113 protein-coding genes and 2 tRNA genes (1 of these 115 running past the window's edge) are annotated in these 114,640 nt (G+C 50.8%); 48 read left to right on the top strand and 67 right to left on the bottom strand.

Going from position 1 to position 114,640, the window contains the following annotated elements; all coding sequences use genetic code 11:
- A protein-coding gene (locus ACFMKP_RS09760; RefSeq protein ID WP_382291365.1) for an alpha/beta hydrolase crosses the window boundary here: on the bottom strand, window positions 1-530 show its 5' portion. Its footprint begins 268 nt before the window's first position; the window shows 530 of its 798 coding nt (coding positions 1-530); its start codon is at window positions 528-530; its stop codon lies beyond the left edge, outside the window.
- A gap of 413 nt (window positions 531-943) precedes the next feature.
- On the bottom strand, window positions 944-1,885 hold the full coding sequence (locus ACFMKP_RS09765) for a PAS domain-containing protein (protein ID WP_382291367.1): 942 nt from the start codon (window positions 1,883-1,885) through the stop codon (window positions 944-946).
- Between the two features lie 82 nt (window positions 1,886-1,967).
- Here ACFMKP_RS09765 and ACFMKP_RS09770 point away from each other — a divergent pair, with 82 nt between their 5' ends.
- The 6 genes from ACFMKP_RS09770 (at window position 1,968) to ACFMKP_RS09795 (ending at window position 7,545) form a co-directional block, all read left to right on the top strand.
- Window positions 1,968-2,900, top strand: coding sequence for a LacI family DNA-binding transcriptional regulator (locus tag ACFMKP_RS09770; RefSeq protein WP_164689297.1), 933 nt, complete (start codon window positions 1,968-1,970; stop codon window positions 2,898-2,900).
- Window positions 2,881-3,984, top strand: coding sequence for an ABC transporter ATP-binding protein (locus ACFMKP_RS09775; RefSeq protein WP_382291369.1), 1,104 nt, complete (start codon window positions 2,881-2,883; stop codon window positions 3,982-3,984). The genes ACFMKP_RS09770 and ACFMKP_RS09775 overlap by 20 nt, the downstream gene beginning before the upstream one ends.
- Before the next feature lie 149 nt (window positions 3,985-4,133).
- A complete protein-coding gene (locus ACFMKP_RS09780) occupies window positions 4,134-5,303 on the top strand; it encodes a WXG100 family type VII secretion target (protein WP_382291371.1) in 1,170 nt (389 codons plus the stop codon).
- Between the two features lie 24 nt (window positions 5,304-5,327).
- Window positions 5,328-5,744 carry a hypothetical protein gene (locus ACFMKP_RS09785; protein WP_382291373.1) on the top strand — a complete coding sequence of 139 codons (417 nt, stop codon included), beginning with the start codon at window positions 5,328-5,330 and terminating at the stop codon, window positions 5,742-5,744.
- A gap of 78 nt (window positions 5,745-5,822) precedes the next feature.
- Window positions 5,823-6,476, top strand: a complete 654-nt coding sequence (locus ACFMKP_RS09790; RefSeq protein ID WP_382291375.1) for an NUDIX hydrolase — start codon at window positions 5,823-5,825, stop codon at window positions 6,474-6,476.
- A 31-nt stretch (window positions 6,477-6,507) separates the two neighbouring features.
- Entirely contained in the window at window positions 6,508-7,545 is a 1,038-nt protein-coding gene (locus tag ACFMKP_RS09795) for a glycosyltransferase family 4 protein (protein WP_382291377.1), read from the top strand.
- Here ACFMKP_RS09795 and ACFMKP_RS09800 read toward each other — a convergent pair whose 3' ends face one another.
- Window positions 7,546-8,703, bottom strand: coding sequence for a glycosyltransferase (locus ACFMKP_RS09800; RefSeq protein WP_382291379.1), 1,158 nt, complete (start codon window positions 8,701-8,703; stop codon window positions 7,546-7,548).
- Between the two features lie 6 nt (window positions 8,704-8,709).
- Here ACFMKP_RS09800 and ACFMKP_RS09805 point away from each other — a divergent pair, with 6 nt between their 5' ends.
- Window positions 8,710-10,077, top strand: coding sequence for a protein O-mannosyl-transferase family (locus ACFMKP_RS09805; RefSeq protein WP_382291381.1), 1,368 nt, complete (start codon window positions 8,710-8,712; stop codon window positions 10,075-10,077).
- Here the strand turns inward: ACFMKP_RS09805 and ACFMKP_RS09810 are convergent.
- The 3 genes from ACFMKP_RS09810 to ACFMKP_RS09820 all read right to left on the bottom strand — a co-directional run bounded on the left by ACFMKP_RS09810 (window position 10,013) and on the right by ACFMKP_RS09820 (window position 12,457).
- A complete protein-coding gene (locus tag ACFMKP_RS09810) occupies window positions 10,013-10,921 on the bottom strand; it encodes a PP2C family protein-serine/threonine phosphatase (protein WP_382291383.1) in 909 nt (302 codons plus the stop codon). The two genes, ACFMKP_RS09805 and ACFMKP_RS09810, sit on opposite strands and share 65 nt — an antisense overlap.
- A 532-nt stretch (window positions 10,922-11,453) precedes the next feature.
- Window positions 11,454-11,672 carry a Nif11 family protein gene (locus ACFMKP_RS09815; protein WP_382291385.1) on the bottom strand — a complete coding sequence of 73 codons (219 nt, stop codon included), beginning with the start codon at window positions 11,670-11,672 and terminating at the stop codon, window positions 11,454-11,456.
- A gap of 164 nt (window positions 11,673-11,836) precedes the next feature.
- The gene (locus ACFMKP_RS09820) at window positions 11,837-12,457 is read right to left on the bottom strand and encodes a hypothetical protein (protein ID WP_382291387.1); all 621 of its coding nucleotides are present in this window, start codon (window positions 12,455-12,457) and stop codon (window positions 11,837-11,839) included.
- A 48-nt stretch (window positions 12,458-12,505) separates the two neighbouring features.
- On the opposite strand from ACFMKP_RS09820, the gene ACFMKP_RS09825 reads away from it, so the two are divergent.
- A complete protein-coding gene (locus ACFMKP_RS09825; RefSeq protein ID WP_204755293.1) occupies window positions 12,506-13,798 on the top strand; it encodes a 1-acyl-sn-glycerol-3-phosphate acyltransferase in 1,293 nt (430 codons plus the stop codon).
- Between the two features lie 41 nt (window positions 13,799-13,839).
- On the opposite strand, the gene ACFMKP_RS09830 is transcribed toward ACFMKP_RS09825, so the two are convergent.
- Window positions 13,840-14,763: an MBL fold metallo-hydrolase gene (locus tag ACFMKP_RS09830; protein ID WP_382291389.1), complete on the bottom strand. Its 924-nt coding sequence runs from the start codon at window positions 14,761-14,763 to the stop codon at window positions 13,840-13,842.
- A 246-nt stretch (window positions 14,764-15,009) separates the two neighbouring features.
- Between ACFMKP_RS09830 and rpmH the strand changes: the two genes are divergently transcribed.
- The 8 genes from rpmH to ACFMKP_RS09870 all read left to right on the top strand — a co-directional run bounded on the left by rpmH (window position 15,010) and on the right by ACFMKP_RS09870 (window position 21,158).
- A complete protein-coding gene (gene rpmH / locus ACFMKP_RS09835) occupies window positions 15,010-15,186 on the top strand; it encodes a 50S ribosomal protein L34 (RefSeq protein WP_012188323.1) in 177 nt (58 codons plus the stop codon).
- A 3-nt stretch (window positions 15,187-15,189) separates the two neighbouring features.
- Window positions 15,190-15,561: a ribonuclease P protein component gene (gene rnpA, locus ACFMKP_RS09840; protein WP_054537005.1), complete on the top strand. Its 372-nt coding sequence runs from the start codon at window positions 15,190-15,192 to the stop codon at window positions 15,559-15,561.
- A complete protein-coding gene (yidD, locus tag ACFMKP_RS09845) occupies window positions 15,554-15,760 on the top strand; it encodes a membrane protein insertion efficiency factor YidD (RefSeq protein ID WP_012188321.1) in 207 nt (68 codons plus the stop codon). The genes rnpA and yidD overlap by 8 nt, the downstream gene beginning before the upstream one ends.
- Window positions 15,761-15,805: 45 nt before the next feature.
- A complete protein-coding gene (locus ACFMKP_RS09850) occupies window positions 15,806-16,747 on the top strand; it encodes a YidC/Oxa1 family membrane protein insertase (RefSeq protein WP_382291393.1) in 942 nt (313 codons plus the stop codon).
- A gap of 33 nt (window positions 16,748-16,780) precedes the next feature.
- Window positions 16,781-17,503 carry an RNA-binding cell elongation regulator Jag/EloR gene (gene jag / locus ACFMKP_RS09855; protein ID WP_110514676.1) on the top strand — a complete coding sequence of 241 codons (723 nt, stop codon included), beginning with the start codon at window positions 16,781-16,783 and terminating at the stop codon, window positions 17,501-17,503.
- 74 nt (window positions 17,504-17,577) lie between these two features.
- Window positions 17,578-18,561 carry a hydroxymethylglutaryl-CoA lyase gene (locus tag ACFMKP_RS09860; protein ID WP_382291913.1) on the top strand — a complete coding sequence of 328 codons (984 nt, stop codon included), beginning with the start codon at window positions 17,578-17,580 and terminating at the stop codon, window positions 18,559-18,561.
- 247 nt (window positions 18,562-18,808) lie between these two features.
- Window positions 18,809-19,630, top strand: coding sequence for a dolichyl-phosphate beta-glucosyltransferase (locus ACFMKP_RS09865; protein WP_382291395.1), 822 nt, complete (start codon window positions 18,809-18,811; stop codon window positions 19,628-19,630).
- 286 nt (window positions 19,631-19,916) lie between these two features.
- Window positions 19,917-21,158, top strand: coding sequence for a hypothetical protein (locus ACFMKP_RS09870; RefSeq protein WP_382291397.1), 1,242 nt, complete (start codon window positions 19,917-19,919; stop codon window positions 21,156-21,158).
- Between the two features lie 40 nt (window positions 21,159-21,198).
- Here the strand turns inward: ACFMKP_RS09870 and ACFMKP_RS09875 are convergent, their stop codons facing one another.
- Window positions 21,199-22,062 carry a plastocyanin/azurin family copper-binding protein gene (locus tag ACFMKP_RS09875; RefSeq protein ID WP_382291399.1) on the bottom strand — a complete coding sequence of 288 codons (864 nt, stop codon included), beginning with the start codon at window positions 22,060-22,062 and terminating at the stop codon, window positions 21,199-21,201.
- A 357-nt stretch (window positions 22,063-22,419) separates the two neighbouring features.
- Here ACFMKP_RS09875 and ACFMKP_RS09880 point away from each other — a divergent pair, with 357 nt between their 5' ends.
- The 4 genes from ACFMKP_RS09880 to ACFMKP_RS09895 all read left to right on the top strand — a co-directional run bounded on the left by ACFMKP_RS09880 (window position 22,420) and on the right by ACFMKP_RS09895 (window position 25,762).
- Entirely contained in the window at window positions 22,420-22,707 is a 288-nt protein-coding gene (locus tag ACFMKP_RS09880) for a hypothetical protein (RefSeq protein ID WP_382291401.1), read from the top strand.
- A 141-nt stretch (window positions 22,708-22,848) separates the two neighbouring features.
- Entirely contained in the window at window positions 22,849-24,336 is a 1,488-nt protein-coding gene (gene gltX / locus ACFMKP_RS09885; protein WP_382291403.1) for a glutamate--tRNA ligase, read from the top strand.
- A gap of 24 nt (window positions 24,337-24,360) precedes the next feature.
- Window positions 24,361-24,615, top strand: a complete 255-nt coding sequence (locus ACFMKP_RS09890) for a hypothetical protein (protein WP_204755300.1) — start codon at window positions 24,361-24,363, stop codon at window positions 24,613-24,615.
- A gap of 70 nt (window positions 24,616-24,685) precedes the next feature.
- Entirely contained in the window at window positions 24,686-25,762 is a 1,077-nt protein-coding gene (locus ACFMKP_RS09895) for a hypothetical protein (RefSeq protein ID WP_382291405.1), read from the top strand.
- A gap of 203 nt (window positions 25,763-25,965) precedes the next feature.
- On the opposite strand, the gene tatC is transcribed toward ACFMKP_RS09895, so the two are convergent.
- The 19 genes from tatC to ACFMKP_RS09990 form a co-directional block, all read right to left on the bottom strand.
- Window positions 25,966-26,718 carry a twin-arginine translocase subunit TatC gene (gene tatC / locus ACFMKP_RS09900; protein WP_204755302.1) on the bottom strand — a complete coding sequence of 251 codons (753 nt, stop codon included), beginning with the start codon at window positions 26,716-26,718 and terminating at the stop codon, window positions 25,966-25,968.
- Window positions 26,711-27,181 carry a Sec-independent protein translocase protein TatB gene (gene tatB / locus ACFMKP_RS09905; RefSeq protein ID WP_382291408.1) on the bottom strand — a complete coding sequence of 157 codons (471 nt, stop codon included), beginning with the start codon at window positions 27,179-27,181 and terminating at the stop codon, window positions 26,711-26,713. The genes tatC and tatB overlap by 8 nt, the downstream gene beginning before the upstream one ends.
- A 134-nt stretch (window positions 27,182-27,315) precedes the next feature.
- Complete coding sequence (locus tag ACFMKP_RS09910) at window positions 27,316-27,555, bottom strand: acyl carrier protein (RefSeq protein ID WP_054537017.1); 240 nt, start codon at window positions 27,553-27,555, stop codon at window positions 27,316-27,318.
- A gap of 55 nt (window positions 27,556-27,610) precedes the next feature.
- Window positions 27,611-28,051 (bottom strand): transcription antitermination factor NusB, encoded by a 441-nt coding sequence (nusB, locus tag ACFMKP_RS09915; protein WP_382291410.1) that lies wholly within the window; start codon window positions 28,049-28,051, stop codon window positions 27,611-27,613.
- On the bottom strand, window positions 28,029-28,379 hold the full coding sequence (locus tag ACFMKP_RS09920) for an Asp23/Gls24 family envelope stress response protein (RefSeq protein ID WP_164689294.1): 351 nt from the start codon (window positions 28,377-28,379) through the stop codon (window positions 28,029-28,031). Before ACFMKP_RS09920 ends, nusB begins: the two co-directional genes overlap by 23 nt.
- Before the next feature lie 19 nt (window positions 28,380-28,398).
- Complete coding sequence (gene accC, locus ACFMKP_RS09925) at window positions 28,399-29,766, bottom strand: acetyl-CoA carboxylase biotin carboxylase subunit (protein WP_382291412.1); 1,368 nt, start codon at window positions 29,764-29,766, stop codon at window positions 28,399-28,401.
- Between the two features lie 48 nt (window positions 29,767-29,814).
- Window positions 29,815-30,570: a 3-oxoacyl-[acyl-carrier-protein] reductase gene (gene fabG, locus ACFMKP_RS09930; RefSeq protein ID WP_382291414.1), complete on the bottom strand. Its 756-nt coding sequence runs from the start codon at window positions 30,568-30,570 to the stop codon at window positions 29,815-29,817.
- Window positions 30,571-30,586: 16 nt separating this feature from the next.
- Entirely contained in the window at window positions 30,587-31,330 is a 744-nt protein-coding gene (locus ACFMKP_RS09935) for an SDR family oxidoreductase (RefSeq protein WP_054537022.1), read from the bottom strand.
- A 9-nt stretch (window positions 31,331-31,339) separates the two neighbouring features.
- The gene (fabG, locus tag ACFMKP_RS09940) at window positions 31,340-32,089 is read right to left on the bottom strand and encodes a 3-oxoacyl-[acyl-carrier-protein] reductase (protein WP_382291417.1); all 750 of its coding nucleotides are present in this window, start codon (window positions 32,087-32,089) and stop codon (window positions 31,340-31,342) included.
- Window positions 32,090-32,112: 23 nt separating this feature from the next.
- Entirely contained in the window at window positions 32,113-33,045 is a 933-nt protein-coding gene (gene fabD, locus ACFMKP_RS09945) for an ACP S-malonyltransferase (RefSeq protein WP_382291419.1), read from the bottom strand.
- Between the two features lie 359 nt (window positions 33,046-33,404).
- Complete coding sequence (locus ACFMKP_RS09950; RefSeq protein WP_382291421.1) at window positions 33,405-34,391, bottom strand: beta-ketoacyl-ACP synthase III; 987 nt, start codon at window positions 34,389-34,391, stop codon at window positions 33,405-33,407.
- Between the two features lie 119 nt (window positions 34,392-34,510).
- A complete protein-coding gene (gene rpmF, locus ACFMKP_RS09955) occupies window positions 34,511-34,702 on the bottom strand; it encodes a 50S ribosomal protein L32 (protein WP_012188299.1) in 192 nt (63 codons plus the stop codon).
- 6 nt (window positions 34,703-34,708) lie between these two features.
- Window positions 34,709-35,245 (bottom strand): DUF177 domain-containing protein, encoded by a 537-nt coding sequence (locus ACFMKP_RS09960; RefSeq protein WP_110514657.1) that lies wholly within the window; start codon window positions 35,243-35,245, stop codon window positions 34,709-34,711.
- 67 nt (window positions 35,246-35,312) lie between these two features.
- A complete protein-coding gene (locus tag ACFMKP_RS09965; RefSeq protein ID WP_382291423.1) occupies window positions 35,313-35,825 on the bottom strand; it encodes a hypothetical protein in 513 nt (170 codons plus the stop codon).
- Window positions 35,822-36,319: a pantetheine-phosphate adenylyltransferase gene (gene coaD / locus ACFMKP_RS09970; RefSeq protein ID WP_204755312.1), complete on the bottom strand. Its 498-nt coding sequence runs from the start codon at window positions 36,317-36,319 to the stop codon at window positions 35,822-35,824. Before coaD ends, ACFMKP_RS09965 begins: the two co-directional genes overlap by 4 nt.
- Before the next feature lie 6 nt (window positions 36,320-36,325).
- Window positions 36,326-36,901 (bottom strand): 16S rRNA (guanine(966)-N(2))-methyltransferase RsmD, encoded by a 576-nt coding sequence (gene rsmD, locus ACFMKP_RS09975; RefSeq protein WP_054537028.1) that lies wholly within the window; start codon window positions 36,899-36,901, stop codon window positions 36,326-36,328.
- A 152-nt stretch (window positions 36,902-37,053) separates the two neighbouring features.
- Window positions 37,054-37,401: a hypothetical protein gene (locus ACFMKP_RS09980; protein ID WP_054537029.1), complete on the bottom strand. Its 348-nt coding sequence runs from the start codon at window positions 37,399-37,401 to the stop codon at window positions 37,054-37,056.
- A 23-nt stretch (window positions 37,402-37,424) separates the two neighbouring features.
- The gene (locus tag ACFMKP_RS09985) at window positions 37,425-38,465 is read right to left on the bottom strand and encodes a Gfo/Idh/MocA family protein (protein WP_382291426.1); all 1,041 of its coding nucleotides are present in this window, start codon (window positions 38,463-38,465) and stop codon (window positions 37,425-37,427) included.
- Entirely contained in the window at window positions 38,465-38,821 is a 357-nt protein-coding gene (locus ACFMKP_RS09990; protein ID WP_110514654.1) for a hypothetical protein, read from the bottom strand. Before ACFMKP_RS09990 ends, ACFMKP_RS09985 begins: the two co-directional genes overlap by 1 nt.
- A 183-nt stretch (window positions 38,822-39,004) precedes the next feature.
- Here ACFMKP_RS09990 and ACFMKP_RS09995 point away from each other — a divergent pair, with 183 nt between their 5' ends.
- The 3 genes from ACFMKP_RS09995 (at window position 39,005) to ACFMKP_RS10005 (ending at window position 40,947) form a co-directional block, all read left to right on the top strand.
- Entirely contained in the window at window positions 39,005-39,340 is a 336-nt protein-coding gene (locus tag ACFMKP_RS09995) for a PadR family transcriptional regulator (RefSeq protein ID WP_110514653.1), read from the top strand.
- Window positions 39,324-39,860, top strand: coding sequence for an HAAS signaling domain-containing protein (locus ACFMKP_RS10000; protein WP_204755315.1), 537 nt, complete (start codon window positions 39,324-39,326; stop codon window positions 39,858-39,860). The genes ACFMKP_RS09995 and ACFMKP_RS10000 overlap by 17 nt, the downstream gene beginning before the upstream one ends.
- A gap of 67 nt (window positions 39,861-39,927) precedes the next feature.
- Window positions 39,928-40,947, top strand: coding sequence for a hypothetical protein (locus tag ACFMKP_RS10005; protein ID WP_382291429.1), 1,020 nt, complete (start codon window positions 39,928-39,930; stop codon window positions 40,945-40,947).
- 96 nt (window positions 40,948-41,043) lie between these two features.
- On the opposite strand, the gene ACFMKP_RS10010 is transcribed toward ACFMKP_RS10005, so the two are convergent.
- From ACFMKP_RS10010 to ACFMKP_RS10085, 16 genes are all read right to left on the bottom strand, one after another.
- Complete coding sequence (locus ACFMKP_RS10010) at window positions 41,044-41,409, bottom strand: STAS domain-containing protein (protein WP_382291431.1); 366 nt, start codon at window positions 41,407-41,409, stop codon at window positions 41,044-41,046.
- Between the two features lie 506 nt (window positions 41,410-41,915).
- A complete protein-coding gene (locus ACFMKP_RS10015) occupies window positions 41,916-42,335 on the bottom strand; it encodes an ATP-binding protein (protein ID WP_054537036.1) in 420 nt (139 codons plus the stop codon).
- Window positions 42,332-43,888 carry a lipopolysaccharide assembly protein LapB gene (locus ACFMKP_RS10020; protein WP_110520274.1) on the bottom strand — a complete coding sequence of 519 codons (1,557 nt, stop codon included), beginning with the start codon at window positions 43,886-43,888 and terminating at the stop codon, window positions 42,332-42,334. Before ACFMKP_RS10020 ends, ACFMKP_RS10015 begins: the two co-directional genes overlap by 4 nt.
- A 10-nt stretch (window positions 43,889-43,898) precedes the next feature.
- A complete protein-coding gene (locus ACFMKP_RS10025) occupies window positions 43,899-44,996 on the bottom strand; it encodes a PP2C family protein-serine/threonine phosphatase (protein ID WP_382291433.1) in 1,098 nt (365 codons plus the stop codon).
- Between the two features lie 4 nt (window positions 44,997-45,000).
- Window positions 45,001-46,458 (bottom strand): CheR family methyltransferase, encoded by a 1,458-nt coding sequence (locus tag ACFMKP_RS10030; protein WP_382291435.1) that lies wholly within the window; start codon window positions 46,456-46,458, stop codon window positions 45,001-45,003.
- On the bottom strand, window positions 46,455-47,537 hold the full coding sequence (gene cheB / locus ACFMKP_RS10035; protein ID WP_382291437.1) for a chemotaxis-specific protein-glutamate methyltransferase CheB: 1,083 nt from the start codon (window positions 47,535-47,537) through the stop codon (window positions 46,455-46,457). The genes ACFMKP_RS10030 and cheB overlap by 4 nt, the downstream gene beginning before the upstream one ends.
- The gene (locus tag ACFMKP_RS10040; protein ID WP_012188282.1) at window positions 47,537-47,896 is read right to left on the bottom strand and encodes a response regulator transcription factor; all 360 of its coding nucleotides are present in this window, start codon (window positions 47,894-47,896) and stop codon (window positions 47,537-47,539) included. Before ACFMKP_RS10040 ends, cheB begins: the two co-directional genes overlap by 1 nt.
- Window positions 47,897-47,946: 50 nt before the next feature.
- Window positions 47,947-50,253 carry a response regulator gene (locus tag ACFMKP_RS10045; RefSeq protein WP_382291438.1) on the bottom strand — a complete coding sequence of 769 codons (2,307 nt, stop codon included), beginning with the start codon at window positions 50,251-50,253 and terminating at the stop codon, window positions 47,947-47,949.
- Window positions 50,254-50,268: 15 nt separating this feature from the next.
- The gene (locus tag ACFMKP_RS10050) at window positions 50,269-51,771 is read right to left on the bottom strand and encodes a methyl-accepting chemotaxis protein (protein WP_382291440.1); all 1,503 of its coding nucleotides are present in this window, start codon (window positions 51,769-51,771) and stop codon (window positions 50,269-50,271) included.
- 22 nt (window positions 51,772-51,793) lie between these two features.
- On the bottom strand, window positions 51,794-52,213 hold the full coding sequence (locus ACFMKP_RS10055) for a hypothetical protein (RefSeq protein WP_382291442.1): 420 nt from the start codon (window positions 52,211-52,213) through the stop codon (window positions 51,794-51,796).
- Window positions 52,206-52,640: a chemotaxis protein CheW gene (locus ACFMKP_RS10060; RefSeq protein ID WP_382291444.1), complete on the bottom strand. Its 435-nt coding sequence runs from the start codon at window positions 52,638-52,640 to the stop codon at window positions 52,206-52,208. The genes ACFMKP_RS10055 and ACFMKP_RS10060 overlap by 8 nt, the downstream gene beginning before the upstream one ends.
- A 639-nt stretch (window positions 52,641-53,279) precedes the next feature.
- Window positions 53,280-53,597, bottom strand: coding sequence for a hypothetical protein (locus ACFMKP_RS10065; RefSeq protein WP_382291446.1), 318 nt, complete (start codon window positions 53,595-53,597; stop codon window positions 53,280-53,282).
- Window positions 53,598-53,673: 76 nt separating this feature from the next.
- Window positions 53,674-54,384: a response regulator transcription factor gene (locus ACFMKP_RS10070; RefSeq protein ID WP_054537046.1), complete on the bottom strand. Its 711-nt coding sequence runs from the start codon at window positions 54,382-54,384 to the stop codon at window positions 53,674-53,676.
- Window positions 54,385-54,390: 6 nt separating this feature from the next.
- The gene (locus tag ACFMKP_RS10075) at window positions 54,391-55,986 is read right to left on the bottom strand and encodes a response regulator (RefSeq protein ID WP_382291448.1); all 1,596 of its coding nucleotides are present in this window, start codon (window positions 55,984-55,986) and stop codon (window positions 54,391-54,393) included.
- Window positions 55,987-56,010: 24 nt separating this feature from the next.
- Window positions 56,011-57,891 carry an ABC-F family ATP-binding cassette domain-containing protein gene (locus ACFMKP_RS10080; protein WP_382291450.1) on the bottom strand — a complete coding sequence of 627 codons (1,881 nt, stop codon included), beginning with the start codon at window positions 57,889-57,891 and terminating at the stop codon, window positions 56,011-56,013.
- 20 nt (window positions 57,892-57,911) lie between these two features.
- On the bottom strand, window positions 57,912-60,497 hold the full coding sequence (locus ACFMKP_RS10085) for an SUMF1/EgtB/PvdO family nonheme iron enzyme (protein WP_382291452.1): 2,586 nt from the start codon (window positions 60,495-60,497) through the stop codon (window positions 57,912-57,914).
- Window positions 60,498-60,736: 239 nt separating this feature from the next.
- Here ACFMKP_RS10085 and ACFMKP_RS10090 point away from each other — a divergent pair, with 239 nt between their 5' ends.
- From ACFMKP_RS10090 to ACFMKP_RS10110, 5 genes are all read left to right on the top strand, one after another.
- Window positions 60,737-61,750 (top strand): sensor histidine kinase, encoded by a 1,014-nt coding sequence (locus tag ACFMKP_RS10090; RefSeq protein ID WP_382291454.1) that lies wholly within the window; start codon window positions 60,737-60,739, stop codon window positions 61,748-61,750.
- Between the two features lie 22 nt (window positions 61,751-61,772).
- The gene (locus ACFMKP_RS10095; protein ID WP_382291456.1) at window positions 61,773-62,486 is read left to right on the top strand and encodes a response regulator; all 714 of its coding nucleotides are present in this window, start codon (window positions 61,773-61,775) and stop codon (window positions 62,484-62,486) included.
- 88 nt (window positions 62,487-62,574) lie between these two features.
- Complete coding sequence (locus tag ACFMKP_RS10100) at window positions 62,575-63,681, top strand: DegT/DnrJ/EryC1/StrS family aminotransferase (protein ID WP_382291458.1); 1,107 nt, start codon at window positions 62,575-62,577, stop codon at window positions 63,679-63,681.
- 169 nt (window positions 63,682-63,850) lie between these two features.
- Window positions 63,851-64,759 carry an undecaprenyl-diphosphate phosphatase gene (locus tag ACFMKP_RS10105; RefSeq protein WP_382291459.1) on the top strand — a complete coding sequence of 303 codons (909 nt, stop codon included), beginning with the start codon at window positions 63,851-63,853 and terminating at the stop codon, window positions 64,757-64,759.
- 37 nt (window positions 64,760-64,796) lie between these two features.
- The gene (locus tag ACFMKP_RS10110) at window positions 64,797-65,489 is read left to right on the top strand and encodes a hypothetical protein (RefSeq protein WP_382291461.1); all 693 of its coding nucleotides are present in this window, start codon (window positions 64,797-64,799) and stop codon (window positions 65,487-65,489) included.
- A gap of 36 nt (window positions 65,490-65,525) precedes the next feature.
- Here ACFMKP_RS10110 and ACFMKP_RS10115 read toward each other — a convergent pair whose 3' ends face one another.
- The 3 genes from ACFMKP_RS10115 to ACFMKP_RS10125 form a co-directional block, all read right to left on the bottom strand.
- On the bottom strand, window positions 65,526-66,125 hold the full coding sequence (locus ACFMKP_RS10115) for a DUF333 domain-containing protein (RefSeq protein ID WP_382291463.1): 600 nt from the start codon (window positions 66,123-66,125) through the stop codon (window positions 65,526-65,528).
- Window positions 66,126-66,235: 110 nt separating this feature from the next.
- Entirely contained in the window at window positions 66,236-66,643 is a 408-nt protein-coding gene (locus tag ACFMKP_RS10120; protein ID WP_382291465.1) for an EVE domain-containing protein, read from the bottom strand.
- 71 nt (window positions 66,644-66,714) lie between these two features.
- Window positions 66,715-67,317, bottom strand: coding sequence for a superoxide dismutase (locus ACFMKP_RS10125; RefSeq protein WP_382291467.1), 603 nt, complete (start codon window positions 67,315-67,317; stop codon window positions 66,715-66,717).
- 917 nt (window positions 67,318-68,234) lie between these two features.
- Here ACFMKP_RS10125 and ACFMKP_RS10130 point away from each other — a divergent pair.
- Window positions 68,235-70,760: a DUF3656 domain-containing protein gene (locus ACFMKP_RS10130; RefSeq protein ID WP_382291469.1), complete on the top strand. Its 2,526-nt coding sequence runs from the start codon at window positions 68,235-68,237 to the stop codon at window positions 70,758-70,760.
- Between the two features lie 114 nt (window positions 70,761-70,874).
- Here the strand turns inward: ACFMKP_RS10130 and ACFMKP_RS10135 are convergent, their stop codons facing one another.
- From ACFMKP_RS10135 to ACFMKP_RS10145, 3 genes are all read right to left on the bottom strand, one after another.
- Window positions 70,875-71,660: a PhzF family phenazine biosynthesis protein gene (locus ACFMKP_RS10135; protein WP_382291471.1), complete on the bottom strand. Its 786-nt coding sequence runs from the start codon at window positions 71,658-71,660 to the stop codon at window positions 70,875-70,877.
- A 337-nt stretch (window positions 71,661-71,997) separates the two neighbouring features.
- On the bottom strand, window positions 71,998-72,882 hold the full coding sequence (locus ACFMKP_RS10140; RefSeq protein WP_382291473.1) for an alpha/beta hydrolase: 885 nt from the start codon (window positions 72,880-72,882) through the stop codon (window positions 71,998-72,000).
- Between the two features lie 2 nt (window positions 72,883-72,884).
- On the bottom strand, window positions 72,885-74,408 hold the full coding sequence (locus ACFMKP_RS10145; RefSeq protein ID WP_382291475.1) for a protein kinase: 1,524 nt from the start codon (window positions 74,406-74,408) through the stop codon (window positions 72,885-72,887).
- Window positions 74,409-74,670: 262 nt separating this feature from the next.
- Here ACFMKP_RS10145 and cas10 point away from each other — a divergent pair, with 262 nt between their 5' ends.
- From cas10 to csx15, 8 genes are read left to right on the top strand one after another with little or no spacing between them, the layout of a single operon-like run.
- Window positions 74,671-76,494: a type III-B CRISPR-associated protein Cas10/Cmr2 gene (cas10, locus tag ACFMKP_RS10150; RefSeq protein WP_382291476.1), complete on the top strand. Its 1,824-nt coding sequence runs from the start codon at window positions 74,671-74,673 to the stop codon at window positions 76,492-76,494.
- Between the two features lie 33 nt (window positions 76,495-76,527).
- On the top strand, window positions 76,528-77,883 hold the full coding sequence (locus ACFMKP_RS10155) for a type III-B CRISPR module-associated protein Cmr3 (RefSeq protein ID WP_382291478.1): 1,356 nt from the start codon (window positions 76,528-76,530) through the stop codon (window positions 77,881-77,883).
- On the top strand, window positions 77,873-79,318 hold the full coding sequence (gene cmr1 / locus ACFMKP_RS10160; RefSeq protein WP_382291480.1) for a type III-B CRISPR module RAMP protein Cmr1: 1,446 nt from the start codon (window positions 77,873-77,875) through the stop codon (window positions 79,316-79,318). The genes ACFMKP_RS10155 and cmr1 overlap by 11 nt, the downstream gene beginning before the upstream one ends.
- A gap of 42 nt (window positions 79,319-79,360) precedes the next feature.
- Entirely contained in the window at window positions 79,361-80,257 is an 897-nt protein-coding gene (cmr4, locus tag ACFMKP_RS10165; RefSeq protein WP_382291482.1) for a type III-B CRISPR module RAMP protein Cmr4, read from the top strand.
- A 10-nt stretch (window positions 80,258-80,267) separates the two neighbouring features.
- Window positions 80,268-80,693 (top strand): type III-B CRISPR module-associated protein Cmr5, encoded by a 426-nt coding sequence (cmr5, locus tag ACFMKP_RS10170; protein ID WP_382291484.1) that lies wholly within the window; start codon window positions 80,268-80,270, stop codon window positions 80,691-80,693.
- A complete protein-coding gene (gene cmr6, locus ACFMKP_RS10175) occupies window positions 80,690-81,550 on the top strand; it encodes a type III-B CRISPR module RAMP protein Cmr6 (protein ID WP_382291486.1) in 861 nt (286 codons plus the stop codon). Before cmr5 ends, cmr6 begins: the two co-directional genes overlap by 4 nt.
- A 16-nt stretch (window positions 81,551-81,566) precedes the next feature.
- On the top strand, window positions 81,567-82,874 hold the full coding sequence (gene csx2, locus ACFMKP_RS10180) for a TIGR02221 family CRISPR-associated protein (RefSeq protein WP_382291488.1): 1,308 nt from the start codon (window positions 81,567-81,569) through the stop codon (window positions 82,872-82,874).
- Window positions 82,875-82,884: 10 nt separating this feature from the next.
- Window positions 82,885-83,274, top strand: coding sequence for a CRISPR-associated protein Csx15 (csx15, locus tag ACFMKP_RS10185; protein ID WP_382291490.1), 390 nt, complete (start codon window positions 82,885-82,887; stop codon window positions 83,272-83,274).
- Between the two features lie 48 nt (window positions 83,275-83,322).
- Here csx15 and ACFMKP_RS10190 read toward each other — a convergent pair whose 3' ends face one another.
- The 4 genes from ACFMKP_RS10190 to ACFMKP_RS10205 all read right to left on the bottom strand — a co-directional run bounded on the left by ACFMKP_RS10190 (window position 83,323) and on the right by ACFMKP_RS10205 (window position 88,092).
- Entirely contained in the window at window positions 83,323-84,081 is a 759-nt protein-coding gene (locus tag ACFMKP_RS10190) for a class I SAM-dependent methyltransferase (protein ID WP_382291492.1), read from the bottom strand.
- Between the two features lie 23 nt (window positions 84,082-84,104).
- Window positions 84,105-85,844: a VWA domain-containing protein gene (locus tag ACFMKP_RS10195; RefSeq protein ID WP_382291494.1), complete on the bottom strand. Its 1,740-nt coding sequence runs from the start codon at window positions 85,842-85,844 to the stop codon at window positions 84,105-84,107.
- Between the two features lie 155 nt (window positions 85,845-85,999).
- Window positions 86,000-86,725, bottom strand: a complete 726-nt coding sequence (locus ACFMKP_RS10200) for a hypothetical protein (RefSeq protein WP_382291496.1) — start codon at window positions 86,723-86,725, stop codon at window positions 86,000-86,002.
- Between the two features lie 17 nt (window positions 86,726-86,742).
- Window positions 86,743-88,092, bottom strand: a complete 1,350-nt coding sequence (locus ACFMKP_RS10205; RefSeq protein WP_382291498.1) for a CoA-disulfide reductase — start codon at window positions 88,090-88,092, stop codon at window positions 86,743-86,745.
- A gap of 61 nt (window positions 88,093-88,153) precedes the next feature.
- Here ACFMKP_RS10205 and ACFMKP_RS10210 point away from each other — a divergent pair, with 61 nt between their 5' ends.
- Window positions 88,154-88,930: a lysophospholipid acyltransferase family protein gene (locus tag ACFMKP_RS10210; protein ID WP_382291500.1), complete on the top strand. Its 777-nt coding sequence runs from the start codon at window positions 88,154-88,156 to the stop codon at window positions 88,928-88,930.
- Between the two features lie 465 nt (window positions 88,931-89,395).
- Here ACFMKP_RS10210 and ACFMKP_RS10215 read toward each other — a convergent pair whose 3' ends face one another.
- Window positions 89,396-90,127: an NAD-dependent deacetylase gene (locus tag ACFMKP_RS10215; RefSeq protein WP_382291502.1), complete on the bottom strand. Its 732-nt coding sequence runs from the start codon at window positions 90,125-90,127 to the stop codon at window positions 89,396-89,398.
- A gap of 365 nt (window positions 90,128-90,492) precedes the next feature.
- Between ACFMKP_RS10215 and ACFMKP_RS10220 the strand changes: the two genes are divergently transcribed.
- The 4 genes from ACFMKP_RS10220 (at window position 90,493) to lon (ending at window position 96,948) form a co-directional block, all read left to right on the top strand.
- Window positions 90,493-90,801, top strand: coding sequence for a hypothetical protein (locus ACFMKP_RS10220; RefSeq protein WP_110513162.1), 309 nt, complete (start codon window positions 90,493-90,495; stop codon window positions 90,799-90,801).
- A gap of 96 nt (window positions 90,802-90,897) precedes the next feature.
- Window positions 90,898-92,412, top strand: a complete 1,515-nt coding sequence (locus ACFMKP_RS10225; protein WP_382291504.1) for a YifB family Mg chelatase-like AAA ATPase — start codon at window positions 90,898-90,900, stop codon at window positions 92,410-92,412.
- A gap of 167 nt (window positions 92,413-92,579) precedes the next feature.
- The gene (locus ACFMKP_RS10230; protein ID WP_382291506.1) at window positions 92,580-94,376 is read left to right on the top strand and encodes an ABC transporter ATP-binding protein; all 1,797 of its coding nucleotides are present in this window, start codon (window positions 92,580-92,582) and stop codon (window positions 94,374-94,376) included.
- A gap of 139 nt (window positions 94,377-94,515) precedes the next feature.
- Window positions 94,516-96,948: an endopeptidase La gene (gene lon / locus ACFMKP_RS10235; RefSeq protein WP_382291508.1), complete on the top strand. Its 2,433-nt coding sequence runs from the start codon at window positions 94,516-94,518 to the stop codon at window positions 96,946-96,948.
- 440 nt (window positions 96,949-97,388) lie between these two features.
- On the opposite strand, the gene ACFMKP_RS10240 is transcribed toward lon, so the two are convergent.
- From ACFMKP_RS10240 to zigA, 7 genes are all read right to left on the bottom strand, one after another.
- Entirely contained in the window at window positions 97,389-98,864 is a 1,476-nt protein-coding gene (locus ACFMKP_RS10240; protein ID WP_382291510.1) for an NADH-quinone oxidoreductase subunit N, read from the bottom strand.
- An 18-nt stretch (window positions 98,865-98,882) separates the two neighbouring features.
- Window positions 98,883-100,436: a NuoM family protein gene (locus ACFMKP_RS10245; RefSeq protein ID WP_382291512.1), complete on the bottom strand. Its 1,554-nt coding sequence runs from the start codon at window positions 100,434-100,436 to the stop codon at window positions 98,883-98,885.
- 46 nt (window positions 100,437-100,482) lie between these two features.
- Window positions 100,483-102,540 (bottom strand): NADH-quinone oxidoreductase subunit L, encoded by a 2,058-nt coding sequence (gene nuoL / locus ACFMKP_RS10250; RefSeq protein ID WP_382291514.1) that lies wholly within the window; start codon window positions 102,538-102,540, stop codon window positions 100,483-100,485.
- Between the two features lie 42 nt (window positions 102,541-102,582).
- Complete coding sequence (gene nuoK / locus ACFMKP_RS10255) at window positions 102,583-102,885, bottom strand: NADH-quinone oxidoreductase subunit NuoK (protein ID WP_054537138.1); 303 nt, start codon at window positions 102,883-102,885, stop codon at window positions 102,583-102,585.
- Window positions 102,882-103,406: an NADH-quinone oxidoreductase subunit J gene (locus tag ACFMKP_RS10260; RefSeq protein WP_054537139.1), complete on the bottom strand. Its 525-nt coding sequence runs from the start codon at window positions 103,404-103,406 to the stop codon at window positions 102,882-102,884. Before ACFMKP_RS10260 ends, nuoK begins: the two co-directional genes overlap by 4 nt.
- Before the next feature lie 92 nt (window positions 103,407-103,498).
- A complete protein-coding gene (gene nuoI / locus ACFMKP_RS10265; protein WP_382291517.1) occupies window positions 103,499-104,005 on the bottom strand; it encodes an NADH-quinone oxidoreductase subunit NuoI in 507 nt (168 codons plus the stop codon).
- Between the two features lie 592 nt (window positions 104,006-104,597).
- Window positions 104,598-105,806: a zinc metallochaperone GTPase ZigA gene (gene zigA, locus ACFMKP_RS10270; protein WP_382291519.1), complete on the bottom strand. Its 1,209-nt coding sequence runs from the start codon at window positions 105,804-105,806 to the stop codon at window positions 104,598-104,600.
- Between the two features lie 140 nt (window positions 105,807-105,946).
- Here zigA and ACFMKP_RS10275 point away from each other — a divergent pair.
- The 3 genes from ACFMKP_RS10275 (at window position 105,947) to ACFMKP_RS10285 (ending at window position 107,255) form a co-directional block, all read left to right on the top strand.
- Window positions 105,947-106,022, top strand: a tRNA-Asn gene (locus tag ACFMKP_RS10275).
- A gap of 20 nt (window positions 106,023-106,042) precedes the next feature.
- Window positions 106,043-106,118, top strand: a tRNA-Asn gene (locus ACFMKP_RS10280).
- A gap of 219 nt (window positions 106,119-106,337) precedes the next feature.
- Window positions 106,338-107,255, top strand: a complete 918-nt coding sequence (locus ACFMKP_RS10285) for a DMT family transporter (RefSeq protein ID WP_382291521.1) — start codon at window positions 106,338-106,340, stop codon at window positions 107,253-107,255.
- 146 nt (window positions 107,256-107,401) lie between these two features.
- On the opposite strand, the gene ACFMKP_RS10290 is transcribed toward ACFMKP_RS10285, so the two are convergent.
- Together ACFMKP_RS10290 and ACFMKP_RS10295 are read right to left on the bottom strand one after the other, a co-directional pair.
- Window positions 107,402-108,697, bottom strand: a complete 1,296-nt coding sequence (locus tag ACFMKP_RS10290; protein ID WP_382291523.1) for a hypothetical protein — start codon at window positions 108,695-108,697, stop codon at window positions 107,402-107,404.
- 157 nt (window positions 108,698-108,854) lie between these two features.
- A complete protein-coding gene (locus ACFMKP_RS10295) occupies window positions 108,855-109,904 on the bottom strand; it encodes a WD40 repeat domain-containing protein (RefSeq protein WP_382291525.1) in 1,050 nt (349 codons plus the stop codon).
- A gap of 87 nt (window positions 109,905-109,991) precedes the next feature.
- On the opposite strand from ACFMKP_RS10295, the gene ACFMKP_RS10300 reads away from it, so the two are divergent.
- Window positions 109,992-110,483: an NUDIX hydrolase gene (locus tag ACFMKP_RS10300; RefSeq protein ID WP_382291527.1), complete on the top strand. Its 492-nt coding sequence runs from the start codon at window positions 109,992-109,994 to the stop codon at window positions 110,481-110,483.
- 33 nt (window positions 110,484-110,516) lie between these two features.
- Here the strand turns inward: ACFMKP_RS10300 and ACFMKP_RS10305 are convergent, their stop codons facing one another.
- Window positions 110,517-111,194: a hypothetical protein gene (locus tag ACFMKP_RS10305; protein ID WP_382291529.1), complete on the bottom strand. Its 678-nt coding sequence runs from the start codon at window positions 111,192-111,194 to the stop codon at window positions 110,517-110,519.
- Window positions 111,195-111,513: 319 nt separating this feature from the next.
- Window positions 111,514-111,660 carry a hypothetical protein gene (locus ACFMKP_RS10310; RefSeq protein WP_382291531.1) on the bottom strand — a complete coding sequence of 49 codons (147 nt, stop codon included), beginning with the start codon at window positions 111,658-111,660 and terminating at the stop codon, window positions 111,514-111,516.
- Window positions 111,661-111,746: 86 nt separating this feature from the next.
- On the opposite strand from ACFMKP_RS10310, the gene ACFMKP_RS10315 reads away from it, so the two are divergent.
- Window positions 111,747-112,157 carry a heavy metal-responsive transcriptional regulator gene (locus tag ACFMKP_RS10315; RefSeq protein ID WP_382291533.1) on the top strand — a complete coding sequence of 137 codons (411 nt, stop codon included), beginning with the start codon at window positions 111,747-111,749 and terminating at the stop codon, window positions 112,155-112,157.
- Window positions 112,150-112,545 carry a hypothetical protein gene (locus tag ACFMKP_RS10320; RefSeq protein ID WP_382291535.1) on the top strand — a complete coding sequence of 132 codons (396 nt, stop codon included), beginning with the start codon at window positions 112,150-112,152 and terminating at the stop codon, window positions 112,543-112,545. Before ACFMKP_RS10315 ends, ACFMKP_RS10320 begins: the two co-directional genes overlap by 8 nt.
- Window positions 112,546-112,551: 6 nt before the next feature.
- Here ACFMKP_RS10320 and ACFMKP_RS10325 read toward each other — a convergent pair whose 3' ends face one another.
- Together ACFMKP_RS10325 and ACFMKP_RS10330 are read right to left on the bottom strand one after the other, a co-directional pair.
- The gene (locus ACFMKP_RS10325; protein WP_382291537.1) at window positions 112,552-113,814 is read right to left on the bottom strand and encodes a glutamate-5-semialdehyde dehydrogenase; all 1,263 of its coding nucleotides are present in this window, start codon (window positions 113,812-113,814) and stop codon (window positions 112,552-112,554) included.
- Window positions 113,815-113,838: 24 nt separating this feature from the next.
- Complete coding sequence (locus ACFMKP_RS10330) at window positions 113,839-114,534, bottom strand: histidine phosphatase family protein (RefSeq protein WP_382291539.1); 696 nt, start codon at window positions 114,532-114,534, stop codon at window positions 113,839-113,841.
- Between the last annotated feature and the right edge of the window lie 106 nt (window positions 114,535-114,640).

The following is a 114,640-nucleotide window of genomic DNA, read 5'->3' on the forward strand; positions in this document are numbered from 1 at the left end:
CGCAAGTTTTTGAGCGATTCAGGCACAACTTGGCTTTGATAAATTGCCTGTTGCTCGGCCAGTGGCATGCCATTAACAAACGTATATTGAAAATGCTCGAATGGCATCGAGTAGGGCTTGTTGGCTGAACGTAATGGATTCATCATCGGCAAGGCCGATTTGATAAACGACCATTTGGTGCTGATCACGCCCTGCGGCGGCGCAGAATCGATCGCCACGCCAGCCCTAATTAATTGCCGATTCGCCAGAATTTGGGTAATCAGGCCGCCCATTGAGTGGCCAATGACAATTGGTTCTTCGGGCAGGCTCTGCACAAATTGAGCATGAAAATCGATACTTTCGCGTAAATCGTGCTGCGCCAAAGCTGGATCATTGGCCTGTTGCTGCAATGCAGCCACACTATGATCGCGGCCTGGCCAAGCAGGCGTTAAAACTGTATAACCCTTGGCTTGATAGTGTTCAACCCATGGTTGCCATGAGTGCTTGGTAACAAATAAACCGTGAATCAACACAATCGTTGGCTTTGCCATATGAATCCATCCATTTCTACAAAGCGATATTAGTCGCAACGCGATAGCTGAATGGATTCTAGCCCAGCCTCAAGGGACAAAATGTCCTTTGGCCATGTGTTAAAGAGCATAGAACATAGAACATAGAACATAGAACATAGGGATTGCAGTATTGATCCACGAAGGGCACGAAGGCACACAAAGGATCGGAACCGCGAAGAACGCGAAGATCGCGAAGTGTACGCAGGCTATAGGCGATAGGCTTTTGGCGATAGGCTTTTGGCTTTTGCTATTCCAACCCATGTCCGAAAGCCAATAGCCCAAAGCCTATCGCCATCGGTTCTCTGCGCCTCTGCGTTAAAACCCGACCCCACGTTTTTCATCCTTCATCCTTCATCCTTCATCCTTCATCCTTCATCCCTCATCCCTTACTATTAGTTGCTATGATTAATCCCCAAGGGTAGGCCAATTTCGGCATAAATGGCTTGGCTCTCAGCATTGGCAGGCAAAAAAGCCACAATTTGTGGAAAATCAAATTGAAAATAGCCCGCCGACATTAATAAAGGTCGCAACCAAGCTCGCTTGGGCGTTGGCTGGGTATGCGGAATTAGCGCCTCAAGCACAATCGTTGGTGATTCAAAGCCGCCGCTTGGGGGCAGAATTGGTTTATCAAGGCTGACGGTTGGCCAGTGGCTGGCAAATTCGGGCAATTGTAACAAGCGTGCAACCAATTGTTGATACCACGGCTCATATTGACACAGCAGATTGGCCTGTTTAAAGCCATAGATCGTTTTGCGCAGCATATGCTGCCACGAAGCCCGATTCTGAATCAACTGCTGGTAGAGCGGCAAGGTGGGATCGCATAAGAGACCCAAAACATTCAACTGGGTTGGATCAATCGCCGCCAGCATTTCGGGAGTTATGCCAAATAAATTGAGTAAATGCTGATTGAAATAGTGCATCTGCCAATCGCGATTAATCACAAACGCTGGCATGCTCAGTTGCTGCACAATTTCAATCGTAATTTCAAGAATTGGGCTGAGTGCCGCGCCGGTCAGATACGGCATAATTGGCGAGCTATCAGCGGCAATTAATAAGCGATTGCGCTCCTCGATTGTACAATTCAGATAATCGCCAATATCCATTACCACTTCGCGGCGCGGCGGGCGCGTAATGCGGCCTTTGCGCATCTGTTTGTAGCTGCTATAGACCATATCTTCGAGTTCGGTGCGGTTCCAAGTGCGTGGCCCCCAAGGGTCGTCGTGTTGCCAACGATTGTGCGGCACGTTGCCCTGTTGACGACGCGCTAACAATTCTTCAACGACCCCGACAAACGCCAGACAATCGGGATGCACCAGTTGTTGCCCAAGCGCCATAGACCCTCCCTAATACCCAACTTGTCAAGTTCAAACAAGTACAGTATACTTTATTTAAACGTTTAAATAGATGAGGCCAACGATGGCAACGATTAAGGATGTTGCGCAATTAGCAGGGGTTTCATTTGCCACGGTATCGTATGTCTTGAACGACAGCATGCCGGTGAGCGAAGCCACGCGCAACAAAGTGCTAGCCGCAGTCACAAAGCTCGGCTATCAACCCCATCGTCAAGGCCGCAATCTACAACGTCAACGCACCTTAACCATCGGTGTGCTGCTCCCTCAAGCCAATCTCTTATGTGAAGTTGATTTAGCAACTTGGCTGCTCGAAGCAACCAATGCTGCAACCAGCGCAGGCTATAGTCTGTTATTGCAACCAGCAGATAGTCAAGCTCGCGGCGATTTGGCTGATGGTTGGATTAGCTTTGGTACGCCCCTCGACCCCCAATTGCCCCAAGTTTGGGCACTCGCGCCGCCGTTTGATCAACCAGCCGTCTTGTGTGACGCAGCGTTTGCAGCACAGCGCGCGGTCGAAACCTTGACCCATTCGGGTATGCGGCGGATTGGCCTGATTACGCTGCCGCGTAGCATTCCAGGCTCGGCGCGTTGGTATCTTGGCTATCGGCGCGCGTTACGGCGGGCGGGCCTTGGCTTCGACCCAGGCTTAGTGGTTGAGCCAGCAGCCAATCGTTTTCACGATGGCGTAGCGGCCTACGAAACGCTTGCCGCCAGCGAAAACGACTACGATGGCTTGATTGTCTGTGGCCACCAATTAGCAACCGGAGTTGTGATGGTCGATCACGCCAAAGTGCCAGTGATTGTAAGCCATAGCAGCAGCCAACGCGGCATCTCCGGCTTTCGCTGGCCAACCGAACTCTGGGCGCACACCTTGGTTCGCAAACTCCTACAACAGCTTGATGGAGCTGCCATTGCCCACCGCACATGGCTTAACCCAAGCTTGGTCATTGGTTCATTAGGTTTCAAGGAGGATCTCGATGGCTTCAATTACGTTTGATCACGTTGATAAAGTCTTTGGCGATGTCCATGTGCTCAAAGATCTCAACATTGATATTCCCGACCAAGAATTTTTGGTGCTGGTTGGCCCTTCAGGCTGTGGTAAATCAACCGCGTTGCGCTGTTTGGCTGGCCTCGAAGAAATCACCGGCGGCCAAATTATGATCGGGGATCGCGTGGTCAACAATGTTGCGCCCAAAGATCGCGATATTGCCATGGTGTTCCAAAGCTATGCCTTGTATCCGCACATGACCGTGTTTGATAACATGGCTTTTGGCTTGAAACTGCGCAAAGTGCCCAAGCCCGAAATTAAACGCCGCGTCGAAGAAGCTGCCGAAATGATGGCGATCGGCCACTTGCTTGATCGCAAGCCACGCCAACTTTCGGGTGGTCAACGCCAGCGGGTTGCCTTGGGCCGCGCAATCGTCCGCGACCCAGCCGTCTTCTTGATGGACGAACCACTCTCAAACTTGGATGCCAAGTTGCGGGTGCAAACGCGGGCTGAAATTAGCAAGCTGCACCAACGGCTCAAAACCACCTTCATCTATGTGACCCACGACCAAACCGAAGCTATGACCATGGGTTCGCGGATTGCGGTTATGCGTGATGGATTGTTGCAACAACTCGATAGCCCGCAAACCTTGTACGATCATCCAGTGAACAAATTTGTGGCAGGCTTCATTGGTTCGCCTTCGATGAACTTCATCAAAGGTACCTTGACCAAAGGCGATGGCCGCTTGTTCTTCGATGGCGGCAGCTTCGCGGTGCCAATTCCCAACAGCCGACGCGCTCATATCGAATCGCATGTTGGCAAAGAAGTTGAGCTTGGTGTGCGCCCAGAAGACGTGCACGATGCAGCGCTCTTGCCACCAGGCATTAATGGCGATGCAGTCGTCGAAACCACCGTCGATGTGACCGAACCAATGGGTAGCGAAATCTACGCTTACCTGCAAAGCGGCCAACACTCGATCATCGGGCGCTTCGACCCCCGAACGTCAGCCCGCCCAGGCCAGCCAATTCGGGCAGTCTACGATATGGAAAAAATGCATATCTTCGATATCGCCACCGAAAAAGCTTTAGTCTAAACATAGGCTTCGGCGAAGCCTAAACATCAGCGCAGCATGGTTCATGCTGCGCTGATTTGCGTTTAAATTCACCCTTGACAATCACTATAATTCCTTTAAACTCATGCTTTAAACCTAACATATAAAAACATCCCACAAGGAGGTTGTTTATGAACAAGCCTATCATACAAATACAGTATGATCAAATGCAGCAGATCGCCAAACGCTTCGATCAACAAATGCAAAAGGTTAATAATATCAATCAAATGCTTCAACAGACGGTAGCTAACCTAAGGAATGGTGCTTGGCAAGGTCAAGCAGCCCAAGCATTCTTCAAAGAGTTTGAGACCGAAATTACCCCAACACTTCAACGCTTGGTTCAGGTTTTTGAGACCCACCAATCAGTAACCATCGAAATTGGTAAACTCTTCAAAACTCACGAAGAGGAAGCCGCACGCTTATTTCAGCATGAACCCAATGGGGTAATGGCAAGTAAACAACGTGGCAAAGGGGTCTTTGCTAGCCCACCAAACGAAGATCCAGAAGTCGCTGATGTTCATGATCCAAGTCGCGATTTCAAAATATTTGGTCACACAATTTTCAAATATGAATATGCTCCTCAATACAAAACATTTAAAGGTCAAATTAGTCCTGACGGGATTAGTTCCAGCGATGTAAAACAGGGAAGTCTTGGCGATTGTTACTTTATGGCTGCTCTAGCCTCGGTTGCCCAGCAAAATCCTAATTTGATTAAAAATGCGATTGCTGATAATGGTGATGGTACCTATACTGTCACCCTGTATGAAAAGGGGAAACCAGTACAAATAACCGTTGATTCAGATTTCCCAGTGCGCCAAGATTCAAAGGGCAACCCAACCATGATTCCAGCATATGCCAATACTGGCAGTACCAATGATGAATTATGGCCAATGATTCTAGAAAAGGCCTATGCGCAACATACCAAAAATAGCTATGAAAAAATTGAGGGTGGATGGCCAGGCGATGCGGTTGAATTATTAACTGGTAAGGCTCCAACTGAAATCAGCACCGCAGCATCAACTCCTGAACAAACCAAAACCGTCTTACAAGACTTAAATACTCGGATTAGCAACGGTGATAGTGTTACAGTTGCAACCCGCTCTGAAGGTTTGTTTGAAAGTTCATCAGGTTGGCCATCAAAGGTCGTCCCTAATCATGCATACTCAATTGAAAAAGTCGATGTTGCCAACGGCATGATTTATCTGCATAATCCATGGGGAACAATGCATAATCCTCAACCAATGAGCCTTGATGATTTTAATAAATACTATACCTATACTGCGGTAAATCAGCTTAAGTAATATTTTAATTGAAGGATAAAAGTTATGCGTTTTAGGCTATTATTAAGCATTTTTATCATCATAATGAGCGGATGTGGTACTACCCAACAGGAGCAAGCAACCATGACAAGCGAAGCAACGCGTTTTATTCAACAAATGACGGTTAGCCAAGGCACACTCTATCGCACCGAAAATCAATTTGGCATTGGTCTAGAGTTTGTTGAAAATGGCGAATATACCGATGAGCAAGGCCAAAGCCAAAAGGGCGTATTTGCTCGCATTTCGGTCGGTGATGAAACCCAAACCGACCCTACATATCGTGCCGCGAGCATTATTGTGCATGAAGGCAGTATTTTCGAGGCTGGCGGACGCTACGAGGTGATTGAACTGCATAAAGGTTCATCAAATGGCATGCCTGGCTCGAATAGTAGTTATATGGTTTTTGGCAAATTAGCCGATTAATTTCAGCCCTATCAACGGTATAATAAAAACTGGTGGATGTCACAATCCATCAGTTTTCATTTTAGTGGAATCAAATCTATGCCAAACCAAGCCTTCGTTGCGGCGCTCCAAGCGCAACTCGCCAATTTAAACCACGATGATGAAGCGCGCGCACGGCTGTTGCCAACCTTCGATAATGGCAACCCGAGCCGTAATTTATTGCCTCCAGCCAACATCCAGCCACGGCATGGCGCTGTACTGGCCTTGCTCTACCCTGAGGCCGAGCAATTATTTGTGCCATTAACCGTGCGCAGTGGCAACTTGCGCAGCCATACTGGCGAAATCTCGCTGCCTGGCGGCTCGATTGACCCAAGCGATGCCAGCCCCGAGGCCGCCGCCCTGCGCGAAGCCCACGAAGAAATTGGCCTACACATCGATCAGCCGACAATTATTGGGCGGCTCAGCGAGTTGTATGTGCCAGTTAGTAATTTTCTGATTACGCCAATTGTGGCATGGCTTGATCATGCTCCCAATTTAGCGCCAAATCCCAGCGAGGTTGCTGCCGTGCTGCATTTGCCATTACACCAGCTTTGGGCCGCCGATGCGGTGCAAACCGAAGAGCGAATGATCCGCGGCGTAGCCTTGCAAGTGCCCCACTACCCCTATGGCGAGCACAAAATTTGGGGCGCAACCTCAATTATTCTGACCCAATTAGCCTTACGCGCCCAAGCTGCGCTGCAACAAATAGTATAATGGCGACCTAATCACTTAGCGTTGAGAGCCAATGAAACGGATTCTTGTTTGTACAGCCCAAGTGCCTTTTGCCCGTGGTGGAGCCGAATTGCTGGCCGAAGGGCTGGTAACCGCCTTGCGTCACGCTGGCCACGAAGCCGATTTGGTGGCACTGCCCTTCACGCGCACGCCGCATCGCGAGTTGCTCAATAGCGCATTGGCCTGGCGCATGCTCGATCTCAGCCACGTCGAAGATCAGCCTGTCGATCAAGTTATCTGTACCAAATTCCCCTCATATGCGGTTGCGCACCCCAAAAAAGTGGTTTGGTTGGTGCATCAACATCGCCAACTCTACGATTGGCGCGGCACAAACTGGAGCGATTGGGGCAGCCAACCTGATGATGATCACCTAGCTCGTACATTAACCAAGCTCGATCACCAAGCCTTAGCTGAAGCCAAACGCCGTTTTAGTATCTCCAAAATTGTCAGCCAGCGCTTGCAACGCTTCAACGATCTCGCCAGCACGCCACTATATCCACCTTCGATTTATAGCGGGCGCTTGCGCCAAGGCCGCTACGAACCCTATATTTTGAGCATTTCGCGGCTGGATCAGGCCAAACGGCTCAATCTTTTGCTGCATGCCTTGACCTACACCGAGCAACCAGTTAAGGCGATTATCGGTGGCCGCGGCCCAGCGATGGCCGAGCTTCAAGCCCTAGCCAAACAGCTTGACCTTGAACAACGGGTTGAGTTTCGCGGCTGGATGGATGATCAAACATTAATTGATTTGTATGCTGATGCCCGCGCCGTGTTTTATGCTCCCATCGACGAGGATTTTGGCTTTGCCACCATCGAAGCACTTGAGGCTGCCAAGCCAGTGCTGACCGCCCAAGATTCGGGCACGGTTTTAGAATTTATTCACGATGGCAAAACCGGCTTTGTAGCTCCCGCCGAGCCTCGCGCCATGGCCGCGCGGCTTGATGCACTTTGGCAGTCGCCAGCCTTGGCAGCCCAACTTGGCAGCAATGGCCCAGCAATGGTTGCCAATATTCGCTGGGAGCATGTCGTCAAGCAGCTAGTTTTAGCGTGATTATTCTTTGTAGGTGCGGCCTTTCCAGGTTACGCCGCGCCCCGACCAAATGCGCCACGCTGCTTCTGCCGCTAGCAGCATATAACAGACAATTCCCAAGGGAAAAAGCAGCGCATGGCGACGCGACAAGCCATATAATTGCTGCATAAAGCGACCCCAACTCCAAAATGCAAAGCCATTTAACAGCGTAGCCATGCCACTCAACAAAAGTTTTGGCCAGAATGTCCAGCGGCGCAGCCAAGCCCACATGCTCAGCAAAGCCAAGCCAAATGGCACAACTCCAACCAAAATCTGGCGGAAACCAGCCCACGAAGAACGTGCACCGCCATTGCGCAAGCCAGCAATTGCATTTTTAACTAAGCCCTCGCGTACCTCGCTGCCATTGGTGTACATGCGCACTCGCAGCAACTCGCCAGCATACACCGCCTTCATCACGCCGCCAGCCCGCACAATTGCTTGGGCCAACTCAACATCCTCAAGCACCCGATCGCGCACTGCTGCATGGCCGCCAGCACGCAGGTAGGCGCTGCGCCGCACCAAAATAAACTGGCCATTCGCCAAAACCACGCCGGAGCCAGGCGTATTAACTTTGCTTACGGGATAGGCCGCCTGAATAATTGAGAAAAACGCAGGCAACAAGGTTTTTTCCCAAAAACTGCCAAGCTCCGAGAAAGGCAAAAATGTCAGCAAATCGAGCTTTTCTGCTTCAGCATAGGCCAACGCTTGGGCCAACATCGCAGGCTGCGGCTTGGTATCAGCATCAAGAAATAGCAACCATTCGCTCGAACTGGCCTCGGCCAATTGCCAACAAGCCCAGCATTTGCCAGTCCAGCCAGCAGGTAATGGTTGGCCTTGCAACAAGCGCACCCGTTGATCGTGGGCCGCAACTTCGGCTACAATCGCGCTAGTTTGGTCGCTCGAATGATCATCAAGAATGGTCAGTTGCCAATCGCTGCTGGTTTGCTGCGCCATCCCACGCAACACATGGCCAATATTGTGCGCTTCATTCCGCGCTGGCACCAATACAGCGATGCTTGGCAGTGGCTCAGGCGCTGGGCGTGGCTCAATTTGGGGAATTTTTTTGAGCAACAGCGCATCACGCACCAATAAAATCAACGAAGCCAAGCCTAAGCCTAGCCCAATCACAACAGGAAGCATAGATCAATGAATCCTCAAACTGCAAAACAATCAGCACACTATATCACGCAGCAACCACGCCCATGGATGGATCAGGTCGTGCCGTGGTTGATAATCGGCCTACTTTTGCCACTTTATTGGCTAATGAGCAGCCCAACTATTAGCACAGCCTATGGCAGCAGCGACAGCGGCGAGTTGGCAACCGCGCTCTGGTTTGGCGCAGTGCCACATCCACCAGGCTCGCCAAGCTATTTGTTGATTGGGCAAGTTGCGCTCCACTGGTTTGGCGGCGAGCCAGCCCAACGCTTAGCATTGTTGAGTGGTTTGGCAACGGCCTTGAGTGCAGGCATCGTCGCCGCCTGTGTTAGATTAAGCGCCAGCGACCAGCCACGCTCGATCCGCTGGAGCGCAATGTTGGCCGCAGGCTTGGGCTTTGGCTTGAGCCAACGAATTTGGCAACAAGCCCTAGTCATCGAAGTCTATGCCTTGGCGAATGTGTTTCAGCTGCTTTTGCTGTGGCTCAGCTTGCGTTGGCAGCACTGGCAACGAACGCGTACACTGGCAGCGCTTGGCTTGGTCTGCGGCTTGGGATTGGGCGTGCAATTACCTGTTGCAGCGTGGTTGGTCGGCTTTGGGGTGTGGTGGTTTAAGGCCAAATGGGCGATTAAATGGCCGCAAATTGGGCTATTGTTGCTTATGCTGCTGCTCGGGGTCAGTAGCTATCTCATATTGCCTTGGCGCGGCGCGGTGGTTCCACAAGCAAGTTGGGGCGATTGGAGTAGCGTTGCTGGCGCAATCAGCCACATCAGCGCTAGCGAATATCGCTATTTAGTTGGCGCAGTGCCACTGAGCGAGCAAGTTCAACGCTGCATTTTAGCAATTCGCGATTTGCTTGCTAGTTATTGGTGGATCGTCGGCCCGCTGCTCATTGGCTGTGGTTGGCAAAAAATCACGCTAGCTCAACGCTGGATGCTGGTTGCTTGGGCTGGCGTAACCCTGCTTTGGGCTATCAGTTATGGTGGCGCTGATGCCCAAGTCTATCTCTTGCCAATTCATGGCTTGGCCGCTTGGCTGCTTGGCATGGGCGTGGTATGGTTGGCGCAAAAGCCAAGGCTTGCAGGTTGGATTTGGCTTGCGCCAATGTCGATATTAATCTGCTTGCCCTTGGGCTGGCGATTTTCGCTGCGTGGCCAAACCCAAAGCCGCGATCAAGCAATCGCGCTGCTGCAACAACAGCCAGCTCATGGCCAATTGCTGAGCAACAATGATCAAACAACATTTAGTACTTGGTATGTGCAAGCAGTGTTAGAGGTGCGGCCTGATGTGCAGATTATTGATCAGCGCCTACAACAACAGTTGTGGTATCAGCGACGGGAAGGGTTATCAACTCGCTAGGATCTTTAATAATATCAACGATCACCAAGGTCAGGTCGTCTGCTTGGCGGGCAGCACCACGGAAGCGATCAACATCGGCGCAATAGGCATCAATCAAGCTCGCGGTATTTTCTGCTTCAAGCTGGCGTACCGCCAAGCACCAACGATCAAAGCTATACAACTCGCGTTGCTCGTTCATGGTTTCAATTACGCCATCGGTATAGACCACCAAGCGATCGTTGGCTTGCAATTGGATGGTTTGCTCAGCATAGGGAAAGTTGCGAATTGAGCGCAACGGCGTGCCAAAGGCCTCTAATTCCTGAATTGCGCCATTGCGCCGCAAGAGCGGAAATGGGTGGCCTGCGTTGGCAAAGCGCAATTGATGATTGCGCAAATTCAGCACCCCATACCAAACTGTCATCATCTGATTAACTGCATCGTCGGCGTGCAAAATCGCATTAACATGGCGCAACACATGGCCGGGGTTGCGCGAACGGCGGGCCTCGCTGCGAATAATCGAGCGCGTCATGGCCATAACCATGGCGGCAGCAACGCTCTTGCCAGTTGCATCACCAACAATAATTGCAATTTCATCGTCGTTCAAACGAATCAGATCATACAAATCGCCGCTCGTTTCGAGCGCTGGCTGCACCGAAGCACCAATATCGAGGCATTCGCTATAGTGTTGGGGCTTGGGATAGAGGTCTTGTTGCAAATTGCGCGCAATCGCCAACTCCTGGCGAATCAGCGTATCTTGCATCAATTGCTGACGCGCTGCTTGCAGTGAGAGCATTGAATTATCAAGTGTGCGTTGGTAGAGCCAAGCAATCGCCGTAATTACGACAAAAAAGCTTAATATTGGCAAAAGATCGGCAATCCAAGCAAAGTTTGGTTGATAGATTAAGTAGAAAATAATTGATATATTAGCAAAAAAAGCGATAAGAGCTGATTTATAATTTACTAGAAAGGTAAATAGCATAATACAAATACTACACATATACATAAATAAATTAACAGAATTATTACTTTCTGTTGCTGCTAGAGCCATAAACATCAAATTTGAATATGTACAAAATATTATATAGGGTTTATTATTATCAACTTTTTTACTTATATACTTAACAAATAAAAAATAGCTCATATCAATTGCCAATATCAACATTGGCATAAAACGCATTTCTTGATTGAGAATAGATGTAATAAAAATAAGTGCTATAAAAAATATATGAATATAAATAACAACATTAATAATGGTATTAAAAAAAACAGACTTTCTTACTGAATCTGTTTGATCTTCAAGGTTTTTACTACTTTTAATATCAAGTAAGCCCATAGTTAGTATATTATTCAGCCACAATATTAATGAATAATGTTGTGGCTGAATTCTAAATCAAAAATTAATACCAACCAGCAAGACCTCTAGCTGAGATGCCTTGACCTTGAAAATTAGTGGCAGATTCTTCAACTTGTTTCAATTCATCATCAGTTAAGTTAAAACCATGGTTTTTAACAGTTTCGGCAATATTGCTACTATCCAACAGTTCTTGACGGAAGGCTTCGTCCGAGGTGGCTTGATCGATCAGGCGTTGAAATTCATCGCTATGCTTTGAACTCATACGGTTCCTCCTGGGTAGGATGTTGGATGACCATCATTATATGAAGATCTTGGATATTAGCAATAGGTTATTAGTTCAAGCCATTCTTACAGTTCAAGCCAAGCCTCGGCTACATCAGCCAATGTATCTTTGGGTACAATCGGCTGTTGGTTATGGTAAGTATATTAGTGTTTGAGTGTCGCGAGAATATAGTTAATCAGGTCGCGGTCGCGATCATCAAGGCCATGGAGTAGGCGTTGCTGGTCGCGTTCGCCAGCCCAAATTTGCTCAACTGGTGTGATCAGTTGCCAACCAAGGCTCTCAAGGTCGGCCAAAGTCAAGCGTAATTCGGCCCGTGGTAGCGCAGGATCGTGTGTTGCTGCTACAATAGCATCAAGCAAACTTGTAAAATCTTCGAGATCCATTCCGCCGCCAGCATCACTCTGTTTGGCAACCAGCATTTGAATGCTCAGCAATAACTCACCAATTTGGTCTTGCTCATGGCGCTCTAAGCGATCATACAAGAACTGAATTTGGGCTTGATCGTTATTCAACACCGCTTCGCGTAAATCGAGCGGAAGTTGATCGATCAACTGCTCCAGGGTTGGGGCTTCGGCATAGCTATCAAGCGCTTGCTCGATCTGAAGCTGCTGAAATTGCTCAAGCTGTTGGCTCACGAGGGTTTGTTGTTCGGCTGGCATCGCGGCAAAAGCTGCTTCAAACGCCACGCTATCGCCGCTTTCTAGCGCTTGCAGCACAGCTGGGGGTAAACTAGCAAGCAAGCCACGTAGTTCGGTGGTATCCATAACTGCCTCCTTTGCAGCTATCGTATCACAGAAGTTTGGGGGACATTCATGGGTCGTTTTGTTCGTTGGCTGGTGTTTCGCCTCTTACGTTTGTACTATCCACGCATCGCCGTCGAAGGCTTAGAGCAATTGCCCCGTGGCAGGGTGATGTTTGTGCTCAATCACCCCAATGGTTTGCTTGACCCATTGTTGCTGATGTTGATTCTCGGCCAGCCCGTCGCGTTTTTGGCCAAAAATACCTTTTTCAACAACCCAATTGGCCGTTGGATGATGCATGCGTTTGGCGCATTGCCAATTTATCGCCAAAGCGATGCCGCTGAAGGCAGCAATACCCGCGATTTGAATGAACAAACGTTTGCCCGTTGCCGTCAATTACTTGCCGACCAACACCATTTAGCCTTGTTCCCCGAAGGAACATCGCACTCCGAAGCCTATCTCTTGCCGTTGCGCTCAGGTGCGGCCCGCATTGCGCTCGGTGCAGAGGCAGAGCACAATTGGCAACTCGATTTGAAGATTGTGCCAATTGGCTTATGGTATGAAGATAAGCATATTTTTCGTTCTTCAGTGCTCTTATTAGTTGGCAAACCAATTAACGTTAATCAATTTCAGCATGCCGAGGCCGAGCGCGAACAGGCAGTTGCCAGTTTGACCACGCGCATGGCTGAGCATTTGGGCGGCGTGGTTTTCCAAGCTGGCAATGCCGAATTATTGCGTGGCCTGCCAGTGATGGTTGGCTGGACAGTTGATCGCTTGCGGCGCAAACGCCCAAGTGGCCGCGAAGCCTATACCTCGCTCACGCCAACCGAACGCGTACAACTAGCAACCTTGGCGGCCAAAGCCCAGCGCTACGCTCGCACCTTGCGACTTTTGGGCATCGCCGACCCGTGGGCACCGCAATTGCCCTTGGCCACTCGTTGGCGCTTTTGGCGCAAATTTTTGTGGACGTTGCTGGCCTTTATTCCAGCAGCCTGTGGCATTTTGCTCAGCTACCCCATGTATCGATTAAGTGGAATCATCGCCACCCGCATGACCAAAGAGCTAGAAGTATTGAGCACAATTAAATTGATTGCTGGCATGGTTTTGCAACCGATTGGCTGGATTGTAACCAGCCTGATCATTGGTTTGCTCACAACCTGGCAAGCTGGTTTGATTGTGTTGCTACTGGCCCCGCTATTTGGCTTTATTGCCCTGCGCTGGAGCGAGCGCTGGCGGGCTGTGCGCGAGGCAACCGCCGCTTCGTGGCTACGCCTGACCCAACCAGACCTCACCAGTCAATTATTACAACGCCGCCGCGATTTGGGCGAGCAAATTTCCAATACCATTTTGAGCTTAAACGATTAATTAAATAGAGCGCAGGATGAAGTTCATTCTGCGCCCCCAATTTAAATTAATTCAACTGCCTGCGGATTGCGATCAAAAAAGAGTTTTAAGCCATGCACGCTCATCGCCAAATTGCCCCAGAGCACCAAATTGAGCGCTGGCGAAACAGGCTCCTTGGTTGGTAGTGCCTGTTCAACAATCGCCTCAACTGGCAATTCAGCAGCATGCAGATTATCACGCACATCGCGCACGATCTTGACCAAACGCTCGTGCATTTCTTCGAGGGCCAAGGCTGGCGGGGCAACCGTCGGGCCAAAGTGCGAAGGCAACAATTGGCGAATCGGGTATTTGGCTAAAGTTTGAAAGGCTTGCAGCTGATCAGCCAAATTGAAGGCTGGTGGCGGGGTGACGGGCATATTGAGATTATAGGTGCTCATCAAAATGCCAATCGAATCGCCAGCCCATAGTGTGCCAGAATTAGCTTCCCAAAACGCCAAATGATCGGGCGAATGGCCAGGCGTTGGCACAGCTTCAAGCACAATCCCTTTGCCCAAATTCAGGCTCAAATGTTCGGCGGGCAAAATTCGCTCGGCTTCAATAGGCAGCATTGTGCCATACACCTGCCACATTGGGCCAACCGCCCGCTCCACGCTACGCATGAGTTTGCTTGGCTCGGCCAAATGCGCCGCCGTCATTGAGTGCAAATAAACCTTGGCATTGGGCAAATGCTGAGCCAAAATCCCAGCTCCACCGCTATGATCCATGTGAACGTGGGTTAAGAGAATATGTTCAACTGCGGCGGGGTCGATTCCAAGTTGCTGCAAACCGGCTAAGGTTGCTTCGGCGGTTAACGATGTGCCAGTTTCGATGAGGGCAACCTGATCGCCTTGTACCACATAGGTTGCGCCAAAACCATCGGTTGTCAGCAGGCCATTATCGATCATGGCAATCTGATCGCTCAGTTGGGTTAGCGGAACTTGCATCATTGCACTCCGTTTCGATTACAAAATCAACGTATGGCTATTTTACCTGATTCAGTTGAGAATCGCACCTCAGCATTAGATGTAACTATTTGATAGGCTAAGCATGATACAATTTGACATGGTTCGGACGGTCAGGCTATAATAGATAAGCTACAGCGCGTCCATGGCGGCGTGCTATCAATTTTGTCTTATCTATACAGAAGCGCGAGCACGCGCTTTTGTTTCGTCTGACACCGGAGGATTCGCACAATGCCAAAACGAACTTGGCAACCAAAACGCATCAAGCGCCGCCGTGTTCACGGTTTCTTGGAGCGCATGCAAACTCGCACAGGCCGCGCCGTATTGAAAGCTCGTCGCCAACGTGGTCGCTGGAAGTTAACTGTTAGCGACAAACGCCGACCAGCAGGCCCAGGCGGTCATCGCTAAACAATGCAACGTTCACAGCGCCTTCGCTCGCCACGCGATTTTCGCCGTGTTCGCGAAGGCGGTCGTACATGGTCACATCCACTCTTGGTGTTGAGCGTCGCGCCAGCGCGGGCCAATCGCGTTCGGTGTGGGATTGTGGTTCGCAAAGCGCTGGGCACAGCCGTCGAACGCAATCGTTACAAACGCCGAGTGCGCGAAGCTATCCGTTTGATCTATGATCAGATACGCCCAGGATGGGATGTTATTTTTATTGTACGAGCGGGATTTCGCACAGCGGCCTGGGAGCAGATTCAGCAGGCCGTTTCGCGTTTACTGCAACAAGCGCAGCTATGGCATGATCGTGAACAACCATCACAGGAAGATCGCCATGGGTAAGATTTTATTGGCACTTATTCGCTTGTACCAGCGTTTTTCGCGATATACACCACCAAGTTGTATCTATACGCCAACCTGTTCCCACTATGGCTATCAAGCTATCGCGAAATATGGGGCATTCAAAGGTACATGGTTGACACTGAAACGGATCGCCCGTTGCCATCCATGGGCACAGGGTGGTGAAGACCCTGTTCCATAAGTTGGCACAGGGTTTTTTGCTATGACAACGTAGGAATATACGGCTATGAATTTTCTAGGTCCAATCTTTTTACCATTTCTCGAATGGCTGTTCCATCTGTTTGGCAACTTGGGGTGGGCAATTATCGCTTTTACGATTTTAGTTCGTTTAGGCATGTTGCCGCTGACACTAAAGCAATTACGTTCGCAACGCAAAATTATGGTCATCCAACCAAAATTGCGCGAATTGCAACGTAAATATAGCAAAGATCGCGAAAAACTAACCCAAGAAACCATGAAGCTCTATCGTGAGCATGGAGCCAGCCCTGTTGGTGGGTGTTTGCCGCTATTGATTTCGTTGCCAATTTTGTTTGGCGTGTGGCAAGCGATTCAATTATTTGGCACGCAAGTTGAAGCCACTGCCGAACAAGTGCAGTTTTTGTGGTTGCCCCGCCTGACCCCGTTGGTTGACGGTGCAGGCCAAGCGATTGCTGGCAGTGCCAAAGACCCCTATTATATTTTGCCGCTCTTGGCAATTGGCTTTCAATTCATCACAACCTTGATGGCAATGCAACGCAACCCAGACCCACAGCAAGCCTCAATGAACAAAGTGATGATGTTTATGCCATTTATCTTTGGCTTTATCTACTTCCAGTTTCCATCAGGCGCAACCCTGTATTCAGTCACTGGTTCGTTGATTCAAATGGTGCAACAATATTTCACCTCAGGCTTTGGCTTGCTTTCGAAATATTTGCCATTTTTGCCCGAAAAAACTGGCTTCTTGCACCAACCATTGCCAGAATCGGCTACAATCACGATTGAAGAACCAGAAAGCCCAAGTGATCAGCCCCAACGCCGCGATTTTTGGACTGCGCTTGGCAAACTAGAACCGGTTACTGATGTCAGCGCCGCTGGTGCTGCCGCCGAAAGTGGTAGCAGCGACATCGCAACCGAACAAGCAATTGAAGATGTTAAGGCGCAGCTTGGCAAGCCGAAAAAACGGCGCTAGTCTCGGCTTATAATTCGGAGGAACGTGTAGGACATGGCGTTGCAAAAAGTTGAAGTACGCGCAGCAAGCGTGGCCGAGGCCGTGGCTCAAGCCCTCGCCCAACTCGGCAAAGATGAAGATGAAGCTCTGATCGAGGTTTTAGCGCAAACCGCTGATTCAGCCCTTGTCCGCGTCAGCGTCGATGATGATGAGGATGAGTTGCTGGCTGAGTATGGCGATGATGACGATGAGGAGCAACCCAAACGTCGTCGCCGCCGCGTCGCTAGCACCGATGAGCAAACCGTGGCGCTCGCCCGTCAGTTGCTTGAGGCCTTGCTCACTCGCATGAACATCGATGCCTTTGTAACGCCGGTTGTACAGAAGGCCAAAGGCTCCGATGAAGAAGAAGATACGCTGACCTTGCATATCGAGGGTGTCGATGAAGAAACCACCGGCCTGATGATTGGCCGCCGTGGCGAAACCTTGCGCTCATTGCAATATCTGCTGAATGTCTTAATTCATCGCCAAACTGGGCGCTGGTCGCAAGTAGTAATCGATATTGGCCAATATCGCCAACGTCGCCAAGATTCACTTGAGGGCTTGGCGTTGCGCATGGCCGAACGCGTGCGCCAATCAGGCCGCCCAATGCCGCTTGAGCCAATGAGTTCATTCGAACGCCGCATCATCCATATGGCGCTGCGCGAAGATCCGTCAGTCTATACCGAAAGCGCTGGCGAAGGTGAGCATCGAAAAATCGTTATTTATCCAAAACGCTAGTCAATGGCGATTAGCGCTGTGGTTGAGCGGGTGTTGTTCTCAGCGCCCGCCAATCAGTATCCAAGGAGTCGATGATGATTCCCTTAACTAACTTGCCTGCCACAGTCAGCATCCGCGAAGTTGGCCCCCGCGATGGCTTGCAAAACGAGGATCGCATCCTCACCACCGAGCAAAAAATCCTGCTAATCAATGCCCTCAATAATTCTGGCTTGCGCCAAATCGAAGTTGGTTCGTTCGTCAACCCGCGTTATGTGCCCCAAATGGCCGATACCGCTGAGGTTTTTGCCCGGATCGAACGCCGCCCCGATGTGATGTATAGCGCAATTGCGCCAAATTTACGCGGAGCACAACGGGCAATCGAAGCCCGCGCCGATTCGGTGCAAATCTTTTTGAGCGCTTCCGAAAGCCACAATCAAAGCAATGTGCGCATGAGCATCAACGAATCGCTGGCTGCTGCCGCCGATATTGCGCTTGCACTCAAAGAAGCCCAGATCGAGTTCGAAGCTGTGCTTTCAGTGGTCTTTGGCTGCCCCTTCGAAAACGATGTGCCAATCGAGCGCGTCGTGAGCATGACTGAACGCCTGCTCGAGCTGGGAGCCAGCCAAATTACGCTTGGCGATACAACCGGCATGGCTCATCCGCGCTTGGTGCAAGCGGTGGTGCTAGCCTTACGCGAGCGCTTCCCGCATGCGCCGTTACGCTTGCACCCGCATAGTGCGCGCGGCGCTGGCTTAGCCAACGTATTGGCCGCACTCGAAGTTGGCATCGATCGGATTGATGCAAGCATTGGGGGGATTGGTGGGTGTCCTTTTGCGCCAGGCGCACCAGGCAATATCTGCACCGAAGATACCGTGCATATGCTCCACGAAATGGGCATCGACACCGGCCTCGATATTCCAAAGTTGGTTTCGTGTGCCAAACTAATCGAAAGCTTGCTTGGCCACGAAGTGCCTGGGCAAGTCATCAAAGGTGGCATTTGTGGCCATATTCCTGGCGGCAAGATGCGTCCATGGAACGAAGCAGCAGTGCTCGACGCGCCAACCAGCCGCACCGTTTAAGCATCACTAACCCATCCAGGAAGCCATATAGTTTGCTTGGATGGGTTTTTGCTTGCCAAAATTTGCCTGCTCCCTCGTTTGGCTGCCACTACAGTACCCCATTAGTCATGAACAACCCCGCTACGAAGCCTTATAGCAGCGTGCAAAAAGGCCTATACGAGGGCGGACCGATAGACCATACCCGGCCTAGGCTATCGGATCTATGCTGCTTGCAAGCAAATGATTCATGGATTAAGGGATTGCCACTATGTTTCAGCCATCAGCCAAGCACGCCAATCAAGCAGTCGTCGGGCAAGCCCCTGAACTTTCGGTTATCATTCCCTGTTTCAACGAACAAAAACGGATCATCCCCAGCATCGACGCAATCGTGCAGTATCTCAACGAACGAGGCCGTTCGTGGGAGTTAATTATTAGTGATGATGGCTCAACCGATCAAACAGTTAGCTTGATCGAAGCCCAAAACTATCCCAATCTGACGATCATCAAAAGCTCAAGCAACCATGGCAAGGGCCATGCAGTACGAGCTGGGATTATTGCAGCCAAAGGCAATTTTATTCTCTTTACCGATGCAGATAATGCTACGCCAATCACTGAGTTAAATAAATTATTGCCCTCGTTAGAGCAAGGCAACTACGATTTGGCGATTGGCTCGCGGGCCAAACAACTGCTGCAAACCAAAGAACGGCGCTTGAGCCGCTGTGTAATGAGTGCTGGGCTGCGGCTGATTGTTGAACATGGATTGAAACTAAATATTCACGATAGTCAATGTGGCTTCAAACTGTTTCATCGGGCGGTGGCCAAACATCTGGCCCAAGTCCAAACGATCAATGGCTTTGCCTTCGATTTAGAGCTGTTGGTGATTGCCGATATTTTTGGCTATCAAACCAATGAAATTCCCGTCGAATGGATTGATGTTGCTGACTCAAAAGTCCATCCAATTCGTGATGCCTATCAGTTTCTGCGCGACATTATGATTATTCAAATTAACCATTGGCGTGGACGCTACCCAAGCTCAAGCCAAAAAAAAACAAAAGCTAAATCGCAGCAATCAGGCCAGTGGTTTGCCTAAAAAACCTCTATTTTGCTGCTTGAATAGCTGATTGCTCAGCATTTATAGCTCCTCAGCCCTTCGCCACGTAGCCGAGGGGCTTCGCGTTGCAATGAGCAGCTTTAGCATAGACGAGGCTGCTAACCCTAAGTGCTAGATCTATGCGGATAGCTTGGATTTGATAGCCCTTTCTGTTTCCCCCCTTGGCACTTTAGTAGCGCTCGGATGAGTGACTATTCGCTTATTGGTTTCAGCCCTAAACCAATCTATAGTTAAGTTAATGGTATTTTTACACGAAAGTCTGATTATGGGTGTCCTTCAACGTTCTGGTTTCACAACCACCCACATTCCACTCATGCGGCGGCTCAAACAATTAACGAAGTTCTGGCTGCTCGGCGGTATGCTCTTGGTTAATCTGGCGAATTATGGCGTTGCAAGCGTGCTTGGCCGTGGGTTAGGCCCAGCAGCCTATGCCCAAATCAACGTCATCATGACCTTGTTTGGCCTCGCAACCTTGGGCAGTAGTTTTTTTCAAATTCAAGCTGCCCGGGCCAGCCTTAGCCTCAACAATCATGCCAAATTGAGGCAGCTTCGCCAAATAGCTTGGGTTGTTGGGGCACTCAATGGCCTGCTCTGCGCAGGCTTGGCGGGATTTTGGCAAAACCTGTTTGGCACAAGTCCAACACCATTGTTGCTGCTTGGCTTTGGCTTAATCAGCTACTATCCGCTTGGGGTTGAGCGTGGCATTATGCAAAGCCAAGCGGCGTTTGGGCGGCTTGCAGGTAATTTGCTGCTAGAAACCATGATTCGGCTCGCTGGAGCAATCATCGTGCTCAAATTGGGTTTGGGCGTACCATCAGTCAGTGCAGTCTTTGCTGGTTCATTGCTCGCGGCGTGGAGTTTGAGCTACATCAAACCAGCCATAACCGAGAATGTTGGTTCAACGAGTCAACTTCAGCCATTAGGGCCACTTGGCTTGCGGATGCTAGGCCAAGGCTTAATTCTCAATAGCGATCTGCTTTTGGTAACGTTGTGGTTTTCGCAGCATATTGCTGGCCAATATGCAGCTTTAGGCTTGATTGGCAGGCTTGGATTCTTCGTGAGCAGCACGGTTGCAACATTGGGTTTTGCTAAGCTGTTACGGGCCGATAAGGCAAAAACTGAACAACGCCAGGCATTTTGGCAAAGCGTGGCTATGATACTTGGCATTGGAATCATATTTAGCCTCGCCTGTTGGGCCATGCCTAATCTGCTCATTAAGGGGCTATTTGGTTCAGCCTATCTGCCGATTGCTGGGGTGCTTTGGCGCTACGCTGCGATTGCCGGTGGCTATGCAGTGGTAAATTTCCTCGTTGCTTATCAAGCGGCCCAACAGCGGCAGAGCGGAGTTTGGCTGACACTTGGGGCTGGCCTTGGCCAAGTCGTGCTTTTGATTGCAGCCCATCAAACAATTAACCATGTATTGAATGTTCAAGCCTTGATCATGCTAGGGTTGTTGGCAACAGTTTGCTTGAGCGAATGGCTGGAGCGCACAAAAAACCGCGCTTGATCGCGATGATCAAGCGCGGTTTTGATTACAGCTAAGCAGCTTATTTGACTGTTAGCGTACCCTTCATGCCAGCTGCATAGTGGCCTGGATAGGCACAGATATAGCTGTAGGTACCTGGCTCCAATTGAGCATCAACACTGTCAGTTTCGCCAGCATTGATCGTTTTGGTGTGAGCAAGCGACGTATCGGCGCTTGGTGTGAAGTCAGGGGCGTTAGCAACTGCTGAATCAACAGCTTTTTGCTCTTCGCCTGGTTTGACAATCACAACGTTGTGGGGCACAGCGCCAACATTATTGAAGGTTACTTTGACGTTGCCTGCACTTGCGCTAAGCTCGGTTTGGGCAAACTTCAAATCGGCTCCAGCAGCGCTATCGAGGGTTACGCCAGCACCACCGCCAGCAGGAGCAGCGCCACCGCCACCAGCAGCAACGACCTTAAACGTGCCCTTCATACCAGCTGCATAGTGGCCAGGGTAGGTACAGACATAGCTGTAGGTACCTGGCTCTGCAATATTGAAGGTCGTCGTGTCATTAGCACCGCCATCAATGGTTTTGGTGTGGGCCAATGAATTTGGGGCTTCAAAATTGGTGGCAGTTGCTGCGTCGGCCACGGTTTTATCTTCTTCGCCGGGGTTGACCAACACCCAGTTGTGAGGCACAACACCCTTGTTATTGAAGGTTACTTTAATTTCACCGGTACCTGCGGTTAACTCGGTTTTGGCAAAGGCCAAGGTGGCACCATCGGCACTATCAATGGTCAAATCATTGCTCACTGAGCCAGCAACCGCGACATCGGGGACACCTTTAAACACACCTACGTTGTCGTCAGCAGTACCACCGCAAGCAACCAAAGTGCCTGCTAATAAAACGCCCGCCAGCGGACGTGTCCAGCGCCGAATAGGCATCGATTTCCTCCATAAAAGCATCTGTTTGTTGGCATTCGTATACACTGAATTATAGCATAATGGCTTGGGCTTGGTCTCATAGGATCGGCATTGTTTTGGATAGGCCAATTGGTAGTCAATTGCTCACCAAATGCTCACAAAGATTTACCAAAAGTTCCTTGACGCACTCACAGGCACTGTTATAATACACACCAAGAGGCTGCTGTACCCGGAAAGGCCCACCCACAATGCGAATTGAATTCGACAATTGGGTTAACGATAGCACGACAGAGGCATCAGCCTGTGTCGTTTTTTGTACCAACGCTACGGCGTGGGAACGGCTCACGGCGTTTTTCGCTATATAAGGAGGATCGTCCAATGTACTCCGATATGATTAGCAAGATCGACAAAGCCAAACGGTACGCCCAAGAACCAGAACGGATTGCAATTCAACAGTTTAGCGCTATCTTCCGTGGTGGCAATAACCACGAAGTCCAGCTGTTGGCAAGCGGTGAATGGCACTGTGATTGTGAATTTTTTGCCCATTGGAACACCTGCTCACACGTGATGGCATTGCAACGGATCTTAGAGCCAATGTTAAATGATGACGCTCGCCGAGCTGGCTCACCATTTACCTTCGATGAAATTGCCGAGGCTGTTGGCTAAAGGGTTTTTCCAAGGTTTAAGGTTGCGCCACGTGACGAGTAGCTACTTGTCAACGTGGCGTAGCTGTTTAAGCGAGAAGAGTCGTGCGCCTATATCACCGCCAGCAACGGCTATGGTATAATCGCGACGCAAGGAGGTATTATGTCGGATCGTCCAACACCAGCCCGCACGCGCTTTGCGCCAAGTCCGACGGGCTATCTGCATATCGGTAGTTTACGTACCGTGTTATTTAGCTGGTTGTGGGCACGCCACACCGGCGGTCAATTTTTATTACGGATTGAAGATACCGATCGCAAGCGCTTTGTTGAAGGCGCAGAAGAACAATTAACCAGTTCAATGCAAGCGATCGGCCTCATGTGGGATGAAGGTCCAATTGTTGGCGGTCCTCACGCACCTTATAAACAATCCGAACGCTTGGATATTTATCAGGCTCACGCTGCAAGCTTGATCGAAAAAGGCGTTGCTTACCGTTCGTATGCCACCGCCGAAGAAATTGCCGCCCTCAACGCCGAACGCGAGGCTCGTGGCGAGCCAAAGCTCTTGGTGTTTCGCAATTTGCCCGGCATCGACGACGCAGCCCGTGAAGCAGCTGGCGAGCCATACAACGTGCGGCTGAGCCTCAAAACCACTGGCAAAACGATCGTCCATGATCTGGTTCGCGGCCAAATTGAGTTTGATAATGCGGCCTTGAAAATGCCCGATCCAGTGCTGTTGAAAACCGATGGCTTCCCAACCTATGCCCTCGCCGCCATGGTCGATGATCACTTGATGGGGATCACCCACGTGCTACGGGCTGATGAATGGCTACCAACCTGGCCGATTCACCACCAAATCTACGAAGCATTTGGCTGGGAGCAACCGGTTTGGGTGCATGTGCCGCAAGTGTTGGGCAGCGATGGCAAGAAGCTTTCCAAACGGCATGGCGATACCTCGGTGACCGAGTATATTGAGCTTGGCTTTTTGCCCGAAGCAATCGTCAACTATTTGGCCTTAATTGGCTGGTCATACGACGATAAAACTGAGTTTATGACCCTTGAAGAGTTGATCGAGCGCTTTGACCTGAATCGGATTCGCCCATCGGGCGGGGTGTTTGATCGCGATAAGCTCTTGCACTTCAACGGGGTCTATTTGCGCAATTTGGCTGCTGCTGATTTGGCGCAACGGATCGCCCCCTATTTGAGCAAAGCTGGCTTAATTAGTGCAGAACCAACTGCGGCAGAATTGGCCAAGGTAGCCGAATACTTGCCATTAGTGCAAGAACGGATTAAGCTACTCAGCGAAGCGCCAGAATTGCTTGATTTCTTCTTTGTCGACCCCCAAGGCTACGACCCAGCCTTGTTGGTGCCAAAGAAGGGCGACCCAGCGCAGACAGTCGAGGTGCTTGGTCAAGTCAAGGCCAGTTTGGAAGCTCTCGAAACGTGGGATAGCCCAAGTTTAGATAAGCTTTTGCACGATTTTGTCAATCAACTTGGGCTGAAAATTCCCCAAGTCTTTATGCCTATTCGGGTTGCGCTCACTGGGCGAACCACCTCACCAGGCCTGTTTGAAACCATGGCGGTGTTGGGTAAGGCCGTGACGCTCGCGCGAATCAGCACTGCTGCTGCGGCGCTTTCCTCTGCCTCTGTATAGTTCGATTAGTCAGGAGGATGTTCAATGACGCTTGACGAAGCCAAAACCGAATTGACCAACTTGGTCTTGGGAGTTTCGCCCGATGCCGTGTTACGCTATAAAAAACGGGGCAGCGATGAGTTGGCGATTCGGGTTTATGCCCCAGCCGACCACGAGGATGCCATTCGTGAAGCAACCCGCGAACGTTCAATCGCCTTGTTAACCGAACACGATTTGGATGTTCAGATTTTGATTTACGATATTTCAACCTCGTTGCCAACCGAAGAAGGCGCAGAGTAACCTGCACCTAGCGGAGCCAACGGCCTCTAGCAGCAATGCTAGGGGCTGCTTTTGATTAAAGGGAAAGGCCATGGATTCTTATCAACCAACCAGCGATGAACGACAAGCCATGCGGGCATTTTTGCAACGCGCCGAGGTGCGCATCTCGACGATGCACCGCATTGCTGGCGTGTTTTTGAATGGCGCAGGCTTATTGATTTTGTTGCCAGTGTTTTTTCGCGATGCAATTAGCGACATCAACAACATTGTGCTCAAGCAAATTGCCCAGCTGTTTACACTGTGGCAAACTGGCCAATTTTCGTGGTCGGCAGTCGCCGATTTGGGCCTCTACACGCTGTTATTTATTCCGTTTATCGCAACCTTGGGCATTCCGCTGTATGCGTTTTTGCTGTTATTGAAAGATATTGTCTACTTTTATTTTGCCAACCAAAGCCCTGGCTTTACCCATAAATTATTTAACCCGCGCTTTATTCTTTCGGGCTTGGCATTTTCCACTGATGAAGCACCAGCAGTCAAACGCGCCGTGATTCAGCATCAATATAATTCCGATTTGTTGGAGTTTATTTTGCCGTTTGAGCGCCACGAAGCGGCATTTTACGATCAGGTTTATCAGCAAAGCGAGGGCTTGATCGTGCCGCCCAGTCGTGATGCGGCCCAACTAGCCAGCCAAGGGGTCAATCAAAGCCAAATCAGCCAGCAAGCAATCGAGCGTTTTAACACGGCCTTGGGTTTATCGGGCTTTTTAGATCGTACCTTAATTGAAGAAGTGGCACGCACTGAAATCTCGGTGGTGCGCTATGCCTTATGTCTACGACGTTTGGTGTTGCGCTATATCAAAGCCTTGCTCATGTTTGTCTGGACGACCTTGCTCTCGTTTATTTTGGTTTCGTTCCTTGAGCACTTGCAGCCGTTGGTAATTTTGGCGGTGGGCTATGTGGTTTGGTCGGCGCTTACGCCGTTGGTCGTGCGCATGCCCACCAACTGGATCTGGCAAGCGCTGCGTGAGGATGTCAATCTCAAAGGAGTGGCCCGTGATGAAGAAATAACCCGTTTTGAACACTTTGTCGTCAAGGTCTGTCGTTTGACCTTGGCAATCGCCATTTTGACCTTGCTCAGCGAAATTGGGCGGCTGATCGTGCATGTTTAGGGATTGAAAGCCCCTCACCCCAACCCCTCTCCCATCCGATGGGCGAGGGGCTTTAACGCTGTGGTTCGGCCACAAATTCCGTTGCTCCTCCTCGCCCGCGTTCAGTGGGAGAGGGAGTTGGGGGGTGAGGGAATTGCTAATCTCGGCTCCCCCTCGCCCGCGTTCAGTGGGAGAGGGGGTTGGGGGGTGAGGGAACTCGCTTGCTAATTTGCATTCTTGGGCTGAGCAAAACGGCCTAGCAACAAGCCAAATTCAAACAATAAATACATCGGCACTGCCAAAAATGCGAGGTTGGCAGGATCGCCGGTTGGGGTCAGAATTGCTGCCGCCACCACGGTGATCAGCACCACATAGCGGCGATAGCGCCCGAGTTTGCGTGGGTTGAGAATGCCAATTTTGGTCAGGGTAAACATGATCATTGGCAATTCAAAGACAATTCCGTTGATCAGCAATAAGCGGGTCAGAATCGAGAGAAAATCATCGAGCCGCGGCTTATTTTCAATCAAATTACCAGCATTCTCAGTGCCAAAATTGATCAAAAATTTAATGGCCGCAGGCGCAGTCACAAACCAGCCAAACGCAATGCCGCCAACAAAGCAGAAAATCACCAACGGCAAACCAATAAAAATCCATTTGCGTTCGGTGCGAGTTAGGCCGGGCGCTAAGAAGGCCAACAATTGATAGATGATAATCGGCATCGCAGCAGCAATGCCCAAGGTGAGCGCAGTGCTGAGGTAGGTGGTAAAAGTTTCGGTAACTTCGGTGGTTTGCACGCCCTGCTCGCCAGCAAAGCTCAAAATCAAATATTTGATAAAGCCAGTGCTATTGACGATGTAAAAGCCACCAAGCATGCCAATCAAAACCGCAATCGAAACCTTGGTCAGGCGTGAACGCAACTCGCGCAAGTGGTCGAGCAAGGTCATGGTGCCATCAACGGCGGTGGTTGCTTTAGCCATTGGTCTGCTCCTCGGCGGCTGAGGCACGCAATGCCTGATCGAGTGGTTGGTCGAGCAAATCGTCATCGAGCATCATACGAGCTTGGTTAGCAATCTCTGGGCGGGCCAAGGGTGGTTTGGGAGTTGGATCAATCACATTGGCGGCGGCGGTAGTTTTGGGGTCGAGGCCAAGGTCGACGATCATCGCTCGGTCGTCATCGGAGAGAATCGAGCGCCCAAGCTCCTGAATTTGGCGGCGCGGATCGAGGTCGCGCAACTGGCGGGCCATCTTCTCGACCGATTCATAATCATCGCCCAACTCGTTGCGGGCCTGATTGCGCAGATCGTTGATCAGCTTGCGGCCTTTACTGATCCACTGGCCAATTTGAAACAGCATTTCAGGCAAGCGTTCAGGGCCGACGACCACGAGGGCAATCACCAAGATGATCACAAATTCAAACGGGCCAATCCCAAAAATTGTCATAAGCGTCTGACCACTAGCTAAAGGCTTTGGGGATACGCTTTACGCAAGTATTAACCTCAAGCCCAACAAATAACAAATGGACAATGCCGCAAGGTTTGAGCCTTGGGTGGCATTGTCCACTGTTCGCATACAAATTACTCTTGGATGTGTGCTTTGATAAATGCTTCGGCATCGCCGACGGTGCGCAATTTTTCAGCTTCTTCGTCGGTAATTTCTACGCCGAATTCTTCTTCGAGCGACATGACCAACTCGACCAAATCGAGTGAATCGGCGTTGAGGTCATCCAAGAAGGTTGCGCTTGGGACGATTTTTTCTTCTTCCACGCCCAATTGTTCAGCAACCAATTTCTTCAAGCGTTCGTTTAAGTCTGCCATTGGTAGAATCTCCGTATAGAAAATAAGTCCGAGGCGAGCAAAAATGCTTCCTGCGTTATTCCTCGGATTCAGGTTTATTGACCACGGTACTGAGCACGCCATTGACAAATCGGCCAGAATTATCGCTGCCGAAGTGTTTTGCGAGCTCGACCGCTTCATTAATCACGGCTTTAACCGGAGCTTTATCCGCTGCCGCATCGTAAAGAATTTCAAACAAGGCGATGCGCAGCACCGCAATATCCACGCCTGGCATTTGGTGGACGGGCCAAGATGGTGCGACTTTGGTAATTAAATCGTCGATTGTTTGACGATTGGTCCATGCACCATTGACAATACGGGCAAAAAAATCACGACCTTCTGCGCTGAACATTTCATCATCGCTGATGCGTGCAACAACCGAATCAAGGTCGTGGGTGGTTTGATCAAGTTCAAAGAGTGCCTGAAGTGCCGCAGCACGCACTCGGTGGCGAAGGCTACCCACGGTTCTGCTCGACATCCTGAATATAGACGTTAACGGCGCGGACGGGCATCCCGACCATTTCGTTTAACGCTTCGGTTACTGCCGATTGAACACGAGCACCGAGATCAAGCAAGTTGATGTCGGGTTGGGCGATCAGGTAGCAATCGGCACTGACACTATCATCGACAACCCGAATTGCTACGCCATCGGCGTTGGCAGTTCCGCTCCCTAGCATGCTGCCCATGCGTTGTTGGCCGGGCACGCTGCCCAAACGCGCAACGCCAGCAACATCTTGGGCCGTCAGCGAGACAATCGCTGAAAGCACATCGGGAGCAATTGTCACAGTTCCAAATGGTTGATTCACGGTTTTCTCCACGACTGCCCTAGGCTGTCGCTTCTTTGGCAGTCTGTTGATTTAAAATATCAGCCAAGGTGTGCGTGGCAACATCACCGCTCACAAAAGCTGGTTCGTTCATCATGCGCAGTTGAAATGGCAAGGTGGTTGTAATGCCACTAATCACACACTCGCTTAATGCCCGCCGCATCCGTTCAATGGCCTCAAGCCGCGTTTCGCCCCATACGATCACTTTGGCTAACATCGAATCGTAGTTGGTGGGGGTACGATAGCCTGAATAAAGATGCGAATCGACCCGCACGCCTGGGCCACCTGGTGGTAAATAGAGATCGACAGTCCCACCAGCAGGCATAAAATCACGGTCAGCATCTTCGGCATTAATCCGACATTCAATCGCATGCCCGCGTATTTTAATGTCATCCTGAGTGAGCGTCAAGCGTTCGCCGGCAGCAATCCGAATTTGCCACTTAACTAAATCCAAGCCGGTCAGCCATTCGGTCACTGGATGCTCGACCTGCAAGCGGGTATTCATTTCCATAAAATAGAAATTTCCCTGATGATCGAGCAAAAATTCCATGGTTCCGGCGTTGTAGTAGCCAATCTCGCGCACGCCGTGCAAGGCGGCTTCGCCCATTTTTTGGCGCAATTCTGGGGTCAGGGCTGGCGATGGGCCTTCTTCGACGACTTTTTGGTGACGACGTTGCAACGAGCAATCGCGCTCGCCAAGGTGAATTGCATTGCCATGCTGGTCGGCCAAAATCTGAATTTCAACGTGACGCACGACAGGCAAGTATTTTTCCATATACAAATCGCCACGGCCAAAGGCGGCCTCGGCCTCGGCTCGCGCCGTATTGAAGGCTCGTGCCAATTCGTCGGGCTGGTTGACCACGCGCATGCCGCGCCCGCCACCGCCAGCAACGGCCTTCAACAGCACTGGGTAGCCAATGCTATCGGCAAGGCCTTGGGCTTCTTCAACGCTGGTCAACGGGTTTTCGGTGCCAGGAATCAAGGGCAGGCCAGCCAGTTTCATGGCTTGTTTGGCAAGAGCTTTATCGCCCATGCGCTGAATCGAATCTGCCGATGGGCCAATGAAGGTCAGACCACATTCGCGGCAACTCTCAGCAAAATAGGGATTTTCCGAAAGAAAACCATAGCCAGGGTGAATCGCGTCGCAATCGCTAATCAGCGCGGCGCTAATCAAGGCTGGGGCGTTCAGGTAAGATTTAGCGGGTGCTGGCGGGCCGATACAAATTGCTTCATCGGCCATGCGCACTGCCAGCGAATCGCGATCGGCCTCGGAATAGGCAGCAACCGCTTTGATGCCCAGCTCATGGCAGGCGCGAATGATCCGCACGGCAATTTCGCCACGATTGGCAACCAGAATTTTGCGTAACATGGTGGTTCCTCAGCTAAAGCGTTCAAGCAAACGTCCCAACGCTGCTCTCTAATACATGGTCATGCCGCCATCGACGGCCAAGGTTTGGCCAGTGATGTAGCCAGCAGCATCGGAAGCCAAGAACACCACCGCATTGGCGATTTCGGCAGGTTGGCCCATGCGCGCCAAGGGAATCCGATCCAAGGCTTTGTTGATCAAGTCTTCGGACATGGCGTTGCGGGTCATATCGGTTTCGATAAAGCCTGGGCAAATTGCATTGGCCGTAATGCCGCGCGAAGCCATTTCTTGGGCCACCGATTTACTAAAGCCGATTAGGCCTGCTTTGGCGGCAGCATAATTGGCTTGACCAGCATTGCCCGTCAGCCCAATCACCGAGCTAATCGTAATCACGCGGCCCCATTTATTTTTCATCATCGGGCGCAGCACAGCCTTGGTGAGCAACATCACGCCACGCAAGTTGGTTTGCAACACATCATCAACTTCGCTCTCTTTCATGCGCAACAACAAGTTATCACGGGTAATGCCAGCATTGTTGACCAGAATATCGACCCGCCCAAAGGCTTCGGTCGTTGCTTTAAGCAAGGTTTCGTGGCTGGCAGGATCGGCCACATCTGCTTGCACAGCAAGCGCTTTGCCACCCTTGGCTGTAATCGCCGCAACGACCTCAGCTGCTGCTGCCTCGCTGCCACGATAATTGACCACTACGGCGGCTCCGCTCGCAGCCAAGGCCTCGGCAATCGACCGCCCGATGCCACGCGAAGCTCCAGTCACAATTGCGACACGACCGGTTAAATCTAGTTGCATGCTTGCTCCTTCAACACTAAACCATGCGCCAACCGCCATCGACTGGCAGCACTTGGCCGGTAATATAGCCCGCCTCTGGATTGGCCAGCATAAAAATCGCTGGGGTAATCTCGGCAGGCGCACCCAACCGTTTGAGCGGCACAATATTGGTGGCCCATGGGATATAACTTGGGTCAAAACTGGACATATGTGGCCGCGAAATCAGGCCAGGGGCAACGCTATTGACCGTAATGCCCCACGGCGCTACCTCGCGGGCCAGCGATTTCGAAAAGCCAATAATTCCGCCAAGCGCGGCAGCATAATTGGCTTGGGTCAGGCCGCCAGCCAAAGGCTGATAGCCAGTAATCGTAATAATCCGCCCATAACGGGCTTTTTGCATTGGCCGCAACACGGCGCGGGTAATGCGGGTTACGCCACGCAGCATCGTCTCCAGCACATCGTTCCATTGCTCCAGCGTCATCTCAGCAACTGGCGCGTTGTTGACTGCTGAATGGGCGGTGATCAGCATATCGAGCCGTTCCCAGCGCCGCACAGCCACCTCAACGAGGCTGTTCATGGCTTCAGCATCGCGCACATCGGCCTTGATCGCAATCAGGCGTTGTTCATCGGCAATCGTGGCACACATTTCTTCGGCCAGCTCATCGCGTTGGCGATAGCAAAAAACCACCCGTGCGCCACGTTGAATGAGTCCTGAAACAACTTCGCGCCCAATCGCGCCAGTGCCACCTGTGACAATCGCCACTTGATCGTTGATACTCATTCTGCACCCCTATGGCATGACCCAGCCGCCGTCAATCGTCAGCACATGGCCAATAATATACGATGCAGCAGGCGAGGCCAGAAAGGCCACCGCTGGCGCAACTTCTTCAACTTTGCCAAAGCGTTTGAGCGGAATCACATCAAGCGCCCAGGTTCGCAGCCATTGCGGAATATGGTCGATAAAGTCGGTGTCGATATAGCCAGGCGCGACCACGTTGACCACAATTCCATCGGCGGTTACTTCGCGGGCCACGGCCTTGGAAAAACCAACCAAGCCCATCTTGGCCGCAGCATAGTTGGTTTGGCCAACATTGCCTGCCAAGCCCGCCAACGAGGCAATGCTAACGATTCGGCCATAGCTGTTGGCGCGCATCGCTGGCAACACCGCTTGGGTGCATAAAAATGCCGAGGTCAGATCAGCTTTGATCACATCGTCCCATTCCTCGTCTTTCAAACGCTGAAACAGGTTGTCGCGGGTAATGCCCGCATTGTTGATCAAAATGTGAATCGCGCCCCATTCAGTTAAGGTTTGGGTCACCATGGTTTCAACTGCCTGCTGATCGGTCACATCTGCTTGAATCGCCATAGCTGTGCCACCAGCAGCCTGAATTTCGTCAACCACGGCTTCAGCTTTGGCAGCACTTGATTGATAATTAACAACGACTTTAACGCCCCAACTGGCTAGCTCCAAAGCAATCGCTCGGCCAATTCCGCGCGATGCTCCAGTCACAATCGCCACATGGTCTTTCATTCCCCGCATAGCAAATGCCTCACCCATGTACATTACTGGGCGTTATTGTACTCGCCAATCTTCGCTATGTCATCAAAGCTGGCAAGATTCAGGCGTTGCAAGCTGGGATCGATGCGCTTGACCAAGCCCGTCAGCACGTTGCCAGCGCCAATTTCAATCACAGTTTTCACACCAAGCGCCGCCATTTGTTCGATTGTGGCAATCCAGCGCACTGGAGCGGTAATTTGGGCCACCAACTCAGCCCGAATCTCGGCAGCACTGCTAATTGGCTGGGCAGTGCTATTGGCAATCACTGGCACGTGGGCGGCATGGATCGTCGCTGCGGCAATTGCGGGAGCCAAGCCAGCAGCGGTTGCTTCCATCAAGGGTGAGTGAAACGCGGCGCTGACATTTAAGGGCATAATTTTTTTGGCCCCAGCAGCTTTGGCTTGTTCGCTGGCTGCCGCGACCACCGCGCTGCTGCCACTAATCACCAATTGGCCATGGGCATTTTGGTTGGCTACAACGCATGCCCCAAGCTCGCTCACATTGGCGCAGATAGCTTCGAGCGGCGCAAGATCCAGCCCAATGATGGCGGCCATTGCGCCTTCGCTGGCTTGGGCCATCAATTCGCCACGTTGGCGCACCAAACGCAGCGCGGTGGCAAAATCAAGCGCTTTGGCGGCAACCAAGGCGCTATATTCGCCCAACGAATGGCCTGCAACCACGCTTGGCTTCAGCTCAATGCCTGCCTCAGCAAGCGCCGCCAACAGAGCCACGCTCACGGTCAACAAGGCTGGTTGGGTGTTTTCAGTGGCAGTTAAATCAGCTTCTGGCCCATCAAAACACAACGCCGCCAAATCAAAACCCAGCACTGCATTGGCTTCGGCAAAAATTGCTCGAGCCGCCGCCGATTGTTCGTAAACCTCACGACCCATGCCCACTTTCTGCGAGCCTTGGCCAGGAAAAAGCAATCCGATTGTCATTGGGTATCTTTCTATTATTAAGAGGGGTCGGGGGCTAGGGATTGGGGGTTAGGTTTTAGCCACGAATTACACGAATTGCACGAATTATTTCGTTGCATCGCAAAGCTATGGCTTATTACCCAAGACCCAAATTCCCAATCCCCAACCTCTATGTTCTATGTGTATAGGTTCATCAGGTTAACTATGGCTTGATCCTCTCACCCCAACCCCTCTCCCACGGCGGCGGGCGAGGGGAGCACTCCGATCGCGGTTACCCCTCGCCTCGCATGCGGGAGAGGGGGCCAGGGGGTGAGGGAATAATCCTTATTGCCAATCCAATAAACTATTCCATCTATGTTCTATGTTCTATGCTCTATGTTCTACTTTCCGCCCCACACCAACACGCCCGAAGCCCAGGTTAGGCCGCCGCCAAATGCGGTCAGCAAAATCGTGTCGCCTGGCTGCATGCGGCCAGCATCGGCGGCTTCGGCGATCGCTACGGGCAAGGTGGCAGCTGAGGTATTACCATATTCTTGAATATTAACAAACACCTGCTCCATTGGCACGTTGAGCCGCTTGGCGACGGCCTCGATAATTCGCAGATTCGCTTGATGCGGCACAACCAATTGCACATCGGCAGTCGTTTTGCCAACTTGCTGCAACACATGAACTGAGCTTTCGACCATGGCGCGCACAGCATACTTGAACACTTCAGCGCCATTCATCTGAATATATTGTTCAGACTGATCAAGCCGCTCGTGAGTTGCAGGGTAGAGCGTGGCTCCAGCCTTAATCCACAGCAATTCGGCGGTATCGGGAATTGCGCCCAATTTGTAGGCTTGCAGGCCGCGCTCTTGCTCACTTGCTTCGAGAATCACCGCGCCAGCAGCATCGCCGAAAATCACGCAGGTATTGCGATCTTGCCAATTTAAGAATGGTGAGATGGTTTCTGCACCGCAGAGTAATACTTTACGCACACCGCCACCGCGAATCATAGCGGTGACCGCGCTGAGCGCATATAAAAAGCCACAGCAAGCGGCGTTCATATCCATCACGCCAGCATTGATTGCGCCTAGCTTGGTTTGGACCAAAGCGGCGGTTGAGGGCAAGAGCAAATCGGGCGAGGTCGTCGCCACCACAATTAAATCAAGCTCTTCTGGCTGCACGCCAGCTTTAGCGAGCGCAATCCGCGCGGCGCGGGTAGCCATATCCGAGGTTGCTTGGCCTTCGGCCACAATATGGCGGCGCTGAATGCCAGTGCGCGATTGAATCCATTCGGCGTTGGTATCGACAATCTGTTCAAGCTCTTCATTCGTAAGCACCCGTTCGGGAGCGTAGCGCCCCCAGCCAGTAATTGCTGCATTCATTGCAAAACACTCCCGTGGTGAAGCCGTTTCATGCTGCACTGCACAATAAACCGCCTAAAATGCGAAAGGGACGAGAACCATGTTCTCGACCCTTTCGCTGCTTTGCTGCCAAACATGGCTTATGCTTCAGCATTGTCCTTCTTGAGGTATTGGCGACCCTTGTAGGTACCGCAATTCAAGCAAACGCGATGTGGACGGCGATAGCCGCCACAGTTTGGACAAGCCGACAATGAAGGTGCGGTCAAAGCAAGGTGTTGGCGGCGGTGCCCGCGTTGTTCGCGGGTAATTTTACGTCGTGGCAATGCGCCCATGAGAAACTAGGCTCCTTTCAGCAATTGTTTGAGCGCGGCTAAACGCTCATCGATCACTTGATCGTCCAAATCGTCGGCTGCTGGGTTATCGTTGCGGTTTTGGCCATCCAACGACAATCCACGACAATCTGGGCGACAAATCGGCGCGATTGGTAAGTTGATGAGCGTGTATTCACGGGCAGCATCGCCAAGGTCAAGCAAATGGTTGCCGTTAATTTTGAACACATCAGGCTCTTCTGGTTCTGGCAACGGTGCGCCCGTCGTTGCATGAACCGTCGCAAAATATTCTTCAGCGAAATCGAACTCAACAGGTTGGCTGAAATCGCTTAAGCATCGCACACATTCTACGGTGACGTTGCCGCTCATCGCGGCATCAACTAAGACCCCATTTTTGGTGCGGGTCATTTTAACATCGCCTTCGGTAATCCTTAGGCTCGTACCATCACCCAAATCAAGTTGTTCGTTTTCATATGTATACTGGCGGGTCGCCCCAACATATTCTTGCAACAGTTGGGATACATTGAATTGGAGTTCGGATGACATACAGTGACCTCCTGCTGGAATTCAACCCGCAAGCGACGTGACATTATAGGCGCGAGAACGCGCTCTGTCAAACTACGCCCAGTTCATCGAGGCCATTTTGAATAATTGTCAGCGATTTGCCGATATGTTCTTCAAGGTTGAGCAACACTTGACGCGCATATTCATCGGCATCAGAGCGCACTTTGGCTGCTTCTGATTCTGCTTCGGCAATCATTCTGGTACGTTCGCGCTGGGCAATTTCAAGCATGCCCTGTTCCGAAAGCGTGATCGCAATTTTCTTTTTGGTAGCCTCGATCAGTTGGTCGCGTTCGCGCACAATCTGGCGTGCTTGGCGTAATTCATTGGGAACCGCAACCCGCATCCGGTCGATAATGTCGAAGACTTGCTTCTCGTCGATCATTAATCGGCTGGTTAAGGGCACACGGCCACCACTCGCTAAAACCTCTTCCAACTCGTTAATCAGGCGCTCAAACTCGGCCTCAGCATATTCTGGGGGGCGCTGGTGTTGCCCGACTGGCTCCACGCTGGTTGCTTCCTGATGTTCACTGGGCTGTTCTCCCCATTGGGCTTGTTCGCTCATGTGCGTGACTCCTCATGCTTTTGATAGGCTTGCTTGAGCGCAAGGGCAATATGGGCGGGCACAAACGAGCTAACGTCGCCGCCATAGGCCGCAATTTCGCGCACCGCGCTTGAGCTAAGCAACGTAAACCGTTGGTCAGCCATCAAACAGACCGTATCAAGCGTGGGAGCCAAGTGATGATTGATATGCGCCATTTGAAATTCGTGCTCGAAGTCGGTCGAGGCTCGTAAGCCACGCACCAACACCGTCGCATTAATCCCAAGCGCATATTCCACAACTAAACTCGAAAAAGCATCCACCCGCACATTTGGCAGGTGCGCTACCGATTCGCGAATCATGGCAATCCGTTGCTCGGTGGTAAATAGCAACTTTTTGTACGGACGATGAGCTACCGCTAAGACCAACTCATCAAACAAGCGTGATGCGCGCTCGGCAACATCAAGATGTCCGTTGGTAATTGGGTCGAAGCTTGCAGGGTAGACAGCAATAGTCACAGGTGATTACTCCGATTGCGGCGGTAACGCTGGGCTCAATTCATACATTGAGAAACAGGAATCGCCGATACGCCGATGCTTGAGTAAACTCAGTGGCCCAAGTTGGGGCGGCATCACCAGCTTTGGCCAATGGCCTAAAACTAATACGCCATTTGGATCTAAAATGCCGCGTTCAGCAACCCGCACCACAAGGTCGGGAATGCCTTCCATAGCATATGGCGGATCGAGCAGGATTATAGCATATTTTGTTTTTTCGTCGATGATTTGCAGAAATTTATCGACGGAAATGTTCCAAACTTTGGCTCGCTCAGCCAGTTTGGTAGTTTTTAGGTTGTCTTTGGTCACCGCCGCCACATGGCTGCGCGCCTCAACAAAATCGGCCCATTCAGCCCCACGCGATAAGCACTCGATGCCCAACGATCCGGTGCCAGCAAATAAATCGAGTGCGCGGCCTTCAAAGGCATCAAAGCCCTCTAAAATAGCAAATAACGATTCTTTGACCCGATCAAGCATCGGGCGCGTGCCAATATCTGGCGGGCCTTTTAATTGTCGCCCCTTGGCACTGCCAGTAATCACCCGCATTGGCGTAACCCCGTAAATAAAGGATGAGGGATGAAGGATGAAAATTCAGAGCGAATTATGAGTAAGCCAATTTTTAGGCTAGATTAATGGCAATAAACCCAATAACCTATAAATTTTCGCTTATCCTCATTCATAATTCATCCTTCATCCTTCTAAAAGACTTCTGCGCCGAATTCGGCTAGCTCGTCGGCAATCGATTCAATATCGTGGATGGTGCGCATTTTTTTGATCAGCCCCGTATATTTTTGGCGATTGGCATCGTGAGCCATCACCGCCCGCTCAACATATTGGGTCAAATACAATTTCAGGGCCGCTAATTGGCCTTCATCCAAGCGCTCGCCGTTCATATAAGCATCGACAGCAGCCTCTAAAACGCCAGTTTGTTCTTCCATCCAAAAGCGTGGTGGCACTGCCACCTTAAATGGATATGGGTATTCGCGGTTGGGCACAAATACTAAATTGCCAATTTGCTCGGCATCTTCGGGCCATTGCTCTGTCATTTTCGCAGAATCCTTCAGTAGATTTAGTTCTGAATATCGTTCAAGCTCGCCAAAGGCACAATTGGGTCGATTTGCTGCACGCTATTACTTTCAGCGGCATCAATTGCCCGCATAATTAAGCGCCAATCGGCCAATGCGCTTGCCAACGTGGCCACAATTGGCTCATCGTCAACAATCGCCGCGTAAAAATTACGAAACTCGCTTTCGTAACCACGCAAATCACGAGCTTGGTAGTGTTCTATTGTACCATCAGCCCGATATAATGTCGTCTGATCGCCACGAATCGTAATACTACCACTCGTGCCATGCACAACTGTCCAATCAAACGAGGGATTTTCGGTTTTCACTGCGCCCGAAAAACACAGCGAACCAAGCGCACCCGAGGCAAAGCGCAAATTCAAAACCATGGTGTCAGGGCCGCGCAGCACCGGATGCACATCTTTAATGAAGGCATGGGCGCTTTCGATTGGCCCGCCAATTTCGCGCAACAAGGCTGCTTGATGCACCCCAGCATCGGCCAACACCGCGCCGCGATATTGATGATCGTGCCGCCAAGGCGTTGCGCCAAAGCCTTGGGTTGGATCACTCCAAAAGGTTGCACGTAGATCAATCAACACCACATCGCCAATCGCGCCTGCATCCATCCAAGATCGCGCTTGTTTAAGATCATCGCGATAATGAAAATTCTCGGCAATCAGAATTTTGACTGGGGCATATTTGCACGCTGCAACCAACGCTTCGGCTTGGGGCAAATTCGCCGCCAATGGTTTTTCGCAAATCACATGTTTGCCAGCAGCCACTGCCGCCTGAATTGCCTCGGCGTTGCGCTGAATTGGCAACGAAATTAACACTGCATCGACCGACGAATCAGCAAAGAAATCCACCCACGAATCAGTGATCGTTGGGTGGATATCCAGCAGGCATGCCAACGCCTCAGCATTTGCCCGATTATGGTCGCAAATGCTAACAATTTGAAAGGAATTTGGTAATGCTTTGAGCGCTGGCAGATGCAAATGCTTGACCGCTAAACCGGCTCCAAGCACTCCTAACCTGATTGTTTTCATTAATGGCGAGCCTCGCGCTGGAAGCGGCGACGTTGCATGAGGGTTGGGCGACGGCGAATTTTGAAGGGCGATGGTGGAGTTAATGGATCATCAGCAGCCAAACGAGCGCGGCGCTTGGGCCGTTCAAAGCGATAATAATCGAAGCCAACTAAGCCAACCCCAATCACGGCGGCAACCGCGATAACCACCGAACCAACCAGGCCTTCAGCGTTGCGGGTATAAACCAAGCCGCTCACAAAGGCAGTTGCGAGGGTTAGCCAGCCCAACGCACCTTGCCAGCGCTTGCGAAAAACAAACAACACAAGAACAGCAAACACCGCTAAAAAGCCGAAAACGAACCAATCAACACGAGTCATAGCGTGCTCCTCTAAGTCAAAGCATGGCGGTTAATACTGTAGCACACAATGGGCCATGCCTTCCGAGCCAATTCCGATTGATTATGGTTAATCATGGGCCATAATCGCATGTTTGACAAGCAGGCTTTAGATCTATTATTCTATACCTTGTATAACAAAGTATCCTTTATCACAAGGTAGCCTATGTTTGAACGTGAACTTCTTAAAGGTAGCCTCGGTTTGATGCTGATGGCACTCATTGAGCAAGGCCCAATGTATGGCTACCTGATCGCGAAGGAAATTCGCTCCCTCACCGACGACGTAATTGATCTGAAAGAGGGATCGCTTTATCCGGCGCTTCATCGGTTGGAAAAAGAAGGGATGATTGAAGGCTTCTGGCAACGCCGTGAAGACGGTGTTGACCGACGCTACTATCGGATAACGGCGGCTGGTCAAGCTGTCTTAGACGAACGTCGCGCCCAATGGAGTCGATTTAGTGCCGCAGTTTCAAAGGTGGTCTCCGATGCACCGTCCCAATGATAGCTATTTTGCTGAACTTGAACATGAATTAGCAGCGCTCAGTGTGGCCGAACGTGAAGCCATTCTGCGCGAGCTTCGTTCGCACTACGACGATGCCGCTGCCGATCCCACTGCTGATGATCAGACATTACGCTTAGGTTTGCCGTTTCAGGCCGATCAAATTGGGCGTAAGCTCAAGCGCATTCATCGCTCGGCGAAACGCGAGGCGATTAAACATCGCACGATGATGATCGTCGCAACCGTGATTGCCAGCATTGCAATTGTGCTCTCGTTTATCTTTCCATGGATCGATGGCAATCTTTTGGCCTTCATCCTTGGCGGCACAGCCGTGGTCTGCTCAATTCTCTCAGTTGTCGGAATTTGGCTGCCAAAACAAACGGTCGGCCAATGGCTCTTTTGGAGTGGTAGCACCGGCCTGACATTAATCGGCCTACCATCGGTGATTAGTTTCAGCAGTTTCTATCTGATCTTCGGCCCTTTGTTGTTGTGGACAGGAACCCGACTACAACGGACGTATTAAGCCGCTAATGTGGCTGCCCCGTTCGAGCGGGGTTTCTTTAGTGTGCCTAAAAACAAGGAGTAGCGCTGTGTTACACGAACAACAAACCCCTATCACCCCCTTAGTTATCAATGGCCCATGGACGCGCGAAGCCCGCGAACGCGCCATTGCTGAAGAAGTAAAATTAGCCTATATCGAATATTTTCGCAAAGCTGTCAAAACCCGCAATTGGTTGCCATGGGACGATTTGCCCTTGCGCGAGATGGAGCAATATGGCCATCTGCTCAGCGAAGATACCGTAACCTTGGTCGAAAGTTTCCTCGGCGTTGAAGATTATGTCGGCGATTATGTCGAGGATACAATCAACATTGTCCATGGTAAACGTGAACGGCGCAATATTCAATTGCAATGGGGCGCTGAAGAATCAAAACATGCAGAAGCCTGGGAATTGGTGTTGTTGCACTCAGGCCGCCGCACCAAAGAGCAATTAGAAAGCTATCGCGATCAAGTGGCCGAGCATCGCTGGACGATGTATGAAAATCACCCTGGCTTTGACACGCCCTTGGGCGTTGCCGCCTATGCCATGGTCCAAGAACGCGCCACCTATTTCAATTATGAAGAATTGCGCAAACGGATTCGCAGCGAATATGGCTTGCCTGAGCATAGCACCGAAGAAGAACGCAAACGTGGCAAGCAAATTGGCGCAGCCGCAGCCTTCAAAATTGTTGGCGTTGATGAAATTGCCCACCACGGCATGTTTTTGCGCGTGATCGATATTTACAAGCGCTATTTGCCCTATGAAACGCTCGATATGGTGTTTCGGGTGCTGAATGGCTTCAACATGCCAGCGCTACACATTTTGCCCAATGCAGAGGAACTGAAAGCCTCCTTGGAACGCACCAAGCTCTATACGCCACTCAAGCATGGCCGTTTTGTCGCCAACCCTGTGCTCGATGCAATGGGCTTCAATAACAAACGCGCCCTTGAACGGGCCGTGCAACACGCCAAGCTGTTGCCAACTGGCCTTGGCCCTGAGCACGTCGCGATTGGCCGCGATGGCGAGTTTGTGATTTCGATGCAGCCAGATGCAGAAGTCGAAGCCGCCTAGGATTTTGCCTAAAGCCCAAAGCGCAGGGAGCATTGAATCCCTGCGCTTTGGTGTTTAACCCAGCATTCATCGAACAACAAATGGTTAAGAAGAACGTTAAGAATTCGAGATTGATGATTGTTGGGTGTTGGTGTAGGCTGCCAAATCTTGTTCTTCAATTACTGGCATAAAGCGCGTCATCTCGACCATCTTGAAGATTTTTTGATGATGGGGGCTGACATGGAGACAAAAGACTTTATAGCCATTCTTGCGCGCAGCCACCACAAACTTCAGCAGCACCGAAATGCCAGCCGAGTTGATAAAGGCCACATCGGCAAAATCTAAAACCGTAATTGGTTTCATTTGAGTACAAGCATGCTCGATCGCTGCCGCCGAAACGGCATCGACGCTGTTGGTCAAAATATGCAACAGCACGACATCATCCCACTCTTCTCGGCGAATTACCGATTGTACGTCGCTCATAATAGATCTCCTAGGTTGGTCAACGCGGCCAACTCTGCCTTGATCATAGTTGAGCAAGCGATTTTTGGCAACCAAGCTGCATGAAATTTTGATGACAGATCTTATAGAACAGAGAGCAAAGAACATAGAACATAGGATTGAGATTAGGGTTCAGGGGCGAGGGGCCGGGGATCAGGGGCAAGGTTTAACGCAGAGGCGCAAAGGGACGATGGTTATGGGCTGTGTGTACTGATTCATTGCGTTAACAACGATTCCCCCTCACCCCCTAGCCCCCTCTACCGCCCGCGAGCGAGGGGGAAACGCTGAATCAGTGCTCCCCTCGCCCGCGTTCAGTGGGAGAGGGGCTGGGGGTGAGGGCATGCACCTGGTTGCCAACCCAATGAGCTAGTACAGCTAGGGGCTATCGGTGATTCATTAGAACTATCGACAATTGTTCCGCTAGCCCCTAGACCCCAATCCCTGAACGCTAGCCCCGACCCCTGATCCCCAGCCCCCGCCCCCACTCACTACTTCGCTTTGAAAATTCGCAGCCGCAAACTGGTGCCAGTGCCAGAGCTTTGCACCTCGTATTGATCGACCAACTCGCTAATCAGATACGAGCCAAAACCACGCAGCATGCCCGATTCAAGATTATCTTCCTCGACCACGCGGCGCTCGGTGTTGAAGTGCTCGATGCCTTTGCCATGATCGATAATTTCAACTTCTAATTGATCGGCGTGCAACGAGAAAATAACTTCGACCGAGCCAGCCACGCCGCCACCACCGCCATGCTCAATCGCGTTGGTGACGGCTTCGCTCACCGCCAGCTTGAGATCTTCGACGCGCTCGCGCGGAAAGCCCATGGTGCTGCCAAGCTCGGCAGCGCTGGCCCGCACAACCCGCTCAAAAACCAGGTCAGATGGAATGTTGAGGTGAATCCGATTCATCGTGAACCTCCACGGGCCATTGCGCGGCCCTTTTGGGGTAATTGTTCCTGTTGATTGATCAGATGTTCATAGCGGCGAAGGTAGGCTTTGCCCAAGGAGCTGTTGCCAACTTGCAGGTAACATGCCCCCAGATAATAGAGTGCTTGGGTATGGCGTGGGTTACGCCGCAGCACTTTTTCAAATAACGGGATGGCTTGGGCTGGCTCGAGCATTTCTTTATAGCACGTGCCCAGCATAAAGGTGGTTTCAATATCATCGGGCCAGTGCATCAGCACATGGCTAAATTCACGTGATGCCAAATCGTAGCGTCGCCGCCGCGTGTACATATAGCCCAAATCGTAGCGCAATGAATGGGCATGCGGTGCTAACTCCACCGCTTTGCGCCAAGCAGCCAAGGCCCAACTTTCGTGGCCCAACACGGTATACATAAAGCCCAGCAAGTAGTAGGCGTTGGGATCTTTGGGCAAGAGCTGCACCGCACGTTCAAAAGCACGCATGGCGGCATGATGTTTTTCTAAATCATAGAGCAGTTTGCCCATTTGCAAGAAAATTTGGCCATCGTTGGGGCGCAATTTGGCGGTGCTATACAAATGGTTGTAGGCCTCGCGATGCTTACCCTGAAAACGCAAAATCGCGCTGATGCGTAGCCGCGCATCAACATAATAGCGATCTTGCGGTGGAATTTGGCCATACTCTTGGAACGCCAATTCCCAGCGCCGCGCCCGCGCTAACAAATTACCAAGCAAATAGCGCGCCCGATGTTCGGTTGGCCGCCATTTGAGCAAGGCTTCGTAAATTCGCTTGGCATCTTCGTCGTAGCCTTGAGCTTTGAGGTCGTCGCTCAAACGGTAGTACCAGTTGGCAACCTCTTGCTCCGATTTGCTCACCAGCACTTCATCGGGGCCAACGCTGGGCGAGATAAAGGTTGGCTCAACCCGCAACGCCTCAGCAAAACAACGCTGAGCCAATTCGTGAGCACCATGGGCTTGGTGCATCAAACCCATGTAATACAAAGGTTCGCCAGCGTAGGGCCGCAACTCGCGGGCCGAGGTAAAGTGAATATAGGCCCGTCCAGCGTCGTCGAGCATCTGATAGGCGCGACCAAGCGCAAAATGGGCCTCGTACAAGCCATTGTTATGCTCAAGCGCTTCCTTGAAAGCGCCAATTGCGCGATCAATTTGGCGCATCGCCCCAAAAGCCACGCCCAAGTTATAGTGCGCTTCGGCCAGTTGCGGATCGGTTTGTACCGATTCCAAATATTCGCGCTGGGCAGTTGGCCAATCATCTTGAAACGCGCAGGCATTGCCAATATACAAATAAATAATCGCCCGCTCGCGATCATAAATTTGCGATTTCTCATCGCCCTCGACATAGGCCGCGATCAACGCGGTTTTGAAATGCTCGATTGCATCAGGATAATTGGCGGCCAAATAGGCTTTGATCCCGCGTCCAAACGCAGCACCCAAGCGCGTCCCAGCCATAAAACGCTCGCTCCCAGCAAAGGTATCGAGGTCCAGCGGCATTACATTGAGCGTGTCAACATTGGTAGTCATAACAGTTCCCTTAGGACGATCCTTTGGTGGATTGGAGCAAGCGATATTCTTCGATCACTGGGCGCAATTGCGCTTGAAGCTCGCGGGCAATTCCACGGCCAAATTGGCTGGCCACCATTTCATTCAACGGACGCAACAACTCTAGGCATTGGTCGGGCGTGCGGTTTGCGCCAACAAGGTCTAGGCTTTGCCACCATTCATCAGCAGTCATTGGCCCAACCACATCGGCCACAATGCTATGCATTTCATCAAGCAAATTGGCCAAACGCCGCCGCACGAGCACCATCGTCACATCATCGTGTTTGAGTTGGCCTTGGGTCCAAGCACGAACTTCGCTGAGCACGCGGGCCATCAATGCCCGTGGCTTAAGGTGGCCAACTGTTTGTAAAAGGCTCTGAAAGCGTGGGTAGCCATATAAAACTTGATGCTCATTGGTCGCTTCAACAACCCCGTCAGTGTACAACATGACTGAATCGCCATAATTTAGTTGCAAGATGGATTCAGTATAGCAATCAATCTCCATCACGCCGAGCGGCACACCTGACGTTTCGATTTCAACAACTTGATTATTGATCACAATCAGATAATTGTGCCCAGCATTTGCCAATTGCATCATGCCAGTTTGCGGGTTGATTAATGCATAGAGCATCGTAACCATGCCCTGCGGCATTTCTTCGATCAAAATATTATTGACTGCGGCCAAGGTGTGGCCTGGCGATTGACCACGCCGCACTTCGGCCCGAAAAACCGTGCGCGCCACAGCCATGCGCAAAGCAGCAGGCAAGCCCTTGCCGCTCACATCGCCAATCATAATCCCTTGCGAGTCGTTGACCGCCAGAAAATCATAGAGGTCGCCGCCAAGCTCGCGGGCTGGCAACGAAACTGCGCTCAGCTCCCAGCCCGGCAGGCGCGGCACGGTTTCGAGCATCAGGCCTTGCTGCAAATCACGCGCCAATTGCAAATCTTGTTCCAACTCAGCTTGACGTTGGTCGGGCACTGGTGCTGCGGGCACTGGCGCAGGCAAAACAGGCTCAAGCGGAATCGCCACCCGACCATGAGCACGGTGACTGAGCAGTGAACTATAGATTGCTGGCTGTACTTTTTGCATAAAATTAAAATGTTCCTTGGCTGGCTTCTAAGCTGCCAATCCAGCGTTCGCAGGCTGAACGCAACCACCCGACCGCGATGCCGTCAATGACGGTGCTACTTGAATGTTGGGCCAACTTGCGTAACGCATGTTGATAATAGCGCAAGGCTGCGGTTTCCCGCCCTTGGTGGCGATAGCTTTCGGCCAAATGAAAGGCGATTGTTGGCGATTCGGGCACCAAATAGCTGGCACGCTCCAAATAATTAATCGCTTTATCCCACGCACCTTGGTTGAGCTCGATCATGCCCAGCACCACATAGGCGGCATCTTGCAAGACATCAAGTTCTAAGGCGCGGCGGGCCTCGGCAGCAGCTTGCTCGTTTTGGCCAAGGTCGGCATGCAATTGCGCAGCCAAAGCCAAAATTGCTGGCTGGCGCTGATTGGGCGCAATACTAGCCAATAAGCTCAAACCGCGTCGCTGCTGGCCTTGTGCCCGCAAGGTACGGGCTTCAGCCAATAAACTCGCTACATCAGGCGCTTTCAGCACATCAACAGTAACGATGGGCCGCGTAATTGGCCGTGGTCGCGCTGGAGTTGGCTCGACTGGCTTATCGAGTGGCTTGGTAATGGGCCGTTCGATAGTCGGGCGTGGCTTGGGCTGACCATCGCCTTTACGATAAATGAAAGCGCCAGCCACCTCGACCGTTTCAAAGCGATCAAAAATGCCCCACAGCGATTCAGAAAAGCCCAAGAGCAAATAGCCACCAACCGCCAACGCCGCATAAATCCGTTCGATCAACTGGCGACATGTTTCGAGTTGAAAATAGATTGTGACGTTTTGGCAAAACACCACATCAAGCTGATAGGCCCAATGCGGCAGTGCATCAAGCAAATTGTGCTGTTCGAATTGTACCAAGGATCGCGCTGCTTCGCTGACGCGCAGCGACCCGTTGGGCTGTTGCTCAAACCATTGTTTGTAGTCGGCTTGAACATTGGCCAACGAACGCCCACGATACTCGCCAGCAATCGCGCGCTCAAGCGGCACATGGCTTAAATCGGTGGCCCAAATCGAAATCGGGCGGCTTGGCGGATTACCCCATTGCTGCAAGGCAACCATGGCCATGCTATACGGCTCCTCGCCAGTTGAGCAGCCAGCGCTCCAGCAGCGCAGCGGACGCAACGGCGAACGAACACGCTGAAGTTCAGGAAAAATATGCTCGCGCAAGGCCCGAAAATGGGCTGGGTTACGAAAAAATTGAGTTTCGTGATTGGCCAAGCGCTCAGCCAACCATTGCAATTCGCTCGCATTGGTCGGGTCTTGAATGCGCAGCGTATAGGCCGCTGGGCTAATTTGCAATTGGCGATAGCGTTCCTGAACAAACATGCGGCCTTGGCGCATGCGACTATCATCGAGATACAAGCCCGCTCGACGAGCGAGATAATCACGAATGATCGTCCATTGTTCAGTGCTTAACTCACTCATCGACGTTCAGCTTCACTGAGCAGCGCCACCAACCGCGGCGCAATCGAATCGGCAGCCAAAAATTCCATCGCCGCCCCAACTTCCTCGGCGGCTCGCGGCATGCCCCAAATCGCGCTGGTTGTGCGATCTTGGGCAATTGTGCGTGCGCCCGCTCGCCGTAAGGCCAACAACCCTTGTGCGCCGTCACGGCCCATGCCCGTTAACAGCACGCCAATCGTTTGCTTGGGCAAAACCTTAGCCGCTGATTGCATGGTTACGTCAACCGATGGATACAGTAAGTTATCTGGTTGCGATTCAAGATGCACCGTCCAGTTGCCATCGATACGCAAATGATGGGTATCAGGGGCAACATAGACATGGCCGTTTTTCAAACTGCCGCGATGCTGCGCCAACTCCACCTTCAAGGGCGAATGATTGTCCAACCAGTCTACCATTGTACCAACAAATCCCTCAGCGATGTGCTGCACAATGATAATGCTTGCGGGGATGCTCGCAGGCAGGCTATGCAGGAGTTTGTATAACACACGTGGGCCACCCGTCGAAGCGCCAACGACAATCAGCCAGCGTTGGCTTGGCGGGCTAATTGAAGCCATCAATAAGGGAATATTGGTCTCAGTAGTTGGCGATTTGCGCCGTCGCCCGCGTAAATGGGTTACAACTTTGACCCGTGAAAGCACCTTGACTCGTTCCAATAGTCGCATTCGATTTGCTTCGCCTTGGGCAAGTGTCAAATCGTTGGGTTTTTCCCACACTTCCAACGCTCCGGCATTGAGCATCTGAAAGGTTAAATTGCGATCATGGCGGGTCAGCGATGAGGTAATCACCAAAATTGGGGTTGGATGATAGGCCATAATTTCTTCAGTGGCCTGCAAACCATCCATCACTGGCATGCGCACATCCATCGTGATAATGTCTGGTTGCAAGGCTGCCGCCAATTGCACCGCCTCACGCCCATCACGGGCCTCGCCAACCACTTGAATCGCCGAATCACTGGCTAAAATAGTGCTGATGACTCGGCGCGAAACCGCCGAATCATCGACAACTAAGACGCGAATTGGTGCAAGCGGCCCTGTCATCATTACATACCCAACAACAGTTTGACCCGATTGGGCAAATCGAGCAAATCAAGGTCTTTGTTAAGATAATCGTCGACTCCAGCTTCAAAGCCAGCCCGTTTATCATCCATCGAGGTCAACATGATAATTGGCAATTCTTCAAATAAGGGATTGGCGCGCAACTGACGGCAAACCTCGTAGCCATCAATGCCAGGCATTTGCACATCCAACACCACTAAATCAGGCGTGAGATCGCCGATTTTTTGCAGCGCTTCCTCGCCGCTATAGGCCAAATCGACGGCATAGCCATACATTTCGAGCCGCATTTTGACAATATCGGTAACCAGTTTGCTATCGTCAACAACTAAGATTCGTTCACTCATTGAAAAACTCCTCGCAGGGAAAGATTGGTAGTAATCAAGGCCAGGCTACTTTAGCGGCCAAGTAATTGATGAATCGTTTCGAGCAAGTTGCTTTGATCAAACTGGCTTTTGACGATATAAGCTTGTGCGCCAGCCAATAAGCCTTCACGCCGATCGCTATCACGGGCTAGGCTTGTGATAATAATAATTGGCAGTTGGCGCAAACGTTCATGGCCACGCACCCGACGGGTCAACTCAAAGCCAGTCAGCAACGGCATTTCAACATCGCTTACCAGCAGATCGTAGGAATTGAGGTTGAGCTTGTCAAGCGCATCTTGGCCGTTAATGGCGGTTTCGACGATGTAGCCCGCCGATTGTAGCATCGAGCGTAGTAGCTCGCGGGTGGTAAACGAATCTTCGGCAACCAACAATTTGGCTGGCTGACGTTTGCTTGGCGCTGGCAAGGCCACTGGTTTGCCCCATTCGCGCGCTCGCGCCGCAATCGCCAATGGATTGAGCACCAGCACCAAACGCCCATCGGGTAAGGCAATTGCCCCAGTGCACAAGCGCTGTTCGTTCAACAACGCTCCCAGCGATTTCACCACAACTTCGCGTTCATCAACCAATTTATCGACCAGCAAGGCCAAAGGCCGATTGGCCGGCCCCAAAACCACCAAATTGGAAATATCCGATGGTTGGGGCAACGGCCCACGCTGCTCAAGCAATGGTGCAAGCGCCACAATGCTCACGCTGCGCTCATCGACGCGCACGCTTGGGCGGCCTTCGACCATTTGAATTTGTGCGCCCGAAACCCGCCGCCCACCCAAACAGGCGGTCGATGGCAAGGCATAGGTCGTTCCAGCCACATCAAACAACAGCACCCGCGTGGTCAGCAAGGTAATTGGCAAAATCAGGGTGAACGTCGTGCCTTGACCAAGCACTGAATGCACATCAACCCGTCCGCCAACTTCGCTCACAGCGGCGCGCACCACATCCATGCCCACGCCACGGCCAGAAACATCGGTGATGATTGCGCTGGTGGAAAAACCAGGCTGCCAGATTAACTCCAAAGCTTCTTCATCGCGCAACCGCGCCGCCGATTCAGCATCGATAATGCCGCGTTTAATTGCTGTCGCCCGAATCACCGCCGGATCAATGCCACGGCCATCGTCGCTGATGATAATTTCAATCGTGCCGCCCAACGAGCGGGCTTGCAAGCGCAAGGTGGCCTCAGCAGGCTTGTTGGTTTTAATCCGATCTTCGGGCGTTTCAACCCCATGATCAAGCGCGTTGCGCACCAAATGCAGCAACGGATCAGCCATCAACTCAATCACTTTGCGGTCGGCCTCGGTGGTTTCGCCTTCGGTGATTAAGTTAACTTCTTTGCCCAACGAGCGTGCCAATTCGCGCACTGCTCGAGGAATTGGCGCAAACAAACCAGCGACTGGCTGCAAGCGCGTTGCCATCACCTCGGCCTCAAGTTCATCGACCAAGGCTTCACTGGCGGCGCTATGGCTGCTCCAACGCTCGCTGAGCAAGCGCAATTGGTTGCGGGTCGATTGCGCCAGATTTTGCAATTGGCTGGCGAGTTCGCTGGCTTCACGCCGTTGCTGAAAGGTCACGCGCTGGCCAGTTAAGCGCTCGCTTAGTTGTTGGCTCAGGCGCTCGCTTTTGCTCAGCAATTTATCCAAGGCTTCGAGATCGGCCACATGCTCAAGGTGCAATTGGCGGGTAACGACCAACTCACCAGCCGTATTCAACAAGCGATCTAAGCGTGCAATCGGTACACGCACTGTCGAACGCGTGGTGTTGATTAGCTTTGGAGCTTCGCCCGTAGGCCTAGCTTTTTTCGGGGCTGGGCGCGCGACAACTGGGGCTGGCTCAGGATTGGGTTGCTCAAGCACAACTGGCACTGGCTCGGGTTCTGGTTCAGCCAAAGGCTCAACAATCGGCGCTAGCTTTTTGGCTGGCGGCGCAGTTGGCAGGCTTTCGCCAGCTGCCAAGGCATTCAGTTGCTCGACCAACATATCGACATTGGGATCGGTCGGCGGCGGCTCGTTGACGTTGGCGTTCAAGGCCAACAGCACATCAGCGCTAGCCAGCAGCACATCGTTAATGCTTGCATTCATGGCCAGCATGCCACTGCGCAAAGCCGAAAGCAAGCTTTCCATCGAATGCGCTAAACGCCCCATATCGATTTGGCCAAGCATGCGGGCTGAGCCTTTGATCGTATGCGCAGCCCGAAAAATCGTATCAATCGCTTCGCGATCGCCTGGGTTTGACTCCAAGGCCAACAAGCCTGTGGTCAAGGCCCGCACATTCTCTTCAGTTTCTTCGCGAAACTGGCCAAAAAATGCTGATAAATCAAAACCGCCCATGCGATAGCTCCTCGCTTAGCGTGTATTGGCCTCGATGTTGACCAACGAATGCAAACGGTTTGCAATCGCGGTGAGTTTGGATGCTGCATCGGCAGTTTGGCGCGAACCAGCCGCCGTTTGACGTGAGACTTCGGCAATTTCACGCATGGTTTCGACAACTTGCTCCGATGCAGTTTGTTGCTGAGCAGTCGCTAGGCTAATTTCTTGGGCCAATTGGGCGGTATGTTCGCCCAAAACCACAATCGAATCCATCTCTTGGCCTGCCCGATGCGCCAAGTTGACCCCTTGAACAACTTCTTTGACGCTTTCTTCTGTCGCCAGCACCGAGGCATTGGTCGCAGCCTGAATTTCGGCAATCACATCTTTGACTTCGCGCGAAGCGGCCAAGGTACGGTTAGCCAAGCTCTTGACTTCGGCGGCAACCACCGCAAAACGGCGACCATGCTCGCCAGCACCAGCAGCTTCAATCGCCGCATTCAAAGCCAACAGGTGAGTTTCATCGGAAACATCGTCAATCAAGGCGATAATTTCGCTAATATGATGCGAACGTTCGCCCAAGCTCAAAACCCGCGATGAAACCTCTTGCACCCGTTGCTTAATCCGTTCCATGCCTTGAATCGCTTCATCAACCGATTGCTGGCCCATCGCCAACGAGGTCAAGGTTTGTTGAGCAGCAATGCTCACTTGATCCGAGGCGCTAGCGATTTGGCGCGCTGTAAAGCCCAATTCTTCAATCGTTGATGAAACTTCGGCAACTGCCGAAGCTTGTTCGGTTGCGCCCGAAGCTTGTTGCTGCGAGGCAGCCGACAATTCGGTAGCGGCAAACGAAAGATCGGTGCCAAGCTCAATCTGCTGAATATTTTTCTCGATCAATTGCTCGTTGGCCCGCATCAAATCGGCAGTCCATTGCTCGCTTTTGAGCGAATATTCGGCCAAAGCCTTGCTGAAAATCGTGGTTAGCACAATCGTTGTCGCCAAGCCCACAAAAAACAGCACAGCGCCAACGCCATACACACCTGCATCACCAGCGGTTAACGTGCCTTCAGAAACCCTGAATGAGCCAAGATTATCTTTGAGCAGCAGCAACATGCCATAGGCAAAGGTGATCGAAATGCCATAGGCCACAATTTCGCGCCAAGTTGCTACCAAGCCAACGATAAACAGCATGACCAGCAACAACGAAATGATCAGGCTTTGATCGATGCCGCCATAACGCACGGCACATGCTAAAGCTGCCAGCGAAATCGTGCCAATCAAAACATAGGTGGCAATTTGTTCTTGGCCTTGGCGAATCATACGCAAGCTAAAGAAGGCCACCAGCAAAATCGCGCCCATCGAAACAAACAGTACCCCGAGCGCATTCCACAATTGCGGATTATTGCGCTCGTAAATCCACGCTACCAAGGTGACTAACAAGGGCACGACCAAGGCAGCCAAGGCGACAATCCGCATAATCACGCGGCGGCGATCAGCTAAATTCGTAAAATCGAGTGAGAAAAGCGAACCTAAATTCGCCATGAGCAGACTCCTTGGCACTGGTCTAGCGCTTTGCGTGTACCAGCACAAACAGTTCGAGATCAAGCATGAGGCATGGGCATTCATCGAGCATAATAATGCCTAAAATGCTGGGGTCGAGCAAACTATCGGAAACTAAACTTGGCAATGGTTGCACGGTCAGTGCGGCCCGAATCGGGTCGCCCAATTGATCAACGACCACGGCCAAGCTTGCTTGTCCAGCCACAAATAAGGCTAAGCGATTGGTTTGTTCGCCAATTGGCTGTTGCAGCCACTGATTTAAATCGATCACGTCGATTGGGTTGCCGTGCTGAATCACACGGCGAATTGGCTGCCCGCTATTAGCAACATAATCCACACCTACCAAGGCGGTTTGGCGAATTAAGAGCGTTTGATCGCCAACACTCAGCGGATACAAATCGCTGACAACTGTTGGACTAACCATTGTTGATCGACCCAAGCAGCGCAGCTAGATCAAGCCAAGTTGCAAAACCAAACGGCGTTGGCAGCAAGCCTCTGCTAGCAACCGTGCCGCGATGCGGCGTTGGCTCAGCCAAACTTAAGTCAAGCTGTAACATATCGAGCACTTGATCAACTGCAATTGCACAGTCAATCTGTTCGTGAACCAGCAAAAAGCGGCTGCGGCGGGTTGGCGTAATAGGCTTCATGCCCAAGATTACCCGCATATCAACCGCTGTCAGCAACACGCCACGCTGATTGATAATGCCCATAATCGCCGCCGCCGTGCCGGGAATTCTGGTTGGCGTGCGCCAACGCTCGATGCCACGGGCTTGCTCGACGGGCAAGGCAAAGCGTTCTTGATCGAGGATAAAAACCACAAATTGCGCCAATTGATCCGCAACTTGGCTCACAGCAGGCTCTCCCCATGATTCAATGTTGGCAGCCTTGGCCACATGCCAAGCAACCAACGAGCAAATCATCACAAATGGCGCGTTCTAAAGCAGCAAATCGTAGCTTAGCATAGTCGCAAGGTAGCCCAACTGTCAAGCGTACTAAACCAAGTAATTCAAGGATGAAGTATGAGGGATGAGGGCCTACAGAACATAGAGCATAGAACATAGAACATAGGATTTGGGGATCAGGGATCGGGGATTGGGCTATTGGCTATTGGCTAGCGGAAGATTATTCGTGGAATTCGTGGCTAAAAACGTGTGGATATTGGCTTTTGGCGTTGAGGACATAATCTGTGGTCATCTGGCTCAATCTGTAGCTAAAATGCTCTTCGCGATCTTCGCGGCCTTTGTGGTTTCAAGCTTCTTGCTCTTTGTGCTCTTCGCGGTTCAATATTTAACGCAGAGGCGCAGAGAATGTTTGGCTTTTGGCTAGCAGAATTTTATAGTGTGAGACCTAATCCTTCGTTTTATAGCCCATGGCCTATCGCCTATAGGCTCATCCTTCGTGCCCTTCGCGTTCTTCGCGGTTCAATAATTAACGCAGAGGCGCAGAGAATGTAGCGCTATTGGCTTTTGACTTTTGACTTCTGCCTTCTATTACAACGTTTGTAATTGCGAGATCAAGTGTTGGCCAGTGATTGGCTTGGCAAGGCTTAGGCAGCCAGTTGTTCGCGGTTGAGGCAAATCAGTCAACAGAATATAATTTTGATGATCAGCCCAGTTCAGCATGGTGCTCTGTTCGTTCGAAATTGCTTCATCAAGAATTACAAAGCGTGGTTGATATTGCTGGTTCAATTGTTCGGCCAGCAGCGAACTATCAGCTTCGTAGACTGTGTATCCTGCTCGACGAAGGTGATAGCGCATGAGTGTTCGGGTAATTTGATCAGGATCGACGAGCAAAACAGTCATTGGCATACAAAGCATCCTTATAGTGATGGATCAATTGGACAACCATCACCATCACTATAAGTACACAAGTTTACGAGTCAGATTACAAGCCCCGCCGCGGTTGGACATCAAAGACGTAGCCCACGCCACGCACGGTTTTGAGGTAGATTGGCTTGGATGGGTTGTCCTCAAGTTTGGTGCGCAACGAGCGAATTCGCACCCACAACGATGATTGATCGCCTTCTTCGCCCAAGCCCCAGGCTTTGCGCAACAAGGTTGTGGTGGCCACGGCCACGGTTGGCGTTTGCAGCAATAAATACAACACCCGCAGCTCAATTGGCTCCAAGGGAATCGCTTCGCCCTTGCGCATCAAAATATGTTGGCCGAAATTGACCGATAAATCTTCATCTATCACAATCAACTCGCCTGGATGCAAGCCACCCTCATACGATTTGGTCAGCAGTTTGTTGACCCGCGCCCGCAATTCTGGGTAGCGATAGGGCTTGGTCATATAATCATCGGCGTGTTGCTCTAGCCCGCGCACAGTCGTCGCTTCATCGGAAATCGAAGTCAGCATGATGATCGGAATTTCAACATAGCGGCGCAAACGATCAGAGAGTTCAAATCCGGTCATGCCAGGCATCATCAAATCGAGAATCGCCAAATCGGGCCATGAACTTTCGACCATCGCCAGCGCCGATTGGCCTGATTCTGCGGCCATCACTTCAAAGCCATCGTTGAGCAAATTGCTCACCAAGGTGCGCCGAATAATCGTGTCATCATCAACCACCAGAATCCGCCATCGTGCTGGCATTGGGTCCTACTCCTTCCAAGGTAGTTGCAGGGTAACGGTCGTCCCCTTGCCTACTTGGCTATCAACGCTAATTGTGCCGCCATGAGCGCCAACTGCTAAATTACAGAAGGTCAAGCCCAGCCCTGTGCCGCGCGACTGTGCAGCAGTCCGGCCTTGGTAAAATTTATCGAAAATATGCGGAATATCTTCGGCGGCAATGCCCTGCCCAGTATCGCTAACCAGCAGCGTAATCAATTTGGCCGCTTGATCAATCGTGCCAACCACGCGAATTGTACCGCCTGGCTTGGTCCATTTGATACCATTGCTGACCAAATTGGCCAAAACACGTACCATTTTATGCTCATCAAGCACCACCAATGGCGCAGCAGGCAGATTTAGCTCGAATGTTAGCTGTTGCTCAACCGTAATTGGCAGCACTTGCTCACTCAGCAATTCGCCAATTCGCTCAAGGCTGGTGGTTTCTTGGCTCAGCACCAAGCGCCCAGCTTCAGCTTTGTAGACATCAAGCAAATCGTCGATTAGGCGTTGTTGGGCTGCGCCTGCCCGAAAACCAAGCTCGACGAACAATTTGCCATCGTCATCAAGTTGGGTGGTCATCAAGGCATCGAAGCAGCCAACCATGCCCGCCAATGGCGCACGCAAGTCGTGAGTCAACATCTGAATAAACCCATCGCGGCTATCTTCGGCCTCGCGCAGGCGAGTGTAAACCGCCGCATTGGTCAGGGCAACGCTCAATTGATCAGTCAGGGCTTTGATCAAGGTTTCTAGCTCGGTCTTGAAGAAATTGCGCTGTGGATGCACCAAAATAAATACGCCGATAATCGTATTTTGAGCATAATTATGTAATGGCAAGGCCAGCGCTGAGCCAATTTCCTCGCGATCATCATAAAAATGTTTCCAGCGCGGATCGTTTTGGGCATCTTCGACAATTTGCACTTCGCCAGTGCGCAAGGCATACGAGGCTAAGCCCTCGCGCAGCACCGCCTCAATAGCTTGCTCGGCCTCTGCTGGCGGCAAATGTGGCCGAAACAAAATGCGCCGCCAAACCCGATTTTGATCATCAAGCAGCAACACGCTGCCACGGCTGGCTCCCAGCAGTTCGTTAATTGCATTCAAGGCTTCGGGCAACACCTGATCAATATCCAACGAACGGTGCAAGGTTTGCGAAACCCGATACAGAAAGCGCAGGCGTTCTTGTTCGCGGTGCAAAGCGCGGCGGGTGTGCTTCAAGCGCAGCAGCACGCGCATGCGCGCCAGCAATTCATCGCGATTCACCGGCTTGGTCACGTAATCGTCTGCGCCAAGATCCAAGCCTGTAACCGTGTCGGCGGTGGTTTGCTTGGCCGAAACAAAAATAATCGGGATGAAGGGCAGATGGTTACGCTCGCGAATTGCTTGCAGGGTTTGATAGCCATCCATTTCAGGCATCATTACGTCAAGCAAAATCAAATCGGGCACTTGTTGTTCGAGCATTTCCAAGGCTTCGAAGCCGCTGCGAGCACAGGCGGTTGCATAGCCAGCGCGTTCCAACATACGCTGTAACACCATCACATTGGTGGTTTGATCATCCACAATCAAAATTAGCTCGGGTGTTGCTTGCATTCCTGTGCTCCATATCTCTGAACATTACGAAGCTGCGGCTAACTCCGAAAGCTCCATCCAGCGTTCGTAGCTTTGTTCTAAGGTTTGGCTAACCTGCTCAAGCTCGCTGCTCAAGCGGGTATAGGCCTGATAATCACTGCCTGCATTATTCAATGCGTCATTGAGCTCGGTTTGGCGGGCTTCCAAGCTGGCGATGGTTTTTTCCAACTCGCTTAATTCGCGTTGTTGTTTAAAGCTTAGTTTACGTGGTTTTTCTTCGCGTGGGCGCTCTTGAGTTGACGGTTTGGTTACAGCCTTGGCGCTGGCTTGCTCGCGTTCGGAGGCCTCGCGATAGGCACTGTAGTCGCCTGGGAAGTGGCGCACCTTGCCATCGCCCTCAAAGACCAGCAAATGATCAACCGTGTTATCGAGAAAAGCGCGATCGTGGGAAACCACAATCACTGCACCATTAAATTGCTCAATGTATTCTTCCAAAATTGCAATCGTCTGGACATCGAGATCGTTGCTTGGTTCGTCGAGCAGCAACACATTTGGGTTACGCATCAGGGTGCGCAATAAATACAAGCGCCGACGTTCGCCCCCAGACAAGCTGTGGATATAATCCCAGTGCTGGCTATTGGGAAACAGAAAGCGCTCAAGCATTTGGCTGGCGGTGCGCAACCCTTCGCCAGTTTGCACCAACTCTGCTCCATCGCTCACATACTCGATCAGGCGTTGGTTGGGGTTGAGATCGCTGCTGCTTTGATCGTAATAGGCCACGTGGATGGTTTCGCCAACGACCAATTCGCCGCTATCTGGTTGCAAACGCCCAGCGATCAAATTGAGCAAGGTCGATTTACCAACGCCGTTGGGGCCGATAATCCCCAAACGATCGTCGCGAGTGAGCTGATATTCAAAATTCTGCAATAAGGTTTTGCCAGCAATTTGCTTGTTCAGGCCATGCATTTCGATCAGCTTTTTGCCAAGCCGCCGCCCAGTTGATTCAAGCTCCAAGGTACCGCGCTCTTGGCGACGCTCTTGGTTGATCAAGGCATTGGCGCGATCGACGCGGGCTTGTTGTTTGGTGGTTCGCGCTTGCGCGCCTTGACGCAACCAGGCCAATTCGCGGCGCACTTCGTTGCGATGATCAAGCTCGGCCTTGGCGCGTTGGCGTTCACGCTCAATCCGCTCGGCTACAAAGCGCTCGTAATTGCCAGGATATGAGTGCAATTGGCGATCTTCAAGCTCAATAATTGCCGTCACCACCCGATCCAAAAAGTAGCGATCGTGGGTGATCATCAACAATGCACCTTGCAAATTGGCCAAATAGCCTTCGAGCCAAGCGACCGTGGTTGGGTCGATGTGGTTGGTGGGTTCGTCGAGAATCAACAGATCGGGCTTCTCGATAAGCACCCGTGCCATTGCCACCCGCTTGCGTTGGCCACCAGAAAGCGTGCCAAGTTGGGCATCGAGCGTGGTAATGCCAAGCCGCGAAAGCACAGTGCGCGCGCTCAACTCGGTATCCCAAGCATCGAGCGTGGTCAGGCGTTCGCTAAGTTCGGCAACGGCAGCCAGCGCTTTAGCATCGTTGGGGTTTTGCTCAAGTTGCAAGCTGGCGAGCGTATATTGGCTGAGCAAAGTTGCGCCTTCGCCCGCCGCAGCATAGACATATTCAAGCACTGTTTGGTTGGCATCCATTGGCGGATCTTGGGCCAAATAGCCAACCCGACAATCTTTGCGCAAGGTTACGCGGCCAGTATCTGGTTGTTCTAAGCCAGCCGCAATTTTCAAGAGCGTTGATTTACCGCTGCCATTGACCCCGATTAAGCCAATGCGATCGCCACTTGCTAAGCCCAAGGAAATATTTTCAAACAACACTTTAGGGCCATAGGCTTTGGAAACAGTTTCTAAATTGATAATGTTCATGGATTCCTAACACAACTAATTTATGGTGCGACATCCTGCGCACATCGAAAACCAACATTAATATTGGCAAGCTCGGGGCGGAACGAATTGCGACCTGTCGTATGCGCCGACATCAAATCATCGAACCAAGAGCCACCACGCAACACCCGCGAACCATCGCCGCTTGCCAATTCTCGCCCATCACTGGGATGGTAGGGATAGGGAATATACAGTGATTGGGTCCATTCCCAGACATTGCCTGCAAGATCTAGTGTGCCATAGGGTCCAGCGTTTGGCAATGAACCAACAGGCATGGTGCGGCCTGGCCCAAAATCTTTGATATTTAGCAAACTTGCGTCTGCTTGGTCACCCCACGGAAAAATCGTGCGTTGATCGCCACGGGCAGCGCGCTCCCACTCGGCTTCGGTTGGCAAGCGCTTGCCCCGCCATTCGCAATAGCTCCGTGCATCATCCCAGGTTACATTGACCACTGGATGTTGGCTTAAGGAAATTGGCACGGTGCGCTCTGGCAGCCACAACGAAAGCCCAACCGGATCAAACGAGTTGGTCGGCACCGGGCGAGCGGTAGCGCTGATAAATTCAGTATACGCTTGGTTGGTCACTTCAGTCTGGTCAAGGTAAAAAGCAGTGGTTGAGATTGGGGTTGATGGTTCTTCGTTCTGTAAGCCTTCCCAGCCATAAACCTGTTTGTAATGCGCCAAATCTTCTGCTGTCGCGCCCATCGTCCAGCGCCCGCCAGCAATAAAATCCATGCCTTCGGGCACATAAAAATCGGTGGTTACGCAACGAAAGCCAATAATATTCAAGGGCAATTCTGGGTCACGACGTTCGCGCACAGCAGCACGGGCATTCTCAGGGTTCGTGCCGCTAAAACTGCCGCGCACAATCCGCGATCCAGGTTGGGTTGGCACTTCGCGGCCATCGCCAGCATTGTAGGGATACGGCAAATCAAGGCTGCTCGTCCATTCCCACACATTGCCCGCCAAATCGAGCACACCTTCTGGCGTTGCACCAGTGGGATAGCTGCCAACTGCTTGGGTATCGCCAGCAATACCAGCGCCCCAGGCATTCAAACGGCTTGCATCCCATTCGTCGCCCCACGGATAGAGGCGGCCTTCCGTGCCACGGGCGGCGCGCTCCCATTCGGCCTCATTGGGCAGGCGCTTATTTTGGGCTTGGCAATAGGTTGCTGCTTGCTGCCATGTCACATTGATCATTGGGTAATTGCTGTAGGCTTGGTTATCGTAATAATCAGTTACGGTCAACGAGCTGCGATCTGCTGGCTCGCTACAGCGTTGTTGAGCAACACACTCGCGATAGGCGGCGACGCTGATCTCGGTGCGATCAATATAAAAAGTTGGCAAGTAGCCACGGCCAACTGGCTGCTCGTTGGGAGGGCCATCAGTGCTGCCAATCACAAACGTCCCAGCCGGAATCGCAACCATGCCCGGTGGCGCTGGCCCAATTACAACTGGCACAATTGGAGCCTCGGTTGGGGTTGCTGCTACAAGGCTCGGCGTGCTGAGGGCAACGCTGGTTGGCACAAGTTTGGTTTCAAATAGGCCGAAACTGCGGGCCAGCAAAAAGCCAATCAGGCCAATGCTCACCACCGCCAACGCCAGCCACCACCAATTTGAGGCTTTAGATTTGGGCGTGGTTGCTTGATGGATTACGGTGGCATCAGGCAGGGCAGCAACCTGAATTGGATTTAATGCCTGATCGACAGCAATTTGAAAATCGCGCATTGATTGAAAGCGATCATCAGGGTCGGGATGCATGGCGCGATGCAGCACATCGCTCAAGGCTGTTGGCACGGTTTCGCGCAAATTATGCGCCAATGGCGGGCGGGTACTTTCGCGTTTGGCAGGCTCAAAACGGGTAATCAGTTCGTGAATGACCATCGCCAAGCTATAAATATCCGAGCGCTGGTCGGTTTGGCCAAAGCCATATTGCTCAGGCGGTGCATAGCCAGGCGTGCCATAAATCACCGTATCGCCTTCTTGGCCATGCTTAAATAGGCGTGCAATCCCAAAGTCGATCAAGGCAATGCGGCCATCGGGGCGTAGCATAATGTTGGGTGGCTTGAGATCACGATAGATAATCGGCGGGTTTTGATTATGCAAATATTGCAGCACGTTGGTTAATTGGCGCATCCAATCGATCACGGTTTCCAAGGCCAATGGCTCGATGCGGCCTTCCAACTCGGCGCGCAGGGTTTGGCCCTCGACATATTCCATCACCAAAAACTCGTTCTCAGTATGGCGGAATTGGTCGATAACGCGGGGCAAATTGGGGTGGCTCAAGCGAGCCAACAAGGCTGCCTCGCGCCGAAACTCGCCAATCGCCCGCTCCCAAGCATCGGTATCGCCTGGTTGGTGCAAGCCGGTCATCTCTTTGAGCGCAACTGGCGCATCGCCAAGCCGGCGATCGGTCGCCAAATAGACCGCGCCCATGCCACCACGGGCCAAGGGTCGAATCACCACATAGCGATCAATTAAAACATCGCCATTGGCAAGTCGGCCAGTCCAACGGGGCAGACCAGCACCACACTTGGGGCAAAAACGCGCCCCAGTTTTCAATTCGGTTGAACAGCGTGGACAAACCATGGATTAGGCCTCGTGTGCAGCAGCAGTGTCATCCTATTGTAGCATCTCGATCAAGCCATCTCAATCGTTAGAATCGGCTATTTACCAAGCCTGCTATGCTGAAAACCCTTGACACCCAAGCCATGCGGGGGATTAGGATTAAAATCCCCCCGTGAGGGGGTCAAACGGCTGTTGCATCACCCGTATGGCGTGCTATACTTCAGATCTCAGAACTAGTACGATGATGGAAGGAAGTCCTTGTGGCTGATGCAGCAGCGTTACTTACCCAAGCACAGACCCAATTGGCGCATGCCTTGCATGCCTTGCGAAGTGAGGCGGCGCAACTGCGCGAGCAACATACCGCAATTACCCAACAAGGACGCAAAATGTATCGCACTGCCGATGAACTGGCGGTGCAACGAACCTTCGCCGAACAACTCAACACGCCAGCGGTTGGCCGTTTGCGCCAACAAGAAGCAGAGTTGCGCAGCAAAATGGCGGCGATCGATGCCAAAACGAGTGCCACTGCTGAAGCGCTCAAACGCCTCGAACAGCTCATTCGCCAAATTGAGATGAGCAGCACCAGCCTCAGTGGCACAACCAGCATTGGCCAACAAAATGATCCGTGGGCCTTAGCCTTACGTGGTCAGATTATCCAAGGCCGCGAAGACGAGCGCTTACGCCTGGCCCGTGAAGTCCACGATGGGCCAGCCCAAGTTTTAGCCAACGTCTTGATGGGCTTGGAACATGCCATGAATTTGCAGCAGGGTAATCCGGCCCAGCTTGAACCATTTTTAAACGAATTACGCAGTGCTGCTCGCCAAGGGCTCCACGAAGTGCGCGGCTTTATCGCCGATTTGCGGCCAGGGGCACTCGACCAAGGTTTCCCCACCGCCTTGGCCGATTATGTCCAGAAATATCAACAAACCACCAAGGTCAAAGTCACAATTGACCTGCTCCACTGGCCAACCCGCCTTCCTGCTGAAGCTGAGATTGTGCTCTATCGGGTAACACAAGAAGCATTGCAGAATATTCACAAACATGCGCGCAATGCCAATGTTTTGATCCGCAGTGTGTTACAAGGCAACCTGCTGATCGTCACCATCCGCGACGATGGCCCAGGCTTTGATCCACGTGAAGTTGTGCGGCGCTCTGGCAAAGAGAGTTGGGGATTGACCAGTATGCGCGAACGAGTCGCCTTACTTGGCGGAGATTTTGCCATTGCTTCACGCCCAGGGGCTGGCACTGAAGTGACCATCAGGATTAGCATCTAAGCTCACCCAGAAGGAGATACCCATGGAGCAAATTCGCGTTCTTATCATTGATGATCACCCGCTTTTTCGCCAAGGCATCTGCTGGAGCCTCGGCCAAGAAAAAGATATTGAGGTGATCGGCCAAGCAGAAAATGGCGCTGAGGCGATTAAGCTCACCGAAACGCTCAACCCCAATGTTGTGCTCTTGGATATTAATTTGCCAGGCTTGAATGGCTTGGAAGTTGCTCGCGTGCTCAAACGCCGCGCCCCACGCATGGGCATTATTGTGCTCAGCATTCACGACGACGATGAGCAATTGTTCAACGCCATCAAGGCTGGCGCTGCTGCCTATGCATCCAAGGAAATCGATCCCACCCAACTCGTAGGCATGATTCGCGATGTGGCCCACGGTCGCTATGTGATCAACGAAAGCGTTATGTCAAAGCCACATGTTGCCACCCGCGTGCTCAACCAATTTCGCGAGCTTTCGAATGTTGCCAACAGCAGCGAAGATACCTCGGCGATGTTTGCGCCCTTGACCAGCCGCGAAATTGAAATTCTCGATTGTATTGCCCGCGGCCTCTCCAACAAAGAGATTGCCAACCAACTTTCAATTAGCGGTCAAACCGTCAAAAACCATATCACCTCAATTCTCAGCAAGCTCCAAGTCAACGACCGCACGATGGCTGTTATTCATGCTATTCAACAAGGTTGGATCAAACTAGGCTATGATGAAAGTCGCAGTCGCACCGCTTGACGAACAGACCGTCTCTCGGCTAAAGTTGGCCCATCGCTGGTAATTGGCAGCCTCGCTCCGGCGGGGCTGTTCTTTTTTGGGGGGATTAATGTCGATTGCATTTAACGATCTTGGGCGGCATGTGGCCACAATGGAAGCAGAGATCGAGGCCGCCAGCCTGCGGGTGTTACGCAGTGGCTGGTTTGTGCTTGGCCCAGAAGTTCGCGCCTTTGAAGCAGAATGGGCAGCCTATTGTGGCGCACGCCATTGCATCAGCCTCGCCACTGGCACCGATGCCTTGATCTTGGGGCTACGCGCCTTGGGCTTGCAAGCAGGCGACGAAGTGCTGACCGTGGCCAATGCAGGCAGTTACACAACCTTTGCCACCCACACAGTTGGCGCAACCCCACGCTATGTCGATGTTGATCCACAGCACTACACGCTTGATCCAAGCCAATTGGCGGCTGCAATTACGCCCCGCACCAAAGTGATTGTGCCGGTGCACTTGTATGGCCAAGTTGCCAATCTCGAAGCAATTTTGGCAGTTGCCGCCGATCATCAGTTGCCGGTGATCGAAGATTGTGCCCAAGCCCATGGGGCACGCTACCAAGGCCAGCCCGTTGGCACATTTGGCGCTTTAGCCACATTCTCATTCTACCCAACCAAAAATTTAGGCGCGTTGGGCGATGGCGGGGCAATTATCACCAACGATGATGCCCTTGCTGCCAAAATCAAACAATTGCGCACCTATGGCTGGGCCAACAAATATCAAGTGACGCTTGAACATGGCACCAACAGCCGCCTCGATGAGTTGCAAGCTGCGATTTTGCGGGTCAAATTAGCCCATCTTGATGCCCAAAATGCACGCCGCCAAGCCTTGGCAGCCCGCTACAATGCAGGCCTCGCTGCCACCCCAATCCAATGCCCACAGCTCGATGATGCTCAGCATGTGCAGCATTTGTATGTGGTGCGGGTTGCCGCCGAACAGCGTCAAGCTTTGCGCGATCATTTGCAAGCAGCAGGCATTGGCAGCGATATTCACTATCCAATTGCCGATCATCAGCAGCCAGCTTGGGCCGAGCGCTATCAGGATGTGCATTTGCCAGTAACTGAAGCGCTCAGCAACGAAATTCTATCGTTGCCCTGCTATCCAGAGCTAAGCGATGCAGAGGTTGATCAAGTGATTCACTGCATTCAAGCCTTTTTTGCCAAATAGCATCAATATTGAGCAGGCAGCAGCCAACCAGCATTTCGCTATGGGTGCTGCTGCCGCTAAAACCTCAGTTTAGCCCCATGCGTCAAATTGCCATCTCACCTATCCTGCGTATAATGCAAATCGCTGGCCATCGGCTCGATGGCTATTTATTTGAACACAAGGATGAGCTATGGCACAAACATCACTCGAACAAACCGACCTTTCGCCACGGCGCGAGGCCTTACAGCTGTGGATTCCCTTGGGAATTGTGCTGTTTTTGACAGTTGTCACCGCCTTTTTTCTAACTGGCCAATATCAAATTGCCGCTGGCAAGGGCATTGTGCAAGGCTTAGGCGAGCCATTGCCAATTTCCTCGTCGGCGCATTTAATTGTTGTGCCATGGTTTTTCGATTGGCATGATCCGTTTTTCCAAACTCAAACCTTCGACGTTGCGCTGCATATGGGCACATTAATTGCGCTCTTGCTGTTTTTTTGGCGCGATTGGTTGAATTTAGTTTTGCACATGCATCAACCACGCAGCCAACAAGGCCAAATGTTTTGGTTTATCGTCTTGGCCTCAATTCCAGCAGGGATTGTGGGCTTGCTGCTCGATAGCTTGGCCGAAGAATATTTCATTGATAAATATTTGGTGATTGCCGCCACGATGAGCATTATGGGCGTTGTGTTGTATATTGCTGATCGCTTTGCACCGCGCCGCTATGAGCTAAGCGACCTCACGTGGAAACATGCCTTGCTGGTTGGTTGCGCCCAAGCCTTGGCTTTGATTCCTGGGGTTTCGCGCTCTGGCAGCACCATGACGATGGGTCGGGCGTTGGGCTTTACCCGCGAAACCGCCGCTCGTTTCTCGTTTTTGATGGCGATTCCGATTACCTTTGGGGCGGGCGTGCTCAAACTACGCGATATTGATAGCTCGCAATTGACTGCACCCTTTTGGCTTGGGATTAGCGTCTCATTCGTGGTCGGTGCCTTGGCGGTTGGCTTCTTGCTGCGCTATGTTCGCACCAACTCGTTTTTGCCATTTATCATCTATCGGCTGATCTTAGCAGCGGTCATTGTGGCCGTCTATGTAGCTCGCTAAGCTGGTTGTTCTGGCCGAATTGATTGCAGGAGCACACATGATTTGTAGCGCGTGCCAAGCCCAAGTTCGCGATGGCGCTGAGCATTGTCAGGCCTGTGGAGCGAAAATCGTTCAAGCAGCAGCAACGCCAGCCACTGGACCATTGCCCCAAACCAAAGCAAGCAAACCACGCCGGCGCTGGGTTAAATCGTGGTGGAGCTTTATTCTCGGTGTATTAAGCACAGGCGTGATCTTGCCACTGGTCGCAATTATTGGCTTGTGGATTTTTGGTGGCACGAATCAAGCGCGCACGCCTTCAGCAGTACCTGATCAGCGCCCAGACATTAGCGTTGATGTTGATCATAGCTATATCGAACAGGCAATTGCCACCAACCCCGATTTTCACAATCCGTTGGTGGTCTTGGGCAATCATCCACAAGGCGGCGTGGCCATGACCGTGACGCTTGGCTATGGTTTGCCCTTGGTTGGCGTGCAAACGATTCAGGCTCGCACCCAAATTGCCGCAATTGATGGCAACCTCGTGGTCACAACCGAGAGCGTTGGCTTGGGCAAAAATGGCGGGCTTGGCATTCCTGGCTCGTTTATCGAAAATATGCTTAGCTCAACCCTTAACCAAGAGATTGACAAACGGCTGCGCTCAAATCCGCAACTAGAGATTGCAATTATCAACACCAGCGCCAGCAATCAAGTGTTGCGGGTTGCAGCAATTATCAATGCCAAGCCAAAGTAAAACCCTTGCTCAGCGTGGAGCCAAGGGTTGGGTTGCTTACTCGCTAATCTCAAGCTCAAGCACAAAGCGTTGATCTGGTTCGCCAGCTTCGAAGACACGTTGATAGACCAACTCAAAACGGCCTGAACCAACTTCGGCTGCTTGAAATGAGAAGGTTTCCGTGCCGCCAGAGCCTGGCTTTGGATTCGGATCGCTCGATTGATATTGCGCTTGGCCTTGTTGCTCCAACAGGTTGCCAGCATCAGGGCCAACGCTCCAACGATAGCCAGTGCTTGGGTTGCTAGCCAGCACAATTTGAATCCGATCGCCTTTTCTGAGCTTCAGCGTACGCTTGTTATCCTGCATCGTTAGTTCGTAAACGCGGATATTCGCTTGATTTTGGCTTGTTGGGGCACACTCGCCGCGCTGAAAAGCCCATTCTTCACATTCGCTACCATCAGGAAAGCCACAAAAACCAGTTTGATTGCCAGCAGCATCTTGGCGAATCGTCAGCGTGCCACCGTTCTCAGTACAAAAGACTGAGGCTGGATTAGCCAGATCAAGCGCTGGCACTGGCGTTGCGCGATTTGCGCCACAAGCAATCAGTACACTCGCGATTAGGCCAACTCCCAAGCACATCATTGATTGACGAATCATCTCTATAGCTCCATTGCGATTAATTTCAGCTAAGCCTTATAGTTTGCAATTGCACGCGATAAACACCGCTACCAGCGAGCTTGTTCCGCATTGGGCTAGCAAGCACAAGCTTAGCGCGCAGCTTGATCGATAATCCAAGCCCATTGTTCAGGGCTGCATGCCACCACCGAAAGCCGCGATTGGCGCACCAACATCCAATCGGCCAAGCTTGGCTCGGCTTTGATTTGGGCCAACGTAACTGCCTGTTTGAGCGCAACCACTGGCTCAATCTCGACCACCACATGCTTTGGGTTCTCGCTGGTTGGATCAGGGTAGGCGCTGCGACTCACTTGGGCAATCCCGACTGCGGCGCGCACATCGCCGCTATGATAGATCAAACACTGATCCTCAAGCTGCATTGCACGTAAATTGATCAAGGCTTGGGCATTGGTCACACCATTCCAAACGGTAGAACCATCACGTACCAAATCATCCCAACTAAACTCGTTTGGCTCAGTTTTGAGCAACCAATAGGCCATGGCAGCGGCTCCTTAACTCAAAAGCACGGATGGTTTGAGCCATCCGTGCTAAAACATGCGCTTAATCAAGCTTACTTATCGTTTTCAGCGACCTTGTTCCAATCCAGCACTTCCCACCATGTTTTGATGTAATCTGGGCGACGGTTTTGGTAGCGCAAGTAGTATGCGTGTTCCCAAACATCCAAGCCCAACAATGGAGTTTGGCCTTCCATGACTGGTGAGTCTTGGTTGGCGGTGCTGGTTACGGCCAATGTACCATCGGCATTGCGCACCAACCAAGCCCAGCCTGAGCCGAAGCGGGTGGTTGCAGCCTTAGCAAATTGTTCTTTAAAGGCATCCAACGAGCCAAACGTGGCGGTGATTTCTTCGCCAAGTTTGCCAGCTGGTTCGCCGCCACCGTTGGGGCTGAGGATATTCCAGAACAAGCTGTGGTTGGCGTGTCCGCCACCATTGTTGCGCACAGCGGTACGAATATCTTCTGGCAAGCTGTTCAAATCGCTGATCAATTCGTGCAATGATTTGCTTTGCAATTCGGGATACTTTTCCAAGGCAGCGTTGAGGTTATTCACATAGGCAGCATGGTGCTTGCCATGGTGAATTTCCATGGTTTGCGCATCGATTGCTTTTTCTAAGGCATCGGTTGCATACGGCAACGCTGGCAGTTCAAAAGCCATTGTATGGACTCCTTTTGAGCTCAATGATGCGTCTGTTGGCGCATCAACACACGGTTCCCACATCTATTGTAGCAGAAGTTGGGCCACGCTTGATGCCAATCTTGCGCACATTTGCGATTGGGGATCGGTTGTTGGGGATCGGGGATCGGGAACGGCGAAGAGCGCGAAGGGATGAGGGATCAGGGGTCAGCGAAACGGAACCACGAAGAGCGCGAAGAACACGAAGGGAAGTTTTAACGCAGCGGCACAGAGGAAATGAGGGTATTGGCTATTTGTACTGGTTCATGAGGTTAACCGCGGCTTGATCCCCTCACCCCAACCCCTCTCCCACTGAACGCGGGCGAGGGGCTTTCATCCTGTGGTTCTGCCGCACGGCGGGGTGAAAATGGGTGCTCCCCCTCGCCCGCCACGTGGGAGAGGGGGCTGGGGGGTGAGGGGACACGGTTGCCAATCCAATGAACCAGTATAGCTATTGGCTAGCGGAAAATGAGTAAATTTGGCAAAGACGCTGGGCATTGAAGATGTACCCGATCCCCAGCCCCTGGCCCCCGATCCCCACTTCTACCGCGAAGAGCGCAAAGGGCACGAAGGTGAGGGAGTAGGTGTAATGATTTATTTGGATAGAAACCATTGACGTTCCCTCACCCCCAGCCCCTCTCCCACTGCACGCGGGCGAGGGGAGCCGACCATTGTTCGCCAAGGAATTGCGGGCGAACCAGAGCGTTAAGGCCCCTCGCCCGCGCCACGGGAGAGGGGTTGGGGTGAGGGAATCATATCCGCAAGCATCAATATCTCATTGAACCCAACGCTCTACATTCAATCCAAGCACCCAATTGGCTAAAATGTGTTAAGCTTAATCCTAACGATGATTAATCACGGGCAATCACGATTGCCACCACCATAGATTTAGGAATCTCATGAGCGAACAACGCCGTTTTCCCAAGCCCGAAGTGATGAGTCCAGCGGGCTATTGGCCGCAGTTGCACGCCGCAATCGAAGCAGGCGCAGATGCGGTTTATTTTGGCTTGAAACATTTTACTGCTCGCGCCAAGGTTGGGTTCACCCTTGGTGAATTGCCCGACGTGATGCGCACCTTGCATCAACGTGGCGTGCGAGGCTTTGTAACCTTCAATACCTTGGTGTTTGAGCACGAATTGCGCGAAGCCACCCGCTCGTTGGCCGCCATTGCCGAAGCCGGAGCCGATGCGGTGATTGTGCAAGATATTGGCATCGCCCAACTTGCCCGCCAAATCGCCCCTGAAATGGAAGTGCATGGCAGCACTCAAATGAGCATCACCAGCGCCGAGGGCGTTGAGTTGGCCCGTAAATTCGGAGCCAATCGGGTTGTGCTGGCGCGCGAATTATCGCTCGATGAGATTGCCGCAATTCGCCAAGCAACCGATTGCGAGCTTGAAATGTTCGTCCATGGCGCGCTGTGCGTCTCATATTCTGGCCAATGTTTCTCCTCGGAAGCGTGGGGCGGGCGTAGCGCCAATCGTGGCCAGTGCGCCCAAGCCTGCCGTTTGCCCTATCAAATGTTGGTTGATGGTAAGCACAAACCCTTAGCTGATGCGCGCTATTTGCTATCGCCAGGCGATTTATACGCAGTGCCCTTGATGCACGACATTATCAAATTGGGCATTTCGTCGCTGAAAATCGAAGGCCGCTACAAAGATGCAGATTATGTGGCCTTGACCACCAGCGCCTATCGCAAAGCTGTTGATGAAGCATGGGCTGGCTTGCCCTTGAGCATCACGCCCGCCGAAGAATTACAATTAGAGCAAGTCTATTCGCGTGGCTTAGGCACGTTTTTCATCGGCGGAACCAATCATCAAACCGTGGTTAATGGCCGTGCACCGCGCCATCGCGGCGTATTGATGGGCTATGTCAGCGATATTTATGGCGAACGGATTGTGCTCAAGCCACATGAAAATCATACAATCGCGCCGCTCAAAGCTGGCGATGGCGTGGTATTCGATGCAGCCAATTGGCGCAGCCCCGAAGAACGCGAAGAAGGCGGGCGAATTTATGGCATCGAAGCGTTGCCAACTGGCGAAATTGAGTTGCGCTTTGGCCCGCAAGCAATCAGAGCCAATCGGATTCGGGTTGGCGATTTGATTTGGCGCAGCCACGACCCTGAGCTTGATCGCGCTGCCAAGCCATTTTTAGAGGCCGCCGCGCCAGTTGCCAAACAACCGTTACACTTGCATGTGGTTGCTCACGAAGGCCAGCCTTTGCAATTAACCTGGACGCTTAGTAACCAGCCTGAATTGAGCGTAACAGTCCAATCACCAGAGCCATTGCCACGTTCGCAAAACCGGGCTTTAACCAACGAATTTTTGTACGATCAGGCCAGCCGTTTGGGCAACACCGCCTATAATTTGGCCGAAATGCAGGTTGATAGCAGTGGCCAGCCATTTGTGCCAAGCTCATTGCTGAATAATTTGCGCCGCCAAGCAATCGAACAACTCAGTGCCTTGCAAGCAGCCGCGCCAATGCGCCAAATTCAAGCACCGCTCGATGTGTTGGCTCAAGCCCAGCAAAACTTGCAGCCAGCAGTTAGCCCAACCAGCACGCCGCAATTGCATATTTTGGTGCGCACGCCTGAGCAATTGCAAGCAGCCTTGGCTGCAAAGCCAGCCAGCATCACGCTCGATTATTTGGAACTCTATGGGTTGAAGCCAGCAGTTGAATTGGTGCAATCGCATGGCATCAAAGCGCGTGTGGCCAGCCCACGGGTGCTTAAGCCCAGCGAACAGCGCATCATTCACTTTTTGCTCAAACTTGGTTGCGAAATTGTGGTGCGCTCGACGGGCTTGCTCGAAGCCTTGCGCCACGAGCAACACCCAGCATTAATTGGCGATTTCAGCCTGAATGCAGCCAATAGTGTGACCGCCAATACGTTGCTTGAATTAGGTTTGGAGCGCATCACGCCAACCCACGATTTGAACGCGGCGCAGGTGACGGCTTTGGCACAACAATTGGGCAGTGCCGCAATCGAAGTCATTGCCTATCAACATTTGCCCGTGTTCCACACCGAGCACTGCGTATTTTGCCGCTTCCTCTCAAATGGCACGAGCTTCAAAGATTGCGGCCATCCTTGCGAGAAACATCGGGTCGAATTACGCGATCTGAATGGTCGCGCCCATCCAGTCATGGCCGATGTTGGCTGCCGCAATACGGTGTTTGGCGCAGAGGCCCAAACCGCGGTCGAGCATCTTGAGGAATGGCAGGCCGCCGGAATTGTGCATTATCGCTTGGAGTTTGTGCACGAAACCGCCGAACAAGTTGCAAGCGTGATCGCCGCCTTCGATCGCACGCTGCAAGGCCAGCAATCTAGCGCCGCCTTGGCCGAGCAATTGCGCAAGGCAGCGCCGCAAGGCATTACCCAAGGCAGCTTGTTTATTCCCAACGATTACCTGCGCGTGCCGTTGATGCAGTAGCATTTGGGGATTGGTTGTTGGGGATCGGGGATCAGGGGCTGGGGATCGGGAATGTGGGACTAGCATAGGCTGCATTTGATGGAGCTTGCGCTAGTCCCTCTTACTTTTCAGTAGTTAAATTTCAATCTTGCCTTCAAGATAGAAGACACACGAGCCAGCCAATTCAACACGGTCGCCAACCAGCCGACAATTAATTTCGCCGCCCCGCTGCGAGGCTTGATAGGCGCAGAAACTGGTTTTAGCCAAGCGCTCGGCCCAATAGGGGATTAATGCACAGTGGGCAGCACCAGTCACCGGATCTTCAGGGATGCCCTTGGCGGGCGCAAAATAGCGGCTGACAAAATCATAGCCCTGATCGCCAGGCGCAGTTACTACCACGCCACTGCGATCAAGTTGGGCGATTACCGCTAGATTTGGTTTTAGCTCACGCACAAGCTGGGCATGCTCAAGCAGCGCCGTATAATTCACTGCATCACTCAGCACTTCAACTGGCATCACCCCCAAGGCTTCGGCCAAACCCATTGGCAATGCAACCCGCTGCCATGGCCGAATTGGAAAATTCAGCACATAACCATCGTCATTTTTGCTGACCATCAATGGCCCACTTTTAGAGGAAAAGGTGACTTGGCTACGAGTTGGCTCTAAACGCTCGATCACCACCGCTGCACTTGCCAAGGTCGCATGGCCACACAGCGCCACCTCAGTGACTGGCGTAAACCAGCGAATTGCATATTGCTCGCCAGTCGGCACGATGAATGCCGTTTCGGCCAAATTATTTTCGCTGGCAATCGCGTGTAACACCGCATCAGCAGGAAATTCATCAAACAGCACAACCGCCGCTGGGTTGCCTGAAAAGCGCCGCGTCGTAAACGCATCAACTTGAAAGATCGGCACCTGCATTATGAAATCCTCTGCACACCATGATAGAAAAATTTAGGGATCAGGGACTAGTTGCCAGGGTTCAGAAAAGTGCTCGTTGAAAAGGAGTATTAATTGATCTTCTGGCCCCTAGCTGTACTGATACATCAAGTTAACCACTGCCTGATCCCCTCACCTCAACCCCTCTCCCATCCGCTGGGCGAGGGGCTTTAAACGCGTGGTTCTCCGCAATTGCTTGGCGAAAAATAGTCGGCTCCCCCTCGCCCGCGTTCAGTGGGAGAGGGGGTTGGGGGGTGAGGGGGCATGGTTGCCAACCGAATGAACCAGTACACCTAGCCTCTGAACCCTAGCCCCTAACTTACAAATAACGCTCGAAAAACTCGGCCACTCGTTTAACATAGGCTGGCCGATCGGCGAAATACGCGCCACAATGCGGCATATCTTCGACAATCCAAAGTTCTTTGGGGCCTTGGGCGGCAGCATGCAAATCGTAGGCATCAATCACCGGAATCACGGTATCGCCAGTGCAATGAATAACCAGCAAAGGCCGTTGCCCATAGCGAATCAAGGCCTCGATTGGCCGCACTGATTCAAAGCGATAGCCATAGCGACGGGCCGTAATCTGGTCGGCCAACGCCCGCAACGGACGCTGCGGCAAACGCCGATTAGCAAAGGCAAAATCAACTAAGTTGGCCATTTCGGCAAAGCTGCTATCAGCAACGACTGCCTTGACTGCTGGTTGGTCGGCGCTGCCTAACAGACTCACCGCCGCGCCCATCGAATAGCCAAGCACCCCAATTTGGGCCTCTGGCATGCGCTCTTGCACATAGTTGATCGCGCCGTGCAAATCACCAACTTCGTGATAGGCCAACGAACAAATTGAATCGTCGCTATCGCCACGCCCACGAAAATCAAAAATTAATACATTCATGCCAGCGCGCCACAAACCTGAGCCAATACCCAGCAACTCATCTTTGCGCCCACGATGACCGTGGCAGCCAATCACAACCCGCTTACTTTCAGGCCGCGCCAGCCACCAAGCCCGAATTTGCAAGCCATCGACCGAATTAAAGCGCACTTCTTCCCAATCAACGCCAGTTTCAAACGGCGTGAAGGCAAACAGGGTTTCCCGTTTGAGCGCGGCGGTCGGGCCACTCAAACGATGAGCAGCATAGGCAGCAATTCCGGCGAGCGTACTAGCGGCGGCACTTAGGCCCGCCCCAACCAACAATTTGCGTTTCATAACTACTCGATACTAAAGACCATCTCAACATCGCCAATCCGAATTCGGTCGCCGGGCCGCAGATGGTGCGGTTGATAGGCGGTCATCGGCACGCCGTTGATACTGGTGCCATTGATGCTGCCCAAATCAATTAATAAATGATGATCGCCCTGTTGCTCGATCACAGCGTGGCGACGGGAAGCTACGCCACGATCATGCTCAGCCAAATCGATCTCAGGATGATGATTTTGGGCTGGATCGCGCCGCCCAATGCGACAAGGAAAATGGGTTAATGCTAATTCCCAAACCGCGCGCGGCGAGGTAATCACTAATTTTGGCACAGCGCGCTTGATTGCAGCGCCACAACCAGCACAAAATCGCGCATTCGGCTTATTCATGCGCCCACATTGATCGCAAATTGGGCCATTGGCCTGCGGTGGCGGCGACCACGCTGGAGTCTGGACTGGTGGAGCCCATGATGGCACTGGTTGCGGCACTGGCTGCGCCATCGGTTGCTGATAATTGGGCTGTTGCGGCGTACCCCAGGCTGGCGCTGGATTGGGATTCGGATTGCCCCACGCTGGCGCAGGGTTTGGATTACCCCAGGCTGGCGCTGGATTGGGATTCGGATTGCCCCACGCAGGATCAGGATTGTTAAACACTGGCGCTGGCGTTGGCATCATCGTCGGATCATCAAGCTTATCGGGCACGATAACGCCGCGATCGACCGCCAACAAGGCTTGCTCAAACGAAGCCATCGTTTGAAAACGCTTATCGCGATCCATCGCCATCGCTTTGATAATCACCTGTTCCATCTCCGGCGTAACCGATTGATTATGCCGAATCAACGAGCCATCTCTGGGGGTTTGCAAGGGCACAGGCGGCAAATTGGTGAGCATATGCAGCAAGGTCGCGCCCAAAGCATAAATATCCGCGCGGGCATCAGTTTGGCCCTTGCCATACTGCTCTGGTGGCGCATAGCCTGCCGAACCCATCGCCACCGTATCTTTGCTTTTATTGGTTTTGTAGGTGCGCGCCACACCAAAATCGATCAGCTTAATAATGCCCTCAGGCGTAAGCATCACATTCGGCGGCTTCATATCGCGGAAGATAATTGGCGGATTTTGGGTGTGCAAATAATTCAGCACCCGCGCAATTTGAATTCCCCAATTAACTACATCGCGTTGAAAAAATGGCGCATTCGTTTCACGCTGCTTATCTTCAAGCGTTTTACCTTGCACAAACTCCATCACTAGCGTCGGGCGACCAGCCTGATCGAAAGAATCGATCACTTTGGGCAAGTTTGGATGATCGAGCGTTTGCAACAATTGCGATTCTTGGTCGAAAAGCTTGCGATTTTCGGCAATCTCCTCGGGAGCAGCCTCAACTGGTGGGCGCATCTCTTTTAATGCCCAGGTCGAGCCATCGCTCATGCGTTCACAGCGATAGACCGCGCCCATGCCGCCGCGCCCGATGAGGCCGAGAATCCGATATTGATCACGTTGTCCTTGAAGTATCGTGCCATCAGGCAGCAAATCAGCAAACACAGTTTCTCCCGCCGCTACATGATTGCGTAGCTTGTATTATCAACGATTGATCCGTCAAAAGTCAAAGGGTGGTAGCAACCATTAATCAAGAATTAACCATTAAATTGCCCAAAAGCATGCAAGAAATCAGTTTAAATTGCACCTATATCTAAGTAAAGGCTTATGCTCAGCCATTCTAGAATAAAACTTGACTTCCAGCATTGCCCCAAGCCACTCCAACTATACCATGCTCTTTCGCTCGTTAGCTTTCTGAGGAGTTTTGATGACGGACTCTTTACTACTTATCTCGATTGGCCCAGTTCAAGATTTCATTGCAAGTGCCCGCCGCACCCGCGACCTCTGGTTTGGTTCATGGCTGCTTAGCGAACTGGCCAAAGCGGCGGCGAAAAGCATTTATGAACACGAAGGCGATTTAATCTTTCCTTATCCAGCAACGCCAAAAACTGACCTTGCAGCAAACAGTACATTCAACGTCCCTAACAAAATTCTCGCCAAAATTAAAGACGATCCCAAAGCCCAAGCAGTTTTAGCCCGCGAGGCCTTAATCGCTCGATTGAATGAGATTCGCGAGGGAGCATTTGCCAAGGTCAATGGCGAAATTGAGCGAGAGCGAGCGATTGACCAAATCAATTCCTTAGTTGAATTCAATTGGGTTGCATTACCCTTAGCAAGCGATGATACCTATCGTGCAACCCGCCAGCAGCTTGAGCACCTGATGGCAGCCCGCAAAAATACCCGTAATTTTGGCAAGGTAACGTGGGGTACGAACGCGCCAAAATCCTCAATTGATGGCGAACGGGAATCGGTGATTGATGAGAGTTTGTATCCATTACCTAATGAGAAAACCAGAAATCCTACAGCATACGAAGACAAAGTTAGAAGTCTATATCAGAAATTCGGCATCAACGTTGGTGAGCGTTTATCAGGCGTTGATATTCTCAAGCGTCATGGGCAAAAAGGCAAAGATTCAAGATTTCCAAGCACCTCACATATGGCTGCAATTCCAATGTTCAACTTTCTAAATAAGTATGATGAGCTAAATGCCAATATTAGTCTTATTGATGAGTGGAATAGATATATTAATTTTTTCAATAAAAATCCCACTCTGATAAAATATATTAATAATGAAATAACCCCAAATCCTCAACCAATTTTCGGCGATAAGGATGGTTCATTATTATTTGCCGAACGATTCACCGATACATTAGAAGGTGATGATTTATCTGATGCTCGAAATGCACTTGAAGCATTCTATAACGCTTTAGGTGTTAAAAAACCTCCTATTCCCTACTATGCCATTTTGCATGCTGATGGCGATGCTATGGGTAGCGTGATTAATTTCCAATCGGATCTATTTAAACACCAAGCTATTTCCAAACAATTAACGCTGTTTGCAGGAGAAGTCAAATCAATCGTTGAAACGGAATATCAAGGAGCATTAGTTTATTCGGGCGGGGATGACGTTTTAGCATTTTTACCGTTACATACTGCATTGGAATGTGCCGATGCGTTGGCTAAAAAGTTTCAGATTCTGTTAAGCGATTTCAAAAATAAAGAAGATCGTTCACCCACACTCTCGGTTGGCATTGCGATTGTTCACCACTTGGAGCCATTATCCGATGCCTTAGAGTTGGCACGCGCTGCCGAGAAAAAAGCCAAAGCTGTAGCAGGCAAAAATGCGCTGGCCATCAACCTCAGCAAACGTGGCGGCGCAGATCGAATTATCGTTGGCTCATGGATTGAAAGCACATATTCATTTTACAATCGACTTAAAAAATTAATTGAATGGCATCAAAACGATCAAATTCCCCTTGGCTTTGCTTTTGAACTGCATGATTTATCCATCCGACTAAAAGATTTACCTGCCGCAATTTTTCGCGCCGAAGCCAAACGAATTATCGAGCGCAAGCATACCAGCAACGGGATCAAAGTTGACGGTGATATTGCTCAAGCATTACTAGCCATGATTAATGATTTGGTTCCAGAAACGCAGACCGAAGCACACACGATGATCCACCAATTTGCTGATGAAGTGATTATTGCGGAATTTATTGCTCAAGCCAACAAACTGACTACAGGTCAATAATAGCAACTCAATAGGCTTTCAAGGAGTTAATTGATGTCGCGAAATAAACGTCGTGGTTCATCCACAAGAAACCAAGAATCAGAGCCACCAAAACCCAACACTGGTCAATGGCTGATCGAGCCACGTGACCCATTAATCGTTCGTGATGGTCGACCATTTAATAACACGCCTGGAGCCAAAGCCTATACTCAATCATTTCCGCCACCATCAGTTTTAGCGGGGGTTGTTCGAACACAAACTGCCTACGCAACAAATATGCGGCTTACCCTTGATGATGGTCAACCTAATCAACCTAAGCTTGATCTGCTTAAACAAATAAAAATTTATGGGCCATTGCTATTCAAATTGCCCAATCCAAATAAAGAAAAAGATGAGCCTGAATTCCTATGCCCTGCGCCTGCTGATGCATTGTTATTTGAGCTTGAAGCAAAACCATCCGATACTCAAGCAGCAGAATCGACGACATCCGCAGTTTGGCTCCGCCAATTAGTGCCAATTCAGCCTCCTGCTAGGTTTAGTAGCGATTTCAATGAACTTGGCTTGGTTGGTTTAGTCGAGGCTGATGCGCGTAAGCCAGCCAAAGAGCAACCGCAATTTTGGTATTGGGAACATTTTCTGCAATGGTTGCACGATCCAGCAGGATTAATCAATCAAACACACGGTTCTTCAGAACTAAAAACGGCTGATTTGGGCATTAAAGGCTTGCCAATCGATCAACGCACTCATACCCAAATTGATCCTGAGCGCCAGAGCGCCGAAGATGGCCGCTTATTTCAAACTCGTGGGCTGAGCTTTACCCAAGCTAAAGATGACCAACTCGCCGAAGCTCAGCGTTTAGCGCTATTTGTCAAAGCCGACTACAAGCAATCTAATCTTGCAGTCCCAGCAATGAAGCTAGCGCCACTTGGCGGTGAACGTCGTTTGGCTCATTGGCATAGTGTTCCAACAATCAGTTCTTCCCCGTTCGATCAAGCAACCATTGATGCAATTGCGACAAAAATTGGGGAAACAGGAGCATGCCGCCTGATTCTGCTCACGCCATGCATGTTTGAAAAAGGCTATCGCCCAACGTGGCTATGCCGCGATGTTGATGGTGTGCAGCCAACACTTGAGGCAATTGCGATCAAGCGCGCTCAAGTTATTTCAGGCTGGGATTTAGCAATTCGCAAGGCCAAACATACTCGCCGGCTAGCTCCCGCTGGCACTGTCTTGTTCCTCACATTCGCTGAAAAGGAAAATTCGGCGGCAATAGAAGCATGGGTTCGTAAGCTTTGGATGCAGTGCATCAGCGATGAGGAGCAAGATCGCCGTGATGGCTTTGGCTTGGCCGTATTTGGAACTTGGGATGGCGAATTTGCTGAAATCAAGGGAGTATCAAATGAATCGTAAACCAACTATTTCTGCACCAGATCTGGAAAATTATCAATTACCCAATCAATTTACCATTGGCGAACACACCTATATCACCGAAACCCGCACCTATAAGCTGATCACCCCATTGTTTGGTGGTGGCGTTGAAGCTGGAGTGAATGACCCAATCACCCCAATTCGCGCCAGTGGCATTCGCGGCCAATTGCGCTTTTGGTGGCGAGCTATTCGCGGCGGTGGCTATAGTTCAATTGAGAAAATGAGAGAAGAAGAATCGAAAATTTGGGGTAGTGCTAGCACGAGTAGTGATTCAGAAAAAAACCAACAACTTTTTAGATCTGTGCAAATTAATGTTACTGAGGTTATTCATATTGAAGAGCAGGGCGTTCCAATGGTTATTAAACCGTATAAGGTCGAAGAAAAAACAAATGAACCTAATAAATTTATTACCAAACCTAATAAACAAAATGTAGTTCCTCTCTATATTGCTTTTCCACTCCAACCAACTTCAGAGGAAGCACAACAAATAGGAAAAGAAAACAGGCATGACCAAATTAAATACCTTACCAACAACCTCAAATTTACTTTAGAGATCACGTATCCCGAAAGTTTTAAACTTGAAATTCAAGCTGCACTATGGGCATGGGAGACATTTGGTGGGGTTGGTGGTCGTACCCGGCGTGGATTTGGTTCAATTAGAAGAACGGATGATCTAACATACCCCGATACAATGAAAGATTTCAAACCATGGCTTGATACAAATTTTAAAAAGTATAGTTTACTAAAACACCTACATAGATTTCCCCAGCTAGAGATTCACAATTCTCTAAGATTTATGATTTTTTATAAAACAATAAAATCAGGATTATTTGGAATGTGGAGGAATTTAATAGAAAACTTTCGAGATTTTCGTCAAGCAAAAAATGATGATGGTAGAAGTAGTTGGCCTGAACCAAATCAAATCCGTAGAATTACAAAACAACATCTTAAGCATCATAATCCCGATAATGTTCAAGCAGGTCAGCAGCATAAGATAATCAAGGCATTTCCTCGTGCTCAGTTTGGGTTACCAATCATTTTTCAATTTAAAGATAATAGATATGGATCTGATAGAAAAGATTTAGATCCTCGTCCTACAACTCTTGGATTGGTAAATCCTAACGATTCAAAAAAAGAGAGTGAGCGTTTAGCTAGCCCACTTATCTTAAAAACCTTCCAATGTACAAATGGAGATAGCATAGGGTTAGCATTTATTTTATCAGGAACCGAGTTATCTTCAAACATGGAGTTATCACTGAAGGCTAATCCCAGCAACCCTATAGATCCAAAGCCAGAAGATCTTAGGTTTCTATTAAGAGATAATGAAATGCTTGATATAAATTCAATATCTGTAGAAGGAAATATCCTTGAAGCATTTTTAGCCTATCTTGAGGGGAAAATGCCGAAAGAAAAATAATTACGATTCTTCAAACATTCTTATTTAATTGGAGCATAAACCATGAATCTCACCAAACTCGTTTTTGTCCATGCCCTTTCACCACTGCATGCTGGCACAGGCCAAGGCGCTGGGGTCATCGATTTGCCAATTGCCCGCGAAAAAGCCACCAATTTGCCCTATTTGCCAGGTTCATCGCTCAAAGGCCCGTTGCGTGATCGGGCAATGAACGCCAATGAATGCGGAGTGCCCCTCAATAAAACGCCTGAAGAAATTTTCGGACGGTCTGAAACTAATAATTTGACCATGGGGGTGGTGCAATTCTCCGATTTACACTTGCTTTGTTTACCTGTGCGCAGTTTGTTTGGCACATTTGCCTGGGTTAGCTCGACTTATATTCTCAATCGTTTTGCCCGAAGTTTAGCCGATACTCATCAAGCTCAGCTGAGGGAGTTAGCCCCTATCCAGCTTGATGAAGCAACTCAATGCCTTGTAACCCAAAATTCAAGTCTCACTGCAAATACCAAAGTGTATCTTGAAGATCTTGATTTTGTGGCCAAAAACCAGGAGGGGATTCATCAATGGGGAACATTCATCGCTCAGAATATTTTTGACTCAACCACAGAAGCTGAAAAATATTGGCATGATCACTTTATTCAACGTTTATGTATTGTTCACGATAATGTTTTGAGCTTTTTACTCAACACTGCAACCGAAATAACCGCTCGTATCAGCCTTGATGACGATAAAAAAACAGTTAAAAAAGGCGCTTTGTGGTACGAAGAAGCCTTGCCAGCCGAATCAATTTTGACTGGCTTGATGTTGATTGCGCCACCAAAAGCAAACCAAACATATTTAGATGCAATGGCAAACGATCTTACAAATCTTTGTGAAAAACCAATTCAGCTTGGTGGCAAAGCAACCGTTGGGCGCGGAATTTGTCGCGTGATTGTGAAATAGGAGCAGTAGCATGAGTAATTCAGTTTTTCAAACCCGCGATCAGAAATTTGCATCAGTAATTTATCAACAAATCCAAGACATTAAGCAACAGTCTGTGGCAAACCAAAAACGCTATGGTGTAATAGCACATAAATTACCTATATTAATTAGAACTGCTGGGCTTGCTCAAGCATTAGTATTTATTAGTTCAAGGAGTAAGAAAAAAGAGCTTGGCAAAGATGATGAATTTAGTTTATTCCTAACTCATCTTACAAAAACAATAAATATAGATACATCAGATATTGTTGAATATGCTATTAAAGTAGATCTCTCAAAGTATATGTACATAACACAACAGATACTTGATGCACTGTTATGGTATAAACGCTTTGCTCAAAGCGTGCTTGGCATTGAGCCAACCGATCAACTTGATGACGAGCAGGGAGATAAAGAATGAATAGTCGACGTGATCATTTAAATAATATCAAAGTGGATAACATAGCACATGCAGGTTTATGGCTTGATCGTTATTTATATGAACAAAAAAATGACGATGAAAATTCTAAAACGAAGCATTTTGCCGATGTTGCCAATATCGCCAATCAAATGGATCAAACAGGAATCTATGAAGGTTTTTTTAAGCGCTGGGTGAACACATTAAAGGAAATTCCCGCTATTTGCTTGCTAAGAGCTGAAGTAAAAGGCCGAATGGTCGTGGGTCTCGGGACTGAAAGTGTGCTCGAAAACTCGATTACTTTGCAGCGCACCTATGGCATGCCCTACATCCCAGGTAGCGCCTTGAAGGGCTTGGCATCGAGCTTCGCCCACCAACGCCTCGGCCAAGGAGCTGCCAATGCAGATACACCCAACGATTGGGCGAAGGGTGGCAAATTTCATCGCGAATTATTTGGCTCAACCGAGCTAAGTGGCTGTATCAGCTTTTATGATGCCTTGTATATTCCTAAGACGGCCAAAGCTGGAGGCCCATTACATCCCGATGTGATTACTGTGCATCATCCTGAGTATTATCAAGGCAAGAAACAAGCTCCTGCCAAGGGTGATCAAGCGCAAACTATGCCACCAGCCGATTGGGATAGCCCAACCATTATTCCATTTCTGAGCGCGACTGGTCACTATTTGGTAGCACTCAGCGGAGTAGAAGGTTGGTGTAATGCCGCCCGAAGCTTGCTCGCCAATGGCCTGACGCATATGGGCATCGGCGCAAAAACCTCCAGTGGTTATGGCCGGATGGAGCTTGATGCTAACTGTATGACAGAAGAGCAAATTAAATCACTACTTGAAAGCTTAGGTTAATATAAAGGAGCTTGCTATGCGCAAATTAATTTCATTTCTAGGAGCAAATCCACCAAGTAACAACTATAAACGAACGATTTATAAATATGGGCAATTAGAACATGAGTCACTCTATGCGACTGCTGCCATGGCAAAAATTTTCAATTCTGATCAAGTTTATGTATTTGTAACACCTCAAGCTAAATTTAATAATTTCGATTTATTAACCCAACATATGAATGAGGCAAATCTGACCGAACCCATAGCTTGTGACATTCCTATTGGCGAGAATAATACTGAAATCTGGCAAATTTTTAATGCTATTACAAATACGCTCCAAGATGGTGACACAATTATTTTTGATATTACAAATGGTTTGCGTTCATTACCAATTTTAGGATTTATCGCGTGTGCTTATATTACCTCTGTCCGTAAAGTAACAATTGAGCATTTAGTCTATGGAGCATTTGAAGTAAAGAAAGATATTATGCTTTCTGACGGAGATCCTGCAACTGAATCGCCTGTTTTCGATCTGACTCCATTTTTAACCTTGCTCGACTGGACAACCGCCACCAACACCTTTATTCAAACAGGCCGCGCCGAACAGCTTACTAAACTTGCTGAAACGTTTAAAAACGATGCAGTTGAAGGTTTTGCCAAACAAGTACACAAACTTTCACAAGAATTATTAACCACCCGCCCAGTTGGCGTAATTCAAGCAGCCTCAGGCTTTGAGCAAGCTTTAGCCAAGGTTGAGGCCGCCGTGCAACAAAACCCAGCCATGCAGCCGTATCAACAGTTGTTAGAACGAATTAAAGATGAATATAGCCCATTTGCGATTGCTACTGATCCGCTGGCAGATTTGACTGAGGCCTATCGCCAAGCCCGATCTGATCAACAAGGCTTTTTGCGGATTCAAATAAAAATGATTCGCCAATATTTGGATAAAGGTCTACCAATTCAGGCAATGACTTTAGCTCGCGAGTGGTTAGTTTCGCTAGGAGTTTATCATCAAGGAAGCCACGATATTTTCAATTATAAAGATCGAGAGGTTATTGCTCGAATGCTCAACCAAAATTCATGGAGCGAAGATCCACGTCCTACAGAAACCCTTCAACCACATCTAAAGCAAATTAGGGAAGTTTGGTCAGGGATTACCCTCGACCCAAATGATAAAACCGAAGCCACGAATCATGTTCGAAACGATATTGCCCACTGTGGAATGACTCCAGTTTTTATCAAGAATGGTCGAAAGCAACTAAATGTGCGCACAGCTGCTGATATTATTGACCAAACAATCAAAATCTGTGATCGTTTAGAAAGTTTATTAGCAACGATCGTTTGAAGGAAAGTCTATGCTCCTGATTAACTTTGCCCATCCATTGACTGATGCGCAGTTTAGCCAAGTCGTGGCCATCGTTGAAGAAACGCCACAACTATGTTTTGTCGATACCCAAGTTAGCCGAATGCGGCCTTTGGCTGAGGTTGCTTATGATTTAGTTGAAAGCGTTGGCTTGAAAACCGCCGATTGGCAAACTGTACCGATTATTATCAATCCCCCAGGCTTGGCTCCATTGGCCTTGGCAGTTATTGCCGAGTTGCACGGGCGTTCAGGCTATTTTCTGCCAATTATCAATATGCGGCCTGTTCCCAAAACAACTCCAACCATCTTTGAGGTAGCAGAAATTTGCAATTTGGATGCAATTCGCCAAATTGCACGTACACGGCGCATTCCCAAGCTGTAGTCCAAGCACAGGGCATAGATCAAACTAGTCTATGCCCTGTGCTTGGACTTAGGCAAAGCGCCCAACATAGACCGTCGTGGTGTATAAAAAGGCGATTTTGCCGTCAACTTGATGCGCCTGCCACGCATCAATCAGGCCTTGACGTAGGGCTTGGTAACTTGGTTGATCGGGCGTTGGTGTGTACGACGAGGAAAATGCGCGGCCAAGCAGGCCTGCTTGGTCAAAATATTGGGCATTTTGGGCGCTGTAGCAAGCTGGTTGTTGGCCAAAAAAGTCGCTAATCAGTTGCGGGTCGATATTGGTATGTTTGACGCTCGAATAATCGGTGCCAAATTGGTGTAATAGGGCTTCGTATTGGCGCAAAAATGGCGTAGCATCAAGCGAACGTTGGTTCCAAATCAAGGCAACCCAGCCATCAGGCCGCAAAATGCGCTGCCATTCTTGGCGCGTAGCGTTTAGCTCAAACCAGTGGAAGGCTTGGGCAGCCGTAATCCAATTAACGCTCTGATCGGCTAAACCAGTGGCTTCAGCGCTGCCATCAACCACTTGAAAATTGGGATAGTGCTCGGCTAGTTGCAAACTAGCTTCACGCATTGGCGCGTTTGGTTCGATGGCATAAACCGTTGCGCCATGCTCCAATAATTGCTGGCTCCAAATGCCCGTGCCAGCCCCAATATCGGCCACGATCGAGTTTGAGCCAAAGCCATGCTGCGTTTGCAATGGCCCAAAAATTTCGCGTGGGTAGGTTGGGCGAAATTGCACATAATCGGCAACTCGATTGCTAAACCGTTGACGGTTATCACTCATTGTCGGTCTCCTTCACACGATGCTTAGCTACGAAAGCTATACCACCATTCAACTACCAGCAACGCCAACGCCAAGCCAATCAAAATTGGCCATAATGGCGTGCCTTGAGGTGCTAAGCGGTCGCCCTCTGGCTGAGCAATTTGACTGATTGTTGGTTGGCTTTGTTGCTGTAGATTCGATTCCTGTGGATCGCCAAAATTGACCGCAATGCCGCCGCGATTGCTGCCAACCACCCGATATAAACCAGCTTGGTTCAACCGTTGATCGAGCGCTTGAGCCTCGCCATCAGGTCGAGTTAATGGCGTATTCGGGGCAAAACTGCCAGCTGCCAGCTGTTCAGGCAACGATCCGCCAGTGAGATTGGCAATGCTGGCTGCGGTCAGCAAGGGGAAGGCCAATTTGGCGCTGAGATTAGCATTATCCAAATTAAACAGCCAAACGATGGTAGCTTGCTCTTGCCACATGCCACGCAGCACCAAGGGCAATTGGGTATCGGTTTCAATCACGCTGGTCAAACCAGTTGGGATATTCTCGCGAGTCATTGGGCGACGACCACCCCATTGAACGCTCGAAAGGTCGATGCCAGCAAAATCGGCATCAAGCACCGCGCTACTCGCCCGTTCGCCTAAAATGCTATCCTCAGTGAGCAAACGCTCGTCGCGCGGGGGATTGACAATTAACAGCGCACTGCTGGGCAATTGCTCAGGCAAAACGCCATTCAACACCGTCAAATCAACCCGTCGCTCGCTTATAGTTGTGCCCACGCTTAGCTCGATATTGGGCAAACTCCGCAGCATGCGTTCCAGTGGCGATGGAGTTAATGTTGCCAAATGCACCCGCAACGAGCCAGAGCGATCAAGCGATACCAGCGCCCGATCATCAACCGCATAATCGTCGTTGGGGCTAAGCTGCAATTCGGCCAACTCGCCTGCGCCTACTTCCCATGTGCGTTCCTCGCTGCCGCCAGGCTGAATCACGATATTTTGCTCGGATTCCAGCTCGCCATCAAGCAACAGGGTTAATGTTCGAGCTGTGGGCAAATCGCTAAAATTGGTCACGCGAGCATACAATGCATTGCGTTGGTTGGGCAAGCGACGGCTGGCGAAGGTCACGATCCCGCTATTGGCGGTGCTTTCGCCCAGCGTGCGCCACTCTAATTCGGCGGCAACCGAGAGCGGCGTGCTACTAGCAGGCAAAGCGCCATCGCTCAACACCAGCATTTGATTTTGGCGATCATTGGCGAGAGTGGCGTTGGCAATGCTCAGCGCTTGGGCCAGATCGGCGCGATTGCCAGCAGGCGCAAGCTCGGCCACAATTTGGCGCAATTGTTGGCGCTCTGTATAGCCGCCATAGCCCAACAAGCGGGCTTCACGGTTTAGCTCAACCAAAGCCACACTATCGTCACGGCCCAAATCACCAATCAAATCTTGAGTTTGTTGTTGGGCTTGCTCAAAGGTACCATTGGCCAGCATGCTCGAGGTTGTGTCGAGGATAATCACCACATGACGTGGATCGTTGACCCCAAAAATCCATGTTGGTTGGGTCAGGCCCAAGGCCAAACATGCGGCAACCAAGAGGTGCAACGCCAACAAAAGGGTTAATGGCAATTTGCGTTGCTGGCGCTCAGGTGGTGGTTTGAGCGCCGCCCACAGCCGAATTGTGGGAATTCGCAAGCGCTGACGGCGCTGCCGCACCATATGCAAAATTGCAATGATTGGCAACGAAATTAAGCCAATTAAGCCCAAGGGAACAAGCAAATTCATAAGGCTCGATGCTTCACAAGCATCTCGGTGCAGGCCCAGATGATTGCGCTGAATGAACAAACAGCATGGTGTTGATTGCACCATGCTGTCGTATTATAACGAGCTTTTGGGTCGCAGCGAAAGTAATGCAGAAGAAGAATGCTGCAATCCCAAGGCTAGCGCTGTGGTAATTCGCGCATAAAAGTTTGTTGTTGTTCATCGATTGCGTGTTGTAATTGATTGCGCGAGAGCATGCCCGAAAGCACCAGCAACTCGCCAACCTGAAAATGCTGGCCGCGCACTTTCAAATCTGCTTGGCGCGCAATTACCTGATTCAGTTGGGTACGCGTAATCAGGCCTTGTTCAATCAGATGGTCGCCCAAGCGATTGACTGTGCTGGCATGGCCACCCTGGGCGCGCGCCATTTTTTGCACTTCCAAAACCTTGCCCAACGCTTGGGTGGTCAGCCAGCGGCGGCGCAGTAAAATATCGCCCAGCGGCACGATTCGGCCATAGCGGGCTTCTTGCGCTTGCTCGCTCAAGGCAGCCTCAAGCTGGATTTGCTTGATAAATTTTTGCTCAACCAAATATTCGCCCAAACGTTTGACCGCTGCAACCGATTTTTCAACCGGCGCTGCTGGTGGCGTTTGATCAACCACGACTTGCAAGCGCAAGAATTCCAAGCCCATGAGCGCTGCTTCGTTCGTTGGATCAAGCTCCAGCACCCGTTGCAAACAATCACGGCGTTTTTCTGGCTCCTCCAAAACCCCGCTCAGCCACAGCCAAGCTGGCGCAAAATCGGGATTTTCATGAATAATTGAAATTAATAAGCTGCGCCCCTCCTCCTTCCGGCCAGTGCTAATCGCAGCACGGGCGTGGGCAAAAAGCGTTTCGATGCTCACAGAATGTCCTTTCAAGCTTAGCCTTTAGCCAATGCTTGGGCAGCAACCAAGAGTGGGTCCCACACCGATGAAAATGGGGGTGCATAACTTAGGTCTTGCCAAGCAAACTCATCTACCGTCATTCTTCCCGCTAATGCCACCGCTACCACATCAACCCGCTTTGCTACATCGTCGTAGCCAATAATTTGGCCACCCAACAATGTGCCGTCGGCTGCATTCGCAACCAATTTAACCGTAATGGGCCGAGCATTGGGGTAATACCCCGCATGATCGGTCGAATGGATAATTTTGCTACGAACGTGGTAGCCATGGTGGAGAGCTTGCTCAACACTTAATCCAGTCGCGGCAATGTGTAAATCGGCAAATTTGGTCACCGATGTGCCAACAACGCCGCGAAATGGTCGCTCGTGGCCTGCGAGAAAGGCTCCGAGGGTTCGACCTTGTTTATTTGCAGTGGTGCCAAGCGGCAAATACACTGGTTTATTTAAGATTCGATGATCAACGGTACAGCAATCGCCTGCGGCAAACACCCTATCGATTGTAGTACGGCCTACTTGGTCAATTTTGATCGCCCCAGCTTCGCCAAGCTCAGCGCCGCAGCTTGCAGCCAGTTCACTATTTGGCTGCACGCCAGTGGCGATAATCACCAATTCGGCGGGATAATCGACCTTGCCAGCAACCACATGAGTCACTGTATCGGCTTTGCCTTCGAGACCTTCGAGCGCTGCGCCAAGCGCTAAATGCACGCCCGCAGCTTCAAGTCGTTCGATAATTTGGTTACTCATATCGTCATCAAGCGAGCTTAAAACCGTTTTGCTGCGGTTGATTAAGGTCACGCTAATGCCCAAATCAAGCAACGCCTCGGCCATTTCTAGCCCAATATAACCAGCACCAACCACCACCGCATGCTGCGGCTGGTGCTCGTTGATATAAGCTTGAATTGCTAAACCGTCATGCATAGAGCGTAACCGAAAGACACCCTGTAGTTCAATCCCTCGTACTGGTGGACAATTGACCCGTGCGCCAGTTGCGATCACCAAGCGATCAAAATGATCGTGGAATGTCGTATTGCTCGCCAAATTATGCACCGTCACTCGCCCAGCTTCCACATCAAGATCAGTCACTTCATGTTCGGTTTTCACGGTTACGCCATCGCGGGCAAATTGAGCCGGAGTGCGGGCGATTAAGGCTTGATAATCGCTCACCGCACCACTAATCAGGTAGGGCAAGCCACACGCCGAATAGGAAACATGCGCTTCACGGCCATACACACAAATATCCAGATCAGGGTTGGTGCGCTTGGCCTTGGCCGCAGCACTCGTTCCGGCGGCGACGGCTCCAATCACGATCACGCGCTCGCTAGCCATTGCAGGCTCCTTTAGCTATGCTACTATTTGGACAGATTGTCACTAGCATGAGACCTTGATTATGCCACTAAGCTCAGCCAATAATCAACCACGTTTGCCAGCTCAACCCAATCGTTTGGGCGAATGGTTGGTCTATCGGGCACTCATTCGGCCAGCCTTGTGCAAAACCTTCGATCAAGTATTGCTCAATGTTGGGTCAGCCAGTGACATCTTGCGCAGCCGCGAGCCAATTTTGTGCTATGTGACCCATACAAGCTGGTGGGATGGTCATCTTGCCTTTGAGCTATTTCGCAACGTCTACCCACGCCGCCATTTTTTGATGATGGAAGAAGCGCAACTCGCCCGTTATTTCTTCTTCCGCTGGTGTGGTTGCTTCTCGGTTAACCGCCAAGAACCGCGTGAGGCCCTGCGCTCAATACGCTACGCCAGCACCCAGCTTCAACACCACAGCCACGCCTTAGTTTGGGTTTTTCCGCAGGGCCAAATTATACCGCCAGATCGCCGTCCGCTCCAACTTTTTCGCGGTGTCGCCGATATTGCCACCCGCACTGGCAATTTGTGGTGTTTGCCAGTTGCCCTGCGCTATGAATTTAGCGGCGAACAACGCCCAGTTTCCTTAATTCGTTGTGGCGAGCCAACCTGGGTCGATGCTGGCACAAGCCGCGACCAACTGCAACCCCAATTAGAGCGCAATTTGACCAGCGCCGCCGACCAACTCCGTGACGAGTGGAATCAGCAAGATCTTGCCAATTTTCAATCAATTTTGCAGGGCACAGCCTCAGTTAATCACCGCTTCGACCACATTTTGGGGCCAATCGTGCGCTGGTGGCAACGATAAGGATGAAGGATGAGGGATGAGGGATGAGGGATGAGGGGTGAAGGGACGAGGATTCAGGATTCAGGAACAAGCAACCACGAAGAGCACGAAGAACGCGAAGGCTGAGGATAAACACATTAATAATTCAGCACTATCACTTAACGCAGAGGCGCAGAGATTCCAGGGCTATTGGCTATTGGCTATCGGAACATCATTCGTGCAATTCGTGCAATTCGTGGCTAAAATAGAGATTTGGCTATTGGCTTTGGGCTTCTGCGAACATCATTCGTGATCTTCGTGTTCTTCGTGGATCAATTTATTAACGCAGAGGCGCAGAGGAAATGTGGCTATTGGCTATTGGCTGTTGGCTCTGGGCTAGCAGAAACCAAATCCTAAAAATCTGTGCCAATCTATGGCTAAACAATAATGCTTCGTGTAATTCGTGCAATTCGTGGCGAAAAAAAAATTGAATTCACCAAAAATCTATTAATCCATCCAAACAGCCTCAATCAATCGAGGCAACACCACATCAGCACTGCCCGCCAACGAATAGCTCGCAATCCCGCGCAACGGTATATCAGGATTAATTTCAATCACCGTCTTTTTGCGCCGCAACGCCCGATGCGGCAATGAAGCAATTGGCTCGACAATCGCCGATGTGCCAATGACCAAGGCCACATCGCTGCGATCAAACGCATCTTTTGCCGCTTGTAAAATTGCCGCATCCAACAGCTCGCCAAACCACACAATATCGGGACGCAACGGCGAACCACAAGCAGGGCAAATTGGCTGCTCAGCATCCCAATCTTCAACCAAGCGTCGTTCATGCGCACAAATTGTGCGCGCCAAACTGCCATGCACCTCAAAAACATTGCTTGAGCCAGCCCGTTGATGCAAACTATCAATATTTTGGGTAAATAACTTAAATTCTGGCATCAATTGTTCAAGCTGCGCCACTGCATAATGGCCAGCATTGGGTTGAGCCGCTTCACATTGGCGCTGCATCGTTTGATACACCTGAAAAACCCCAATTGGATCACGCTCGAAGCCAGCCAAGGTTGCAACCTTATCAGGATCATAGGCCGTCCAACGGGCATCGGCGGCAGCACTACGATAGGTCGGAATCCCGCTGGGCGCAGAAATTCCCGAGCCAGTTAATACAACCATTGATTGGGCTTGACGCAAATGGTGGATTAAATCAGCAGCAAATTCACTCATTGATCAATCTCCTTGCAACTCAATTAAAAGCACGAGTGTGCTATTTACTACGTTAGATTGTAAGAGTAAATCGTGGCTAGATAATCAAATCTTATTAACAGTTTATTATTTGCATAATAATTTAGGCCAAAATCTATTGAAATTCGGCTGCGAATGTTTTACTATCATTAAGAGACAGATTGAGGAACGTTGATGCTCTTTAGCAACGCTTCACTTTTGCATTCGACTACTTGAGCAAATGGATTTTGTGCCTAGCTGTACGTGATTGCGATTGCGTGCCGCTATTTTTATGATTTTGCCAATACCCACTGTGGTATTTGCCGATAAACGTCCTATCAATCCTTCATGCCAAAGGATCGCAGACCATGCAAACCGAACGCGTTAAAAGCCGTGGGGTCTTGCTTAAATTAGCAAGCCATATAGTCCAATTAGCCGTCATTGTCCGCGAAGCCGAGGGTATCAACGATAACGATGCCTACATGGTTGCCGAACAAATTATTGATCATGTGAGTGCCTCGCATCAAGTGCCAAGCCAAGATTGCTGGCCGGTTCAGGTTGTCTGTCGCGCATGGCAAGTGGTTGTGCAACATCAACCAAGCTGCCGTTGCCGCGGAGCCGATATGAATACCGTCGCCGATAAATTGGTTAAACTCGATTGGGTTGCCGTCAACTAACTTCGGCTAATTTCCTCAATTGCTCCAACTCCATGCCAAAAATCGCCAACATGCGGCTCTAGCTCCCGATAGCGTTTTGTTACGGGAGGTATCATCATGTTGGCGAAAGTTTGGAGTTGCGCCGTGGTTGGCCTCGATGGTGCGTTAGTCGAAGTCGAAGTTGATCTCAGTCGTGGTTTGCCGACCTTCACGATTGTAGGCTTGCCCGATACTGCCGTTCAAGAGGCCAAAGAGCGAGTCCGCGCCGCCGTACGCAATAGTGGCGGTTCCTTCCCCGATAAACGGCTAACCGTCAATTTGGCTCCTGCTGATTTACGTAAAGCAGGCCCAGCCTACGATCTGCCAATTGCCGTGGGCATTTTATTGGCTTCAGGCCAAATCGCTGCCGATGTGAGCCAAGCACTGTTTGTCGGCGAGCTATCGCTTGATGGAGCTTTGCGCCACACCGATGGCATCTTGCCAATGGTCACAATTGCCCGCCGCGAAGGCTTGCAAACAGTTTATGTGCCGCATTGCGATGCCGCCGAAGCAGCGTTACTCGGCGATATGACGATTATTCCTGTGCGCTCCATCGTCGAGATTGCTGCTCATCTCAATGGCGAGCACTATATCGCAGCCTACGAAGGCCAGCCACCAGCCCCTGAAGCCCTCAGTTATAGCGTCGATTTTGCCGATGTCAAAGGCCAAGAACACGTCAAACGGGCTTTAGAAGTTGCTGCTGCTGGTGGTCATAATGTTCTGATGAGCGGCCCGCCTGGCTCTGGCAAAACCTTACTAGCCCGCTGCGTACCCTCTATTTTGCCGCCGTTGAGCCTTGATGAAGCCTTGGATGTAACCAAAATTTATTCGGTCAAAGGCCTGTTACCCAGCGATCTGCCCTTTATTCGCACGCGCCCATTTCGCTCGCCGCATCACACAATTTCCAATGCTGGCCTCGTCGGTGGTGGCCGCACCCCGCAGCCAGGCGAGATTTCGTTGGCCCATCGGGGCGTGCTTTTTCTCGACGAAATGCCCGAATTTAGCCAACAAGTACTCGAAGTCTTGCGCCAACCACTCGAAGATCATACGGTGGTACTCAGTCGCGCCGCAGGCACGCTCACATTCCCGGCAAACTTCGTGCTAATAGGTGCTATGAACCCTTGCCCTTGTGGCTACTTAAGTGACCCTACCCGCCAATGCGTCTGCCCACCAGCCGCAATTGCCCGCTATCAAAAACGCATTTCTGGGCCATTACTCGATCGCATCGATATTCATATTGAAGTCCCACGGCTTGAATATGAAAAGCTTGCGAGTGTGCGTAGTAGCGAATCATCGGAGCAAATTCGCGAGCGCGTCGTGTTAGCGCGCCAACGCCAAGCTGAACGCTTTTGCAAGCAGTCAATCTTGACCAATAGCGATATGGGGCCAGCCCAATTGCGCCAAGCCTGCGAGCTTGATGCCGCCAGCCAAAGCCTGATGAAGGCGGCCATGCGCCAATTACAACTCTCGGCCCGCAGTTATCATCGGGTGCTTAAATTGGCCCGCACAATTGCTGATTTGGCTAATCTTGAGCAAATTCAACCAGCGCATTTGGCCGAAGCACTGCAATATCGACCCCGCCGAACCGAATAAACGGCTGGTGGTAACATCTGCTAACCAACACAGCGATTGACATCACCCATCAGCCACGTACAATCATCATGAAACCGATCGATTGATCAATACGGCGCTTGCTGGTTGCTGGGCAAGCGTGTATATACGTGCCAATGATGCTATTTGTTGGCTGAAGGATGGACACGATGCTGGCACAAGCCCCGAAACAATTAAGTAATTTGCGTCATTTAGAGCTACGACGCATGTTTCAGTATGTATATCCCTATCGCTGGCGCTTAGCAATCGCGCTACTCTGTTTGGCAATTTCAAGCGGCATTGGCCTAATCATGCCGCTGGCAATTCGCAATTTGGTCGAAACAGTCAAAGATGCTTCAAGCACCAGCGCCTTGGATAAGGTTGCGCTGGGCTTAATGGGCGTGTTTATCGCTCAAATGGTGTTTAACTATATTCAAGGTTATTTTTTGACCTATGTTGGTGAGCGCGCAGTTGCCGATCTGCGAATTGAGGTCTATTCGCATTTGCAGCGGCTTTCGTTGGCTTTCTTTAGCGAACGCCGCGTCGGCGAATTAACTTCGCGCGTCACCAACGATGTAACGGTCATTCAAGGCATCGGCACAAATGCGGTTGCTGCTTTTCTGCAAAATGGTATTACCTTCATCGGCAGTTTCATTATGATGATCAATCTCAGTTGGCAGCTGACCGCAATTACGCTGCTGCTAATTCCTTTAATGATTGTGCTGGCGATTATTTATGGTCGCCGGATTCGCAATATGTCAACTGAAGTTCAGGATCGCATGGCTGAAGCCTCATCGGTGCTTGAAGAAACCATCTCCGGCGTGCGAATCGTCCAATCATTTGCCCGCGAACCCTATGAAGTTGAGCGATTTAGCGGCGCAATTGAACATGCCTTCTCAGCCTCGATGCGGCGCACCAAAACCCGCGCCCAGTTTGTGCCAATCGTTTCGTTTTCGGGCTTTGGAGCCTTGGTATTCGTTCTTTGGTTTGGTGGCCGCCAAGTTTTGAATGGCACGATGCAACTTGGCGATTTGATTGCCTTCTTGCTGTATGCGGCGGTAATTGCTGGCTCGCTTGGCACGTTTACTAGCTTGTATAGCCAATTGCAAGAGGCGCTTGGCTCAACCGCGCGGGTGTTTGGCATTTTGGATACCGCACCTTCCATCGCCAGCAAAACCAACGCCATCACCTTGCCGCCAATCGAAGGTGAGATTTACCTTGAAGATGTTTCGTTCAACTATAGCGAAGGCAGTATACCCGTTTTGAACAACATCAATCTGCGGGTTGAGCCAGGCGAAGTGATGGCGATTGTCGGGCCAAGTGGCTCTGGCAAATCGACCTTGGTCAACTTAATTCCGCGTTTTTATGATGTTACCAAAGGGCGAATTACGGTTGATGGCTTTGATATTCGCGATGTTGATTTGCCGTCGTTGCGCTCGCAAATTGGCATTGTGCCGCAAGAAACCTTGCTATTTAGCGGCACGATTGCCGATAATATTCGCTATGGCAACCTCGATGCGCCAATGGAAGCAGTTATCGAAGCGGCCAAAGCAGCCAACGCTCACGACTTTATCAGCAATTTCGAGGGTGGCTATGAATCAATCGTTGGCGAGCGGGGGATTAAACTCTCTGGTGGTCAGCGCCAGCGCGTCGCGATTGCCCGAGCTTTGCTCAAAAACCCACGGATTTTAATTTTGGATGAAGCAACCTCGGCGATGGATAGTGAATCGGAAGGCTTGGTACAAGAGGCCTTAGAACGCTTGATGCAAGGCCGCACCACCTTCGTGATTGCCCATCGGCTTTCGACCGTCAAAAATGCTACCAGAATTGCCGTGATTGAGCATGGCCGCGTGACTGAACTTGGCAGCCATAGCGAACTTTTGGCTCAAGCAGGCACATATGCTCGCTTGTACCATTTACAATTTGAAACCAACGAAGCAGCCGCAACTGTGCTAACAGAGTATTAAAATTAAAAGGATTAGACCAAAACAGGACGATCGAGGCTTGCCGTTAAGATAAGTTAGCGTATACTATAAAGACGTATTATGCTGCTTTTAACCCACTCTGTGTGGCCATTCTGCCACAGCGAAATGAGGGATTTTTGATATGACCCGAGAAAAAGACCGCCCTCGTACAGGAACCGAGCGCACTTTACCACTGGTGGTATTGGGCGAAATTGTGATCATGCCGCACATGACTGTGCCGCTCCAGGTTGGGCAGGGCAAGTCTTATCGGGCCATGGAACAAGCGATGGAAGATGATCAACACGTTTTGTTGATCTTTGTTTCCGAGGCCGAAATTGAAGCCTACAAAGGCCACGAACCCCAACAATTACCCAAAGTTGGCGTGGTCGCGCGCTTGGAAGATTTCTCCCAATTGCCCGATGGCACGGTAAAAATTGTCCTCGAAGGGATTACCCGCGCTGAGATTGTTGATTGTGTTCAGAGCGATCCCTTCTATCGCGTAGCCTGCCGCTACTTGCCAGACCAAGAACCAAAAGGCATCGAAGTCGATGCATTAATGGATACAGTCAAACAGCAAATTACTGAATTTGTCGATTATTTAGGCGAAATTCCCCAAGAAGCTGTTGCTTTTGTGCATCGCATTAACACGCCTGGCCACTTGGCCGACCTCGTGACCTATGGCCCTGCCTTCTCGTTCCAAGATCGCTTGGAATTGTTGAACGAGGCCGAGCCATTGGCTCGCTTGAATCGAGTTCAAGTCATTTTGGCTCGCCAATTAGAACTCTTGCGCTTGCGGGCCAAAATTCAATCCGATACCAAAGAAGTGCTCGATCAAGGCCAAAAAGAGTATTTCTTGCGCGAACAAATGCGCGTTATCCGCCGTGAACTAGGCGAAGATGACGATGGCGATGATCCAATTGATGAATTGCGTCGCAAAGTCAATGAACTCAACGCGCCGCAATATGTCAAAGATCAAGCCTTGCACGAAATTAAGCGCTTGGCCCAACAAGGCATGAATTCGCCAGAAGCAGGTGTCATTCGCACCTACCTCGATTGGATTATTGCCCTGCCATGGAACGCCGATCAAGTTGCGGCGATTTCGTTGGTTCAAGCTCGCCAAGTGCTCGACGAAGATCATTATGGCTTGGAAAAAGTCAAAGAGCGGATTTTGGAATATCTGGCGGTGCGCAAGCTCGCTGGCAGCAAAATGCGTTCGCCAATCTTGTGCTTCGTTGGCCCTCCTGGCGTGGGTAAAACCAGCCTTGGCCGCTCGATTGCCCGCGCCTTGGATCGGCCATTCGTGCGCCAATCGTTGGGCGGTGTACACGATGAAGCCGAAATTCGCGGCCACCGCCGTACTTACATTGGCGCAATGCCAGGCCGGATTATTCAGGGCATGAAAACCGCCAAGTCGCGCCAAGCTGTCTTTATGCTTGACGAAATCGACAAGATTGGCAATGACTTCCGTGGCGACCCAACCTCGGCGCTGTTGGAAGTGCTTGATCCTGAGCAAAACAACACCTTCTCAGATCACTATTTGGAAATTCCGTTTGATCTGAGCCAAGTGGTGTTTGTGGCAACCGCCAACCAACTTGAGCCAATTCCAGCGCCGCTGCGCGACCGCATGGAAATTATCGAGATTGGCGGCTACACCGAGGATGAAAAACTGGCGATTGCCCAAGGCTTCTTGTTGCCCAAGCAACGTGAGTTCCATGGCCTCGAAACCAGCCAATTAGAAGTAACCGATGCTGCAATCTTGAAGCTGATTCGCGAATATACTCGCGAAGCTGGCGTGCGTAACCTTGAGCGTGAAGTCGCGGCTCTGTGCCGCAAAATTGCCCGCAAGGTAGCTGAATCACAAGATGAGGAAGCACCCCAAGAAGGCAAGAAGCGGCGCAAGAAGGCTAAAAAAGCCGAGCCAATTAAATTCTTGATTGATGCTGCTGATGTACCAACCTACCTTGGCCCAGAACATTTCAGCTTTGGAATGGCCGAAGTTGCTGATCAAGTTGGGGTGGCAACAGGCGTTGCTTGGACACCAACCGGTGGCGATATTCTCTCATTCGAAGTCTTGCCATTGACGGGCAAAGGCGAATTACGCCTGACTGGTCAATTGGGCGATGTGATGAAAGAATCGGCGCAAGCAGCAATGTCGTATGTGCGCTATCGCGCCAAAGAATTGGGCATCGAGCCAAATTACTTTGACGAGCACTCAATTCACATTCACGTTCCCGAAGGTGCAGTGCCCAAGGATGGCCCTTCAGCAGGGATCACCTTAACGATCGCATTGATTTCGGCCATGACTGGGCGAGCGGTACGCCGTGACGTTGCTATGACTGGCGAAGTTACGCTACGTGGCCGGGTTCTGCCAATTGGTGGCTTGAAAGAAAAAACCTTGGCAGCGCATCGCGCTGGGATCAAAACCTTCATTTTGCCCAAGGAAAACGCCAAAGATATTGTCGATCTGCCAGAAAAAGTGCGCCAAGATCTGCAATTGATTCCGGTCGAAACCATGGACGAAGTGCTGACAATTGCGCTGATGCCATTTATTCGCCAAGACGTGATCGCCAGCTAAATCAGGCTGACGCTCAACGCAACGCCCCTTTCCTTATAATGAGGAGAGGGGTGTTTTTGTTAAGGCAGAAGTCAAAAGTCAAAAGTCAAAATAGCCGCTGAAACCACGAAGAACGCGAAGAACGCGAAGTACATTTTAGCCACAGATTGCCCAGATTGTTTTGATTATCTTTCCACAGCCAAAAGCCATTAGCCTTGGAATCTCTGCGCCTCTGCGTTAAATGCCGATCCACGAAACATACGAAGGCTTTTATTTTTTCGCCACAGATTACACAGATTATTATTTTAATCTCTCAAAGTCATCAGCCAGGAACCTGAACCCTGACTACTATTGACTCCTTTTTTTGGTTTTTGACTTCTGACTTTTGACTTTTGACTTTAAAAAACGCTTCCCCCACAAACTCGTAGGTTCATGAGGGAAGCAAGGCTGAGAAATAGATGTTATTGGGCGACGGTCAAGACCAAGGCTTTGGCCAAATCGGTGAAGATGTTTGGCGCAATCCCAACTGCGACAATCCCAATGACTGCAACGAGCACGCCCAACGAGAGCGAAGCCGTGGCATAGGTTGGTTGTGGCTCGGTGGCTTCAGCATCGCGCATCCACATCGTCACAATCACCCGCAAGTAGAAGAAGGCTGAAACGACGCTGGTAATCACGCCGATAATCGCCAGATAATCGAGGTTCGCATCCCAGGCAGCGCGAAAAATGCCAAACTTGCTAGCAAAACCGGCTGTTGGTGGCACACCAGCCAACGAGAACATAAACACGGTCATTGCCAGCGCCAAGAGTGGGCTACGCTTGCCCAATCCACGCAGATCCTTCAGTTCAAACACGGGCATGCCGCGATTTTCCAAGGCAATCAGCACGGCAAACGCGCCAAGGTTGGTCAAGGTGTAGGCCAAAAGATAAACCGTGAAGGCGCTGATGCCTTTTTCGCTGGCAGCCAACACGCCGAGCAACATATAGCCAGCGTGCGCAATCGACGAATAGGCCAACATGCGCTTGAGGTTGCTTTGGGCAACTGCCACAATATTGCCATAAACCATGGTTGCTGCTGCAAACAGGCCAAACAGCAATTGCCACTCTGGCTTGAGCGCAGGGAAGGCCACGTTCAAGAAGCGCAACATGGCGGCGAACGCAGCACCCTTGGTCGCAACCGACATATAGGCGGTTACTGGCGTGGGCGCGCCTTCGTACACGTCAGGAGTCCAAGCGTGGAAGGGGAACATTGAAACCTTGAAGCCCAAGGCAATCAGCACAAAGCCAACCCCAGCCAACAAAATTGGATCATCAAGCGCTTTGCCGGTGCTTTGCCATGTGCTCAATTCGGTGGCAATTTGTGCCAAGTTGGTCTTGCCAGTCATGCCATAGATTAAGGCGATGCCATAGACCAAGAAGCCAGCGGCAAAACCGCCAAGCAACAAATATTTAATCGCTGCTTCGCCCGATTTGAACTGCGGCACGGCAAAGCCCGTCAGCACATACAGCGCAATCGACAGCGTTTCAACCCCGATGAAGATCGTTACAAGGTCGGTTGCTTGAACCAAGAACAACATGCCAGAGGTTGCAAACAGCACCAAGGGATAAAACTCGCCTTGGTTGAGATTTTGGCGTGGCATGTAATCAAAGGCAATCAGCAAGGTCAATGCTGTACCCGCCAGCAAAATCCAATTTACTAACACCCCAAACTGATCAAACACCAACATGTCTGAAAAGCCCGAGACATTTAAGCCATAATCCAGCGCACCAAGCGCCGCAGTCACGCCCAGCCCAATCAGGCTTAGCGTGATCAAAACCCGCCGATCTGAGGTAAACATATCGACAATCAAGACCAACATCGCCCAAATCATCAGGAATGCTGGCATGCCTAAGACTGTCCAGTTAATCTCCGGCGTGACAAATGTTAAATCATTCATTCGAACTCACGCTCCGTCTTATTGGCCAGCAATCAGTGGCGCAGCATTGGCAACGAAGGCTTCAAGCGCCTTGATCGTTGTTTCCATTGGGCGAGTAAAGTATGGCGAGTAGAGACCAATTACCAACATCAATATACAGAGTGGCAACAAAATCGCTACTTCGCGGCGAGTCAAATCGCTCAGGTGCGGCGTGCGGCGTTCGCTAAATGGCCCCGAAGCAATGCCTTGGAACATTTTGAGCAAATAGACCGCTGCCAAAATCACGCCAACTGCGGCAAACGCGGTAAACGTCCAGCCGATTGGCGAATCGAATGCGCCGAGCATAATTAGGAATTCGCCAACGAAGCCGTTTAAGCCAGGCAAGCCGACCGAGGCCATCGTGGCAAACAACAGGAAGTAAACGAACACGGGCACAACTTTCCACAAACCGCCGTAATCGGCCAATTCGCGGGTGTGAGTGCGTTCGTAAACCATCCCAATCAACAAGAACAATGCGCCAGTGCTCAACCCGTGGTTGATCATTTGCAGCACTGCGCCTTGCAAACCAACTTCATTCAGCGCGAAAATCCCCAGCACGATAAAGCCCATGTGGCTGACTGATGAATAGGCCACCAGCTTTTTAATATCGCTTTGGGCATACGAAAGCACTGCGCCATAGATGATCCCAATCACTGCCAGCAAGGCAATTGGCCGTGCCCATTCTTGGGCAACTTGCGGGAACAACTGCACGCAGAAGCGAATCATGCCGTAGCCACCCATTTTCAGCAGCACCGCCGCCAGAATCACCGAACCAGCGGTTGGTGCTTCAACGTGCGCATCAGGCAGCCACGTGTGGACAGGCCACAATGGCACTTTGACCGCAAACGCCACGAAGAATGAGAGGAACAGCAATTTCAATTCGGTATCCGACAAGCCAAATTGATTGATATTGGCCATCAAGGTTTGCACTTGGAAGGCCGTATCAGTTGGCAAGCCTTGTTGCGCCAAATATTGGTAATTGAGCAAGCCCAAGGCAATAATGCCGATCAACATAAACACCGAGGCAGCGAAGGTATACAAGAAGAACTTCACTGTGGCGTAAATGCGGCGCTTGCCACCCCAAATCCCAATCAAGAAATACATTGGAATCAGGGTAAATTCCCAGAAGATATAGAACAAGAACAGGTCTTGGGCCAAAAACACGCCCAACATCCCAGTTTCTTGCAACAGAATCAGCATCAAGAAGTTGTTGGTTTTGTCTTCAACATTCCATGCACTCCAAATTGCCAAAGGAGTGATGAAGGTTGTCAGCAGCACCAACCACAAACTAATGCCATCAAGACCCAACTCGTAGCGCACGCCCCAATCTGGAATCCAGCTGAAATATTCGTAGAACTGGAGTCCAGCGGCATCGTGCTTGAAATTGAACAAAATTGGCAATGACACGGCGAAAACGAGTGTGCTCCAGCCCAAGGCAAAAATTCGGGCTGCTCCGCGTTGGCCGCGCATAAACGCCAGGATGATCGCACCGACGGCGGGTAAAAACACCACCAGCGATAAGATCGTAAAACCTAAGTCGTTTGTATTCGTCAAGGGTTACTCCTTGTGAAGAAACAAGCCGGAGCCTGCGCTTCACGTCCTAGCGCAACGCAAAGAAGCCAAGCACGATCACTACACCGATCACAAACATCAGTGCATACGAGCGTACATAGCCCGATTGGAACGTTCGCAAGCCGCGACCCGACAAGCCGACAAGCTCTGCCGTGCCATTAACGATGCCATCGATAATTTTGACATCGAAGAACTTACCAAAGAAGCTCGCCAAAGCCTTGTAGGGCTTGACTAAAACAGCGTTATACAAGGCATCAAAGCCCCATTTTTCCTCAAGGATGGCGTAGAAATCGCCGCCCCAGTGGTGCAACAGGTCGCGTTGGTTGGGCTTGATGCGCTTGTTTTTAGCTGCCCATTGATACAGGTAGAAGCCCGCTGCAAAGGCAAGCAAGCCTAAGATCGTCACAATTGCGGCGATATTAAGGTGGAACTTGGCAGCTTCTTCTTCGACAATTGGCTCAAGCCATGTGGTCAGAAAGTGAAAATCTTTGCCAGGCAGGTTGATCAAACCACTTGCCAGAGTCAAGATCGCCAAGCCGAACAACGGGGCAGTCATCCAACGGCTGCTCTCGTGCGCGTGAATGTGTTGATCGCGTTGTTCGCCAAAGAAGACCATTGAGATTTGGCGACCCATGTAGAACGAGGTTAACACCGCGCCCACAATCAACAATATGCCAACCGTGCGATGATCGTGATCAAAGGCATGGCCGATAATTTCGTCTTTCGACCAAAAACCTGAAACCAACGGGAAGCCAATCAAGCCCATCGTTCCGACGATATACGTCCAGAAGGTAACAGGCATTTTCTTACGCAGCCCGCCCATTTTGCGCATATCTTGTTCGTTGCCAAAGCCGTGAATCACTGAGCCTGAGCCAAGGAACAAGAGCGCCTTGAAAATCCCGTGGGTCAGCAGGTGGAACATCGCGGCAACGTATGCTCCCATCCCGACCGCCGCCACCATAAAGCCCAATTGCGAAACAGTCGAGAAGGCCAGCACCTTCTTGATGTCGTATTGACCGAGCGCAATCGAAGCCGCTACCAACGCCGTTGCAACCCCAATAAAGGTTACCGTGGTTTGGACTGATGGTGCTAATTCAAAGATTGGGTGGGTGCGGATCATCAAATACACGCCAGCAGTAACCATGGTCGCGGCGTGAATCAAAGCTGAAACTGGGGTCGGGCCAGCCATTGCATCAGGCAACCAAACAAACAGCGGAATTTGCGCCGATTTACCGGTTACGCCAAGCAACAGCATAAAGGCAATCGCCCCAGCCGCCGTGTATTGCGTGCCCATAAAGAAGGTGCTGTATTGTTGCAGCGAGAAGACCGTGCCTTGATCCAAGACTTCACGGAAGATTAATGAATGCAAGAAGGTGCCATCGGGCTTGCGCGCCAAGGCATAAATTGCAAACATTGCCATCAACAAGCCAAAGTCGCCAACCCGGTTGGTCACAAAGGCTTTGACCGAAGCCCATGGTGGGTCGCGTTGCTCAAACCAGAAGCCAATCAGCAAGAACGAACACAAGCCCACGCCTTCCCAACCCAAGAACAGCATCACAAAGTTGTTGCCCATCACGAGCATCAACATTGCCACAATAAACAGGTTGAGGTAGACGAAGAAACGGGTTGGGCGTTCGTCGTGGCTCATATAGCCAATCGCATAGAGGTGAATCAACGTCCCTACGCCAGTGACCAAGAGCATCATCGTAACTGAAAGTTGGTCGATCAAAAAGCCGAAGGGGATTTTCAAATCGCCAAAGGCCATCCATTTCCAATAGGTTACATCAAACCAACGATTATTTTCGCCCAACGTGGTTGGGGCAGGCATGCCCAGCAACTCAACGAGGGTTACGAGGGTCAGCACAAAGCCCAAGCCAACCATCAGGCTCGCAATCAAGCCAGAGCGTTTTGAGGTTGGGTTATCGCCGTGGCCGTGGTGCGCGTCAGCGTGGCCATGCCCGTGATTATGCCCGTGGTCGTGGTGAGCGTTGGCACGGCTACGCCGCAAATCGTTCAACCCCAACAGGGTATTGATCACGACACCGAGCAGTGGCAGCAACGGCACAAGCCAAATTAATTCCGCCATAAGTTCTCCAGTAGACACTTCGGCAAGGTGCAAGGCCGTTGCCTAGCCCTTGAGCGTATTCACATCATCGATGTTGGTGGTCTTTTTGGCACGGAAAATCGACACCAACAGCGCCAAACCAACTGCGACTTCTGCCGCAGCGACTGCAATCACAAAAAATGTCATAATTTGGCCATCGCTCTCAGCACGCGCGCGGCTAAAAGCAATTAACGCCAAATTGGCTGAATTGAGCATCAACTCAACCGACATAAACATGATGATCACATTGCGGCGCACCAAGACCCCAACAACCCCAATCGTAAATAGAATTGCACTCAGCAACACATAAGCATTGGTTGAAATCACGATTGGCGCTCCTCGCGGGCAACCACCCGCCGACGGGTCAGCACAACTGTCCCGACTACTGCAATCAAGAGCAGAATAGAAATGACTTCAAAGGGCAAGAGGTAGGTGCTGAACAATTTGGCGCTGATCGTGGTTGGTGCGCCAATATTGGTCGCATCGGCCACTGGCGCGTCGATCAGCTTGGTGCCACGATAGGCCACATAGCCAATCTCGGCCAATAATGCCACCCCAAGGATGAGGCCAGCGGGCTTTTGCCAACCAATCTTCTCCTCGCCAAGCTCAGCATTTTCAGCGCCCAAGAGCATGATCACGAACAGGAACAGCACCATAATCGCGCCAGCATAAACCGTCACTTGAACTGCACCGAGAAACGGCGCGCGCAGCAAAAAATATAAAATGGCGACCGAGCAGAAATTCAAAATCAAAAACAGCGCACTATGCACTGCATTGCTGCTCAGCACCATTGCCAAGGCTGCCCCCACCGCCACAATGGCCGTGGTGATAAACAAAAATGTTTCCATGGACACTCCCGAAACAAGGCAGAAGGCAAAAGTCAGAAGTCAAAATACTCAGTTTCTATTTTTTGCCTTCTGCATTTTGCATTTTGCCTTTACTACAGGTCTATTTGGGCCGGTGGGTTAAGTTGTTTGCCAGTTTGTTGCAAGACTGGTGGCACTTCGCCGTGGCCTTTATCGACCGGCACCAACAACATCTCTTGGGTATAGATCGAGGCACGGCGATCGTAGAAGGCTAATTCATATTGGTGCTCAAGCACAATTGCGTTGGTTGGGCATGCATCTTCGCAATAGCCACAAAAAATACAACGCAACATATTAATTTCATACACCGCCGCATGGCGCTCGCCTGCAGAGCGTGGCTTAGCCGGATCGTTCTGGCCAGGCACAACATAAATTGCATCAGCAGGACAAGCTGCCGCACACAGCGAACACCCAATACACCGCTCTAAACCATTAGCAAAACGCTTCAGTTCATGCCGCCCCCGGAAGCGCTCGCGGACAGGCCGTTTGACCTCAGGATATTCAACGGTCACAGGCTTTTTGAAGAGATATTTCGCCGTGGTTTTGAGACCCTTAAAATAGGCCATCGTTCCTTTCAGCATTGGCGATTCCTTTCTCGGTGCGTGACTCCCATGGCGTTCACGCCAAAACCGCCACTGTGCGTCAAGCGGCGGTGCAATGTTTTTCGAATCGGTGCCGTCGCGGGCGTGTTTATTTTATCACAATCTCTTGATAAGCCAAACAGGATGAGAAAAGGATGAAGGATGAATTATGCGGGAGTAAAAGAAGAACAAAGAGCATAGGGATTGGGGATCGGTTGTTAGGGATTGGGGATTGGAGATTCAACTCTGCGTCTCTGCGTTAAATATCTGTTCGTTTAACGCAGAGGCGCAGAGAACCAAAGGATGAAATGCAAAAGGCAGAAAGCAAAAATTAAAAGGCAATAGCCTATAGCCTGTAGCTGTAATGGTTCATTGCGTTAACCATGGCCTGATCCCCTCACCCCCTAGCCCCCTCTCCCGCCCGCGAGGCGAGGGGGAATCACGAAACCCATGCTCCCCTCGCCCGCATTCAGTGGGAGCGGGGCTGGGGGTGAGGGCATGTTCTTGATTGCCAATCCAATGAACCATTACATGTAGCCTGTAGCCTTTCATCACATCTTCGTGGCCCTTCGTGTCCTTCGTGGATCAAAACCTAGCCAACAACTTCTTGCTCATTCCAGTCTTCAAACGGATCATCGATATGCCAGAATTCGGCTGGTTGCTGCCATTCTTGATCTGTGAGTAAACAAGCATCCAATTGCTGTTGCAACCAAGCCTGATCAAAATCTTGGCCAATAAAGACTAATTCTTGGCGACGATCGCCAACGTGTGCATCCCACAAGGCCTCAATTTCAGCTCGTTCCTCGGCGGTTTCCGGCCACTCGCTTTGATCGCTATCGGCCCACCATTCGCCAGCAGGCTCGACGCGACAATTTTGGCCCGCCTGCGAGAGCAAGCCAGCAGTTGTTGGCTGCGAAATCACCCAAAAGAAACCTTTGGCCCGAATCACGCCATGCCAATCGCTATTCACAAAGTCCCAAAAGCGTTGGGCCGAAAATGGTCGGCGTGCCCGATAAACCCAGCTGCGAATGCCATATTCCTCAGTTTCGGGCGTGTGCTCACCACGCAATTCGGCCAGCCAGCCAGGCGCAGCACTCGCTTGATCAAAATCAAACAAGCCAGTATTGAGCATTGCGGCGAGCGGCACATTGCCATGAGTTGCATGCACAATTTTAGCCTGCGGATTAAGCGTACTCAGCAATTCGTGCAAGTGGGTTAGCTCTTCAGCACGAATCAAATCGGTTTTGTTAATCACCAACACATTGCAAAACTCAATCTGATCGATTAACAGATCAACCAAGGTGCGTTCGTCAGCCTCATCAATTGCCAAATCGCGGTCGCGCAAATCGTGAGCAGCATTGAAATCGTGCAAAAAATTATGCGCATCAACTACCGTCACCAGCGTATCGAGCTTGGCAATTTCAGCCAAACTTACGCCAGATTCATCCTCGAAAGTAAAGGTTTCGGCCACAGGCAAGGGTTCGGAGATGCCAGTTGATTCGATCAGCAGATAATCGAAACGCCCAGCGCGGGCCAATTTACCAACTTCAAGCAACAAATCTTCCCGCAACGTACAGCAAATACAGCCATTGCTGAGCTCGATCAATTGTTCTTCAACCCGATTGAGCGCCAGCTCGCCTTGGCCCACCAAGCGCGCATCGATATTCACTTCGCTCATATCATTCACGATCACGGCCACCCGCAGACCATCGCGATTGGCCAAAATATGATTTAATAAGGTGGTTTTTCCAGCACCGAGAAACCCTGAAAGCACAGTTACTGGAAGCGGCAACTTCGACATGGAGTATAATCCTTGTTTATTTATTGATACCAAGTATCATTATAATCGATTTTTGAATTCGTCAAGCAACATTTGACAAAACCGGCCAATTAGGCTATACTTCAGCACTGTTGAACGACGTTTGCGTTGTAACAGCATAATCCCTGATAGCTCAGTTGGTAGAGCAATTGACTGTTAATCAATGGGTCCTAGGTTCGAGTCCTAGTCAGGGAGCCACTTCTTTTTACAAATGATAATCCCTGATAGCTCAGTTGGTAGAGCGGTTGACTGTTAATCAGCATGTCCTAGGTTCGAGTCCTAGTCAGGGAGCCAAAGCATAAACGCCTAGCTGAAAACTCAGCTGGGCGTTTATCATTTAAAAATCCACGCTTGATCACGCAATAGCTTCGCCAAATTCATGCCCAACAATCAGCCATCTGACGATTGCGGTACACTATAACCCAGCATTATTCTCAATTATCACAGACTCTTGGGTTTCGCTGACGAGCATTTAATGGGTGAATCGTTGGCTCGAACTAGTGAAAGGATGCTATGAAGCAGGCTGTTGGAGATTCAGCGGTTTCTTCGCCAAGCCATAACCCCGAACCAGCGGCCCGTCGCCAGCGCTGGTTTGGAATTACGGCCATGATTATCTCGGCAATGGCCTTTGGTGGGCTGGGAGTATTTGCGCGATTAGCCTACGACGATGGCACTGAGCCGATTACGGTCTTATGTTTGCGATTCACTATCGCCGCAATTGTGATGCATGGCATTCTGCGCCTGCGCGGTGAACGGCTCCCACGGGGCAAGCTGCTAATTGGCTTAATCTTGTTGGGCGGGATTGGTTATGTAGGCCAGTCGCTGGCCTATTTTGTTGCGCTGACCATGGCATCGGCAGGATTGGTTGCGGTATTGCTCTACCTCTATCCTGGACTGGTTACGCTGCTCGCCGTGGTGTTCTTCAAGGAACGCTTGACTACGCGCAAGCTGATAGCTTTGGCGCTTGCCTTGGCGGGCACGGCGTTGGCAATCGGCCCGATCGGTGGCGGCAAGCCACTTGGCATCATGCTTGGCATCGCTGCAGCGGTGATCTACGCCATCTATATCACGGTGGGCAGCCAGATTACCGCCCGCGCTGGAGCTATTCCCGCATCGACGGTCATTATGAGCGCAGCGGCGGTCGTGTATACAGGTATCATGCTGGCGCGCGGCCCAGTTTGGCCAGCAAGTATCAACGGCTGGCTGGCAATTGTCGGCATCGCGCTGGTTGCCACCGTGCTGGCAATTGTGATGTTCTTTGTTGGACTTGAACGGATTGGGCCAACCGCAGCCTCAACGATCTCTGCATTGGAGCCGTTGGTTTCGGTTGGCGCAGCGGTTGTTGTGCTCCACGAGCCAATTAGCATCTGGCAACTCGCTGGTGGCCTGCTGATTCTGACGGCGGTTGTGTTGTTGGCACGCAATTCGTAGAAATATCTGCTGCCTAACTAAAGCCAAGCACCATTATTCGCGCTAGTTTAAACGCAGAGCGATCGATAGCGAACCATCGATCGCTCTCTTTATTAATGCAGCATCATCTCAATGCTCCATCAATGTGTAGGCCAATTTGCTGCCCACTATTCAGAGCGGCCTACAAATGGCAAATACAATTTCCAACTTAGCGGAGTTATAGTCGGCGATGTGATGGTGACGGTTGTTGTTGGAGTGCTGGTTGGCGTGGTGCTGGTTGGCGTGGTTGATGGTGGAGTGCTGGTTGGCGTAGTAGTGGTTGCCGTCACGCTCGGTGGAGTGGTTGCAGTTGGCGTGATGGTTAAGGTCGGCGTAATCGTGACAATTGGTGTGATGCTTACCGTTGGTGTTACGGTTGGGGTAATCGTTGCAGTTGGCGTAACCGTTGCGGTTGGAATGATGGTTGCCGTCGGCGTGACCGTTGCGGTTGGCGTAACCGTTGCAGTTGGAATAACGGTTGCCGTCGGTGTGATGGTTGCGGTTGGCGTAACCGTTGCCGTTGGAATGATGGTTGCGGTAGGCGTGACGGTTGCCGTTGGGGTAATCGTTGCGGTTGGTGTGATGGTTGCTGTCGGGATGATCGTTGCGATTGGCGTGACGGTTGCTGTTGGCGCAGGAATGTCAGCAAACAAGATCATGTATAGGGCACTATTTGTCCCTATATTGCGCGCATCACCGGACAGAAAATTGAAGTCGGTTTGCCCATTGACATTGCGATAATAACCATAGTTTGGCGCACCTAACGGTACCGAGCCAGCAGCAAAGGCTGGAGCACCTGCACCGCCACGAATTGCTGTAGTCAGGTTCGTCGTATCAACAAGGCCAGCACCGCTATCGCCACGAATATTGATCGTAACACCATGGTCGCTGAGGCCAGTCAGAGTCAACGGGTTCGTCAACGGAATTGAAATATCGTAAAGTCCTCCCGCTACGAGGTTACCGCCGCCAAGATCAAAGCTGAGTAAACCACCAACAGGGTTTGTAAACACCTGCGTATTGGTAGCATTGAAACTATCCCAAAATTGAATTCGAACTTGGATGTTGGTATAGGTGGTTGCGGAGAGTGAAACCAGCCCAAACTGGAGTGCCGTAATATCGCTTGCTGTTGCCAGATTGAACGGTTGTCCCATATAGGTATGGGGTGCGTTTGCAAAATTAATAAAATCATCAGCCCCAGTGATTGTATCGAATACTGGGGTGATTACCTGCGGCAAACGAGCATTCGTCAGTAACGTGCCACTAGGCTTGAGTTGCCCCATTGATGTGTCGCGCGCAACTTCAGGCAAGCCCTGTGCTGGACGTGTAGCGCTGGTCGTCGTTGGCGAAACTGCCAAGCCGGCAAGCAGCGCTAACAAACAACCAACAGCACTCAAAATTCCCAACTGGCGATGGATTCGATTCATGGATACCTCCTATATCACATGGTACCTAGCTTCAGCAGAAGCCAGCTAGCTAACTAGCAATGATGAGACCACAGAATCAATAGGATATGCACAGCATAGACCATAAGCGCTTGCTAGGAGGCATCAATTCGAACTAATTGGGCTGCTCTCATTGAGATTAAATTCGGCTATAACGCCATAGATGCACCGTACAACCAAGCAACGAGGCCGCTAAATAGCTACCACTTACATCCCATTCAAGGATGAATGGAATCATGACGGCTCTTCCGCCAACGTCCGCAACATCAGTTATAACCGTTGCGAGATGCTTGCCATGGCGATCCCAACATTGAATCTGATTATTCCAGGCTGCGATCGCCAAGAAATCGCCACTTGGATGCCATGCGAAAGCCATTACTGTTGTGGCCAATTCAATGCTGATACTCTGACCATTTAAAGTGCGTATTTGGAGTTTGGTTTGATTGGCTTGGGCTAAAAGAGTCCCATCTGGCGACCAACCAAAACAGCGGCCATGTTCCCACTCCCGTTGATCACTGTCCAGTTCCCATTGATCAAGCATTTGGCCTGCGCGATCGATCAAAAACACTGTGAATTGGGTTCGAAGCGCAAACATTCGCGAACTGGGATGCCAAACAATTTCAAGCACTTGGCTGATTTGGTGATGGTTGATGCTAGTTTGCGCGATGAGTTGGCCATTACGTTGCCAAATACGCAACTCAATTGGGTTTACGCTAGGTTGATTCCACGCAGCGACCAGATATTCGCCATCCACCGACCAAGCCAGATTATCCTTAAACGCTTCTGGGATTAGATTCTGACCCAAATCATGAAGTGTAGCACTCGCTAAATCCCATAATTGCCAAAAATTCTGTTTGGCGTTATAGCTGACTACTTGGGGATAGACTGGATTCCACGCCATGCGCGAGCCTGGTATTTGACGGATCAAACGACCATGTGGATTCCATAATTGAATAACATTGGTTCGAACTGCCAGCAAAGTGCCATTCAGCACCCATTGGAGTTCCTCCACATAACTCTGGCAATTTAATTTGGTTTGCAATTGGCCATCAGCATTCCAAATTGTCACATCATAGCGTTTTTTGTAATCTAAGGTTGAGCCAGTTGCTAATAGCGCCTGATAGGGATGCCATGCGATTGGATTTGGCGTGTAGCCCCATTTGCCACATTGCCGATGGTAGTTAATCATTCTTGCGATCCTTAGGATTTGCAGCCTTGATTATAATGTGAGGAAGATTGAGTAGTTGTAGCGCTGATTATAAGGCGAGGAAAATCAATGCAGCAACCTACATGGCAGGTTAATACGCATCAACAAACATGGCATGTGCGTTGGCACCCAGCCGATAGCGAGTCAGCAGGCAAAGCTCATGGCTCGGCTGGCATTTGCCTCACGCCTGAACGCCAAATTGTAGTGGTGAGCCAAAATGGGATTGATTGGGATGTACCAGCAGGCCGCAGCGAGGCAGGCGAATCGTGGGCAGCAACCTTGCAACGCGAGCTAGCCGAAGAAGCATGTGCCATGGTTCAAAGCGCTAGCTTATTGGGCTTTTGCCAAAGCCAATGTTTGGCTGGAGCAGAACAAGGGCTAATTTTAGTCCGCGCGTTTTGGCTGGCCCAAGTTACAATCCAAGCATGGCAGCCACAATTCGAAATGATCGAACGACGACTGATTGAACCTAAGGAAATTTGGGGCTACCTGCCACAGGCCTATCTACCAATCTATCGCCATGTATTGCAGGTAGCCTCATTGTTTATTGAAGTCGATTAGATTAAGTGTTCCGCTCAGCACTAGCCGTCAGATTTAGCGTATCCAGCGATTAAAACTTAGCTCCCATACGACGATTAAATTATTCAATTGAGATAGTAATAAGCTCACTACAATAAATGTAAGACAGCGAAACAGCACATATACTTGAATTTTCCGAGTATAGATTAAACCAAAGCCATAGCTAAATAATCCTAGCAGCATAAGCACTGGCAGTAGATTCCATCCTTTTGATAACCAGTACAATAAAGGAATCGATACGACTGTAATCATTATGATTTTGATCAGAAGATATTCAGGTTGAAGTGGTAATGTCGATTGGCTAATATGTTTAAACAAAATTGTGATAAAACCAAACGATGATACGATTACGAATATTATTGTTATCAATAGAGGTAACATTCTTGCAGTTGTTGGTGCATTAATAAACATAGATGATGTATAAAATGGTATTAGTAAACTTAGCGAGAAAAATAAATTTCTCCAGCCATACGTTTTACGATCAAAATCAATCGTATCAATCATCTCTGGCAAATGATCAAGACCATAGCCTAAAAAGATAACTCCTGCAAAGATAAGTAGCTTTAGAAATAGTACCCAATTTGAGGCTACCAATATTGAAGACGGCAACATAAGCATCCCAAGGATGATACATGGCAAGGATAGAATCAAGAAAAGGTACGGACGTGGTTGGTTAATTAAACGCTTGAACATAGATTCTCCTCATCATAAATACTACGGGGATTTGGTTGATATTCTCAATCAACCGCCGATAATACGTACAGCGTGGCTTAAGGTTCCATAAATTCCTAAACCTTGGATTCTAACTCTAATGTTACATTGGATGGGCAAGCAGTGGAATGCCCTCACCCCCAGCCCCGCTCCCACTGAACGCGGGCGAGGGGAGCACAGACTCTGTGGTTCCCTCGTGTCCGTTCGACGGGCGCGGGGGTGAGGGGAAATCAGTGGTTAAGTGATGTACTATTATATCTAACGCCTATGCCATTTTTGCTTCTGATTTTTGGTAGCCTCCCTAATCCTTTATCTTTTCCATTGGCCCAGATTCGCTCAAATTATTCTTTCCCAAAGCCAAAAGACAATAGCCAATAGCCTGATCCCTTTTGACTTCTGACTTCTGACTTCTGACTTCTGATTTTTGCTTTGGCATTTCATCCTTCATCCCTCATCCTTCATCCTTTCAAAATTACCCCTTGACTCTATAGCATAGTATAGGGTTTATGATAGGCATCAGAAAGGAATTGAGCGATGCAAATTGGTCAAGTAGCCCGCCGCTGTGGCGTAAGTGTCCAAACTGTCCGTTTGTATGAACGCATGGGTTTGATCGAAACCGCCCAACGCCGCGAATCGGGCTATCGCGATTATGCGGGCACAGTCATTGCGCGAATTTTGGCGATCAAGCAGGGCCAAGCACTTGGCTTTAGTCTAAGCGAAATGGGCATGTTTCTGCAACTCAGCCCGCAAACGACTGAGCAAGCGTTGATTGAGCAATTCGTTGAGCAAAAAGTGCAGCAAATTGAGCAAACGATTCAACAGTTTCAACGCTTGCGCTTGGCGCTCGAAGAATTTGCCACTCGTTCCGCCGACGACTCGCGCGAATGCCCAGTTATTTATGCTTTGGCCGAGATGGCCTGTGTACAAGGAGTTTCTGATGCCTAGAACAACCCAAAGTTTACGCTGGTTTGGTTGGTATGCGCTTAGCACCGGTCTGTTGGCCGCGCTCGCACCAAATCTTATTTTGGGCCTTTTTGGCTTGCCAGCAACTAGCGAAGTTTGGCCACGGGTGGCGGGCATGCTCATTGGCTTTATCGGCGTATTGCACATGAATGTTAGCCCAATCAATCTGCAACGCTATGCTTTAGCGACGGTGGTGTTGCGGCTCAGCGTGCCGTTGATCTTCGGTTGGTGGGTCATCAGCGGGCTTGGGCCATGGCAATTGTTGTTTTTTGCTGGCGCTGATGTAGTTGGGGCACTAGCAACCTTATGGGGCTTGCGGGTTGATCAACAAACGGGCAATTCACGCCAAACTAGCGCAATTGCCCGCTAAAAAAAGCTAATCGCGAACGTGGCCAGCGCCGCGCACAATCCATTTATACGAGGTCAATTCGCGCAAGGCCATCGGGCCACGAGCATGCAATTTTTGGGTGCTGATCGCAATTTCAGCGCCCAAGCCCAATTGCGATCCATCAGTGAAACGGGTTGAAGAATTGGCATACACCACCGCTGAATCAACTTCATTCAAAAAGCGCTCGATTGCGCTTGGATCTTGCGACAAAATCGTGTCGGAATGGTCGGTTCCATGCTGATCGATGTGTTCAAGCGCTTGATCAAGCCCATCGACCACCCGCACCGCCAAAATTAATGCCGAAAATTCTTGGCCAAAATCATCAGGCTGGGCCGCGACTAAATGCCACTCGCTATTGCCAGCCTCGCGCAAAATCGCCAAGGATTCAGGATCGCAGCGCAATTCGACGTTGTGCTCCTGCAAGGCAGCCCCCAAGCGCGGCAAGATTTTAGCGGCTGCACTGCGTTCAATCAACAAAGTTTCAAGCGAATTGCAGACACTTGGGCGTTGCACCTTGGCATTGACAATGATCGGCACAACTTGATCGAGCGGCGCAGTATGGTCAACATAGGCATGGCACACGCCAATTCCGCCAGTAATCACTGGAATCGTGGCAGTTTGACGACAAAAATCGTGCAAGCCCGAGCCACCACGCGGAATAATCATATCCACATAGCGATCCAAGGTCAGCAAGCCGCGCACCAATTCACGATCAGGATTATCAATCAATTGCAAGGCATCAGCGGGCAAATCAACTCGTTCCAAGGCGCGGCGCAAGGCATGCACCAATGCTGCTGCAGAACGGGTAATTTCTTTGCCGCCGCGCAAAATCACCGCGCTACCAGCTTTGATGCACAAGGCTGCCACATCGGCAGTAACATTTGGCCGCGCTTCGTAAATTACGCCGACTACGCCCAACGGCACGCGCCGCTTTTCAATGCGCAAGCCATTGGGCAGCACTCCTTGCTCAAAAACCTCGCCAACCGGATCAGGCAACACTGCCACCGTGCGCACATCGTTGGCAATTGCTTCGAGCCGTTGCTCGTTGAGCAATAAACGGTCAAGCAAAGCCGGAGTTAAGCCAGCCTCGCGCCCCAGCCGCATATCAGCAGCATTAGCCGAAAGAATCGATTCGCGATCAAGGCTTAGTTCTTCGGCCATCGCCTCAACGGCTGCATTGCGTTGGGCCGTGGTTGTGCGGGCCAATAATCGGGCTGCCAGCTTTGCGCGCTGACCCATTGCCTCAAGCATTGTAGACTCCTCATTGACTAGCCATCATAACTCGCCGAGTGGTGCTGCTGGATGATCTTCGCCTTCGAGATCGCCTTCGAGTTGCCAGCGCACTGCTGCATGCAAATGCACAGCATCGTTATAGCCGCCCAAAAACCAGCGCACCTGCCCACCCCGCTGATGCTGATACCAATGAGTCAAGGATGTATTGGTCACTTCTAGGTCAACATTCGGTTGCTCGCTGCGGGTATGTGGCCAAAAATAGCTTAACGATGATTCTATCACCCAACCATGGCAAACAATTACAATCGTCGCATCGGGATTGGCATGCAACACCCGTTCAAAATTGGTGTGAGTGCGCAGGCAGAAGCTTTGCCACGTCTCGCCACCTGGTGATAAGGGCTTGCGCAAATCGAAATCAAATTTGCCATAGCGTTGATTATATTCTTTCCAGCTTAGGCCATCGGCCTCGCCAACATTGAATTCGCAAAATGTCTCATCGTAGAGCAAGGGTTGAGCAAACGCAGGCGCAATAATTTCGGCGGTTTGCATGGCCCGTGGCATCGTACTACAAATAAACAGATCGGGCACGACTTCACGGGTTGCGATCAGCCGATCGCGCAAATGTTCAGCTTGTTGCACGCCCAAATCGGTCAAGCCTCGATCGCCTTTGATGCCGCCAATAATTGGCTCGACATTCACCACAGCCTGCCCGTGGCGAATCAAATACAGTTTAGCCATAAAACCCCTTTTATAGAAGTATGAAGGATGAATTATGAGGGATGAAATACTTCTTCAGCCATTCACACCTTATTTATTGAAGGATGAATTTCATTGCTCACATATT

It is taken from the genome of Herpetosiphon sp. NSE202 (assembly GCF_042688385.1).
Classification (GTDB): domain Bacteria; phylum Chloroflexota; class Chloroflexia; order Chloroflexales; family Herpetosiphonaceae; genus Herpetosiphon.

Bases quoted from the DNA above. Each gene is read 5' to 3' on its own strand.
- ACFMKP_RS10215 (WP_382291502.1), bottom strand. From the start codon at position 90,127: ATGAGTGAATTTGCTGCTGATTTAATCCACCATTTGCGTCAAGCCCAA.
- ACFMKP_RS09825 (WP_204755293.1), top strand. From the start codon at position 12,506: ATGGGTCGTTTTGTTCGTTGGCTGGTGTTTCGCCTCTTACGTTTGTAC.
- ACFMKP_RS09765 (WP_382291367.1), bottom strand. From the start codon at position 1,885: ATGGCGCTTGGGCAACAACTGGTGCATCCCGATTGTCTGGCGTTTGTC.
- rsmD (WP_054537028.1), bottom strand. From the start codon at position 36,901: ATGCGGGTGATTACTGGCAGTGCCAAGGGGCGACAATTAAAAGGCCCG.
- ACFMKP_RS10065 (WP_382291446.1), bottom strand. From the start codon at position 53,597: ATGCCAATGACTGTTTTGCTCGTCGATCCTGATCAAATTACCCGAACA.
- ACFMKP_RS10020 (WP_110520274.1), bottom strand. From the start codon at position 43,888: ATGACTACCAATGTTGACACGCTCAATGTAATGCCGCTGGACCTCGAT.
- gltX (WP_382291403.1), top strand. From the start codon at position 22,849: ATGTCGGATCGTCCAACACCAGCCCGCACGCGCTTTGCGCCAAGTCCG.
- csx2 (WP_382291488.1), top strand. From the start codon at position 81,567: ATGCGCAAATTAATTTCATTTCTAGGAGCAAATCCACCAAGTAACAAC.
- ACFMKP_RS10030 (WP_382291435.1), bottom strand. From the start codon at position 46,458: ATGAGTGAGTTAAGCACTGAACAATGGACGATCATTCGTGATTATCTC.
- ACFMKP_RS09985 (WP_382291426.1), bottom strand. From the start codon at position 38,465: ATGAAAACAATCAGGTTAGGAGTGCTTGGAGCCGGTTTAGCGGTCAAG.
- ACFMKP_RS09890 (WP_204755300.1), top strand. From the start codon at position 24,361: ATGACGCTTGACGAAGCCAAAACCGAATTGACCAACTTGGTCTTGGGA.
- ACFMKP_RS10055 (WP_382291442.1), bottom strand. From the start codon at position 52,213: ATGGTTAGTCCAACAGTTGTCAGCGATTTGTATCCGCTGAGTGTTGGC.
- ACFMKP_RS10310 (WP_382291531.1), bottom strand. From the start codon at position 111,660: ATGAAGGATGAAATGCCAAAGCAAAAATCAGAAGTCAGAAGTCAGAAG.
- csx15 (WP_382291490.1), top strand. From the start codon at position 82,885: ATGCTCCTGATTAACTTTGCCCATCCATTGACTGATGCGCAGTTTAGC.
- cmr1 (WP_382291480.1), top strand. From the start codon at position 77,873: ATGAATCGTAAACCAACTATTTCTGCACCAGATCTGGAAAATTATCAA.
- ACFMKP_RS09830 (WP_382291389.1), bottom strand. From the start codon at position 14,763: ATGATGCAAGTTCCGCTAACCCAACTGAGCGATCAGATTGCCATGATC.
- ACFMKP_RS10070 (WP_054537046.1), bottom strand. From the start codon at position 54,384: ATGCCAGCACGATGGCGGATTCTGGTGGTTGATGATGACACGATTATT.
- ACFMKP_RS09780 (WP_382291371.1), top strand. From the start codon at position 4,134: ATGAACAAGCCTATCATACAAATACAGTATGATCAAATGCAGCAGATC.
- ACFMKP_RS09875 (WP_382291399.1), bottom strand. From the start codon at position 22,062: ATGCCTATTCGGCGCTGGACACGTCCGCTGGCGGGCGTTTTATTAGCA.
- ACFMKP_RS10325 (WP_382291537.1), bottom strand. From the start codon at position 113,814: ATGCTTGAGGCAATGGGTCAGCGCGCAAAGCTGGCAGCCCGATTATTG.
- ACFMKP_RS10000 (WP_204755315.1), top strand. From the start codon at position 39,324: ATGCACCGTCCCAATGATAGCTATTTTGCTGAACTTGAACATGAATTA.
- ACFMKP_RS10080 (WP_382291450.1), bottom strand. From the start codon at position 57,891: ATGAACATTATCAATTTAGAAACTGTTTCCAAAGCCTATGGCCCTAAA.
- accC (WP_382291412.1), bottom strand. From the start codon at position 29,766: ATGTTACGCAAAATTCTGGTTGCCAATCGTGGCGAAATTGCCGTGCGG.
- rnpA (WP_054537005.1), top strand. From the start codon at position 15,190: ATGCAACGTTCACAGCGCCTTCGCTCGCCACGCGATTTTCGCCGTGTT.
- ACFMKP_RS10130 (WP_382291469.1), top strand. From the start codon at position 68,235: ATGAGCGAACAACGCCGTTTTCCCAAGCCCGAAGTGATGAGTCCAGCG.
- ACFMKP_RS10155 (WP_382291478.1), top strand. From the start codon at position 76,528: ATGTCGCGAAATAAACGTCGTGGTTCATCCACAAGAAACCAAGAATCA.
- ACFMKP_RS10120 (WP_382291465.1), bottom strand. From the start codon at position 66,643: ATGGCCTATTGGTTGCTCAAAACTGAGCCAAACGAGTTTAGTTGGGAT.
- ACFMKP_RS10290 (WP_382291523.1), bottom strand. From the start codon at position 108,697: ATGAATCGAATCCATCGCCAGTTGGGAATTTTGAGTGCTGTTGGTTGT.
- ACFMKP_RS10210 (WP_382291500.1), top strand. From the start codon at position 88,154: ATGCCACTAAGCTCAGCCAATAATCAACCACGTTTGCCAGCTCAACCC.
- ACFMKP_RS10140 (WP_382291473.1), bottom strand. From the start codon at position 72,882: ATGAAACGCAAATTGTTGGTTGGGGCGGGCCTAAGTGCCGCCGCTAGT.
- ACFMKP_RS10075 (WP_382291448.1), bottom strand. From the start codon at position 55,986: ATGCAAGCAACACCCGAGCTAATTTTGATTGTGGATGATCAAACCACC.
- ACFMKP_RS09820 (WP_382291387.1), bottom strand. From the start codon at position 12,457: ATGGATACCACCGAACTACGTGGCTTGCTTGCTAGTTTACCCCCAGCT.
- jag (WP_110514676.1), top strand. From the start codon at position 16,781: ATGGCGTTGCAAAAAGTTGAAGTACGCGCAGCAAGCGTGGCCGAGGCC.
- ACFMKP_RS10320 (WP_382291535.1), top strand. From the start codon at position 112,150: ATGCCTAGAACAACCCAAAGTTTACGCTGGTTTGGTTGGTATGCGCTT.
- ACFMKP_RS10135 (WP_382291471.1), bottom strand. From the start codon at position 71,660: ATGCAGGTGCCGATCTTTCAAGTTGATGCGTTTACGACGCGGCGCTTT.
- ACFMKP_RS09880 (WP_382291401.1), top strand. From the start codon at position 22,420: ATGTACTCCGATATGATTAGCAAGATCGACAAAGCCAAACGGTACGCC.
- rpmH (WP_012188323.1), top strand. From the start codon at position 15,010: ATGCCAAAACGAACTTGGCAACCAAAACGCATCAAGCGCCGCCGTGTT.
- ACFMKP_RS10295 (WP_382291525.1), bottom strand. From the start codon at position 109,904: ATGATTAACTACCATCGGCAATGTGGCAAATGGGGCTACACGCCAAAT.
- fabG (WP_382291414.1), bottom strand. From the start codon at position 30,570: ATGCAACTAGATTTAACCGGTCGTGTCGCAATTGTGACTGGAGCTTCG.
- nuoI (WP_382291517.1), bottom strand. From the start codon at position 104,005: ATGCTGAAAGGAACGATGGCCTATTTTAAGGGTCTCAAAACCACGGCG.
- cmr4 (WP_382291482.1), top strand. From the start codon at position 79,361: ATGAATCTCACCAAACTCGTTTTTGTCCATGCCCTTTCACCACTGCAT.
- ACFMKP_RS10315 (WP_382291533.1), top strand. From the start codon at position 111,747: ATGCAAATTGGTCAAGTAGCCCGCCGCTGTGGCGTAAGTGTCCAAACT.
- ACFMKP_RS10105 (WP_382291459.1), top strand. From the start codon at position 63,851: ATGGCACAAACATCACTCGAACAAACCGACCTTTCGCCACGGCGCGAG.
- ACFMKP_RS10300 (WP_382291527.1), top strand. From the start codon at position 109,992: ATGCAGCAACCTACATGGCAGGTTAATACGCATCAACAAACATGGCAT.
- ACFMKP_RS09770 (WP_164689297.1), top strand. From the start codon at position 1,968: ATGGCAACGATTAAGGATGTTGCGCAATTAGCAGGGGTTTCATTTGCC.
- tatC (WP_204755302.1), bottom strand. From the start codon at position 26,718: ATGGCTAAAGCAACCACCGCCGTTGATGGCACCATGACCTTGCTCGAC.
- ACFMKP_RS10330 (WP_382291539.1), bottom strand. From the start codon at position 114,534: ATGGCTAAACTGTATTTGATTCGCCACGGGCAGGCTGTGGTGAATGTC.
- cmr5 (WP_382291484.1), top strand. From the start codon at position 80,268: ATGAGTAATTCAGTTTTTCAAACCCGCGATCAGAAATTTGCATCAGTA.
- ACFMKP_RS09995 (WP_110514653.1), top strand. From the start codon at position 39,005: ATGTTTGAACGTGAACTTCTTAAAGGTAGCCTCGGTTTGATGCTGATG.
- fabD (WP_382291419.1), bottom strand. From the start codon at position 33,045: ATGACAATCGGATTGCTTTTTCCTGGCCAAGGCTCGCAGAAAGTGGGC.
- ACFMKP_RS09935 (WP_054537022.1), bottom strand. From the start codon at position 31,330: ATGAGTATCAACGATCAAGTGGCGATTGTCACAGGTGGCACTGGCGCG.
- tatB (WP_382291408.1), bottom strand. From the start codon at position 27,181: ATGACAATTTTTGGGATTGGCCCGTTTGAATTTGTGATCATCTTGGTG.
- ACFMKP_RS10110 (WP_382291461.1), top strand. From the start codon at position 64,797: ATGATTTGTAGCGCGTGCCAAGCCCAAGTTCGCGATGGCGCTGAGCAT.
- cmr6 (WP_382291486.1), top strand. From the start codon at position 80,690: ATGAATAGTCGACGTGATCATTTAAATAATATCAAAGTGGATAACATA.
- ACFMKP_RS10230 (WP_382291506.1), top strand. From the start codon at position 92,580: ATGCTGGCACAAGCCCCGAAACAATTAAGTAATTTGCGTCATTTAGAG.
- ACFMKP_RS09775 (WP_382291369.1), top strand. From the start codon at position 2,881: ATGGCTTCAATTACGTTTGATCACGTTGATAAAGTCTTTGGCGATGTC.
- ACFMKP_RS09960 (WP_110514657.1), bottom strand. From the start codon at position 35,245: ATGTCATCCGAACTCCAATTCAATGTATCCCAACTGTTGCAAGAATAT.
- ACFMKP_RS09950 (WP_382291421.1), bottom strand. From the start codon at position 34,391: ATGAATGCAGCAATTACTGGCTGGGGGCGCTACGCTCCCGAACGGGTG.
- rpmF (WP_012188299.1), bottom strand. From the start codon at position 34,702: ATGGGCGCATTGCCACGACGTAAAATTACCCGCGAACAACGCGGGCAC.
- ACFMKP_RS09990 (WP_110514654.1), bottom strand. From the start codon at position 38,821: ATGACTCGTGTTGATTGGTTCGTTTTCGGCTTTTTAGCGGTGTTTGCT.
- ACFMKP_RS09795 (WP_382291377.1), top strand. From the start codon at position 6,508: ATGAAACGGATTCTTGTTTGTACAGCCCAAGTGCCTTTTGCCCGTGGT.
- ACFMKP_RS10050 (WP_382291440.1), bottom strand. From the start codon at position 51,771: ATGGCGAATTTAGGTTCGCTTTTCTCACTCGATTTTACGAATTTAGCT.
- cheB (WP_382291437.1), bottom strand. From the start codon at position 47,537: ATGATGACAGGGCCGCTTGCACCAATTCGCGTCTTAGTTGTCGATGAT.
- yidD (WP_012188321.1), top strand. From the start codon at position 15,554: ATGGGTAAGATTTTATTGGCACTTATTCGCTTGTACCAGCGTTTTTCG.
- ACFMKP_RS10220 (WP_110513162.1), top strand. From the start codon at position 90,493: ATGCAAACCGAACGCGTTAAAAGCCGTGGGGTCTTGCTTAAATTAGCA.
- ACFMKP_RS10125 (WP_382291467.1), bottom strand. From the start codon at position 67,317: ATGGCTTTTGAACTGCCAGCGTTGCCGTATGCAACCGATGCCTTAGAA.
- ACFMKP_RS10240 (WP_382291510.1), bottom strand. From the start codon at position 98,864: ATGAATGATTTAACATTTGTCACGCCGGAGATTAACTGGACAGTCTTA.
- ACFMKP_RS09800 (WP_382291379.1), bottom strand. From the start codon at position 8,703: ATGCTTCCTGTTGTGATTGGGCTAGGCTTAGGCTTGGCTTCGTTGATT.
- ACFMKP_RS09850 (WP_382291393.1), top strand. From the start codon at position 15,806: ATGAATTTTCTAGGTCCAATCTTTTTACCATTTCTCGAATGGCTGTTC.
- ACFMKP_RS10205 (WP_382291498.1), bottom strand. From the start codon at position 88,092: ATGGCTAGCGAGCGCGTGATCGTGATTGGAGCCGTCGCCGCCGGAACG.
- ACFMKP_RS09870 (WP_382291397.1), top strand. From the start codon at position 19,917: ATGGGTGTCCTTCAACGTTCTGGTTTCACAACCACCCACATTCCACTC.
- ACFMKP_RS10195 (WP_382291494.1), bottom strand. From the start codon at position 85,844: ATGAATTTGCTTGTTCCCTTGGGCTTAATTGGCTTAATTTCGTTGCCA.
- ACFMKP_RS09910 (WP_054537017.1), bottom strand. From the start codon at position 27,555: ATGGCAGACTTAAACGAACGCTTGAAGAAATTGGTTGCTGAACAATTG.
- nuoL (WP_382291514.1), bottom strand. From the start codon at position 102,540: ATGGCGGAATTAATTTGGCTTGTGCCGTTGCTGCCACTGCTCGGTGTC.
- nusB (WP_382291410.1), bottom strand. From the start codon at position 28,051: ATGTCGAGCAGAACCGTGGGTAGCCTTCGCCACCGAGTGCGTGCTGCG.
- ACFMKP_RS09895 (WP_382291405.1), top strand. From the start codon at position 24,686: ATGGATTCTTATCAACCAACCAGCGATGAACGACAAGCCATGCGGGCA.
- ACFMKP_RS09860 (WP_382291913.1), top strand. From the start codon at position 17,578: ATGATTCCCTTAACTAACTTGCCTGCCACAGTCAGCATCCGCGAAGTT.
- ACFMKP_RS10225 (WP_382291504.1), top strand. From the start codon at position 90,898: ATGTTGGCGAAAGTTTGGAGTTGCGCCGTGGTTGGCCTCGATGGTGCG.
- cas10 (WP_382291476.1), top strand. From the start codon at position 74,671: ATGACGGACTCTTTACTACTTATCTCGATTGGCCCAGTTCAAGATTTC.
- fabG (WP_382291417.1), bottom strand. From the start codon at position 32,089: ATGCGGGGAATGAAAGACCATGTGGCGATTGTGACTGGAGCATCGCGC.
- ACFMKP_RS10190 (WP_382291492.1), bottom strand. From the start codon at position 84,081: ATGAGTGATAACCGTCAACGGTTTAGCAATCGAGTTGCCGATTATGTG.
- ACFMKP_RS10040 (WP_012188282.1), bottom strand. From the start codon at position 47,896: ATGAGTGAACGAATCTTAGTTGTTGACGATAGCAAACTGGTTACCGAT.
- ACFMKP_RS09805 (WP_382291381.1), top strand. From the start codon at position 8,710: ATGAATCCTCAAACTGCAAAACAATCAGCACACTATATCACGCAGCAA.
- ACFMKP_RS10100 (WP_382291458.1), top strand. From the start codon at position 62,575: ATGTCGATTGCATTTAACGATCTTGGGCGGCATGTGGCCACAATGGAA.
- ACFMKP_RS10085 (WP_382291452.1), bottom strand. From the start codon at position 60,497: ATGGTTTGTCCACGCTGTTCAACCGAATTGAAAACTGGGGCGCGTTTT.
- ACFMKP_RS10260 (WP_054537139.1), bottom strand. From the start codon at position 103,406: ATGGAAACATTTTTGTTTATCACCACGGCCATTGTGGCGGTGGGGGCA.
- ACFMKP_RS10010 (WP_382291431.1), bottom strand. From the start codon at position 41,409: ATGAGCGACGTACAATCGGTAATTCGCCGAGAAGAGTGGGATGATGTC.
- ACFMKP_RS09785 (WP_382291373.1), top strand. From the start codon at position 5,328: ATGCGTTTTAGGCTATTATTAAGCATTTTTATCATCATAATGAGCGGA.
- ACFMKP_RS10115 (WP_382291463.1), bottom strand. From the start codon at position 66,125: ATGATTCGTCAATCAATGATGTGCTTGGGAGTTGGCCTAATCGCGAGT.
- ACFMKP_RS09965 (WP_382291423.1), bottom strand. From the start codon at position 35,825: ATGAGCGAACAAGCCCAATGGGGAGAACAGCCCAGTGAACATCAGGAA.
- ACFMKP_RS09980 (WP_054537029.1), bottom strand. From the start codon at position 37,401: ATGACAGAGCAATGGCCCGAAGATGCCGAGCAAATTGGCAATTTAGTA.
- ACFMKP_RS10305 (WP_382291529.1), bottom strand. From the start codon at position 111,194: ATGTTCAAGCGTTTAATTAACCAACCACGTCCGTACCTTTTCTTGATT.
- ACFMKP_RS10025 (WP_382291433.1), bottom strand. From the start codon at position 44,996: ATGCAAAAAGTACAGCCAGCAATCTATAGTTCACTGCTCAGTCACCGT.
- ACFMKP_RS09790 (WP_382291375.1), top strand. From the start codon at position 5,823: ATGCCAAACCAAGCCTTCGTTGCGGCGCTCCAAGCGCAACTCGCCAAT.
- ACFMKP_RS10045 (WP_382291438.1), bottom strand. From the start codon at position 50,253: ATGGGCGGTTTTGATTTATCAGCATTTTTTGGCCAGTTTCGCGAAGAA.
- ACFMKP_RS10095 (WP_382291456.1), top strand. From the start codon at position 61,773: ATGGAGCAAATTCGCGTTCTTATCATTGATGATCACCCGCTTTTTCGC.
- lon (WP_382291508.1), top strand. From the start codon at position 94,516: ATGACCCGAGAAAAAGACCGCCCTCGTACAGGAACCGAGCGCACTTTA.
- ACFMKP_RS10015 (WP_054537036.1), bottom strand. From the start codon at position 42,335: ATGAATCGGATTCACCTCAACATTCCATCTGACCTGGTTTTTGAGCGG.
- ACFMKP_RS09815 (WP_382291385.1), bottom strand. From the start codon at position 11,672: ATGAGTTCAAAGCATAGCGATGAATTTCAACGCCTGATCGATCAAGCC.
- ACFMKP_RS10285 (WP_382291521.1), top strand. From the start codon at position 106,338: ATGAAGCAGGCTGTTGGAGATTCAGCGGTTTCTTCGCCAAGCCATAAC.
- ACFMKP_RS09865 (WP_382291395.1), top strand. From the start codon at position 18,809: ATGTTTCAGCCATCAGCCAAGCACGCCAATCAAGCAGTCGTCGGGCAA.
- zigA (WP_382291519.1), bottom strand. From the start codon at position 105,806: ATGTCGAAGTTGCCGCTTCCAGTAACTGTGCTTTCAGGGTTTCTCGGT.